General features: G+C 74.0%; 105 protein-coding genes, 1 pseudogene and 1 riboswitch. Of the genes and pseudogenes, 58 read left to right on the top strand and 48 right to left on the bottom strand.

The genetic code is table 11. The features are described 5' to 3' along the window. Window positions 1-157, bottom strand: a pseudogene (locus AB2L27_RS14535) (Gfo/Idh/MocA family protein); the annotation flags it as partial. Window positions 158-409: 252 nt separating this feature from the next. On the opposite strand from AB2L27_RS14535, the gene AB2L27_RS14530 reads away from it, so the two are divergent. The 8 genes from AB2L27_RS14530 to AB2L27_RS14495 all read left to right on the top strand — a co-directional run bounded on the left by AB2L27_RS14530 (window position 410) and on the right by AB2L27_RS14495 (window position 6755). Next, window positions 410-817 (top strand): ankyrin repeat domain-containing protein, encoded by a 408-nt coding sequence (locus AB2L27_RS14530; RefSeq protein ID WP_370442195.1) that lies wholly within the window; start codon window positions 410-412, stop codon window positions 815-817. Between the two features lie 58 nt (window positions 818-875). Further along, window positions 876-1283 carry a TOBE domain-containing protein gene (locus AB2L27_RS14525; protein WP_370442194.1) on the top strand — a complete coding sequence of 136 codons (408 nt, stop codon included), beginning with the start codon at window positions 876-878 and terminating at the stop codon, window positions 1281-1283. Then, a complete protein-coding gene (gene modA / locus AB2L27_RS14520) occupies window positions 1280-2059 on the top strand; it encodes a molybdate ABC transporter substrate-binding protein (protein ID WP_370442193.1) in 780 nt (259 codons plus the stop codon). Before AB2L27_RS14525 ends, modA begins: the two co-directional genes overlap by 4 nt. Continuing rightward, the gene (locus AB2L27_RS14515; RefSeq protein WP_370442192.1) at window positions 2056-2874 is read left to right on the top strand and encodes an ABC transporter permease; all 819 of its coding nucleotides are present in this window, start codon (window positions 2056-2058) and stop codon (window positions 2872-2874) included. Before modA ends, AB2L27_RS14515 begins: the two co-directional genes overlap by 4 nt. Next, on the top strand, window positions 2871-3944 hold the full coding sequence (locus AB2L27_RS14510) for a sulfate/molybdate ABC transporter ATP-binding protein (RefSeq protein ID WP_370442191.1): 1074 nt from the start codon (window positions 2871-2873) through the stop codon (window positions 3942-3944). The genes AB2L27_RS14515 and AB2L27_RS14510 overlap by 4 nt, the downstream gene beginning before the upstream one ends. Window positions 3945-4016: 72 nt before the next feature. Then, window positions 4017-4937: an ABC transporter ATP-binding protein gene (locus tag AB2L27_RS14505; protein ID WP_370442190.1), complete on the top strand. Its 921-nt coding sequence runs from the start codon at window positions 4017-4019 to the stop codon at window positions 4935-4937. After that, entirely contained in the window at window positions 4934-6109 is a 1176-nt protein-coding gene (locus AB2L27_RS14500; RefSeq protein ID WP_370442189.1) for an ABC transporter permease, read from the top strand. The genes AB2L27_RS14505 and AB2L27_RS14500 overlap by 4 nt, the downstream gene beginning before the upstream one ends. Before the next feature lie 19 nt (window positions 6110-6128). Further along, the gene (locus AB2L27_RS14495) at window positions 6129-6755 is read left to right on the top strand and encodes a TrmH family RNA methyltransferase (protein WP_370442188.1); all 627 of its coding nucleotides are present in this window, start codon (window positions 6129-6131) and stop codon (window positions 6753-6755) included. A gap of 139 nt (window positions 6756-6894) precedes the next feature. Here AB2L27_RS14495 and AB2L27_RS14490 read toward each other — a convergent pair whose 3' ends face one another. From AB2L27_RS14490 to AB2L27_RS14480, 3 genes are all read right to left on the bottom strand, one after another. After that, window positions 6895-7581, bottom strand: coding sequence for a transglycosylase family protein (locus AB2L27_RS14490; RefSeq protein ID WP_370442187.1), 687 nt, complete (start codon window positions 7579-7581; stop codon window positions 6895-6897). Continuing rightward, window positions 7578-7747, bottom strand: a riboswitch (cyclic di-AMP (ydaO/yuaA leader). It overlaps the preceding gene by 4 nt. Before the next feature lie 169 nt (window positions 7748-7916). Continuing rightward, complete coding sequence (locus tag AB2L27_RS14485) at window positions 7917-8678, bottom strand: lysophospholipid acyltransferase family protein (protein ID WP_370442186.1); 762 nt, start codon at window positions 8676-8678, stop codon at window positions 7917-7919. Between the two features lie 114 nt (window positions 8679-8792). Beyond that, window positions 8793-11084 (bottom strand): SDR family oxidoreductase, encoded by a 2292-nt coding sequence (locus AB2L27_RS14480; protein ID WP_370442185.1) that lies wholly within the window; start codon window positions 11082-11084, stop codon window positions 8793-8795. A 144-nt stretch (window positions 11085-11228) separates the two neighbouring features. On the opposite strand from AB2L27_RS14480, the gene AB2L27_RS14475 reads away from it, so the two are divergent. From AB2L27_RS14475 to AB2L27_RS14460, 4 genes are all read left to right on the top strand, one after another. Next, window positions 11229-13415: a carbon starvation CstA family protein gene (locus tag AB2L27_RS14475; RefSeq protein WP_370442184.1), complete on the top strand. Its 2187-nt coding sequence runs from the start codon at window positions 11229-11231 to the stop codon at window positions 13413-13415. Then, window positions 13412-13600: a CstA-like transporter-associated (seleno)protein gene (locus tag AB2L27_RS14470; RefSeq protein WP_370442183.1), complete on the top strand. Its 189-nt coding sequence runs from the start codon at window positions 13412-13414 to the stop codon at window positions 13598-13600. Before AB2L27_RS14475 ends, AB2L27_RS14470 begins: the two co-directional genes overlap by 4 nt. 135 nt (window positions 13601-13735) lie before the next feature. Then, complete coding sequence (locus AB2L27_RS14465; protein WP_370442182.1) at window positions 13736-13939, top strand: hypothetical protein; 204 nt, start codon at window positions 13736-13738, stop codon at window positions 13937-13939. A 15-nt stretch (window positions 13940-13954) separates the two neighbouring features. After that, window positions 13955-14302, top strand: coding sequence for a metallopeptidase family protein (locus AB2L27_RS14460; protein WP_370442201.1), 348 nt, complete (start codon window positions 13955-13957; stop codon window positions 14300-14302). On the opposite strand, the gene AB2L27_RS14455 is transcribed toward AB2L27_RS14460, so the two are convergent. Further along, complete coding sequence (locus AB2L27_RS14455) at window positions 14299-14694, bottom strand: DUF1801 domain-containing protein (protein ID WP_370442181.1); 396 nt, start codon at window positions 14692-14694, stop codon at window positions 14299-14301. The two genes, AB2L27_RS14460 and AB2L27_RS14455, sit on opposite strands and share 4 nt — an antisense overlap. 51 nt (window positions 14695-14745) lie before the next feature. Between AB2L27_RS14455 and AB2L27_RS14450 the strand changes: the two genes are divergently transcribed. Further along, a complete protein-coding gene (locus tag AB2L27_RS14450) occupies window positions 14746-15063 on the top strand; it encodes a tetratricopeptide repeat protein (protein ID WP_370442180.1) in 318 nt (105 codons plus the stop codon). Window positions 15064-15084: 21 nt separating this feature from the next. On the opposite strand, the gene AB2L27_RS14445 is transcribed toward AB2L27_RS14450, so the two are convergent. The 4 genes from AB2L27_RS14445 to AB2L27_RS14430 form a co-directional block, all read right to left on the bottom strand. Next, window positions 15085-15864, bottom strand: a complete 780-nt coding sequence (locus AB2L27_RS14445; RefSeq protein ID WP_370442200.1) for an HAD-IIA family hydrolase — start codon at window positions 15862-15864, stop codon at window positions 15085-15087. Window positions 15865-15939: 75 nt separating this feature from the next. Beyond that, window positions 15940-16602, bottom strand: coding sequence for a deoxyribose-phosphate aldolase (deoC, locus tag AB2L27_RS14440; RefSeq protein ID WP_370442179.1), 663 nt, complete (start codon window positions 16600-16602; stop codon window positions 15940-15942). Between the two features lie 47 nt (window positions 16603-16649). Next, on the bottom strand, window positions 16650-17069 hold the full coding sequence (locus AB2L27_RS14435; protein WP_370442178.1) for a helix-turn-helix domain-containing protein: 420 nt from the start codon (window positions 17067-17069) through the stop codon (window positions 16650-16652). 366 nt (window positions 17070-17435) lie between these two features. Beyond that, a complete protein-coding gene (locus AB2L27_RS14430; RefSeq protein ID WP_370442177.1) occupies window positions 17436-19325 on the bottom strand; it encodes a DNA/RNA helicase domain-containing protein in 1890 nt (629 codons plus the stop codon). Between the two features lie 735 nt (window positions 19326-20060). On the opposite strand from AB2L27_RS14430, the gene AB2L27_RS14425 reads away from it, so the two are divergent. Next, on the top strand, window positions 20061-21455 hold the full coding sequence (locus AB2L27_RS14425; protein WP_370442199.1) for an FAD-binding protein: 1395 nt from the start codon (window positions 20061-20063) through the stop codon (window positions 21453-21455). Between the two features lie 131 nt (window positions 21456-21586). Beyond that, on the top strand, window positions 21587-23179 hold the full coding sequence (locus AB2L27_RS14420) for a GGDEF domain-containing protein (protein ID WP_370442176.1): 1593 nt from the start codon (window positions 21587-21589) through the stop codon (window positions 23177-23179). 6 nt (window positions 23180-23185) lie between these two features. On the opposite strand, the gene AB2L27_RS14415 is transcribed toward AB2L27_RS14420, so the two are convergent. Genes AB2L27_RS14415 through AB2L27_RS14390 form a run of 6 tightly spaced genes read right to left on the bottom strand, consistent with a single transcriptional unit; the run spans window position 23186 to window position 28195 of the window. Then, a complete protein-coding gene (locus AB2L27_RS14415; protein ID WP_370442175.1) occupies window positions 23186-23500 on the bottom strand; it encodes a hypothetical protein in 315 nt (104 codons plus the stop codon). Between the two features lie 32 nt (window positions 23501-23532). Further along, on the bottom strand, window positions 23533-24018 hold the full coding sequence (locus AB2L27_RS14410) for an NUDIX domain-containing protein (RefSeq protein WP_370442174.1): 486 nt from the start codon (window positions 24016-24018) through the stop codon (window positions 23533-23535). Then, window positions 24015-24845 (bottom strand): PhzF family phenazine biosynthesis protein, encoded by an 831-nt coding sequence (locus AB2L27_RS14405; protein WP_370442173.1) that lies wholly within the window; start codon window positions 24843-24845, stop codon window positions 24015-24017. The genes AB2L27_RS14410 and AB2L27_RS14405 overlap by 4 nt, the downstream gene beginning before the upstream one ends. A 58-nt stretch (window positions 24846-24903) precedes the next feature. Further along, window positions 24904-25803, bottom strand: coding sequence for a carbohydrate ABC transporter permease (locus AB2L27_RS14400; RefSeq protein ID WP_370442172.1), 900 nt, complete (start codon window positions 25801-25803; stop codon window positions 24904-24906). Then, complete coding sequence (locus AB2L27_RS14395; RefSeq protein WP_370442171.1) at window positions 25800-26813, bottom strand: carbohydrate ABC transporter permease; 1014 nt, start codon at window positions 26811-26813, stop codon at window positions 25800-25802. Before AB2L27_RS14395 ends, AB2L27_RS14400 begins: the two co-directional genes overlap by 4 nt. Continuing rightward, window positions 26813-28195 carry an ABC transporter substrate-binding protein gene (locus AB2L27_RS14390; protein ID WP_370442170.1) on the bottom strand — a complete coding sequence of 461 codons (1383 nt, stop codon included), beginning with the start codon at window positions 28193-28195 and terminating at the stop codon, window positions 26813-26815. Before AB2L27_RS14390 ends, AB2L27_RS14395 begins: the two co-directional genes overlap by 1 nt. A gap of 89 nt (window positions 28196-28284) precedes the next feature. On the opposite strand from AB2L27_RS14390, the gene AB2L27_RS14385 reads away from it, so the two are divergent. After that, window positions 28285-29337: a LacI family DNA-binding transcriptional regulator gene (locus AB2L27_RS14385; RefSeq protein ID WP_370442169.1), complete on the top strand. Its 1053-nt coding sequence runs from the start codon at window positions 28285-28287 to the stop codon at window positions 29335-29337. Window positions 29338-29349: 12 nt separating this feature from the next. On the opposite strand, the gene AB2L27_RS14380 is transcribed toward AB2L27_RS14385, so the two are convergent. Together AB2L27_RS14380 and AB2L27_RS14375 are read right to left on the bottom strand one after the other, a co-directional pair. Next, window positions 29350-30306 (bottom strand): acetamidase/formamidase family protein, encoded by a 957-nt coding sequence (locus AB2L27_RS14380; protein ID WP_370442168.1) that lies wholly within the window; start codon window positions 30304-30306, stop codon window positions 29350-29352. After that, complete coding sequence (locus AB2L27_RS14375) at window positions 30303-31262, bottom strand: LacI family DNA-binding transcriptional regulator (RefSeq protein ID WP_370442167.1); 960 nt, start codon at window positions 31260-31262, stop codon at window positions 30303-30305. Before AB2L27_RS14375 ends, AB2L27_RS14380 begins: the two co-directional genes overlap by 4 nt. Before the next feature lie 179 nt (window positions 31263-31441). On the opposite strand from AB2L27_RS14375, the gene AB2L27_RS14370 reads away from it, so the two are divergent. The 4 genes from AB2L27_RS14370 to AB2L27_RS14355 are packed head-to-tail and all read left to right on the top strand — an operon-like array spanning window position 31442 to window position 36574. Next, the gene (locus tag AB2L27_RS14370; RefSeq protein WP_370442166.1) at window positions 31442-33409 is read left to right on the top strand and encodes a glycoside hydrolase family 127 protein; all 1968 of its coding nucleotides are present in this window, start codon (window positions 31442-31444) and stop codon (window positions 33407-33409) included. A 30-nt stretch (window positions 33410-33439) separates the two neighbouring features. Continuing rightward, window positions 33440-34753: an ABC transporter substrate-binding protein gene (locus AB2L27_RS14365; protein WP_370442165.1), complete on the top strand. Its 1314-nt coding sequence runs from the start codon at window positions 33440-33442 to the stop codon at window positions 34751-34753. Window positions 34754-34803: 50 nt separating this feature from the next. Continuing rightward, the gene (locus AB2L27_RS14360; RefSeq protein WP_370442164.1) at window positions 34804-35643 is read left to right on the top strand and encodes a carbohydrate ABC transporter permease; all 840 of its coding nucleotides are present in this window, start codon (window positions 34804-34806) and stop codon (window positions 35641-35643) included. Between the two features lie 4 nt (window positions 35644-35647). Then, window positions 35648-36574, top strand: a complete 927-nt coding sequence (locus AB2L27_RS14355; RefSeq protein ID WP_370442163.1) for a carbohydrate ABC transporter permease — start codon at window positions 35648-35650, stop codon at window positions 36572-36574. Between the two features lie 10 nt (window positions 36575-36584). On the opposite strand, the gene yczR is transcribed toward AB2L27_RS14355, so the two are convergent. Then, window positions 36585-38009 (bottom strand): MocR-like transcription factor YczR, encoded by a 1425-nt coding sequence (gene yczR / locus AB2L27_RS14350; RefSeq protein ID WP_370442162.1) that lies wholly within the window; start codon window positions 38007-38009, stop codon window positions 36585-36587. A 61-nt stretch (window positions 38010-38070) separates the two neighbouring features. Between yczR and yczE the strand changes: the two genes are divergently transcribed. The 5 genes from yczE (at window position 38071) to AB2L27_RS14325 (ending at window position 40484) form a co-directional block, all read left to right on the top strand. Further along, entirely contained in the window at window positions 38071-38697 is a 627-nt protein-coding gene (gene yczE / locus AB2L27_RS14345) for a membrane protein YczE (protein ID WP_370442161.1), read from the top strand. A gap of 9 nt (window positions 38698-38706) precedes the next feature. Further along, on the top strand, window positions 38707-38982 hold the full coding sequence (locus tag AB2L27_RS14340; RefSeq protein ID WP_370442160.1) for a YciI family protein: 276 nt from the start codon (window positions 38707-38709) through the stop codon (window positions 38980-38982). A gap of 164 nt (window positions 38983-39146) precedes the next feature. Further along, window positions 39147-39554: a hypothetical protein gene (locus tag AB2L27_RS14335; protein WP_370442159.1), complete on the top strand. Its 408-nt coding sequence runs from the start codon at window positions 39147-39149 to the stop codon at window positions 39552-39554. After that, window positions 39551-39871 carry a winged helix-turn-helix domain-containing protein gene (locus AB2L27_RS14330; RefSeq protein WP_370442158.1) on the top strand — a complete coding sequence of 107 codons (321 nt, stop codon included), beginning with the start codon at window positions 39551-39553 and terminating at the stop codon, window positions 39869-39871. Before AB2L27_RS14335 ends, AB2L27_RS14330 begins: the two co-directional genes overlap by 4 nt. A gap of 109 nt (window positions 39872-39980) precedes the next feature. Further along, window positions 39981-40484: a DUF4383 domain-containing protein gene (locus AB2L27_RS14325; RefSeq protein WP_370442157.1), complete on the top strand. Its 504-nt coding sequence runs from the start codon at window positions 39981-39983 to the stop codon at window positions 40482-40484. A 1-nt stretch (window position 40485) separates the two neighbouring features. Here the strand turns inward: AB2L27_RS14325 and AB2L27_RS14320 are convergent, their stop codons facing one another. From AB2L27_RS14320 to AB2L27_RS14305, 4 genes are read right to left on the bottom strand one after another with little or no spacing between them, the layout of a single operon-like run. Next, the gene (locus AB2L27_RS14320) at window positions 40486-41454 is read right to left on the bottom strand and encodes an ABC transporter ATP-binding protein (protein WP_370442156.1); all 969 of its coding nucleotides are present in this window, start codon (window positions 41452-41454) and stop codon (window positions 40486-40488) included. Continuing rightward, window positions 41451-42257 carry an ABC transporter permease gene (locus AB2L27_RS14315; protein ID WP_370442155.1) on the bottom strand — a complete coding sequence of 269 codons (807 nt, stop codon included), beginning with the start codon at window positions 42255-42257 and terminating at the stop codon, window positions 41451-41453. The genes AB2L27_RS14320 and AB2L27_RS14315 overlap by 4 nt, the downstream gene beginning before the upstream one ends. Further along, a complete protein-coding gene (locus tag AB2L27_RS14310; protein WP_370442154.1) occupies window positions 42250-43044 on the bottom strand; it encodes an ABC transporter permease in 795 nt (264 codons plus the stop codon). The genes AB2L27_RS14315 and AB2L27_RS14310 overlap by 8 nt, the downstream gene beginning before the upstream one ends. A gap of 40 nt (window positions 43045-43084) precedes the next feature. Then, window positions 43085-43753: an NUDIX hydrolase gene (locus tag AB2L27_RS14305; protein ID WP_370442153.1), complete on the bottom strand. Its 669-nt coding sequence runs from the start codon at window positions 43751-43753 to the stop codon at window positions 43085-43087. A gap of 104 nt (window positions 43754-43857) precedes the next feature. Here AB2L27_RS14305 and AB2L27_RS14300 point away from each other — a divergent pair, with 104 nt between their 5' ends. From AB2L27_RS14300 to AB2L27_RS14290, 3 genes are all read left to right on the top strand, one after another. Next, entirely contained in the window at window positions 43858-44853 is a 996-nt protein-coding gene (locus AB2L27_RS14300) for an SPFH domain-containing protein (protein ID WP_370442152.1), read from the top strand. Further along, window positions 44850-45725 carry a hypothetical protein gene (locus AB2L27_RS14295; RefSeq protein ID WP_370442151.1) on the top strand — a complete coding sequence of 292 codons (876 nt, stop codon included), beginning with the start codon at window positions 44850-44852 and terminating at the stop codon, window positions 45723-45725. The genes AB2L27_RS14300 and AB2L27_RS14295 overlap by 4 nt, the downstream gene beginning before the upstream one ends. Before the next feature lie 72 nt (window positions 45726-45797). Continuing rightward, the gene (locus AB2L27_RS14290) at window positions 45798-48674 is read left to right on the top strand and encodes an FAD-binding and (Fe-S)-binding domain-containing protein (RefSeq protein WP_370442150.1); all 2877 of its coding nucleotides are present in this window, start codon (window positions 45798-45800) and stop codon (window positions 48672-48674) included. 124 nt (window positions 48675-48798) lie between these two features. On the opposite strand, the gene AB2L27_RS14285 is transcribed toward AB2L27_RS14290, so the two are convergent. The 9 genes from AB2L27_RS14285 to AB2L27_RS14245 form a co-directional block, all read right to left on the bottom strand. Continuing rightward, window positions 48799-49695, bottom strand: coding sequence for an endonuclease domain-containing protein (locus AB2L27_RS14285; protein ID WP_370442149.1), 897 nt, complete (start codon window positions 49693-49695; stop codon window positions 48799-48801). 1123 nt (window positions 49696-50818) lie between these two features. Continuing rightward, complete coding sequence (locus AB2L27_RS14280) at window positions 50819-51241, bottom strand: hypothetical protein (protein WP_370442148.1); 423 nt, start codon at window positions 51239-51241, stop codon at window positions 50819-50821. 112 nt (window positions 51242-51353) lie between these two features. Further along, window positions 51354-52406: an LLM class flavin-dependent oxidoreductase gene (locus AB2L27_RS14275; protein WP_370442147.1), complete on the bottom strand. Its 1053-nt coding sequence runs from the start codon at window positions 52404-52406 to the stop codon at window positions 51354-51356. Between the two features lie 34 nt (window positions 52407-52440). Further along, window positions 52441-53970, bottom strand: a complete 1530-nt coding sequence (locus AB2L27_RS14270) for an aldehyde dehydrogenase (RefSeq protein ID WP_370442146.1) — start codon at window positions 53968-53970, stop codon at window positions 52441-52443. Continuing rightward, a complete protein-coding gene (locus tag AB2L27_RS14265; RefSeq protein WP_370442145.1) occupies window positions 53967-54704 on the bottom strand; it encodes an alpha/beta fold hydrolase in 738 nt (245 codons plus the stop codon). The genes AB2L27_RS14270 and AB2L27_RS14265 overlap by 4 nt, the downstream gene beginning before the upstream one ends. Window positions 54705-54711: 7 nt before the next feature. Then, window positions 54712-55263, bottom strand: a complete 552-nt coding sequence (locus tag AB2L27_RS14260; protein WP_370442144.1) for an amino acid synthesis family protein — start codon at window positions 55261-55263, stop codon at window positions 54712-54714. Then, the gene (locus AB2L27_RS14255; RefSeq protein WP_370442143.1) at window positions 55260-55952 is read right to left on the bottom strand and encodes an amino acid synthesis family protein; all 693 of its coding nucleotides are present in this window, start codon (window positions 55950-55952) and stop codon (window positions 55260-55262) included. The genes AB2L27_RS14260 and AB2L27_RS14255 overlap by 4 nt, the downstream gene beginning before the upstream one ends. A 150-nt stretch (window positions 55953-56102) precedes the next feature. Next, window positions 56103-56630 carry a flavin reductase family protein gene (locus AB2L27_RS14250; RefSeq protein WP_370442142.1) on the bottom strand — a complete coding sequence of 176 codons (528 nt, stop codon included), beginning with the start codon at window positions 56628-56630 and terminating at the stop codon, window positions 56103-56105. Between the two features lie 25 nt (window positions 56631-56655). Next, entirely contained in the window at window positions 56656-57315 is a 660-nt protein-coding gene (locus AB2L27_RS14245) for a GntR family transcriptional regulator (RefSeq protein ID WP_370442141.1), read from the bottom strand. Window positions 57316-57598: 283 nt separating this feature from the next. On the opposite strand from AB2L27_RS14245, the gene AB2L27_RS14240 reads away from it, so the two are divergent. The 9 genes from AB2L27_RS14240 to AB2L27_RS14200 all read left to right on the top strand — a co-directional run bounded on the left by AB2L27_RS14240 (window position 57599) and on the right by AB2L27_RS14200 (window position 67020). Next, window positions 57599-59197, top strand: coding sequence for a BCCT family transporter (locus AB2L27_RS14240; protein WP_370442140.1), 1599 nt, complete (start codon window positions 57599-57601; stop codon window positions 59195-59197). Continuing rightward, entirely contained in the window at window positions 59194-59547 is a 354-nt protein-coding gene (locus AB2L27_RS14235) for a cupin domain-containing protein (protein ID WP_370442139.1), read from the top strand. The genes AB2L27_RS14240 and AB2L27_RS14235 overlap by 4 nt, the downstream gene beginning before the upstream one ends. A 291-nt stretch (window positions 59548-59838) precedes the next feature. Then, complete coding sequence (gene glnT, locus AB2L27_RS14230; protein ID WP_370442198.1) at window positions 59839-61179, top strand: type III glutamate--ammonia ligase; 1341 nt, start codon at window positions 59839-59841, stop codon at window positions 61177-61179. Between the two features lie 64 nt (window positions 61180-61243). After that, entirely contained in the window at window positions 61244-62140 is an 897-nt protein-coding gene (locus AB2L27_RS14225; protein ID WP_370442138.1) for a class II glutamine amidotransferase domain-containing protein, read from the top strand. Further along, entirely contained in the window at window positions 62128-62847 is a 720-nt protein-coding gene (locus tag AB2L27_RS14220; RefSeq protein ID WP_370442137.1) for a GltB/FmdC/FwdC-like GXGXG domain-containing protein, read from the top strand. The genes AB2L27_RS14225 and AB2L27_RS14220 overlap by 13 nt, the downstream gene beginning before the upstream one ends. A gap of 13 nt (window positions 62848-62860) precedes the next feature. Further along, window positions 62861-64186 carry an FMN-binding glutamate synthase family protein gene (locus AB2L27_RS14215; RefSeq protein WP_370442136.1) on the top strand — a complete coding sequence of 442 codons (1326 nt, stop codon included), beginning with the start codon at window positions 62861-62863 and terminating at the stop codon, window positions 64184-64186. A 35-nt stretch (window positions 64187-64221) separates the two neighbouring features. Next, window positions 64222-64665 (top strand): HutD/Ves family protein, encoded by a 444-nt coding sequence (locus AB2L27_RS14210; RefSeq protein WP_370442135.1) that lies wholly within the window; start codon window positions 64222-64224, stop codon window positions 64663-64665. Next, window positions 64662-65816 (top strand): FAD-dependent oxidoreductase, encoded by a 1155-nt coding sequence (locus AB2L27_RS14205; RefSeq protein WP_370442134.1) that lies wholly within the window; start codon window positions 64662-64664, stop codon window positions 65814-65816. Before AB2L27_RS14210 ends, AB2L27_RS14205 begins: the two co-directional genes overlap by 4 nt. Then, the gene (locus AB2L27_RS14200; protein WP_370442133.1) at window positions 65809-67020 is read left to right on the top strand and encodes an allantoate amidohydrolase; all 1212 of its coding nucleotides are present in this window, start codon (window positions 65809-65811) and stop codon (window positions 67018-67020) included. The genes AB2L27_RS14205 and AB2L27_RS14200 overlap by 8 nt, the downstream gene beginning before the upstream one ends. Window positions 67021-67043: 23 nt before the next feature. Here AB2L27_RS14200 and AB2L27_RS14195 read toward each other — a convergent pair whose 3' ends face one another. The 3 genes from AB2L27_RS14195 to AB2L27_RS14185 form a co-directional block, all read right to left on the bottom strand. After that, window positions 67044-67700, bottom strand: a complete 657-nt coding sequence (locus AB2L27_RS14195; protein WP_370442132.1) for a helix-turn-helix domain-containing protein — start codon at window positions 67698-67700, stop codon at window positions 67044-67046. Window positions 67701-67725: 25 nt separating this feature from the next. Continuing rightward, window positions 67726-69117: a pyridoxal phosphate-dependent decarboxylase family protein gene (locus AB2L27_RS14190; protein WP_370442131.1), complete on the bottom strand. Its 1392-nt coding sequence runs from the start codon at window positions 69115-69117 to the stop codon at window positions 67726-67728. A gap of 84 nt (window positions 69118-69201) precedes the next feature. Continuing rightward, window positions 69202-69903 (bottom strand): hypothetical protein, encoded by a 702-nt coding sequence (locus AB2L27_RS14185; RefSeq protein WP_370442130.1) that lies wholly within the window; start codon window positions 69901-69903, stop codon window positions 69202-69204. Window positions 69904-70093: 190 nt separating this feature from the next. On the opposite strand from AB2L27_RS14185, the gene AB2L27_RS14180 reads away from it, so the two are divergent. Both AB2L27_RS14180 and AB2L27_RS14175 read left to right on the top strand, forming a co-directional pair. Next, window positions 70094-70381 carry a helix-turn-helix transcriptional regulator gene (locus tag AB2L27_RS14180; protein ID WP_370442129.1) on the top strand — a complete coding sequence of 96 codons (288 nt, stop codon included), beginning with the start codon at window positions 70094-70096 and terminating at the stop codon, window positions 70379-70381. Window positions 70382-70616: 235 nt separating this feature from the next. After that, window positions 70617-71651 (top strand): TerC family protein, encoded by a 1035-nt coding sequence (locus AB2L27_RS14175; RefSeq protein WP_370442128.1) that lies wholly within the window; start codon window positions 70617-70619, stop codon window positions 71649-71651. A gap of 50 nt (window positions 71652-71701) precedes the next feature. On the opposite strand, the gene AB2L27_RS14170 is transcribed toward AB2L27_RS14175, so the two are convergent. Both AB2L27_RS14170 and AB2L27_RS14165 read right to left on the bottom strand, forming a co-directional pair. Further along, window positions 71702-72706 (bottom strand): TIGR03557 family F420-dependent LLM class oxidoreductase, encoded by a 1005-nt coding sequence (locus AB2L27_RS14170; RefSeq protein WP_370442127.1) that lies wholly within the window; start codon window positions 72704-72706, stop codon window positions 71702-71704. Further along, window positions 72703-73257 carry a type 1 glutamine amidotransferase domain-containing protein gene (locus AB2L27_RS14165; RefSeq protein WP_370442126.1) on the bottom strand — a complete coding sequence of 185 codons (555 nt, stop codon included), beginning with the start codon at window positions 73255-73257 and terminating at the stop codon, window positions 72703-72705. Before AB2L27_RS14165 ends, AB2L27_RS14170 begins: the two co-directional genes overlap by 4 nt. A gap of 117 nt (window positions 73258-73374) precedes the next feature. Between AB2L27_RS14165 and fbaA the strand changes: the two genes are divergently transcribed. Next, window positions 73375-74397, top strand: a complete 1023-nt coding sequence (gene fbaA, locus AB2L27_RS14160) for a class II fructose-bisphosphate aldolase (protein WP_370442125.1) — start codon at window positions 73375-73377, stop codon at window positions 74395-74397. A 101-nt stretch (window positions 74398-74498) separates the two neighbouring features. Here the strand turns inward: fbaA and AB2L27_RS14155 are convergent, their stop codons facing one another. Continuing rightward, complete coding sequence (locus tag AB2L27_RS14155; protein ID WP_370442124.1) at window positions 74499-74882, bottom strand: STAS domain-containing protein; 384 nt, start codon at window positions 74880-74882, stop codon at window positions 74499-74501. Window positions 74883-75252: 370 nt separating this feature from the next. On the opposite strand from AB2L27_RS14155, the gene AB2L27_RS14150 reads away from it, so the two are divergent. The 5 genes from AB2L27_RS14150 (at window position 75253) to AB2L27_RS14130 (ending at window position 81071) form a co-directional block, all read left to right on the top strand. Further along, window positions 75253-77733 (top strand): ATP-binding SpoIIE family protein phosphatase, encoded by a 2481-nt coding sequence (locus AB2L27_RS14150; protein ID WP_370442123.1) that lies wholly within the window; start codon window positions 75253-75255, stop codon window positions 77731-77733. Beyond that, the gene (locus AB2L27_RS14145) at window positions 77730-78149 is read left to right on the top strand and encodes a DUF3151 domain-containing protein (protein WP_370442122.1); all 420 of its coding nucleotides are present in this window, start codon (window positions 77730-77732) and stop codon (window positions 78147-78149) included. The genes AB2L27_RS14150 and AB2L27_RS14145 overlap by 4 nt, the downstream gene beginning before the upstream one ends. Further along, complete coding sequence (locus tag AB2L27_RS14140; protein WP_370442121.1) at window positions 78146-79192, top strand: NAD(P)/FAD-dependent oxidoreductase; 1047 nt, start codon at window positions 78146-78148, stop codon at window positions 79190-79192. The genes AB2L27_RS14145 and AB2L27_RS14140 overlap by 4 nt, the downstream gene beginning before the upstream one ends. A 144-nt stretch (window positions 79193-79336) precedes the next feature. Further along, window positions 79337-80623, top strand: a complete 1287-nt coding sequence (locus tag AB2L27_RS14135; RefSeq protein ID WP_370442120.1) for an adenylosuccinate synthase — start codon at window positions 79337-79339, stop codon at window positions 80621-80623. 7 nt (window positions 80624-80630) lie between these two features. Continuing rightward, a complete protein-coding gene (locus AB2L27_RS14130) occupies window positions 80631-81071 on the top strand; it encodes a GNAT family N-acetyltransferase (RefSeq protein WP_370442119.1) in 441 nt (146 codons plus the stop codon). 21 nt (window positions 81072-81092) lie between these two features. Here the strand turns inward: AB2L27_RS14130 and AB2L27_RS14125 are convergent, their stop codons facing one another. Further along, complete coding sequence (locus AB2L27_RS14125; RefSeq protein WP_370442118.1) at window positions 81093-81461, bottom strand: ArsR/SmtB family transcription factor; 369 nt, start codon at window positions 81459-81461, stop codon at window positions 81093-81095. Window positions 81462-81575: 114 nt separating this feature from the next. Between AB2L27_RS14125 and AB2L27_RS14120 the strand changes: the two genes are divergently transcribed. The 8 genes from AB2L27_RS14120 to AB2L27_RS14085 are packed head-to-tail and all read left to right on the top strand — an operon-like array spanning window position 81576 to window position 89673. Beyond that, on the top strand, window positions 81576-81926 hold the full coding sequence (locus AB2L27_RS14120) for an NADH-quinone oxidoreductase subunit A (RefSeq protein WP_370442117.1): 351 nt from the start codon (window positions 81576-81578) through the stop codon (window positions 81924-81926). After that, window positions 81917-83032 (top strand): hypothetical protein, encoded by a 1116-nt coding sequence (locus tag AB2L27_RS14115; RefSeq protein WP_370442116.1) that lies wholly within the window; start codon window positions 81917-81919, stop codon window positions 83030-83032. The genes AB2L27_RS14120 and AB2L27_RS14115 overlap by 10 nt, the downstream gene beginning before the upstream one ends. Further along, on the top strand, window positions 83025-83945 hold the full coding sequence (locus tag AB2L27_RS14110; RefSeq protein ID WP_370442115.1) for an NADH-quinone oxidoreductase subunit H: 921 nt from the start codon (window positions 83025-83027) through the stop codon (window positions 83943-83945). Before AB2L27_RS14115 ends, AB2L27_RS14110 begins: the two co-directional genes overlap by 8 nt. Before the next feature lie 9 nt (window positions 83946-83954). After that, entirely contained in the window at window positions 83955-84527 is a 573-nt protein-coding gene (locus AB2L27_RS14105; RefSeq protein ID WP_370442114.1) for an NADH-quinone oxidoreductase subunit J, read from the top strand. Beyond that, on the top strand, window positions 84524-84826 hold the full coding sequence (locus AB2L27_RS14100) for an NADH-quinone oxidoreductase subunit NuoK (protein WP_370442113.1): 303 nt from the start codon (window positions 84524-84526) through the stop codon (window positions 84824-84826). The genes AB2L27_RS14105 and AB2L27_RS14100 overlap by 4 nt, the downstream gene beginning before the upstream one ends. Beyond that, a complete protein-coding gene (locus AB2L27_RS14095) occupies window positions 84823-86703 on the top strand; it encodes a proton-conducting transporter transmembrane domain-containing protein (RefSeq protein ID WP_370442112.1) in 1881 nt (626 codons plus the stop codon). The genes AB2L27_RS14100 and AB2L27_RS14095 overlap by 4 nt, the downstream gene beginning before the upstream one ends. Before the next feature lie 2 nt (window positions 86704-86705). Beyond that, entirely contained in the window at window positions 86706-88196 is a 1491-nt protein-coding gene (locus AB2L27_RS14090) for a complex I subunit 4 family protein (RefSeq protein WP_370442197.1), read from the top strand. A 31-nt stretch (window positions 88197-88227) separates the two neighbouring features. Continuing rightward, a complete protein-coding gene (locus AB2L27_RS14085; RefSeq protein WP_370442196.1) occupies window positions 88228-89673 on the top strand; it encodes an NADH-quinone oxidoreductase subunit N in 1446 nt (481 codons plus the stop codon). 36 nt (window positions 89674-89709) lie between these two features. On the opposite strand, the gene AB2L27_RS14080 is transcribed toward AB2L27_RS14085, so the two are convergent. From AB2L27_RS14080 to AB2L27_RS14055, 6 genes are all read right to left on the bottom strand, one after another. Beyond that, window positions 89710-90363 (bottom strand): hypothetical protein, encoded by a 654-nt coding sequence (locus AB2L27_RS14080; protein WP_370442111.1) that lies wholly within the window; start codon window positions 90361-90363, stop codon window positions 89710-89712. Between the two features lie 10 nt (window positions 90364-90373). Beyond that, on the bottom strand, window positions 90374-90766 hold the full coding sequence (locus AB2L27_RS14075; RefSeq protein ID WP_370442110.1) for a hypothetical protein: 393 nt from the start codon (window positions 90764-90766) through the stop codon (window positions 90374-90376). A 54-nt stretch (window positions 90767-90820) separates the two neighbouring features. Then, window positions 90821-93931, bottom strand: a complete 3111-nt coding sequence (locus AB2L27_RS14070) for an MMPL family transporter (protein ID WP_370442109.1) — start codon at window positions 93929-93931, stop codon at window positions 90821-90823. A gap of 260 nt (window positions 93932-94191) precedes the next feature. Continuing rightward, complete coding sequence (aroC, locus tag AB2L27_RS14065) at window positions 94192-95430, bottom strand: chorismate synthase (protein WP_370442108.1); 1239 nt, start codon at window positions 95428-95430, stop codon at window positions 94192-94194. Between the two features lie 86 nt (window positions 95431-95516). Then, complete coding sequence (locus tag AB2L27_RS14060) at window positions 95517-95993, bottom strand: Lrp/AsnC family transcriptional regulator (RefSeq protein ID WP_370442107.1); 477 nt, start codon at window positions 95991-95993, stop codon at window positions 95517-95519. 95 nt (window positions 95994-96088) lie between these two features. Then, a complete protein-coding gene (locus AB2L27_RS14055) occupies window positions 96089-96769 on the bottom strand; it encodes a GntR family transcriptional regulator (protein ID WP_370442106.1) in 681 nt (226 codons plus the stop codon). 111 nt (window positions 96770-96880) lie between these two features. On the opposite strand from AB2L27_RS14055, the gene AB2L27_RS14050 reads away from it, so the two are divergent. Continuing rightward, window positions 96881-97654, top strand: coding sequence for an IclR family transcriptional regulator (locus AB2L27_RS14050; RefSeq protein WP_370442105.1), 774 nt, complete (start codon window positions 96881-96883; stop codon window positions 97652-97654). A gap of 45 nt (window positions 97655-97699) precedes the next feature. Here AB2L27_RS14050 and nhaA read toward each other — a convergent pair whose 3' ends face one another. Both nhaA and AB2L27_RS14040 read right to left on the bottom strand, forming a co-directional pair. Further along, window positions 97700-99004: a Na+/H+ antiporter NhaA gene (gene nhaA, locus AB2L27_RS14045; protein ID WP_370442104.1), complete on the bottom strand. Its 1305-nt coding sequence runs from the start codon at window positions 99002-99004 to the stop codon at window positions 97700-97702. Between the two features lie 245 nt (window positions 99005-99249). Continuing rightward, a complete protein-coding gene (locus tag AB2L27_RS14040; protein ID WP_370442103.1) occupies window positions 99250-99588 on the bottom strand; it encodes a bifunctional 3-phenylpropionate/cinnamic acid dioxygenase ferredoxin subunit in 339 nt (112 codons plus the stop codon). A 278-nt stretch (window positions 99589-99866) separates the two neighbouring features. Between AB2L27_RS14040 and AB2L27_RS14035 the strand changes: the two genes are divergently transcribed. The 3 genes from AB2L27_RS14035 (at window position 99867) to AB2L27_RS14025 (ending at window position 104111) form a co-directional block, all read left to right on the top strand. Next, window positions 99867-101435: a BCCT family transporter gene (locus AB2L27_RS14035; protein WP_370442102.1), complete on the top strand. Its 1569-nt coding sequence runs from the start codon at window positions 99867-99869 to the stop codon at window positions 101433-101435. A gap of 265 nt (window positions 101436-101700) precedes the next feature. Next, window positions 101701-102984 (top strand): aromatic ring-hydroxylating oxygenase subunit alpha, encoded by a 1284-nt coding sequence (locus AB2L27_RS14030; RefSeq protein ID WP_370442101.1) that lies wholly within the window; start codon window positions 101701-101703, stop codon window positions 102982-102984. Then, on the top strand, window positions 102981-104111 hold the full coding sequence (locus tag AB2L27_RS14025; protein ID WP_370442100.1) for an FAD-binding oxidoreductase: 1131 nt from the start codon (window positions 102981-102983) through the stop codon (window positions 104109-104111). Before AB2L27_RS14030 ends, AB2L27_RS14025 begins: the two co-directional genes overlap by 4 nt. Before the next feature lie 90 nt (window positions 104112-104201). Here the strand turns inward: AB2L27_RS14025 and AB2L27_RS14020 are convergent, their stop codons facing one another. After that, window positions 104202-105560, bottom strand: coding sequence for a chloride channel protein (locus AB2L27_RS14020; RefSeq protein WP_370442099.1), 1359 nt, complete (start codon window positions 105558-105560; stop codon window positions 104202-104204). A gap of 128 nt (window positions 105561-105688) precedes the next feature. On the opposite strand from AB2L27_RS14020, the gene AB2L27_RS14015 reads away from it, so the two are divergent. Continuing rightward, window positions 105689-107281, top strand: coding sequence for a methyl-accepting chemotaxis protein (locus tag AB2L27_RS14015; protein ID WP_370442098.1), 1593 nt, complete (start codon window positions 105689-105691; stop codon window positions 107279-107281). A 28-nt stretch (window positions 107282-107309) separates the two neighbouring features. Here AB2L27_RS14015 and AB2L27_RS14010 read toward each other — a convergent pair whose 3' ends face one another. Then, a complete protein-coding gene (locus AB2L27_RS14010) occupies window positions 107310-108671 on the bottom strand; it encodes an MFS transporter (protein WP_370442097.1) in 1362 nt (453 codons plus the stop codon). Window positions 108672-108808 lie beyond the last annotated feature (137 nt).

The raw sequence follows: 108808 nt of genomic DNA, 5'->3' as shown, positions 1-108808 counted from the left end.
CGGCGGCGGCGGGGACCAGGTCGCCGATGGCGTGGACGTGGACGTCGGGGAAGGAGGTGAGGTTGTCCAGGTAGGTGCCGGAGATGACGCCGGCGCCGATGATCCCGATCCCCACCGGCCCGGTGCGGGTCTCGGTGCGGGTCTGCGGCGCGCTCACGCCCGCACCCCCGTGGTCGGGGCCGTGGGTGGGGCCGTGGCGAGGAGGCGGGCGCGGGTGGTCGGCGGGGGGCTCGACGTCCGGGACGCGTCGACAGCGGTGGGCATGGGCGGAACTCGTCCTTCCAGAGGTGACGGACGTCCGTCAGGACGCCCTCGTCCCCGGTCCGCACGCGAACCGAACCGGTTCAGCAACCGTACGTCGGCACCTCGTCACCACGCCAGCCCTCGCGGCCCTCGTTACGATCCGCGCGTGACCCAGGGGCTGACCGAGGACGAGCTGCGCTTCCTGCACGAGACGTTCGACCTGGCCCGGGAGGGCTCGACGGCGGCGCTCGCCGCGCGCGTCGACGCCGGCGTCCCGGTGGACCTCACCAACTCCGCCGGCGACACCCTGCTCGTCCTCGCCGCCTACCACGGGCACCCCGAGACGGTCGGTGCCCTCCTGCAGCGCGGGGCCGACCACGCCCGGATCAACGACAAGGGGCAGACGGCCCTGGGGGCGGCCGTCTTCCGGCGCTCGCGCCCGATCGTCGACCTCCTCCTCGACGCGGGGGCCGACCCCGCGCTCGGGCGGCAGTCCGGGATCGCCGTGGCCCGGTTCTTCGACCTGCCCGAGATGGCCGCCCTGCTCGCGGACCGCGGCGCCGGGGCCTCCTGACGCCGCAGGTGCGTCTGTCGTGACCCGTCGTGCCCGCAGGTGCGGATAGCATCCCCGGGTGCCCACGTACCGCGTCCGTGAGGTCGCCGACCTGCTCGGCGTCTCCGACGACACCGCCCGCCGCTGGATCGACAGCGGGGCCCTGCCCAGCGGCAAGGACCTCGCCGGCCGCACCGTCGTCGAGGGCGAGGCCCTGGCCGCCTTCGCGGTGCGCACCGCCGCCACCGCCGCGACCGACACGACGTCGGTGGCCCGCTCCGCCCGCAACCGCTTCGCCGGCCTGGTCACCCGCGTCGTCGCCGACGGGGTCATGGCCCAGGTCGAGATGCAGTGCGGTCCGCACCGCGTCGTCTCCCTCATGAGCGCCGAGGCCGCCGCCGAGCTCGGACTGGAACCGGGCAGCCGGGCCACGGCCGTCGTCAAGGCCACGACCGTCATCGTCGAGACCCCCCGGGGGCGCTCGTGAGGACCCGGCCCGCGCTCGCCGCGGCCGTGACCGTGGCCGCACTGCTGACGGCCTGCGGGTCGGGCGGGCCGCCCACCGGCGGCGACGGCCCGAGCGCGCAGGAGCGCACGCTCACCGTCTTCGCGGCCGCCTCCCTCACCGGGCCGTTCACCCGCATCGGCGAGGAGTTCGAAGCGGCGAACCCGGGGGTGCGCGTGCGGTTCTCCTTCGCCGGTTCCTCCGACCTGGCCACCCAGATCGGCGAGGGCGCCCCCGCCGACGTCTTCGCCTCGGCCGACGAGAGGACCATGACCCAGGTCACCGACCGGTCGCTGACCGCCGGGGACCCCGTCGATGTCGCCACGAACGTCCTGCAGATCGCGACCGCGCCCGGCAACCCCACCGGCATCACCGGGTTCGCCGACCTCACCCGGCCCGGGCTCAAGGTCGTCGTGTGCGCCGCGCAGGTCCCGTGCGGGGCGGCGACCGGGACGGTCGAGTCGGCCACGGGGGTGCGGCTGTCGCCCGTCAGCGAGGAACCCTCGGTCACCGACGTCCTCGGCAAGGTCACCTCCGGGGAGGCCGACGCCGGACTCGTCTACGTCACCGACGTGCGCCGCGCCGGGGACGCGGTGACGGGCGTGCCGTTCCCGGAGTCCTCCCGCGCGGTGAACACCTACCCCGTCGCCGCGCTGCGCGACGCCGCCGACGTCCCGCTCGCGCAGGACTTCGTCGGGTTCGTGACCGGACCGCAGGGCCGGGACGTGCTGCGGGACGCGGGGTTCGGCACCCCGTGAGACCACGCGGCGCCGTCGGCCGCAGGGACGGGGCGGGAGCGGGCAGCGCGCTGCCCCGCTGGGTCCTCCTGCCGGCGGGCGCCGGGCTGGCGCTGTTCGTGCTGCCGCTGCTCGGCATCCTCTCGCGCGTGCCGTGGACGCGGTTCGGTGCGCTCCTCACCTCCGAGTCCGCCCTCACCGCCCTGCTGCTCAGCCTGCGCACCGCCTCGGTGAGCACCGTCCTGTGCGTCCTGCTCGGGGTGCCGATGGCCCTCGTCCTGGCCCGCGGGCACGTCCCGGGCACGCGGGTGCTGCGCTCGGTCGTCCTGCTGCCGCTCGTCCTGCCCCCCGTGGTCGGCGGGCTGGCGCTGCTGTGGGCGCTGGGCCGCAACGGCCTGCTGGGCCCGGCCCTGTCGGTCCTGGGGATCGAGGTCGGGTTCAGCACCGCGGCCGTCGTCCTGGCGCAGACGTTCGTCTCGCTGCCGTTCCTCGTGCTGAGCCTGGAGGGGGCGCTGCTGAGCGCCGGCGACCGGTTCGAGGCGGTCGCCGCGACCCTGGGCGCCCGGCCGGGCCGGGTCCTGCTCCGGGTCACCGTGCCCCTCGTGGCACCGGGCCTGGTCTCCGGCGCGGTGCTCGCGTTCGCCCGGTCGCTGGGGGAGTTCGGGGCGACCCTCACCTTCGCCGGCAGCCTGCAGGGCGTCACCCGCACGCTGCCGCTGGAGGTCTACCTCCAGCGCGAGACCGACCCCGACGCCGCCGCGGCGATGTCGCTGCTGCTGGTCGTGGTGGCCGTCGTGGTCGTCGTCGCCGTCCGGGGCCGGCGGTCCGCGCCGTGAGCCTGCACGTCGACGTCCGCCTCACCGCCCGCGACCTCGACGTCGCCCTCGACGTGGCGACCGGGGAGGTCGTGGCCGTCCTGGGGCCCAACGGGGCCGGGAAGTCGACCCTGCTCGCCGTCCTGGCCGGGCTGCTGCGCCCCTCGGCCGGCAAGGTCGTGCTCGACGGCACCGTCCTGGCCGAGGGGTCCGGGACCTTCGTGCCGCCGCACCGCCGCGGCGTCGGCCTGCTGGCCCAGGAGGCGCTGCTGTTCCCCCACCTCGACGTCACGGCCAACGTCGCCTTCGGGCCCCGCAGCGCCGGCGCCTCCCGCGCCCGCGCCCGCACCCGGGCCCTGGAGGTCCTAGCCGAGGTGGGCGTCGCCGACCTCGCCGCCCGCCGGCCGCGGGAACTGTCCGGCGGGCAGGCCCAGCGCGTCGCGATCGCCCGCGCCCTGGCCGCCGACCCCCGGCTGCTGCTGCTCGACGAGCCCCTCGCCGCGCTCGACGTGACCGCCGCCCCCGAGGTGCGGCAGGTGCTGCGCCGCGTCCTGGCCCGCGGCGACCGGTCGGCGCTGCTCGTCACCCACGACCCCCTGGACGCCCTCGCGCTCGCCGACCGGGCCGTCGTCGTGGAGGGCGGCCGGGTCACCGAGAGCGGCCCCGTCCAGCAGGTCCTGACCGCCCCGCGCAGCCGGTTCGGCGCACGGCTGGCCGGCCTGGACCTGCTGCCCGGCGTCCTCACCGCCGAGGGCCTGCGCACCCGCGACGGGGGGCTCGTCGCCGGGCTGGCCGGGGACCCGCCGGCCGCCCCCGGGGGTCGCGGCGTCGCCGTCTTCAGCCCCGCGGCCGTCGCCGTGCACCCCCGCGACCCCGGCGGCAGCCCCCGCAACCGCTGGGCCGCGACCGTCGTCGACGTCAGCCCCCGCGGGGAGGTGGTCCGGGTCCGCACCCGGCTGGAGGCCCTGCCCGAGCACGACGTCCAGGCCGACGTCACCCTCGCCGCGGCCGCCGAGCTCGACCTGGCCCCCGGGGCCGCGGTGCACCTCGTGGTCAAGGCCACCGCTGTCCGGTTGCACCCCACCGTCTGACGGGGACCGCGTGAGGTCCCGGTAGACGTTCGGTGGACGCGGACGCGCACCGGCGCCCCCTAGGTTCGGCGGGTGCTCGTCCTCGACTCCATCACCCGCCGCTTCGGGGAGCGTCTCGCCCTCGACGACGTCTCGTTCACCGTCCCGGACGGACGCATGGTCGGTTTCGTCGGTGCCAACGGCGCCGGCAAGACCACGACCATGCGCATCGCGCTCGGGGTGCTCGCCGCCGACTCCGGGACGGTCACGTTCCGCGGGACGACGCCCGACCTGGCCACCCGGCGCCGCTTCGGCTACATGCCCGAGGAGCGCGGCCTGTACCCCAAGGGCCGGATCCTGGAGCAACTGGTCTTCCTCGCCCGGCTGCACGGCGTCGACCGCGCGGTGGCGACCCGCCGCGGCCAGGAGCTGCTGGAGCGCCTGGGTCTGGGCGAACGCTCCCGCGACAAGCTCGAGTCGCTCTCCCTGGGCAACCAGCAGCGCGTCCAGGTCGCGGCCTCGCTCATCCACGACCCCGAACTGCTCGTCCTGGACGAACCGTTCTCCGGCCTGGACCCCCTCGCCGTCGACTCCATGGCCGAGCTGCTGCGGGAGAGGACCGCCGCGGGGGTGGGGGTCCTGTTCTCCAGCCACCAGCTCGACCTCGTCGACCGGTTGTGCGACGACCTCGTCGTCCTGCACGGCGGTCGCGTCGTCGCCGCCGGCGAACCCGAGGAGCTGCGCCGCGAGCGGGCCGGGTCCCGCTACGAACTCGTCGCCGACACCGACCTGGGCTGGCTGGAGGAGGTCCCCGGCGTGCGCGTGGTGGAACGTCACGCCCGCGGCGCCGTCCTGGACCTGTCCGGCGGTGACCCGGCCGGCGGTGACCTGGCCGGCGGCGCCGCCGGCCTGGACCAGCAGGTCCTCGCCGAAGCCGTGCGGCGCGGCCCCGTCCGCTCGTTCGCCCCCCAGCTGCCCAGCTTGTCCGAACTGTTCCAGGAGGTGTCCCGGTGAGGGGCCAGTGGTGGATCGTCGCCCAACGCGAGATGAGTGAACGCCTGCGGGACAAGGGGTTCATCTTCTCCACGGCGCTGCTGTTCGTCATCGTCGCGCTCGCGGCCGTGCTGCCGGGACTGCTCTCGGGGGGTTCGGACGACTACGACGTCGCCGTCACCGGCGACTCGCGCCCGTACGTGGAGAAGGCCCAGCCCGGGGAGGACCCCGGCACCCGGGTGAGCCTGCGGGAGGAACCCGACGCGGCCGCCGCCGAGCAGGCCGTCCGTGACGGTGACGTCGACGCGGCCGTGCTCGTCACCGGCACCGGCGTGCAGGTCGTGGGCGACCGCTCCGTCTCGGACACCCTCGACGGCGTCCTGTCCGCCCGCATCGGCACCGCCCAGACGGTGGCCGCGTTCCAGGCGCTGGGGGTCGGGCCCGACGACGCGCGCGCGGTCCTGTCGCTGCCCCCGCCGGCCACGGTGCTGCTGGCCCCCGACGCGGTGGACCCCTTCATGGTCTACCTGCTGGGCCTGGCCTTCGCCGTCCTGTTCTTCCAGATCGTCCTCATCTTCGGGTACTCCATCGCCCAGAGCGTCGTGCAGGAGAAGCAGACCCGGGTCATCGAACTCCTCGTGACCACCGTCCCGGTGCGCCAGCTGCTCATCGGCAAGATCCTCGGCAACGGGATCCTGGCGTTCGGGCAGATCCTCGTGCTCGTCGTGGCCGGGGTCCTGGCCCTGCGGTTCGCCCAGCCCGAACTGCTGGACTCGATCCCCGGGATCCCCGCGGCGGCCGCCTGGTTCCTGGTGTTCTTCGTCTTCGGGTTCGCGATGCTGTCGTGCCTGTGGGCCGCGGCCGGGGCGATGGCCAGCCGGCTGGAGGACCTGCAGTCCACGGCCACCCCGGTGCAGATGTTCGTCATGCTGCCGTTCTTCGCCTCCTTCGCGGCCAACGAGCCGGGCACGTTGCAGACGGTCCTGTCCTACGTCCCGCTGTCCTCGCCGATGGTCATGCCCAAGCGGGTCGTGCAGGGCGACGTGGCGCTGTGGGAGCCGTTGCTGTCCCTGGGGGTCATCGCCGTCACGGCGGTGCTGTTCGTCGCGGTCGCGCGCCGCCTGTACGAGAACAGCCTCCTGCAGACGGGCCGGTCGCTCGGTTTCGCCTCCGCGTGGCGGAAGGCCGCCTGAGGCCTGGCAGGATCGCCGGGTGAACGAGTTCGGGCAGCGGGTCGTCGGCGTCGGTCCCTGGGAGGGGCCCTGGCCCGACGACCCGCGGTTCGACCCCGAGCTGCTCGCCGAGGGCGACCGCCGCAACGTCGTGGACCGGTACCGGTACTGGTCCAACGCCGCGATCGTCGCCGACCTGGACACCCGCCGGAACCCGCTGCACGTGGCCGTGGAGAACTGGCAGCACGACGCCAACATCGGCTCGGTCGTGCGGACGGCGAACGCCGTCAACGCCGCCGGGGCGCACGTCGTGGGCCACCGGCGCTGGAACCGGCGCGGCGCGATGGTCACCGACCGGTACCTGTCGGTGCACCACCACGCCGACGTGGCGGCCCTGGCCGTCTGGGCGGCGCAGCGGGGCCTGCCCGTCGTCGGCATCGACAACGTCGAGGGGTCGGTGCCGCTGGAGACCTACGACCTGCCGCGCGAGTGCGTGCTGCTGTTCGGGCAGGAGGGCCCGGGGCTGACCGACGAGGCGGTCGCGCACTGCGTGGACGTGCTGGCCATCGCCCAGTCCGGCTCGACCCGCTCCATCAACGTGGGCGCCGCCGCGGCGGTGGCGATGCACGCGTGGGTGCGCCGGCACGTCTTCGGCCAGCGGCCGTAGCGCCACAGGCCGGCGGCCGCAGCGCCACGGCCGGTCCCCGTGGGGCCGGGCGGGGGCCGGGACGACGAACGCCCCGGGCCCGGCGGGAGCCGGACCCGGGGCGGGTCGCACGTCAGCGGGGCCGGGGGCCCGGGGCGCCTCAGGGCAGGACGAGCACCTGGCCGACGCGGATGTGCGCGGGGTTGTCGCCGATGGCGGCGCGGTTGGCGTTCCACACCGACACGTAGCCGCCGGGGACGCCGTGGTTCACGGCGATCCGGTAGAGCGTGTCGCCGGGGGCGACGACGTGGCTGCGGATGGCGGCGGGAGCGGCCTCGGCGACCGGCTCCGGTGCGGGGGCCGGGGCGGGCGCAGGAGCCGGGGCGGGCGCGGGGGCCGGAGCGGGAGCCGGGGCCGGGTGCAGCAGCGCCGCCTCCATGCCGGCCGGGTCGGCGGCGCCGCGCAGGCCCAGCTTGCGCGAGCAGGACGGCCAGGCGCGCCAGCCCTGCTTGGCCAGGACGCGCTCGGCGACGACGATCTGCTGCTCGCGGGAGGCGAGGTCGGCGCGGGGGGCGAACTGCCCGCCGCCGAAGCCGGTCCACGTGCGGGCGCTGAACTGGATGCCGCCGTAGTAGCCGTTGCCGGTGTTGATGTGCCAGTTGCCGCCGGACTCGCACTGGGCGAGGCGGTCCCACTCCTGCACGGGGGCGGCGGAGGCGCTGGAGACCGGGGCGAGCAGCGCGGCGCCGGCGGCACCGGCCGCGGCGGTCGCGAGCAGGCCGCGGCGGGCGAACTTCGTGGTGCGGGACGCGCGGTGGCGCGCGGGGGCGCGACGGATCGCAGACATGTGACCTCCAACGCCTGCGAGGTCAGCTGTCGGGTTCGGGTCGAAGGTGGGTTGACCCGGCCGCGGGCGCGGCTTCACCCCGAGGACTCCCGCCGGGGCGGTCGTCCGAGGAACGTGTGGGTCCCCCGCTCCTGCCCACGGGCTCTGCTTCCGGCGCGGTGGGCAGGACTCGGCGTTCCGCGGCCGTGTCCCCGGGGAGCCCCGGGAACATCCCGACCGTAACAAGTCAGCGGTCCGCCGTACACCGTCCCGCGACCTGTCCGTGACCTGCGCCCGCACCGGTGAGCGGGCGGCAGCCCTCGCGCGTGACGCAGATCACGCCCTGGGTGCCGCCGTCAGCTGTTCGCGAGCAGCTTCGCGACGGCGTCCTCGATGCGCGTGGTGAAGTCGCCGGCCCGTTCGCCCTCGCGGCCGTGCAGCGGCTCTCCGAACGTCACGTGGATCGGCGGACGGCCCTTGACCGGCCAGTTCCGCTTCGGCGGCATGGCGTCGAAGGTGCCGCGCAGCGCGATGGGCACCACGGGCACCCCGGCGTCCAGGGCCAGGTACGCCGCGCCCTTCTTGAAGGGCCGCATCTCGCCGGTGTAGCTGCGCCCGCCCTCGGCGAAGATCACCAGGCTCCAGCCGTCGGCCAGCAGCTGCGAGGACGGGTTCTGCCCCCGGCCCCCGCGCCGTTCCAGCGGGTAGGTGCCGATGACCAGGCCCGAGGGCGCGGCCCGCCACCAGACGTCGAAGAAATAGTCGGCGGCGGCGGCGATCGCGACCCGGCGCCGGCGGCGCGGCCCGAGCGCCTCGAGGATGACGGGGGCGTCCAGGTGGGAGGAGTGGTTCGCCACCAGCACGGCCGCCGTGCCCAGCCGGTCCAGCACGTCGACGTCGTGCACCTGGATGCGCACCTGCGAGCGCATGAGCGGGGTCATCAGGACCCGCTGCAGGGTGGCGCGCACGGCCGTCGCCGGCGCCGAGCGCACCCAGTCGTTGCGGTGGACGGCGCGGCCGCCCCCACCGGGGTCGGAGGGGCCGGCGGGGCGGCGGCGCAGCAGCGGCAGCGCCCGCACGATCCGGGTCGGTCGCGGGATCCCCATCAGCCTCGCCACCCTCCGGTCCTCGACACACCGGCGGTCCCTGACGGTGCGGAGTTCACAGTCGGCATCCTGCCACGGCCTCCCACCGGGAGCCGGTCGGCCGTCGCCGCGGACCCGGCCGCGGGCTCAGTCCGTGCCCGCCAGCACCTGCTGGGGGACCCGCAGCCGTCGCGTGGGGGAGGAGGCCGCCCAGTCGGCCACGGGCCAGCGGGAGGCGCGCGCGACGCGGAACAGCGGCACGTCGGGGGAGACGGCCGTCGGGTTGCCGACGGTCTTCAGCAGCGGTAGGTCGACGTGGGAGTCGGCGTAGGCGTAGCTGGCGGCCAGGTTGGCGCCCTCGACCTCGGCGTAGCGGCGCAGCCAGGCGGCGCGGGCCTCGCCCACCAGCGGCGGGGAGGTCAGGAAGCCGTTGGCCAGGCGCCGCTCCTCGGCGCTCACCTCGTCCAGCTCGGTGCACACCACCTCGTCGAACAGCCCGGCGAGCGGGCGCGTCACCTGCCGCACGTCACCGGTCATGAGGATCGTGCGGTGCCCGGCGTCGCGGTGGGCCTGGATGCGGCGCAGCGCGTCGGAGGAGATCTGCTGCAGGAAGGCCGGGGCGAAGACGTCGTCGACGTAGGCCTCCAGGGCGTCCAGGTCGACCCCGGCGTAGCCGCGGAACAGCGAGCGCAGGAAGCTGCCCCGGTCGCGGCGCTCGGCGGCGATCCAGCCGGGCAGGTTGCGCATGATCCGGCCGAACTCGGCGATGCGGGCGGGGGCGTCCAGGGACGACAGCCGCAGCGTGAGGTAGGAGTCGACGACCGTGCCCGGCAGGAGCGTCCCGGCCAGGTCGAAGACGGCCAGCACGGGCGCGGAGCCCTCGGCGACCGGCCGCAGCTCGCGCGGGCCGCTGGCGGCGGCCTGCGTGCGGCGGCGGCGGATCTCGTCGTACTTGCGCATCTGCGCGGTGACGCTCGGGCAGTGCGACTCGAGCCAGTAGTGGTCCCAGTCGACCTCGGAGGTGTCGAAGCCCCACATCTCGACGTCGGCCGGGTCCAGGGACCGGTGCAGCGCGAGGGTCCGGTCGTCGACGAAGCGCAGCTCGGCCTCGGTGTAGGCCTTGTACAGGTCCATGTACCGGCGGGCGAACTCGATCTGGCGGCGCGCCTTGTCGAGCTTGTGCGAGACGTCGCGCACCTTCGCCGAGCGCGGGGCGAGGGCCAGGACGCGGTTGCCGGCCCCGGTCAGCAGCTCACCGGCGCGCACCTTGCGCTCCACGGCGCGCCCGCCGGGGAACTCCCACGTCGGCAGGACGGCCGGGGAGGTGTCGAAGGGGTGCTTCGTGAAGTACTCGCGGATGAACTCGTACACGTCCCGGAACGTCAGCGGGTTCCGGCTGCCTGAGCTCACGTGGTAGTAGGCCGGCTGCGACAGCGGCGGCGGCGTCGCGGAGGCCTTGAGGACGGCGTTGACGACGTGGTCGATCGGCACGACGTCGATGACGGAGTCCGGGGCGGCCGGGAACTCGGTCAGCTCACCGCGCCCGTAGGCCAGGATGATCGGCTCGGCCATCTTGAAGCCCTCGATCCAGCCCGGGTGCGGGTGCTTGACCGCGGACTCCACGATGCTCGGGCGCAGGATCGTCGTCGGGAGCACGGGGGCGGCGATCTCCTCGACCAGCCGCTCGCCCATGGCCTTGGTGAACGTGTAGCAGTCCGTCCAGCCCAGGGTGCGGGCGCGTTCCTTGCCGGCGGCCTTCTGCTGCGCGGTGACCCACGCGACGCGGCGTTCCTCGGCGCCGGCGGCCACGCTCAGCGGGCCGGCCCGGCCGTGGTCGCGCTCGGCGGCGCGCAGGAACTCCTTCAGGCGGCCCTCCAGGCGGGAGTCCTCCTCGATGCGCGCGGCCAGCCGCAGCCCGGACTCGGTCTCGGTGCGCCAGTCGACCCGGTGCTCCACGGCCCGCTCGGGCACGGCCCCGCGCCGGCGGCCGCCGACGTAGGCGGTGGAGACGTGGACGTAGTGCACGGCGCGACCGCCGCGCTCGGCGGCCTCCAGCGTGCGCTCGACGAGGGCGCGGGTGCCGGTGACGTTGGTGGTGAAGGCGTCCTGGATGAGCGGGTCGAAGGAGACGTCCCCGGCGCAGTGCACGACGACGTCGATGTCGGTGGGCAGCTCGGGCACGGTCGACAGGTCCCCCTCCAGGGCCTGCACGCGCGTCGCGAGCAACTCGTCGGCCTCGCCCGCGGCGCGGAAGATCGGCTTGCGCAGCACCGACCGGAGCCGGTCGGCGCCGCTCTGCCCGGGCTTGGGGCGCACCAGCGCCACGGCGGTCGTGCCCGGCAGGTCGACGAGCAGGCGCTGCAGCAGCGCCTCACCGATGAAGCCCGTCACCCCGGTGAGGAGGAACCGCTTGCCGTCGAGCTGCTCAGCCAATCGCACGCGGAGGATCCTGCCACGGATGCGGGGCCCCTCCGCGCGTGCCGGTTCCGGGCCGCGTCCGCCCCGGCGAGCGTCCGCACCCGATCCTCACCCCTGTGCCACGCTCAGCGGGTCCACAGGACGCTCGACCGCGAGGAGGCGGCGATGAGCCGGTTGCAGTCCGATGCCCCCGAGGTGACGCGCAGGCGTCCCTCGCCCCGTTCCGTCGTCGTGTGGACGGCCGTCGCCGTCGTCGGCGCGCTGTGCTGGACGGTGCTGGCGCTGTCGCGGGGGGAGTCCGTCAACGCGCTGTGGGTGCTGTTCGCGGCGCTCGCCTCCTACGCCATCGCCTACCGCTTCTACTCGAGGTTCATCACGTACCGCGTGCTGCGCGCCGACGACCGGCGCGCGACCCCGGCGGAGAGGTACGAGAACGGCGTCGACTTCGAGGTCACCGACCGGCGCGTCCTGTTCGGCCACCACTTCGCGGCCATCGCCGGCGCCGGCCCGCTGGTCGGGCCCGTGCTCGCCGCCCAGATGGGCTACCTGCCCGGCACGATCTGGATCGTCGTCGGGGTGATCTTCGCCGGAGCGGTCCAGGACCTCACCGTGCTGTTCTTCTCGATGCGCCGCGGCGGCAAGAGCCTGGGGCAGATGGTGCGCGAGGAGATCGGCCTCGTCGGCGGGATCGCCGCGCTCGTCGCCGTCTTCGCCATCATGATCATCATCCTGGCGGTGCTCGCGCTCATCGTCGTCAACGCGCTCGCCGAGTCCCCCTGGGGCGTCTTCTCCATCGCGCTGACCATCCCCATCGCCCTCTTCATGGGCGTCTACCTGCGGTTCCTGCGGCCCGGCCGCGTGCTGGAGGCCACCGCGCTCGGTGTCGTGCTCCTCCTGCTGGCCATCGTCGGCGGCGGGTACGTGGAGAGCTGGGGCCTGGCGGAGTCGCTGACCCTGTCGCCCGAGACGCTCGTCGTGGCCCTCGTCGTCTACGGCTTCGTCGCCTCCGTCCTGCCGGTGTGGCTGCTGCTGACCCCGCGCGACTACCTGTCCACCTTCATGAAGATCGGCGTCATCGCCCTGCTGGCCGTCAGCCTCGTCGTCGCCCGGCCCGTGCTGGCCAACGAGGCCGTCACGTCCTTCGCCCGGGAGGGCAACGGGCCCGTCTTCGCCGGTTCGCTGTTCCCGTTCGTCTTCATCACCATCGCCTGCGGGGCGCTGTCGGGGTTCCACGCCCTCATCTCCTCCGGCACGACGCCGAAGATGGTGGCCAAGGAGCGCCAGGTCCGGCTCATCGGCTACGGCGGGATGCTCATGGAGAGCTTCGTCGCGATCAGCGCGCTCATCGCCGCCTCGGTCATCGACCAGGGCCTGTACTTCGCGGTGAACTCCCCGGCCGGGGCGACGGGCGGCACCGTCGAGACGGCGGCGAGCTTCGTCTCCGGGCTCGGTTTCACGGCCACCCCCGAGACGCTCGCGGCCGCCGCGCAGGCCGTCGGCGAGGAGTCCGTCGTGTCCCGCACGGGCGGAGCGCCGGCGCTCGCCCTGGGCATCTCCCAGGTCTTCCACGAGGCGTTCGGCGGTGGGCTGCAGGCGTTCTGGTACCACTTCGCGATCATGTTCGAGGCCCTGTTCATCCTCACCGCCGTCGACGCCGGCACCCGCGTCGGGCGGTTCATGCTCCAGGACACCCTCGGCAACGTCTGGGGGAAGTTCGGCGACCTGTCCTGGCGGCCGGGCAACCTCATCGCCAGCGCCGTCGTCGTCGGCGCGTGGGGGTACTTCCTGTACACCGGTGTCACCGACCCCCTGGGCGGCATCAACCAGCTGTTCCCGCTCTTCGGCATCGCCAACCAGCTCCTCGCCGCGATCGCCCTGACGCTCGTGACGACGCTGCTCGTCAAGCACGGCCGCGTCCGCTACGCCTGGGTCACCGCCGTCCCCCTCGTCTGGGACCTCGTCACGACGATGACCGCCAGCTACCAGAAGGTGTTCTCCGACAACCCGGCCATCGGCTACTTCGCCCAGCGCGCCCGGTACGCCGACGCGCTCGCCACGGGCGAGCTGCTGGCCCCCGCCAGGGACGCCGCGCAGATGCAGCAGGTCGTGACGAACTCGACCGTCAACGGCGTCCTGCAGTCGGTGTTCGCCCTCCTCGTGATCGTCGTCGCCGCCAACGCGGCCGTCGTCGTCGCCCGCGCCCTGCGCGCCGGGCAGCTGCCCACGACCGAGGAACCCGCCGTGCCGTCCGCGCTGGTGGAACCGGCCGGGATCGTCGTCACGGCCCGCGAGCGCGCCGAGCTCGACGCCCTGCGCGCCGAGATCGGCGTGAGGACGGGGGCGGACCGGTGAGAGGGGTCCTGCCCGCCGTGTGGTCGGGACTGCGCTGGGCCCACCGCCAGGTCGACGGCCAGGACCGGTGGGAGGCGCACCTGCGCCGGTGCGCTGAGCACGGCCACCCGCCCGGCAGCCGGGCCGACTTCGAGCGCCGGCGCGCCGACGCGAAGGCCGCCGTGCCGGGCGGTCGCTGCTGCTGAGCACCCGGTGAACCGATCGCGGCGCTCGCGCGTTCACCCGGGGACGACGTCGCCGGCCCCGGGCCGGACCCCGACCCGAGACGGAGCTGAGACGTGGAGTTCGACAGCCGGTGGCCGGGCCGTCACGATCTGAGGGTGAGCGCCAGGCAACGATCCGCCAGGCACCCGCGGTTCCGCACCACCGTCGTGGCGCACCGCAGGGTCGCCGCCGGGACGTCCGCCCTGGCCCGCGACACCGCCTACGTGCACCTGCACGCCGGGGCGGCGCTCGCCGACGCGGTCCTCGGGGTGGACGCGGTGCGCGAGCTCGACAGCCGCCGCACCCTCGTCGCCGGCTGACCCGCCGTGGTCGAGATGTCGCGGGAGGAGTTCGAGGAGGCCGTCGCGGACGCGCTCGACCGCGTCCCGGCGGAGCTCGCCCGGGCGATGGACAACGTGGTGGTGCTCGTCGAGGACGACCCGCCGGAGGGTTTTGGGCAGGACCTCCTCGGGCTGTACGAGGGAACCCCGCTGACCGAACGCGACGGCTGGTGGGCCGCCGGGGCCCTGCCGGACCGCATCACGATCTACCGCCGGCCGACGCTGGCGATCGCCCGCGACCGCGAGGAGGTCGTCGCCGAGGTCGGGATCACCGTCGTGCACGAGATCGCGCACCACTTCGGCATCGACGACGCCCGGCTGCACGAGCTGGGCTGGGCCTAACGCTTCCGGGCGCTCGCCTTCGCGGCGTTGTGGGCGATGGCCGCGCGCACCAGGTCGGCGAACCCCTCCTCGTCGAGGACGTCCCCCTCGGCGAACTCCACGGACCGGCGCTGGTTGCCGCCCAGCTCCCCGTTGAACAACCCCTTCGGGTCCTCCAGCGAGGCGCCCCAGAGGAACCCCATCTTCACCTTGCTCTTGAACACGCCTCCGACGATGAACGTGCCGTGCCGGGACCACACGGGCGCGCCCATGTACTTCCACTCCTCGACGATCTCGTCGTCGACGGCGAGGATCGTCCGTCGGCACGCGGCGAGCACCTCACCGCGCCAGTCGGGGTGCTTCTCGACCAGTTCGTCGATGTGCTGGGAGGCGGTCAGGTCGACGTCGGCCACCCCGGCAGGCTACCTGGAATCAGCGACCTCCCGGCAGGGTTGGGGACTGGTGTGAACATCGACCTGCTGAGCTTCGAGATGGCCCGCGACGCCTTCGACGAGCGCCGGTTCACCGACGCCGTCCGGTCGCTGGAACCCCTGGTGCAGCGCCACCCCGACGACCGGTCGGTGCGCGAACTGCTGGCCCGCAGCTACTTCGGCGCCGCGATGCTGGGCAAGGCGGAGGAGCAGGCCCGCGACCTGGTGCGGCGCAGCCCCTCCGACGCCTACGCCCACCTGCTGCTGTCGCGGTCGCTGGAACGGCAGAGCCGCCACGACGAGGCCCGCGGGCACCGCGTCATGGCGCACGTCCTCGGCGCGGAGGTCTGACCCCGGTCCGGCGGCCCGGGCTCAGACCAGGTCGACGAGGTCACCGATCCCGTCGACGACCTGGAACGGCTGGAACGGGAACCGGCGGACCTGGTCGCGCTTGGTCGAGCCGGTGAGGACGAGGAACGTCCGCAACCCGGCCTCGATGCCCGCGACGACGTCGGTGTCCATCCGGTCCCCGATCATCGCGGTGGTCTCCGAGTGCGCCTCGATCCGGTTCATCGCCGACCGGAACATCATCGGGTTGGGTTTGCCGACGAAGTACGGTTCGGCGCCCGTGGCCCGCGTGATGAGCGCCGCCACCGATCCCGTCGCCGGCAGCGACCCCTCCTTGGAGGGGCCGGTGGCGTCGGGGTTGGTGGCGATGAACCGGGACCCGGCCTCCACGAGCCGGATGGCCTTGGTGATGGCCTCGAAGGAGTAGGTCCGGGTCTCCCCGAGGACGACGTAGTCGGGGTCGGTGTCCGTCATCGTGTACCCGGCCTCGTACAGCGCCGTCGTGAGGCCGGACTCGCCGATGACGTAGGCCGAACCCCCCGGCAACTGCCGGGCCAGGAAGTCGGCCGTGGCCAGCGCCGACGTCCAGATGTTCTGCTCGGGGACCTCGATGCCGCTGCGGGACAACCGGGCCGAGAGGTCGCGGGGGGTGAAGATCGAGTTGTTGGTCAGGACGAGGAACCGTCGGCTGGCGTCGGCCAGCCGTTGCAGGAACTCGGCCGCGCCGGGCAGGGCGTGGTCCTCGTGCACGAGGACGCCGTCCATGTCGGTCAGCCAGCACTCGATGCCGTTCGCGTCGCTCATCTCGTTGCCCTCCACCGCTCCACCCTCGATCCCGATCCTCGCGCCCGGTCGGTCCGGGCGGTCCTCAGCCCGGCCTCAGCCCGGCAGGCCGGCCAGGACGGCCGCCGACCCGGACAACCCCAGCCGGGTCGCCCCGGCGTCCAGCAGCGCCGAGGCCAGCTCGGTCGTCCGGATGCCGCCGCTGGCCTTGATGCCCAGCCGGCCGCCGACGGCCGCGTGCATGACCTCGACCGCGTGCACCGTCGCACCCCCGGTCGGGTGGAAACCCGTCGACGTCTTGACGAAGTCGGCGCCCGCGTCCTCGGCCGCGCGGCAGACGGCGGTCAGGACGTCGTCGGGCAGCGCCGCGGACTCGACGATGACCTTGAGGACCGTCGGCGCGGGCGCGGCGGTGCGCACGGCCGCGATGTCGTCGCGGACGGCGTCGATCTCCCCGGCCAGGGCCGCGCCGACGTCGATGACCATGTCCACCTCGTCCGCCCCGGCCTGCACGGCCGCGGCGGCCTCGGCCGCCTTCACGGCGCTGGTGTGCTTGCCGGAGGGGAACCCGCACACGGTCGCGACGACGAGCTCACCGGTGTCGGCCAGCGGCAGCATCGTGGGGGACACGCACACGGCGAGGACGCCGAGCTCGCGGGCCTCGGCGACGAGGGCCGCGGCGTCCGCGGGGGTCGCCTCCGGCTTCAGGAGCGTGTGGTCCACGAGGCGGGCGACGTCGGTGCGGGTGCGAGGGCTCACGCGGGGAGTCTGCCACCTGGCGTGCTCCGCGCGGCGCGTCGGTTCGCTCAGGCCCGGCGGTACCGGCGTCTGCGGTTGCGGGGTGGGGCGGTGGCGACGACCCGGCCGTCGGCGATGAGCTCGTTGAGGTACCGGGTGACCATGACCCGGCCCAGCCCGAGGGCGGCGGCGAGCTCGGTGACGTGGTGCTCGCGCCCGTCGGCGAGGAGGGCGAGCACCTCGTCCGGGCGCGACACCGGCCCAGCCGGGGCGTCCCGACGGGGCTCGGGGGGCGCGGCGGCGATCTCGTAGCGGACGTGCTGCGGGTCGGGGACCCGAGCGAGCAGTCCGCGCTCGGCGAGGTCGCTGATGGTCTCGCGGACGCTCTTGGGGAGTCCCCCGGTGGCCCGTTTCGCCTCGATCGTGGCGCTCTCGCCGTGGCGGCGCAGGACGGTCAAGGCGGTGAGGACGTCCTCGGTGCTGGGCATCGAGCCTCCGGTGGGTCGACTCGACATGCTACTCACATGCAACTTCATCGTCCTTTCATGCTCGTCGATGTGCATGAACCGTCGTGACGTGTGCTGTGAGCGCCACCCGCCCGGCGGCGCCGTGTCGTCCCGGCTGACGACGCTCGATCACCACGTGGCGTTGAGCAGTGGGGGTGCGGGCACCGTGAGCGGTCTGGGCAGCTTCGTGTGGGGGACCGCGGACCAGCTCCCGACACAGGTCCGCACGCCGCGAGCTCGAGTTCGGCCCACCTCCGAGCACGACGTGATCCGCCTCGTCGCTGACCCGGACGGGTCGATGGTGGACCTGCCGGCCCGTGGTCCCTGCTGCTCCGCCCGGTCGACTCCTCACTCAGGAGCGTGCCGGCCAGCCGTCATCGCCTCGAGCCGTTCGCGCGTCTCCTCATCCGTCGAGTAGAGGACGGTCCCGACCATCCCGCGGGTCAGCAGCACCTTGTAGACGTTGCGGACCAGGCGGTCGAACTCCGCGTCGCTCACCTTCTTCGCACTCCGGAAGTCGGGGTCCCGGTTGGCCGCGCGGACGCTGCGGAACCCCCCGTCCCGCCACACCAGGTCCGGTCCGATGATCACGCCGCTCCAGTCGTACTCGAAACCCTGCGCGGTGTAGACGCACCCGACCTGGCCGAAACCGCCGTCCTGGGTCGCCCACAGCGCGGCCGCTGGCGCCTCGCCGACGGGTCGGTCGCCCTTGACGTTCCACGGGCGCTCCCAGTCGCCGATGACGACGTCCGTGCGCAGCGTCCCCTCCGGTGTCGGATCGCTCCAGGGCCAGCAGTAGCCGGCACTCATCCGCGCGGAGTACCCCTCGGTCCGTTTCGCGGCGAGGAACGCCTCCATCTCGTGCGGACTGCTCGCGACGACCACCTCGAACTTCTCGTCACCCGCCCAGTCCCGCGGGCCGGTGTCATCGAGCCCCAGGAGCCGCTGCACCCACCGCACGTACTCGGCGCTGCCGCCGCACCGGAACTGGGCGTCCAGCGGGACCGTCACCACGTCCAGGCCGAGTCGTTCGGCGTGACGACTGATCTCCTCCAGTGAGCCCAGCTCACCGGGTCGCACCACCTGGTGCTGGTCCAGGAGGAACACGGGGACGCGTGCGGCGGCGATGAGCTCGTCGATCTGCGGCCTCCCGGTCCGCAGTTCTGCCCGCGTGTAGCGGTCGACGGACGTCTCCCGGATCCGGTGGGCCTCGTCGAGGATGAGGACGTCGAGGTCGTTGGGTTCGGCGGTCGTGAACTGGTTGAAGTACTTGAACATCGACTGCACCCGCCGAGACCGGTACCCGGCCACCTTCCGCAGTGTCTGCGTGAAGGACTTCGAGCCGGTCGCGTGCAGGACGGCGCTGCCCTTCCGGGACAACTCCCCGAGCAGAGACAGGGCGATGACGCTCTTGCCGCTCCCCGGACCGCCGGTCACCACGATGATCCTCTTGCCGTTGCCGGCCTTGGCCTGCTTCACCTGGTGCACGACCAGGTCGACGGCCTCCTGCTGCTCGCCCACGAGGTGGAACCGCTCCCGGTCGCGGATCTCGTCGGCCGCCACCGCGAGCAGCTGCCGCGACGGGGCCACTTTCGAGCCCAGCAGTTCGTCCGCGGCGGGTCCGCCCGAGGTCCCCGGCGCCAGCCGCGAACACAGGTAGGACTGGAAGGCGTCGCGGTCGGCGCCGGTGAACAGGCGTCCCGAGCGGCTCATCTCGTAGTCCTGGAGGTCCGCGACCGCGCCCGGCCGGGTCGCGTTGTGCAGGTACGCGACTCCCGCGACCGCTTCCGGAGCGAACTCCAGCGCCCGGGTGAAGTCCAGGAGGTAGTCGACGTACCCCCGGACCTGACGCACGGGGTGGAGCTTGGGCGGGCCGGGCATCCCCGGTACCACCACCAGGTCGGGGTTGCCCTCGAAGCGGTGCGCGGAGCTCCACTGCTTCAACTCGACCACGACGTAGGAGGGGTTCCCCGTCGTGGGGTGAACACCGGCCAGCACCACGTCGGCGCGCTTCGAGGTCAGCGGCAGGGAGTGCTCCAGCAGCACCTCCACGTCGCCGAGACCGGCGACGACCAGGTCGGTCACCAGCACCGGCAGGCTCGCCCTCCAGGAGGCCACCTCGCTGGGGCTGGGTCCGTGGCCCGCCGTGTGGAACAGCTGCTCCATCAGGGTCTCCACGACGGACCCCGAGGGCAGCTCGTCCTGCAGTTGGGCAGCGGTGCGACGGACCAACGACACGGGACATCTCCAGGGCAGCACGAATGTTCGTGCGGGTGGAGGTCTGTCCTGTGCCCGGTGATCCGGGCGGCGGATGCCTGTCGGGCCGCGTCGCCCAGGCTAGCTGGGCCCGTCAGGACGGCGGTGACGGCGTGGCGGCTCGAACGGGGGGATCTCCAGGGGCCACCGGGCGCCGTGATGTCCTCCACGCAGCGGAGCGCCGAGGCCCGTTGCTCTCACGCACCCGGCGCGACGCACCGAACCGTCAGTCGGGCAGACGCGGGGCCATGACGGTGCTGCTGGAGAACGACGTCCTGCGTACGCAGGCCGGCGCCGACACCGAGATCGTCGATCTCTCCTCCAGCGATCCGCGGCCTGGTCCTTCGTCGTGTCCCGCACCTCGGACTCGGACGCCCTCGCAACCGTCAGCAGCGTGTGTACCAGGCTGGCGGGCAGCGTCTCGGCCCGCGGTGGTGGTCCTCCACGACCGGGGACGGCCCCCTCGGTCACGCACCTCCGGAACACCGGCTCGGAGACGTCGAGCTGATCGCGCAGGACGTGTGCCCAGCGGCTCGCCCCGTACGTGGGCCGGTCGACAGCACCACCCGGACCCGCTCGCGCACGTACCGGACGCCGAGGTTCGACGAGTCCTCCGACACGACCCGCCGGGGCACTCACCGAGTGGCCCGACCCGACGAGGGGCGGTGGCCCTCGTGCCCGGCGGTTAGGCTCGGAGCCGTGGTGAGCATCCCAGGCCTGAAGTCCCGCACGAGCGCCCAGGACGAGGCAGCCGGCCGTTCGACCCGCCGCCTCACCGGCTGGGGCCGCACGGCCCCGACGACGGCCACCGTCCTGCACACCGCCGACCTCGACGTCATCGCCGAGGCGGTCCGCACCGCCGGTCCGCGCGGCGTCATCGCCCGCGGCCTCGGTCGCTCCTACGGCGACTCCGCGCAGAACGCCGGCGGTCTCGTCGTCGACATGACGGCCCTGAACCGCATCCACCACATCGACGTCGACGCGGCCGTCGCCGACGTGGACGCCGGGTGCTCCCTCGACACGCTGCTGCGCGCCGTCGTCCCGCACGGCCTGTGGGTGCCCGTCCTGCCCGGCACCCGGCAGGTCACCGTCGGTGGCGCCATCGGCGCCGACATCCACGGCGGCAACCACCACACCCAGGGCACCTTCACCCGGCACGTGCTGTCGATGGACCTGCTGACCGCCGACGGGCAGATCCGCACGCTGACGCCCGACGGTCCCGAGCGCGAGCTGTTCCTGGCCACGACCGCGGGCATGGGCCTGACGGGCATCGTCCTGCGCGCGAAGATCCGCCTGGACCGGGTGGAGACGTCCTACTTCATCGCCGACGTCGAGCAGGCCACCGACTTCGACGACATGCTCGAACGGCTGCAGCACAACGACGAGAACTACACGTACTCCAAGACGTGGTTCGACTCGGTGACCAAGGGCCAGCACATGGGCCGCGGGTTCCTGCTGCGCGGGTCCTCGGCCAAGCTGTCCGACCTGCCGCCGGAGCTGCGCAAGGACCCGCTGAAGTTCGACGCGCCCCAGCTCGCGACGTTCCCCGACGTCTTCCCGCCCGGCATGCTCAACACCCTCACGGCCAAGGCGCTGAACGAGGTCTACTACCGCAAGTCCAAGACCAAGTCCGGTGTGGTGCAGAACATCACGCAGTTCTACCACCTGCTCGACCTGTTCGCGGACTGGAACCGGGCCTACGGTCCGCGGGGTTTCCTGCAGTACCAGTTCGTCGTCCCGTTCGAGCGGGCCGACCTGCTGCGCGCGAGCATGGAGGCCATCGTCGACTCCGGCCACATCTCCGCGCTCAACGTCCTCAAGCGCTTCGGCGACGGCAACGACGCGCCCCTGTCGTTCCCGCAGCGCGGGTACACCCTCGCGGTCGACCTGCCCGTGAAGAAGGGCCTGGACCAGCTCTGCGACCTGCTCGACGAGATGGTCCTGGACGCCGGGGGCCGGCTGTACCTGGCCAAGGACTCGCGCACGACGGCCGACCGGTTCGCCCGCATGTACCCCGAGCTGCCGGCCTGGCGGAAGGTCCGCGACGCGGTCGACCCCGAGCGCAAGTTCGCCTCCGACCAGGCGCGGCGTCTGCAGCTCGTGACCGGCTGAGGGACCCGCCGCCCGCGGGAGCTGTCAGGGTTCTGTCAGGATCCCTCCAGGGGTCAAGGTGGGGGTGCGCCCTGCCGACACCTCGGTGAGGCCCCGGCAGGGGCGCGGTGCGGAAGGCGGTGGTGACGCTGGTGGCTGACCTGACGCTGGAGCCTGCCCCCGGCGCGGCACCCGTTCCCGCGGCGCTCGCGGCCGTGCACGCGGACCTGGCCGACCTCGACGACCTCGTGGGCCGCGACCCGGCCCCGGCGGCGGCCCGCGCCCGGGACATCGCCGCGCGGGCCGCCGCGCTCGGCGACGTCGTCAGCCTCGCCCTGGCCCGGGTCGGGGAGGCCGAGGCCGTGCAACGGGCCGGTGACCCCGCCGGCGCCGCCGACATCGTCACCCGCCTGCTCCAGGAGGTCGACGCGGGCACCCGCGGAGCCGAGGCCACGGCCCGCGCCTCGTGGGTGCTGTGCCGGGTCTTCCGGGACCTCGGGGACCGCTCCACCGCCCTCGAGCACGCCCTCGACGCCGTCGCGGTCTGCACCGAGGCGGTTCCCCGCCGCGTGCGCATCCGGGTCCTGCTCATGGTCGCCGACCTGCTCGACGAGCTCGGCGGGGTCGAGGACGCCCGCACCTGGTACCGGCGGGCCGAGGAGCTCGCGGTGGGGGACGGGACGCTGCACCTGCGCGTCGTGAACAACCGCGCCTACTCCGAACTGGACCGCGGGGACGCGGAGGCGGCCCGGCGCGAGCTCGACCTGCTGGACCGGCTCGGCGTCCAGTACGGGCTGCCCCTGAACGCGAACATCCTCGACACCGTCGCCCGGGTCCAGCTCCTGTGCGGGGAGCTGGCCGAGGCCGAGGCCTCCGCCCGCGCGGCCGTCGCGACGAGCGCGGCCATGGACGCCAAGAACGCCGACGACGAGCCCGTCTACCTGCTGACGCTGGCGATCGTGCTGCGCTCGCGCGGCGACGCGTCGGCGGCCGCCGAGGTCCTGGCCCAGGCCCGGGCGGCCTGCACGGGGGCCGGTTTCCGGACGGTGCGGGCCCAGTTGCTCGCCGAGCAGGCCGAGGTGCACGCGGCGCTGGGGGACCACCGCGCCGCCTTCGAGACGCACAAGGAGTTCTACGCCGCCGACCGCGAACTGCTCTCGGAGCAGCGCGAGGCCCAGGCCCGGGCCCGGCAGGCGATGTTCGAGACGGACGTGGCGCGGGCCGAGGCGGCCCGGTACCGCGAGGAGGCCCGGCGCGACGCGCTGACGGGTCTGCGCAACCGCCTGTTCGTCGACGAGAAGCTGCCGGCCCTCGTGGAGGAGTTCGCCCACGGCGGCCCGGCCGTGAGCGCGGTCCTGTTCGACCTCGACCACTTCAAGTCCGTGAACGACACGTTCTCCCACGAGGCCGGGGACGAGGTGCTGCGGCTCACGGCCGGGATCCTCGAACGGGTCGCGGCGGACGTCCCGCAGGGCTCGGCCTTCGCGGCCCGCCTCGGCGGGGAGGAGTTCCTGCTCGTCCTCACCGGTGGGGCCGAGGGGGTCGCCGCGGGGCTGGCCGAACGCGTGCGGCGCACCGTCGCCGGGTTCGACTGGTCCGGGGTCACCGCGGGCCGGGGGATCACCGTGAGCGCCGGGGTGGCCGTGCTCGCCGACGGCGGGGACAAGACGTCGTTGCTGTCGGCGGCCGACGCCCGCCTGTACGCCGCCAAGGCCGGCGGGCGGAACCAGGTGCGCGCCGGCTGACGCCCCTCACCAGCGGTCGGCCGACAGGCTCGCCGCGACCACGACCACGACCACGACCGCGCCGTGCGCGGCGGGCTGGGTCTGGAACCGCCCGACGGGCTTCCCGCGCCGGTCCACGGCCTCCACGACGTGCAGCGAGCCGAGCTGCTGGTGGCTCACCTCCCGCACGAGGACGGCGTCGAGGCCGCCGGCGCGGTCCACCCGTTCGCGCAGGACGTCCGCCTCCCCGGGCGGGAGGCGGGTGTCGACCCCCAGGTGCCGGCACGGCGCCCGCTCGTCGCGGTCGACGACGGCGTCCAGGGTTCCCCGGACGGTGTCCACCGGGTCGCCGTCCCCGCTGCCGCAGGGGCGGGTCAGGTGCCGACGACGAGCGGAACCGCCCCGGGGGGCAGGCGCAGCGCCCGCGGCACCAGGGCGGCCAGGTCAGCGGGAGCGGTGAGGACGCCGTGCGCCGGCATCGCGGCCACCTCGCTGAGCGACCACCACCCGAACCCGTGCAGGTCCTCGGCGCGCAACCGGTCGGCGTCGAACGCGCCGCGGGGGGTGAACGCGGCCGGGACCCGGACGAGGAAGACGTCCTCCAGGGCCCCGTCCCACCCGGGCGCCGCCCACGGCTCGAGCACCGTCCGCCGCCACACGTGCGGGCAGGCCGCCGGGTCGACGTCGAGGCCGGTCTCCTCCAGCAGTTCGCGCCGCAGCGCCGAGCGGACGTCCTCGGCGGGTTCGAGACCGCCGCCGGGCAGGGCCCGCACCCGCACCCCGCCCGGGTGGTGCTCGGCGAGGAGGACGTCCCGGTCCGGGGTGAGGACCAGGGCGCGCGCGGACCGCCGCAGCCTCACGCGGCGGGCAGCGGCACCGCGGTGCCGGTGACGACGATCCCCCCGGTGGGGGGAACGTCCACCGTCAGCAGCCCGGGCCGGCCGACGTGCCGGCCCTGGTGGACGAGCACGCGGGCCGGTGGCTGGATCAGGCCCAGCGCGCGCAGGTACCCGCCGAGGGCCGCCGCGGCCGACCCCGTCGCCGGGTCCTCGGTGAGCGTTCCGACGGGGAAGACGTTGCGGGTCTCGAACACCAGCGGTCCCCGGCGCAGGGCGACGGTCAGCGTCGCGGGCCAGCCGTTGTCGTCCAGCACCCGGCGGGCCCGGGCGGGGTCGAAGGTGAACCCGTCGAAGCGGTCGGCCTCGCGCAGGACCAGCAGGGGGTTCGGGTTGCCGGCCGCCGCCATCCGGGGCGGGCAGTCCTCGTCGAGGTCACCCGCGACGAGACCGAACAGGTCGAGGACCTCGGCGAGCTGGGCGTCCGTGAACTCCGCGACCGAGGGCTCGACGCTCGTGAACGACGCCCGCCCCGCGGCCACGCGGAGCGCCACCTCCCCGACGGCGGTCTCGACCGTGAACTCCCCGTCCCCGTGCCGGGCGGCCAGGGCCACGGCGGTCGCCACCGTGGCGTGCCCGCAGAACGGGACCTCGGCGCGGGGGGAGAAGTAGCGCACCACCACCCGGCGCTCGCCCGGCCGGGCCACGACGAACGCCGTCTCCGCGTACCCCACGTCGGCGGCGACGGCCAGCATCTGCGCGGCCGTCGCCCCCGCGGCGTCGAGCACGACCCCCGCGGGGTTCCCGCCGGCGGGATCGTCGGTGAAGGCGGCGTAGCGCAGGACGTCCACCCGCGCGACCCTACTGCGCTCCTCGATCCCCGAGCGGGCGGACGGGCGGACGAGGGCCTCAGCCCTTGAGCGCGCCCGCGGCGATGTTGGCGATGAAGTGCCGCGAGCCGATGAGGAAGATCCCGATGAGCGGGACGACGCTCACGACGGCGCCGGCCATGATCATCCCGTAGTCGGTCGTGTAGACCGAGTTCAGCTGCGCCAGCGCGGTCTGCAGCGTCTGCGTGCCGGGGTTGACCAGCACCACCAGCGGCCAGATGTAGTCGTTCCACGCCGTCACGAAGGTGAAGATGCCCAGGAACGCCAGGCCGCCGCGCAGCATGGGGATCGCGATCGACCACCAGGTGCGGAAGAACCCCGCGCCGTCCAGGGTCGCGGACTCGATGAGCTCGTCCGGGATCGAGGCCTGCGCGAACTGCCGGAGCAGGAAGATGCCGAACGCGTTGGCGGCGCCCGGGACGATGAGCGCCTGCAGCTGTCCCGTCCACCCCAGCTCGGACATGAGGACGAAGCTCGGGACGAGGGACAGGTTGCCCGGGACGAGGAACGTCACGAGCAGGACCACGAAGAGGACGTCCCGGCCGGGGAACCGGTACTTGGCGAACGCGAAGGCGGCCAGGGAGTCCAGCAGGACGACGAGCAGCGCGAGCGAGCCCGCCACGATGAACGAGTTGAGCATCGCCCCCAGCAGGTCGACGTTGGCGACGACGTTGCGCAGGTTCTCCAGCAGGTGCGTGCTCGGCAGCAGGTTCGGCGGGTAGCCGAAGATCTGCCCCGTCGTGCTCGTGGACATGACGAGCAGCCAGTAGAAGGGGAAGAGGGAGAGCAGGACGCCGACGAGGATGCAGCCGTGCGTGACGACGCGGCTGAGGACCCACTGCCGGCTGCGACGGGGCCGGGTGACGGCCAGGCGGTCCCGCTGGGCGCGGGACGTGCGGGTGAGTTCCGGTGCGCTCACCGGGCCACCTCCTTCGAGCGGCGGGGGGTCGTCCTGGACGCCGGTCGCGGTACCGCGTCGCGGTCGCGCAGCAGTCGCCAGTTGATGACGGCGAAGACGGCGGCGAGGGCGAACAGCGCCCACGCGATGGCCGAGCCGTACCCGAAGTCGAGCTGGGAGAACGACTGGTCGTACTGGTACAGGACGATCGTCATGCCGGCCTCGTTCACGCCGCCGACGGTGCCGTTGCCGTTGGCCGCGCCGAACAGGATCTGCGGTTCGGTGAAGAGCCCGAGGCCGCCGATGGTCGAGGTGATGACGGTGAAGAGGATGACCGGGCGCAGCATGGGGATGGTCACCGAGAAGAACGTCCGCCAGAACCCGGCGCCGTCCACCTTGGCGGCGTCGTACACGTCCTCCGGGACGGCCTGCAGCGCCGCGAGGTAGAGGATCGCGTTGTACCCGGTCCACCGCCAGATCACCATCACGGCGATCGTGATCTTGATGCCCCACTCGGTCGACAGCCAGGCGATCGTCGGCAGTCCCAGGGCGGTGAGGGTGGAGTTCACGATGCCGAAGCTGTCGGAGAAGATCGAGCCGAAGACGATGGCCATCGCGACCATGCTCGTCACGTTGGGCACGAAGAAGGCGACCCGGTAGAAGCCCTTCCAGCGGATGTTCTGGTGCAGCAGGAACGCCATGAGCAGGGCCAGGAACAGCATGGGGACCGTGGAGATGACCCAGATGATGAGCGTGTTCGAGACGGCGTTCCAGAACCGGGCGTCCTGCACGAGGTAGGCGTACTGCTGCAGCCCGACGAACGAGATGTCGCCGATGCCGTCCCAGTCGGTGAACGACAGGTAGACCGAGAAGAGGATCGGGAACGCGCCGAAGACGAGGAACAGCAGGTAGAAGGGGGAGATCGCGACGTACTGCGGCCAGGAGGAGCGCAGACCCCGGCGCCGGACCACCGGCCCGGCCTGCCGGCCCCCGGTGCCCCGCGCGGTGGTCGGGTGTTCGGCGACGGCCATCAGATCACTCCTCGCTTCTTCAGGATCTTGTCGACGGCTGCGACGGCGTCGTCCCAGGCCTGGTCGGGGTCCTTGCCGGCGGACTCGACGACCCGGAGCTGGTCGCGGAACGCCTCGACCTGCCGCTCGTAGGTGCTGATGAACGTCGTGGGGACGTTCTCGGCGGCGGTGCTGAAGAACGCCAGCGGGTCCTGGTCGCCGAAGAACCCGCCGGAGTCGGCCATGAGGCCGGAGGTGAACGCCGCGGGCGCGGAGGGGAAGAGCTGCACCTCGTTGTAGGACTGCGCCTGGTTCTCCGGCAGCGTGAGCCAGCGCGCGAAGGCCAGGGCCGCGGCCGGGTCCTTGCACGTCTTCGGGACGGCGAGGAAGGAACCCCCGGAGTTGCCGGGCAGGCCGGGCTGCTGCGCGATGCGCCACAGCCCGGCGAGGTCGGGGGCGGTGTCGGAGAGGACCTTCATCCACCACGCCCCCTCGATGTGGGCGCCGAGCTTGCCGGAGTTCCAGGCCGCGTTCTGCTCGTTCTCGACCTGCAGGTTGCGCGTCACCCCGGCCCGGACGGCCTTGACCGCGGTGTCCCACGCCTGGCGGATCGCCGAGTCCGGCCGGTGGAAGAGAGGTTCGTCGTCGGCGTCGAAGAAGCGTTCGGGGGAGGCGTTGACGAACTGGTTGAACAGCAGGACGGCGTTGCCGGCGAGGGCGACGTCGCTGGTCTCGCGCAGCTGCTGCCCGAAGGCGATCCAGTCGTCCCACGTGCGCACGGCGGCCGAGACCTCGTCCGGCTGGGAGGGCATCCCCGCGGCCTCGAACAGGTCGGCGCGGTAGAAGAAGCCGGTGGGGCCGGTGTCCATGGGGAAGAACAGGAAGCGCCCCGTCGGTGTCCGGCCGAGGTTCCACTTCCAGTCGTAGTAGTCGCCGGCGAACTCCTGGGCGCCGTAGTCGTCGAGGTCGACGAACTGGTCCTCGCTGGGGAAGTACAGCGCCGCGTTGGAGTTCACCGCGGTGATGTCGGGGACGTAGGCCCGGGCGGCGAACCCCGTGCGGAGCTTGTTGTCGAAGGAGCCGCCGATGACGTCGGCGCGCAGGTGCTTGGAGGTGCCGGGGATCTGCCGGGCCGCCTGCTGCAGCAGGCTCGGGGCCATCGAGCGGTTCCAGTACCAGAGGACGAGCTCGGCCGGGTCGCTGGAGATCGAGGTCTGGGAGCCGCAGCTGGCCAGCGCGGCGGTCAGCGGGATGCCGGCGGCTCCGGCCAGCCCGGCCCGCAGGACCGCGCGGCGGGAGGGGGTGGACCGGGGTCGATCCCCGGCCGGGATGACGTCAGGTGCAACCGAACCAGCCCACTCTCTTCGTCGAGACTGTCGAGCCGTGCTCCCGTGAGCGCTCACGGGGTGATAGGACGGTGCCACCGGCCAGGGAGGCTGTCAAGGCACGCGATGATGCGTGGCGGGTGCTGACCGGAGGGAGCGGGGCTGGGGTGACGACCGAGGAGGACGAACGCGTCCGGGGCCGGGTGGACGACAGGGGTCGTCGTGCCCGGCGCACCGCCGCGACCATCGAGGACGTCGCCGCGGCCGCGGGGGTCTCGCGGCAAACGGTGACGCGCGCGATGAACGACATGGAGGGCATCAGCGCCGCGACCAAGGCGCGAGTGCTGGCCGCGGCGAAGGAGCTGAACTACCGCCCCTCGCGCTTCGGACGGGGCCTGGCCCGGGCGACGCGCGACACCCTCGGGCTCGTCGTGTCCGACCTCGCCAACCCGTATTACCCGGAGTTCGCCGCGGCCACCGTCCGGTACGCGGGGCAGCTCGGCTGGAACGTCGTGCTCGTGGACACCGTCCACGCGACCGACCACCGGCGGCTGCTCGTCGACTTCGCCAGCCAGGTCGACGCCGTGCTGGGGTACCTCGGACCGAGCGAGCTGTGGGTGGACGCGCTGGCGGGCATGACCGTCGTGACGGTCGGCCCGGCACCGGACGAGCTGGCGGCCGGTGCCGCCGGGGTGCACGTCGTCCGGCTCGACCCGCGGGCGGCCCTGCGCGAGGCGGCCGCCCACCTGGCCCGCGTCGGCACCCGGACCGCCGTCGTCCTCGACGGCGACCACCCCGGCCGGACGAACGAGCGGGGCCGGCTCATCGCGTCCTCGCTGCAGGACGCCGGGATCGCCGTGGAGGTCCTCGCGGCCGGTGGGCAGGACGTCGGGGCGGCGCGGGCCGTCACGCTGCACCTGCTGGAGCGGGGACTGCCGGACGCCGTGTTCGCCTGGAACGACATCCTCGCCGTCGGGGCGCTCGCCACGCTCGTCGAGCGGGGGGTCTCGATGCCGGGGGACGTGCGGTTGGTCGGCATCGACGGGTTGTCCCTCGGCACCTTCGTCACCCCGCAGTTGACGACGCTGGCCGTCGACATGCACGAGGTGGCGCGCCAGGCCGTCGACCTCGCGGTGGGGGCGCTGAAGGACGCGGGGGGTGCGGCGCAGTCGCAGACGCGCCGGGTCGAGCACGTCTTCACCCCGCGCGGCACGGCCTGAACCCCTCGCGGTTCAGCGGCGGCGCAGGGTGTCGTGGCGCAGGACGGCGTGCACGCCCCACGTGCGGTTCGCGACCTGGGTGACGCGCAGGTCGGCGCAACTGCTGAGCAGGGCCAGCGCGGTCGGGCGGTCCAGGTCGTGCTCGGCGGCCACCCACGTGACGAGGTCCCCCAGCGCTGCGTCGGTGGCGGCGCCCAGGTCGGCGTCGAAGCCGAAGGTGATCCGTTCGGTCGGGGTGACGGCGTGGACGGTCGGCAGGGCCGGGGCCGGCACGACGGCGACCGACAGGTCCGTCGTCGTCGCGCACTCCACGGCCGTGCCGCACACCTCCCCGTCGCCCTGCGCGGCGTGCCCGTCGCCCAGGCACAGCAGCGCCCCGGGCACGTGGACGGGCAGGAACAGCGTCGAGCCCGCGACGAGGGAGCGGCAGTCGACGTTCCCGCCGTGACCGGGCCGCGGCGGGATGGTCGAGTGCCGTCCGGGGGCGGCCGGGGTCGTCCCGACGACGCCGAGGAACGGCGCGGTGTCGACCGTGAACCCGAGCTGGTTCGTGGCCGTCCCGGACCCGATGTCCCACAGCAGGTCCACGCGCCCGGTGGTGCCGAGCCGCCGGTTCAGCGGGGTGTCCACCCCTGCGACCGTCCAGCCCCAGCCGGCCGTCCGCACCGCGTGGATCGTCACCGCGACGACGTCGCCGGGTTCGGCACCGCGCACCGCGACCGGCCCGCTCAGGCAGTGCCCCTGCGCACCCTCGAGCAGGCGCGGGGTGGGGGCGCCGGGGTGCTCGGGGCGGCGGGTGAACCCGTGCGCGTCGAGGGCCTCGACGGTGAACCGCTCGCCGCTGTCCACGGTGAGCACGGGGGTGAGCGAGGGGTCGAAGGCGTCGGTCACGGTGCCGGCGGTGGGGCGCAGGACCTGCGGTTCGGGGAGCACGGGGGCGATCCTCTCCTCGCGCGGACCGGGGTTCACGCCGGGACGGTCGACTCCCGCACCACGAGCCGGGTGGGCAGCGCCGTCGTCCCCGCAGAGGGGTCGCCCCCCACGGCCCGCAGCAGCAGCTCCCCGGCCCGGCGCCCCAGGGCCCCCAGGCCGAGGTTGACCGTCGTCAGGGGCGGACGGGACGCCAGCGCGATGACGTCCCAGTCGTCGAACCCGACCACGGCGACGTCCTGCGGGACGCGGCGGCCGGCGTCCCGCAGCCCGTCGCACAGGCCGCGCGCGATCTGGTCGCTGCCGCAGGTCACGGCGTCCAGGTCGGGGTGGCGGCGCAGCAGCAGGTCAGCGGCCAGCCGTCCCCAGCGCTCGGTCCAGTCGCCGTGCAGGACGGGACCGGCGAACGTCTCCCCGGCCGTGCTCGCGGCGGCCTGCGCCCGGACCTGGGCGGCGTGGTGGTCGCCCGGGCCGGTGACGTGGGCGACGCGCCGCCGGCCGAGGTCCAGGACGTGCTGGACGGCCTCGGCGGCCCCGGTGGCCTGGTCGGGCACCAGCGAGGTGTCCTGCGGGTCCTGCGAGGGGGTGAACGCGTACAGGACCGGCACGTTCGCCGCCAGCGGTGGCCGGGGGTCGGTGCGCCGGCCCGTGACGATGATCCCGTCCACCCGTCGGGCCTGCAGCGCCCGCAGGTAGTGCTGCTCGCGCAGCGGGTCGTCGCGACTGTCGCACAGCAGGACGCTCATCTCCCCGGCCCCCAGGGCGTCCTCGGCCCCGAGCATGATGGGGATCGAGAAGCGGCCGAAGCTGTCGGTGGTGATGAGCCCGACGGTGTAGCTGCGCCCGGAGGACAGGCTCCGCCCGACCGGGTCGGGTGTGAAGCCGAGCTGCTCGGCCGCCCGGCGGACGCGGTCGCGCGTCTCGGTGCGCAGCTGGCCGGTCCCGTTGAGCGCCTTCGAGGCCGTGCCCGCTGAGACACCCGCCAGCGCAGCCACGTCGACGATCCGTACCGGAACAAGGCTTTCTGTCACGCTCCACCTCCCGACTCGTTGAGCAACAAGAGGATAACGCTGTCTTGACGAGACCGGAGGCGAGTTCTACGGTCGTGGCAGAAAACGTGTTCCGGATGTTCCGAACGTTCTGAGCACGCCGGTACCGCCTCGATGGAGAGACCATGACCAGCACGACCGCCGGGCCGGACCTGGCCCCCGGACCAGCCACCTCCCCGGTGACCGCGCCCGCCGCGCCCACCGCCCGGGCAGCGCTCCTCCTGCACCCCGTCCCGCTCGGCGCCTCGCGCAGCACCGGCGGTTTCTGGTTCGAGCGCATGCAGATCAACCGCCGGCAGGCGATCCGCACCGGCTACGACAAGCTCCAGACCGCGGGCAACCTGCGGAACCTGCGGATCGCGGCAGGGGTCGAGCAGGGTGAGGCCACGGGGCCGATCTTCATGGACTCCGACGTCTACAAGTGGCTCGAGGCGGCCGGCTGGGAGCACGCGCGGGAGCCGGACCCGCAGATCCTCGGCTGGATCCGCGAGATCACGGCCGTCGTCGCCGCCGCCCAGGCGGCGGACGGCTACCTCGACTCCGTCCAGCAGGTCCGCGGCCAGGGTGCGCGCTACACCGACCTGCACTGGAGCCACGAGCACTACTGCGCCGGGCACCTGTTCCAGGCCGCCGTCGCGGTGCACCGGGGCACGGGTGAGACAGGTCTGCTCGACATCGCGGTGAAGCTCGCCGACCACCTCGTCGCCACCTTCGGCCCTGGGCGCACCGAGGAGGTCGACGGCCACCCCGTCGTCGAGATGGGCCTGGTGGAGCTGTTCCGGGAGACGGGGAACCGGGCCTACCTCGACCTCGCACGGTGGTTCGTCGACGCTCGCGGGCACGACATCATCCGGACCCGACACGGGGCCGAACCGACCTACTTCTCCGATCGCCTCCCCGTCCGGGAGACCACCTCGCCCGAGGGCCACGCGGTCCGTGCGATCTACCTCACAGCAGGTGCGGCGGACCTCGCCGCCGAGACCGGTGACGTGGAACTGCTCGACGCCCTCGTGCGGCAGTGGGAGGGGATGCTGTCGTCCAAGACGTACGTGACGGGCGGCATCGGGTCGCGCTGGGACTGGGAGCAGTTCGGCGACCACTACGAGCTGGGCCCGGACCGCGCCTACGCCGAGACGTGCGCGGCCATCGCGAGCGTGCAGTGGAGCTGGCGGATGCTGCTGGCGACGGGGGAGGCGCGCTACGCCGACCTCGTCGAACGCACCCTGTTCAACGCGTTCCTGCCCGGGGTCTCCCTGGCCGGCACGGAGTACTTCTACGTCAACGCCCTGCAGCTCCGGCACGACGCGCACGCCGAGGAGGAACGCAGCGTCGCGCACGGACGACGACCGTGGTTCGACTGCGCGTGCTGCCCGCCGAACATCATGCGCACGTTGTCCCAGCTCGACGCGTACGTCGCGACGAGTTCGGACCGCGACGGGGTCGCCGGGGTCCAGCTGCACCAGTTCACGACCGGTGAGGTGCAGGCCGGTGGGGCCCGGGTGCGGGTGGACACTGACTACCCCTGGGACGGGACCGTCCGCGTGGAGGTCCTGGAATCCCCCGGGGAGTTCGAGCTGGCGCTGCGCGTGCCGGGGTGGGCCGAGGGTGCCGTCGCCACCGTGGTGGGCGAGCCCGTGCCCACGACGGCCGGTGACTACCTCCGCGTGCGGCGGGCCTTCTCCGTCGGTGACGTCGTCGAGCTCGTCCTGCCCATGACGGTCCGGATCGTCGAGGCCGACCCGCGCGTCGACGCCGTGCGCGGCTGCGTCGTCGTCGAACGCGGGCCGCTCGTCTACGCCGTCGAGCAGGTCGACCTGCCCGACGGCCTCGTCGCCGACGACGTGCGCGTCCGCGTCGCCGAACTGCGCGACGCCCGCGCCGAGCACCGGTCCGACCTGCTCGACGGGGTCACCGTCCTGCACCTGCCCGTCCACGCCGCGGTGGGTGCGGCGGCCGGTCCGCTCTACCGGCCGGCCGGGGACGATCCCGCGCCGCAGGCCGAGGACACCGTCCAGGTCGTCCCGTCGGTCCCCTACTACGCCTGGGCCAACCGAGAACTGGGCGCCATGCGCGTCTGGCTGCCCCGGGCCTGACCGGCCCCCGTTCCGTTCCGAGGAGGTGCGATGGAGCTCCACCGCAGGACCCTGCTCGCGCTGGGAGGGATCGCCGGTCTGTCGGCGTTGCTGCCCTCCTGCGCCTCGCAGTTGCCCGAGCCCGACGTCACGGCCGCCGGTTTCGGCCAGAACGCGACCGGTACCGTCCGGTTGTGGTGCCGGGCGGCGACCGTCGTCGCCGTCCGGCAGGTCGTCGACGCGTTCAACGCTTCGCAGGACGCCGTCAGCGTCGAGGTGACACCCGTCCTCGACGGGCAGTACGTCACGAAGCTGGCCACCGCCATCCGTGGTGGCAACGTCCCGGACATCGTGGACATCGACGACATCAACTCGATGCTGTTCATCTACCGTGATTCGTTCACCGATCTCACCCCGCTGGTGGAGCAGCTCGACTTCGCCGACCGGCTCAACCCTGGCCAGCTCGGCCTGGCCACCCGGGACCAGCGGCACTACGGCGTCCCGTACATCGCCGACAACTCGTTGCTGTACTACAACACCGAGCTGTTCGAACGTGCCGGGCTGGATCCGGTCGAACACACGCGGGACTTCGACGGTCTGCTGGAGGCCGCCCGCGCCATCGGGGCCCTGGAGGAGGGGACGTACGGCTGGACGATCGACGGCAACGCGGCCGGCATCCTCGGGTTCGTCGTCCAACCGCACCTGTGGGCGGCGGACGCGCCGAACATCGTGGGGGAGGTCGGGGACCAGCGCGGGGCGATCGAGGGTAACGACGCCGTCCGGCGCACGTTCGAGCTGTACCGGACGATGTGGACCGAAGGGCTCATGCCGCAGAGCAACTTCTCCGGTGACGGGGCCCGCTGGGGCGCGGACTTCCGCGACGGCAGGATCGGTCTGTTCCCGTCGAACTTCTCCCTCGCCGCGCTGAGCGCGACGCCGGAGATGCGCGCCAAGACCGGTGTCGTGCTGCTGCCGGGGCCGGACGGAGGGCGGTCGACGTTCGCCGGTGGGGACAACCTCTGCATCCCGCGAGGGGCGGCCAACGCCTCGGCGGCGTGGCAGTTCGCCCGCTTCGCCCTGGACCTGACCCAGCAGGAGAACCTGCCCGCCGGTGGGTACATCCCGGTGCGATCGGACGCGGCGACGGCCCGCTACCGCCAGGAGTTCCCGCTGGCCGTGGCCCCGCTGGAGGAGATCGAGAACGCCTACGCACCGACGACGCTCGCGTACAACCTGCTGTTCAACCAGCAGAACTCCCCCTGGATCGCGGCGTTCCGCCGTGCCGTCTTCGACGGTGACGTCGACGGGGCGCTGGCCCAGGGGCAGAAGGACTTCGACCGCATCCTGGAACAGGCGCAACTGTGAGCACTCTCGAGAGAAACCCCCGATCCCTCACCCACCCAGCGCGGACCGGTTTGCTGCTCACCCTGCCGGCGCTGGTCTTCGTCACGGTCTTCGTGCTCGCGCCCCTGGTGTTCGCGGTCTACATGTCCTTCACGAACTGGCCGCTCATCGGGTCCTACGAGCTCATCGGGCTGGGGAATTACGCAGCCATCGCCTCCGACCCCGTGTTCTGGAAGTCGGTGGGGTACACGGTCCTCTACACGGCGATCGTCACCCTGCCGATCCTCGTGCTGGGGTACGTGCTCGCCGTCGTCGTCCGCGCCAACCGCCGGTTCTCCACGGTGTTCCGCACCGTCTTCTTCGTCCCGTACGTCATCGGGCTGACGACGCTGAGCTTCCTCATGGTGCTGGAGGCGCAACCCGGGTCGGGGATGGTGAACATCGTCCTGGAGACCCTGGGGATCACCGACGGGACGACGGCCTGGCTGGCCGACGGTCCCCTCGCGACGGGTCTGATCTGCGTGATGATCGTCTGGGCCGTGTCGGGGCTGACCATGGTGCTGCTCATGGGCGGCATGCAGGGCATCCCGCGCGACGTCTACGAGTCGGCCGAGATGGACGGCGCCTCGTGGTGGCAGCGCGAGCGCAGCATCACGATCCCCATGCTGCGCCGCACCATCGCCATGAGCCTGGTCATCTCCGTGATCGGTTCGCTGCTGGCGTTCACGCAGTTCTACGTCCTCACCCGCGGTGGGCCGGGGACGGACACCCAGACGGTCGTCATGTACATCTACCAGCGCGGTTTCGTCCAGCTCCAGCTGGGCGCGGCCTCCGCGCTCTCGATCGTCCTGGTCGTGGTCGTCGGTCTGGTGACGGCCGCCCAGTTCCGGCTGCTGCGCGAGAAGGACTGAGGTCATGGCATCGTTGACGAGCCCCGCCACCCAGGGGACCCCCCGACTGCTCAAGGTGCGGCGCGGCCGCGAGACGCCCGGTGCAGGACGCGCTGAGAACCGCACGAAGCTGACCCTCTACTGGCTCGGGGGGATCCTCGCCACCCTGGTCTTCCTCCTGCCGCTGGCCTGGTCGGTGCTGCGCTCGTTCCAGGCGAACGAGGCCATCGTGGCGAGCGACCCGGACGTGGGGGACCTGTTCACCTTCACCACGGAGAACTTCTCGGCGCTGTTCAGCAGTGACCTCGACGTCCTGCGGTCGGTGGGCAACAGCCTGGTCGTCGCCATCGGGACCGCCGTGCTCACCGCCGTGATCGCGACGCTGGCCGGGTACGGTTTCGGGCGCTTCGCGTTCCGGGGCCGCAACGTCCTCTTCGGGGTCGTCGTGGTGACGATGATGGTGCCGTTCCAGGCGATCATCACGCCGCTGTACCTGCAGATGAACGCGATGGGACTGACCGACTCCCGGCTGGGGCTGGTGCTCTTCTACACCACGGTCAACCTGCCGTTCGGGGTCTTCGTCATGCGCAACGCCTTCGAGACGATCCCGGCCGAGATCGAGGACTCCGCCCGCGTCGACGGCGCCGGCACGATGCGCTCCCTCGTGTCCGTGCTGCGGCCCATGCTCGTTCCCGGCATGGCCACCAGCGCGCTCTACGCCTTCCTGGCGAGCTGGACCGAGTTCCTGGGGGCGCTGACGTTCCTCACCGACGACCGCCTCTACACGCTGCCGCTGTCGCTGGTGAACCTGCAGTCCGGGGCGTACGGGGCCGTGAACTACGGCTACCTCGTCGCCGGGGCCGTGGTCGCGATGATCCCGTGCGTCATCCTCTACGTGGCGTTGCAGCGGTTCTACGTCGCGGGTCTGGCCTCCGGGGCGGTGAAGGGCTGACGCCTGGCGGTCAGACGATGACCTCCAGTCGGCGGGGGATCGGTGCCACGGCGCCGGTCTCCCGCCAGGCCCGCGCGAGGGCGGGGACGACGACGGTGCGCGACGTGCGCGCGTCGGCGCCGAACGGCAGCCGCAGGTACCGCTCGAACGCCCCGTCCACCCCGAACCGCGGGCCCGCCGTCAGCAGCACGCCGTGCCGCTGCGCGGCGAGGGCCAGCACGGAACTCGTCGGGGTGGGCAGCTGGACCCACAGCGCCAGGCCGCCCGGCACGTGCGGGACGCCCCACTCCGGGAGCGCGGCCGCGAGTTCGGCGGTGAGCGCGTCGCGCCGCTGCCGCAGTTCCTCACACCGCTCGAGCAGGACCTCGTCGAGCTGGGGCAGGCAGCGGGCGACGACGAGCTGCTCCAGCACGGGGGTTCCCAGTTCCCAGGGGGTGCGGTGCGCGGCGGCGTGCCGCACGGTGGCGGCGTCGGCCCGCACCCAGCCGATCCGCAACCCGCCCCACAGCGACTTCGCCGCCGACCCGACGTGCACCGCGTCGGCGGGGAACGGCGGGGGCACCGGCCCGTCCAGGGCGAGGTCGTTGGTCGTCTCGTCGACGACGAGCCGCGTCCCGTGCCGGCGGGCCAGTTCGACGACGCGCCGGCGCAGCGCCGTGGGCATGACGGCACCCGTGGGGTTCTGGAACCCCGGCATGAGGTAGGCCAGCGCCGGACGGGTCCGGGCGAACGCGTCCTCCAGCGCCTCCTCGTCCCAGTCGCCGGGGGCCTCCCGGGTGCCGGCGGTGACGGGCACGGCGACCGGGCGGCCCCCCACCCCGCGCGCCGCGTCGACGGCGTACGGGTAGCCGGGGGACTCGACGAGGACCCGGTCGCCGGGGGACAGGAACGCGCGGCAGAGCAGACCGACGGCGTGCTGGGCGCCCAGCGTGACGAGCACCTCCTCGGGGGTCGTCGGCAGGCCCCGGGCGGTGTAGCGGTCGGCGACGGCCGCCCGCAGGGACGGGACGCCGAGGAGTTCGTACCCGTCCCCGGGCAGGTGGGTCAGCAGGTCCTGCGCCGCGGCGCGGGCCGCGTCGGCGACGACGGGGGCCGCGGGCAGGACGGCACGGGTGAGGTTGACGAGCCCACCGTCGGCGAGGGGTTCCGCGGACCCGCTGGGCGAACCCGTGGGCAGCGCGATGACGCTGCCGGAGCCGCGCACGCTGCGCAGGTGCCCGCTGTCGCGCAGGCGGGCGTAGGCCGCCGCCACCGTGGTGCGGCTGACCCCCAGCGCGGCCGCGAGCTCGCGCTCGGCCGGCAACCGGCTGCCGGACAGCACCCGGCCGTCGAGCAGCAGCAGCCGGACGCGGTCGGCCAGCGCGCGCAGGGCGGGGCCGTCGTCGCGCCAGTCGCCGAGGAGCTGGGCCAGTCCGGCGGCGGAGAGCGTGGGCACCAGTCCACCCTAGGCGGATTGGCGCTGTCGGCGGGGTGGTGGAGTGCGGTCCAATCGTGGTGTGAGCAAGCCGCTGTTCCCGTCGCGCGTCGGGCGCCTCCTCGTCGGTCTCGTCCTCTACGGCGTCGCGGAGGGGCTGATGGTCCTGGCCCACGTCGGGGTGGGGCCCTGGACCGTGTTCGCCACGGGGCTGGCCGCGCAGACGGGCGTGGGCGTCGGCTGGCTGGCCAACCTCATCGGGATCGCCGTCCTGCTGCTGTGGATCCCGTTGCGGCAGCGGCCGGGGATCGGGACGGTCCTCAACGTCCTGCTCGTCGGGACGGTCATCGAGGCCACGGTGGACCTGCTGCCCTCCCCGGAGCTCCTGCTCGTACGGGTTCCGCTGTTCGCGGTGGGACTGCTGCTGCTGGCCGTCGCGAGCGGCGTCTACATCGGCGCCGGCCTGGGGCCCGGCCCGCGCGACGGGCTGATGACCGGCCTGCACGCGCGCACCGGGCGCCCGATCTGGCAGTGCCGCGGGTTCGTCGAGGTGCCGGTGCTCGTCGTGGGGGCCGTGCTGGGCGGGGACGTGGCGGTGGGGACCGTGGTCTTCGCGTTCGGCATCGGCCCGCTCGTGGGGTTCGTCATGCCGCGGCTCGACGCGTCCCGGCGCGTGCGCGCGACCGCCGTGCCCGCCGGTGCCCGGTAGCGTCCCGGCATGCCGTACTTCGTCGCCACCTACGCCTACTCCTCCGACACCGCCGCCCGGGACGCCGGGCGCGCCGCCCACCGCGAGTACCTCGGGTCGCTGCCGCAGCTCGTCGCCTCCGGGCCGACCGACGACGACGGCGCGGTCCTCGTCCTCGAGGCGCCGGACGCGGCGGCCGTCGAGGCCCTGCTCGAGGCCGACCCGTTCGTGCGGGACGGGATCGTCGCCCAGCGCCGCGTCGTCGGGTGGACCCCCGTGCTGGGGCGCATGGCGTCGCAGTTCTGAGCCGTCCCCGGTGCGGGCAGGCGGGTGGGGAGGACCCAGCGCCTCCACCCCGACCTCCCCGGTGCCAGGTGTCCGGTGCGTCCGCGGTGACCACGACCCCACCGTCCGACAAGTCGACGAGAAAGTACTTGCGGGCATGGAAAGTACTCCTGTAGGAATGACCCATGACCACAGCAGACCGCGCCAGGACCGACCTCCGGACCGCCGACGCCGCGCTCGCGGCCGCCCGGCCCGACCCCTTCCCGCGCTGGGTCCCGCCCGCCGTGGCCGTCCCCTACGTCGCCGGCTTCACCTGCTTCGCCGTCGCGGTGTGGACGGGCGGCCTCGGGTGGGCGATCGCGGGGGTGGGGCTCTGCCTCGTCTTCTTCGTCCTCTTCCTCGTCGCCTACCTGCGCATGCCCGTGCGCTCCTACCCCCGGCGCAGCCGCCGGCAGTGGGCGCTCGAGATCGGCCTCCTCGCGGCGGCCGTCCTCGGGTACCTGTTCGTGGACGAGGGTGTCGCCCTGCTCCTGGCCGGGCTCGCGTTCGGGGTCGTCTGCTACCGCCAGCTCAGCCGACAGGGCCGGGCGTGAGCCGGGAACCCCGGCTCGACCCCGCCGTCCAGCACCCGACGAAGCTCGCGGTCGTCGCGTTCTTGTCCGGGTGCGCCGAGGCCGACTTCAAGACGGTGCGGGACCGGCTCGAACTCACCGACTCCGCGCTGTCCCGCACGCTGTCCGGCCTCGAGGAGTCCGGTCACGTCACGGTGCGCAAGGGTTTCGTCGGCAAGCGCCCCCGCACCTGGGTGTCCCTGACGGGGGAGGGCCGCACCCGGCTGGCGTCCCACCTCGCGGCGCTGCAGCAGATCGCGGCCGACGCCCTCGCCGCGGTGCCGGAGACGACCGCCTGATCCTCCCGGGATGCCCGGCGTCCGGGCGGTGCCTACGGTGGAACAGGTCGAAACCCCGGCCGGTGCATCGCCGGGGACAGCTCCCCGGCCGTCCCCCCAGGAGCCGTCCATGAGCAACACCCGTTCCACCACCTCCTCCGACCTGGCTGTCCACCACGCCCCCGTGCAGACCACCGCCTTCGTCGTCGGGATCGCGTTCCTGCTCGTCGGGGTCCTGGGGTTCGTCCCCGGCATCACCACCGGCTACGACTCGCTGGGCTGGGCCGGGCCGGACTCGACGGCCATGCTGTTCGGCGTCTTCCAGGTCTCGATCCTGCACAACCTCGTGCACCTCGCCTTCGGCGTCCTCGGTGTCCTGATGTCGCGTCGGGCGTCGGCGGCGAAGGCGTACCTCCTCGCCGGCGGCGTGGTCTACCTCGTCCTGTGGGTGTACGGCATCGTCGTGGCCGAGAGCAGCCAGGCCAACTTCGTGCCCCTCAACACCGCCGACGATTGGCTCCACCTCGGCCTGGGGCTGGGCATGGTCGCCCTCGGGCTCGTCATGCCGCGCCGCTACACCCGCGAGACCGCCCCGTCCGGGCACGGGTCCACCGCGGGCGGCGACATCCAGTAGGTCAGCGACCGGACGCCGCGTACAGCCGGCGCAGCACGTCGGCGATGTCGGGTTCCTCGACCGACAGGTCCCGCACCTCGGCCGAGCGGGACACCTGCGCCAGGACCTCCGCGGCTGTCGTCGACTCCGCCGAGAACGCGTAGCGGCGGCGGAACCCGCCCTCCTCGACCGCGAGCAGGTCGGCCCCGGTGACGAGACCGGGGTCGACCGGTTCGCGCAGGTCGACCACGAGGACGCGCTGCGCACCGACCCGGCGGACCAGGCCGGGCAGGTCCCCGTCGTAGGCGGCGCGCCCGTGGTCGACGACGAGCACGCGGTCGCACAACCGTTGCACGTCGCCCATGTCGTGGGTCGTCAGCAACAACGTCGTCCCGTGCTCGGCACGTTCGGCGCGCAGGAACTGCCGCAGGCGCTCGCTGGACAGGACGTCCAGGCCGATCGTGGGCTCGTCCAGGAGCAGCAGCTCGGGGCTGTGCAGCAGGGCGGCCGCGACCTCGCCGCGCATCCGCTGCCCCAGCGACAGCTGCCGCACGGGGGTGGTGAGGAACTCCCCGAGGCCGAGCCGGGCGTCGAGGTCGGCCAGCCGCGGCCGCCACACGTCGGCGGGCAGGCGGTGGATCGCCGCGAGCAGCCGGAACGACTCGGTGAGCGGCAGGTCCCACCACAACTGGCTGCGCTGCCCGAACACGACCCCGATGCGCCGGGCCAGGTCCCGCCGGTGGGTGACGGGGTCCAGGCCGCACGTGCGGACGGTGCCGCTCGTGGGGACGAGGATCCCCGTCAGGAGCTTCACGGTCGTCGACTTCCCGGCTCCGTTGGCCCCGATGAACCCGACCGATTCCCCGGGCGCCACCCGCAGCGACAACCCGTCGACGGCGCGGACGACCCGGCGCCGGCGGCGGAACCGCGACGTCCCCGGTTCCCGGACGACGTACTCGCGGACCAGGTCCTGCACCTCCAGCGCGGTCACGACCCGCTCCCGGTGTAGTGCCGGACCCCGCTGCGCCACAGCAGCAGCGCGACCCCCCACAGCAGCACCGCCGCCAGCGGCGAGCACCACCCCAGCCAGGCGGGCAACCCCGCCGGCCCGGGTTCCCCCAGCAGCACGAGGACCGGCAGGTAGGCGACGAAGGCGGCGGGGACGACGTAGCAGAACAACCAGCGCACCGGCCCGGAGTACAGCGAGGCCGGGTACTGCGCCGCGTTCGACCCGCCGTAGGTGATGGAGTTCACCGCCTCGCGCCCGTCGAGCAGCCAGAACTGCAACGACCCGGCGACGACGAAGACCGCGCTGAAGATGGCCGCCCCGCCGAGGACCGCCACCACCAGCAGGGCCACGGCGCGCAGGTCGAGGTCGACCCCCGCGCGCGGCCACGCCACGACGAACACCAGAGCGGCCACGAGGACCCGCCCGACCCGGCGCAGCGCGACGTCGGACGTCGCGAGCTGGGCCAGCACGGGCAGGGGGCGCAGCAGGAACGCGTCGAGGGTTCCGGAGCGCACGAGGGTGGGCAGGGTGTCGACGTGCCCGACGAGGAGGTCGGCGACCGAGAACGCGACGTTGGCCAGGGCGAAGACGAGGGCGGCCTGCCAGACGGTGAGCCCGCCGAGCTCGTCCGTCCGCGAGAACACGACGTAGATGGTGGCGAACTCCGACAGGCCGATGCCGACGTTGGCCAGGACGTCGGCGGCGAACGACGTCCGGTACGAGACCTGCGCCCGCACCCGCGAGCCCAGGAGCGCGCGGTAGGGGCCCGGCGTGCGGTCAGCCACCCTGCACCACCAGGCGCCGCGCCCCGACGGCCAGCAGGAGGCGGCCCCCGCCCAGCAGGACGGCGAGCCAGACGAGCTGGACACCCAGCAGCCGCAGCGCCTCGACGCCGGCGGCGCGGCCGAGGACGACGTCGACGGGGGTCTGCAGCATCGAGGGGAACGGGGTGGAGTGGGCGACCGCGTTCAACCACGGCGGGAACCAGGCCACCGGGATCGACAACCCGGTCAGCGTGGTGGCGAGCACGGTGTAGAGCAGGAGGATCCCGCGGACCTCGGTGAGCCAGAAGGCGACGAGGTTGACGACCCAGCGCGCCGCGAAGCTCACCGAGACTCCGACCGCGAGGCTCGCGACGCCCAGCAGGTACGGCAGTGGGGACGCCGGCAGGGCCAGTCCCGTCAGCAGGGCGCCGAGCGCGAGGGGTGGGACGCCACGGGGGAGGAGCATGAACGCGGCCCGTCCGAGGTCGGTCGCCCACGCCGCGAGCTGCGGGTCCACGGGCCGGGCCAGGTCGACGGCGATGTCGCCCGTGCGGACGCGGCGGGCGAGTTCGTCGTCGGCGAAGACGCTGACGGGGGCGAGGAACGCCTGGGTCGTCCACGCGAACGTCGCGGCCTGGAGCGGGTCGTAGCCGGCGACGGAGGCTCCTGCCGACGTCACCGTGCCCACGAGGACGGCGGCCTTGAGGGCACCGAAGACCGAGTTCGTCAGGGCGCCCGCGGCCGTCGCCGCCCGGTACGTCGACCACCTGCGGAACCCCGCCGCGACGAGGGCGGGGTACGGCGACACGACGTTCGACCCTAGTCCACGCGGCGTCGTCGCAGAAGGGTCAGCGCAGCAGCGGCGGGTGCAGGGAAGTAGCGGTCCCACGCCGGAACAGCGTCGCCGGCCGGCCCCCGTCGCGCGTCGTCGTCGCGCCGGTCGGTTCGAGGAAACCCGCGGCGCCGGTGACCTTCCGGTGGAAGTTCCGCGGGTCCAGCGCCGTGCCCCAGACGGCCTCGTAGACGCGGCGCAGTTCGGCGACGGTGAACTCCTCGGCGCAGAAGGCCGTCGCGAGCGGGGTGTACTCCAGCTTGGCGCGGGCCCGTTCGACCGCGTCGGCCAGCAGCACGTCGTGGTCGAAGGCGAGGTCGGGCAGGTCGTCGACCGGGGCCCACCGGGCGTCGGCGGCGTCGGTGCCGGCTCGGGGGACCGGCAGGTCGGGCGCCAGGGCCAGGTAGCAGACCGTCACGACGCGCTGGCGGGGGTCGCGGTCGGGGGCGCCGTAGGTCGCGACCTGTTCCAGGTGGACCAGGCCGCGGGGCAGCCCGGTCTCCTCCGCCAGTTCCCGGGCCGCGGCGCCGGGCAGGTCCTCGTCGGGTCGCACGAACCCGCCCGGCAGGGCCCACCGGCCCAGGAAGGGTTCCTCGCCCCGCTCGACGAGCAGGACGCACAGGGCTCCCTCGCGCACGGTCAGGACGACGAGGTCGACGGTCACGGCGAGGGCGGGATGGCTCACCCGGTCAGCGTACCCGTTTGTCGTCGACTTGACGACAAGGGTGGTGCCGGCTTTATCGTCACCTGGACGACAACGAGTCGTCGAGCACCGACCAGGAGGCAGTCATGGCCGACATCACCCGCTACCCGTTCGCCCGGCACCTGCGCAGCACCCCGACGACCCACGTCATCCACCACCGCCGCGGCAGGGTCGCCCACGCCGGCACCGGGCAGGCCTTCTGGTTCCGCCCGCTCAGCGCGACGCTCTCGGAGCTGCCCGTCGACGACCGCGAACTGCCCCTCCTCCTGCACGCCCGCACCGCCGACTTCGTCGACGTCACCGTCCAGGCGACCGTCACCTTCCGCATCGAGGACCCCGCGCTCGCCGCCACCCGCGTCGACTTCTCCCTCGACCCCGCCACCGGCCGCTGGCGGGCCGCACCGCTGCAGCAGATCGCCGGCCTGCTCACCGAGACCGCCCAGCAGCACGTCCTCGACGTGCTCGCCGGGATGCCGCTGCGGGACGTCCTCGTCACCGGTGTGACGCTGACCCGCGAGCGCATCACCGCGGGCCTGCTGGCCGACAGCCGCCTGGCCCAGACCGGCCTCGCCCTCGTCGACGCCCGCGTCGTCGCCGTCCGGCCCGACCCCGAGGTCGAGAAGGCCCTGGGGACCCCGACGCGCGAGCAGTTGCAGACCGAGGCCGACCGCGCGACGGCCGAACGGCGGGCCCTGGCCGTGGAGCGCGAGCGCGCGATCAGCGAGAACGAGCTGCAGAACAAGATCGCGCTGGCCCAGCGCGAGGAGCAGCTCGTCGCGCAGAAGGGCGCCAACCAGCGGCGCAGCGTCGAGGACGCCGCGGCCGCGGACGCGATCCGCACCACGGCCGAGGCCGAGCGCGAGGAGCGGCTCGCCCAGGCCCGTGCCACCGCCCGCCGCCTGCAGGGCGAGGCCGACGCCGGGGCCGAGGCGGCGCGCATGGCGGCCATCGCCGGGACCCCGCCCGAGGTGCTCCTGACGCTGGCGCTGCGGGAGTTCGCCGGGCAGCTGCCGAACGTCGGGACGCTCGTCCTGACCCCCGACGTCGTCACCGGTGCCCTGGCGAAGCTGGTGCAGCCGTGAGCCTCGCGCCCCGCGCCGTCTTCGTGCACCGCCGCACCGCCTACGCCGAGGCCGTCGCCCGGCACGGCACCCCCGGCGCCGCCGACTTCTTCCTGCGCACCCGCGGGCGGTCCCTCGACGAGCTGGCGGAGGCCGACGAGCAGCAGTGCCGGGCGCTCGCCACCGTCGCGGCCGCCGTCCCGGTCGACTGGCGCACCGGCAGCGTCGAACGCACCGACCTGTCCCGGTTCCTCTTCGCCCCCGAGGACGTCGTCGTGGTCGTCGGGCAGGACGGTCTGGTGGCCAACGTCGCCAAGTACCTGTCCGGGCAGGTCGTCGTCGGCATCGACCCCGCGCCCGGCCGGAACGCCGGGGTGCTCGTCCCGCACCCCGCGTCCGCAGCGCGCGAGCTGCTGCACCGCAGCGTGTCCGGCGGTGCCTGCGAAGCGCGCACGATGGTCCGCGCGAGCACCGACGACGGGCAGGAGCTGCACGCCCTCAACGAGGTCTTCGTAGGCCACCGCAGCCACCAGACCGCCCGCTACGTCCTGACCGCGGGGGGCCGCCGCGAGGAGCAGGCGTCCAGCGGGGTCGTCACCGGCACCGGCACGGGAGCGACGGGCTGGCTGGCCTCGCTGGCCCGGGGGCGGGCGAGCCTGCCGGCACCGACCGACGCCTCGCTGGCCTGGTTCGTGCGCGAGGCCTGGCCGTCCCGCACCACCGGCGCCGACCTCGTCACCGGTGCCCTCACCGACCAGCCCCTGACGCTCGACGTCCTGTCCGACGAGCTCGTCGTCTTCGGTGACGGCCTGGAGGACGACCGGCTCACCGCCAGCCGCGGCCAGCGGATCACCGTCACGGTGAGCCCACGGCGCCTCACGCTGCTGCGCTGAGACCCGGGTGACGTCCGAGGTGAGGTCCGACTCCGTGTCGGAGCACCCCGTGCGCGGCGGCACACTGAGGGCGTGACCCTCATCGACGACGCGCGCGCCCAGGCCCCGGCGGAGGCGACGGCCCCCACGACCGCGGAGCTGGTCGCCGCCCTCGACGCCGCCCTCGGGACGGCTCCCGGGTCGGGCACCGTCGACGCCTCCACCCGCCGGCGCGCCGAGTACACGACCGACGCCTCGAACTACCGCGTCGTCCCCCTCGTCGTCGTCTTCCCCCGCACCGTCGAGGACGTCGCCGCCGCCTGGGGCGTCTGCCGCGAGCTCGGCGTCCCCTTCACCTCCCGCGGCGCCGGGACGTCCGTGGCCGGGAACGCCATCGGGCCCGGCGTCGTGCTCGACTTCTCCCGCCACCTGCACCGCGTCCTGGAGATCGACGCCGAGGGCATGACGGCCCTCATCGAACCGGGCGTCATCCTCGACGACCTGCAGCGCCAGGCCGCCCCGCACGGGCTGCGGTTCGGCCCGGACCCCTCCACCCACGCCCGCTGCACCGTCGGCGGGATGATCGGCAACGACGCCTGCGGGTCGCACGCCCTGGCCTACGGCCGCACCTCGCACAACGTCGTCGCGCTGGAGGTCCTCGACGGGCACGGCCGCCGGTACTGGACGGACGCCCCGCCCGCCGACCTGCTGGACGAGCTGCAGGGCATCGCCTCGGCGCACCTGGGGCTGATCCGCACGTCCTTCGGCACCTTCGGCCGCCAGGTCTCCGGGTACGCCCTGGAGCACCTGCTGCCCGAGACCGGCGGCCCGACGGGGACCGCGCTGGCGCGGCTGCTCACCGGGTCCGAGGGGACGTTGGCGACGATCCTGCGGGCGCGTGTCCGGCTGGTCCGGCAGTCGCCGTCGACGACGTTCGTCGTGCTCGGGTACGACTCGATGCACGAGGCCGCCGACGCCACGCCCTCCCTGCTGGAGCACTCCCCGCTGGCCGTGGAGGGCATCGACCGGCGTCTGGCCGACGTCGTCGTGCGCCGTGGTGGTTCCGCCGACGGGCTGCCCAGCGGCAACGGCTGGCTGTTCGTCGAGATGGGCGGGGAGACCCCCGAGGAGTCGCTGGCCGCCGCGCGCGCGATGGTCGCCGACTCCCGCGCGCTGGACTCCGTCGTCATCCCGACCGCCGCCGAGGCGAAGACGTTGTGGCGCATCCGCGAGGACGGGGCCGGGCTCGCCGGCCGGTCCCCGGAGGGTCAGCCCGCGTGGCCCGGCTGGGAGGACGCCGCGGTGCCGCCGGCGAAGCTGGGGGAGTACCTGCGCGAGTTCGACGCGCTCATGGCCTCCCACGGCGTCGACGGCCTGGCGTACGGGCACTTCGGCGACGGCTGCATCCACGTCCGCATCGACTTCCCCCTGTACGAGGACGGCGGTGGGCAGAAGGCGAAGGAGTTCCTGGAGGACGCGGCGCGCCTCGTGGCCCGCCACGGCGGTTCCCTGTCCGGGGAGCACGGTGACGGCCGCGCCCGCGGCGGACTGCTGCCGCTCATGTACGACGCCGAGGCGATCACCGCGTTCGAGCAGGTCAAGCGCGCCTTCGACCCCGCCGACCTGCTGAACCCCGGTGTCATCGTGCGTCCCGCCGACGTCGCCGCCGACCTGCGCGTCCCCGCGGCCCGCCCCGCGCACGCCCTCGGGATGCCGCTGAAGTTCGCGTACTCGCGCGACGAGGGCGACCTGACGCGCGCTGTGCACCGCTGCGTCGGCGTCGGCAAGTGCCGCGCCGACACCGGCGGCGTCATGTGCCCGTCGTACCTGGCGACCGGCGACGAGAAGGACTCCACGCGCGGTCGCGCCCGGCTGCTGCAGGAGATGGCCAACGGAACCCTCGTGACCGACGGGTGGCGCTCCCAGGAGGTCAAGGACGTCCTGGACCTCTGCCTGTCCTGCAAGGGGTGCAGCGCCGACTGCCCCGCCGGCGTCGACATGCCGACGTACAAGGCGGAGTTCCTCGACAAGTTCTACGCGGGCCGCCTGCGGCCCATGAACCACTACCTGCTGGGCTGGTTGCCGCGCTGGTCGAAGCTCGCGTCCATCGCCCCGAAGGTCGTGAACCGTTTGACGTCGGTGCCGGCGCTGGCGTGGACGGCGCGGGCGCTCGGTGGGGTGGACCAGCACCGGCCGCTGCCGGCGTTCGCGGAGGAGACGTTCCGCGCCTGGTTCGATCGGCGGCCCGAGGTGCCCGGCGAACCGGTGCTGCTGTGGGTGGACTCCTTCACCGAGCACTTCTCCCCCGAGGTGGGCAAGGCGGCGGTGAAGCTGCTGGAGCACCTCGGGTTCTCGGTGCGGCTGACGGAGAAGCAGGTCTGCTGCGGGCTCACGTGGGTCTCGACCGGCCAGCTCGACGGCGCCAAACGGCAGTTGCGGTCCTCCCTCGACGCGCTGGGGACCTCGAACGTCCCCGTCGTCGGCCTGGAACCGTCGTGCACCTCGCTGCTGCGCGAGGACGCCGCCGAACTCCTGCCCGACGACCCCCGCGCGCACGCGCTGGAGAAGCGCGTCAAGACGCTCGCCGAACTCATCGCCGAGCAGCGCCCCGACTGGGTCCCCCCGCAGCTCGACCCCGACGGCCCGGTGAAGGCCGTCGTCCAGCCGCACTGCCACCAGCACGCCACGATGGGTTTCGGCCCGGACGAGCGGCTGCTCGCCAAGGCCGGGGTCGACGCGCAGGTCCTGTCGGGGTGCTGCGGGCTGGCGGGGAACTTCGGTGCCGAGAAGGGTCACCACGAGGTGTCGGTCAAGGTGGCCGAGCACGCTCTGCTGCCCGCCCTGCGCGAGCGCGGCGACGCCCTCGTCGTGGCCGACGGGTACTCGTGCCGGACGCAATCGGACAACCTCGCCGGCGTGCGGCCGAAGCACCTGGCCGAACTCCTCGCCGACGCCCTCCCGCAGGACTGACCCCACCTCACCCGCCAAACCCCTGCCCCGCCTCCTACCCCCGCGCGGAAAACACCTTCTCCGCCCTTCTCGCGGCGATCCGGGGGCGGGGGGCACGACTTCCGCCCTCCGGCGGCACCCGGCCTCAGGCTGCCCAGTACGCGAGCTTCTGACGGGCCACCGCCCGGCGCACGGTGTCGACGAAGGCCTGCGGGTCGGACAGCATCGGTGCGGTGACGTGGACGACCTCCCACCCCGCATCGCGCAGGGCCGCGAGGCGGCGCCGGTCCTTCGTCAGCTGCTGCCGCAGGGCGTGCCACTCCCCGTCGTACTCCACGGCCACCCGGAACTCCTCCAGCGCCAGGTCGAGGCGCGCGACGAAACCTCCCGAACGGTCGCGCACGACGACGCCGGGCACGACGGGAAGACCGGCCCCGTGGAGCACCACGCGCACGACGCTCTCCTGCCGGGACTCCGCGCGGGGGTCGCACAGCTCCGCCGCCTTCCGTGCGGCCACCACGTGCGGACCGTGCACCTCGTCCAGCCACCGACGCAGGGCGGGCAGGGCGACGGCGCCGCCGCGCACCAGCGCGTCGAGGTTCGCCACCGCCTCGGCGAGGGGCATCCGCGTCGTCGCGTCGAAGGCCATCCTCTCCGCCGTGGCGACGGGGACGCCGTCCCGGGGAGCGCCGGGGTCGACGGTGCGTGCCCGGCGCAGCGCGATCCCCTGCACCGCTGTCCACCTCGCGCCGGCGGGTGCCGGCACGAGCACCTCGACCTCGTCCTCCCACCGTCGGAGCTCGACCCCCAGCAACGTCGCCTGGGACCGGCCGGTCACGACGCCTCCGGGGGGCAGCAGGAGGGCGGCGGCGCGGGACCGCAGCACGTGCGTCAACGGTCGGCCGCGAACCGTGTAGACCCCGCGGAGGACCCGTTGCACCGACGGGCCCCGCAACTGCTTCTCGCTGAACAGGCCGTCTCGCACGGCGTCGCGGCCGAGGAAAACCTCGGGGAGGATGACGTCCCGGTCGTGTCGTCGCATGCGCCGACTGTCGACCGGACGGGCCGCCGCGTGGCGCCGCCCCGGGCGGACTGTGGACGACGCAGCCCCGGGGAGAGCTGTGGAGACGGGGGCGACGCGCGGCGCCACCCTGTGGATGGGCTCTGGAGCAAGGCCTCCACAGGGCGGAAGTCGTGCTTCGAGACTTCGATTCGCCGCGAGGGGGGCGGAAAAGGTGTTTTCCGCGCGGGGTCAGGGCCGGGATCGGGGTCAGGCGGGCTGGGGGTGGGCGGCGAAGGACGCCCACATGGTCTCGGAGGCGTCCACCTCCTGCGTGACGGGCCCGAGCGGTCCCTCCGGTTCGTCGGCGCCCGGCCAGGAGTGACCCCGCCGACGATGCGTTGGAACTCCACATCGGCGCCCCCGCGCACCGGGCGTAGGTCGTGACGGAGACGTGTCCGGTGAGCGTCGTGCGGAGCGTGCCGGTGCGGCAGTCGTTGAGACGGGCCCAGGTCTGCACGGCGACGGGGGCGGAGTAGCCCCAGCGCAGGTCGTCGCTGCCGTGGAACGTGAGCACCGCGACCGGGGCGATCGCGGCGACGCGGTCCGAGAGCCGGCAGGCCAGGGCCGACGCCACCCGGCCCCCGCCGGAGTAGCCGGTCGGGTAGGTGCGGCGGGTGTCGACGCGTGCCGCGGCCCCGACCTGGTCGATGACAGCGGTCAGGAACGCCACGTCGTCGCGGGCCCCCGTCGGCGGGAACTGCCCGGCCGTCGTGGGGACGCCGGGCACGTTCCACGCCCAGCTGCCCCCGGCCAGCGGCGGGTCCGTGGGCGGCAGCTCGATGGCCGCCGTGGGGTCCGCGACGAGGAAACCCTCGTGCTCCGCGACGGCCGGCAGGCCGCTGATGCCGGCCTGCGCCGGACCGTTGGAACTGCTGCCGTGCAGGTCGGGGACGAGCGGGACGCGCGCCGGCCGGTGCGAGGGGACGAACACCTGGACCTCGGTGTCCCGGCCCGAGAAGCCGACCGGGACGGTCTGCGTCCGGGCTGGAGCGTGGGGGTGCACGCGGCGCCCCGCGGTGCGGGCGAGGGGCGTTCGACGGGGCACGGGGACTCCTTCGTCCAGGGTCGGTCCCGGGATCTCTGTGTGCCCTGTGAAACCGTGTCAACGCCCCGTCGATCCGCCCGGGTCGGGGTTCGTGCGGCGGACGGCGAGGTCCACGAGGAGGTGCGTGTCGCGGCGGTCGCGGCCGCCGAGGAACTTCTGCGGCGGACGGTGGACGTCCCGCAGTTCCAGTGAACCCGGAACGGGACGGCGGTCGTCGGCCGGGCCGGTGAGAGCCCAGTTCACGAGCTGGATGCGGACCGGGAACCCCGTGGTCTCGACGCCCCCGGCAACGGGGCCGACCGTCGCGTGGCGCACGCTCGGACCGAACTCGGCGGGGGAGGGGCGGATCCGGAGGAACCACGTCACGTCGTCACCGACGGTGGGTTTCGGGTGGTGCGGCAGCTCCTTGACGTGGAGCAGGACGCGGAGGACGACGAACAGGCGCAGGCTGACCGGGGTCAGCGCCGTGTGGCGGTGCACTCGAGGACCCGCGCACTCGACGGACCGGGGGACGAAGCCCCCGGGCGCGGGTTGACCGGGGACAGGGTGACCCGCACCCCGCCCCCGGGTCAAGCCCCGGTCATTCGACGGGTCAGTCCCCGTCGGCGAAGGCCGGGACGACCTGCTCGATGAACAGCGCGAGCGAGGCGCGCTTCTGCTCGTGCGTCATGCCGTTGTCGATCCAGAAGCTGAACTCGTCGACGCCGAGCTCCTCGTAGTACCGGATCCGCTCGACGACCTCCTCGGGCGTCCCGATCATGGCGGTCTTGTGCAGCGAGTCGACCTCGAACTCCGGCCGCTCGGCGAACTTCTCGACCGGGCTGGGCTCGAGGAACCCCTTCTCCGGGGTCGTCTTGTTCCCGAACCACGCGTCGAACGTTCGGTAGTACCGGGCGACGGCCTCCGCGGCGGGCCGCCAGCCGTCGGGGTCGGAGGTGGGGTGCACGTGGGTGTGCCGCAGCACCATGAGCTTCGGGCGGGACCGCTCGGGGTGGTTGCCGACCGCGGTGTCGAACTTGCGGGCCAGGTCCTCCACCTCCTCGTCGCCCTTCATGAGCGGGGTCACCATGATGTTGCAGCCCGAGGCGACGGCGAAGTCGTGGGACGCGGGATCCCGCGCCGCGATCCACACCGGCGGACCGGGCTTCTGCACGGGTGAGGGGACCGACGTCGAGGTGGGGAACTGCCAGACCTCCCCGTCGTGGGCGTAGTCGCCCTCCCACAGGCGCTGGACGGCGGGGACCAGTTCGCGCAGGTGCTTCCCGCCCTCGGTGGCGGGCAGGCCGCCGGCCATCCGGTCGAACTCGAACTGGTAGGCCCCGCGCGCCAGCCCCACCTCCATGCGGCCGCCGCTGATGACGTCCAGCAGCGCGCACTCGCCGGCCGCGCGGATCGGGTTCCAGAACGGGGCGATGATGGTGCCGGCGCCCAGCCGGATGCGAGTCGTCCGCGCGGCCAGGTAGGCGAGCTGGGGCATCGGGCTGGGGGAGACGGTGTACTCCATGGCGTGGTGCTCACCGATCCACACCGTGCTGAAACCCCCCTCCTCGGCCATGAGCGCGAGTTCGGTCAGGTTCTCGAACAGCTGCTGGTGGCCGACTTCCTCGTCCCAGCGCTCCATGTGCACGAACAGCGAGAACTTCACGGGTCTCTCCTCCTCGTCGGGTGGTGGTGGGTGCTCAGCTGCGCATGGTGAACGGGTCGGCGAGTTCTTCCTCGCTCGTGTTGATCCAGACGCTCTTCACCCGGGTGTAGTCGCGGATGGTCTCCTGGCCGTGCTCGACGCCGACGCCGCTGCTCTTGAACCCCTGGCGGGGCGACATGGGTGACATCGCCCGGTACGTGTTGACCCAGACGGTGCCGGCGTCGAGCCGGGCGGCCATCCGGTGGGCGCGGGACAGGTCCCGCGTCCAGACACCCGCCGCCAGGCCGTACTCGGTGTCGTTCGCCAGCGCGATGACCTCGTCCTCGCTGTCGAACGGCATGACGGCGGCGACGGGACCGAAGATCTCCTCCCGCACGACGCGCATCGAGTTGTCGACGTCGACGAGGACGGTGGGTTCGTAGAACCAACCGCCCAGGCCGCCGCCGTCGCTCGTGCGGCCACCCGTCAGGACGCGCGCGCCCTCCTCGCGGCCGAGCTCGACGTACCCGTCGACCTTCGCGCGCTGTTCGGCGAACGCCAACGGCCCCAGCTCGGTGCTCTCGTCCAACGGGTCTCCGATCCGGATCGTGCGGGCGCGGTCGGTGACCCGTTGCAGCAGCTCGTCGTAGACGGAGCGGTGGGCGAAGACGCGGCTGCCGGCGATGCACGTCTGGCCGGCGGCGGCGAAGATGCCCGCCACCACGCCCATGGCGGCGTTCGCCACGTCGGCGTCGCCGAAGACGATGTTCGGGGACTTGCCGCCAAGTTCCAGGGTGGAGCCGATGAACCGGCTGGCCGTGGTCGCCGCGATGCGCGCCCCGGTGGCGGTGCTGCCCGTGAAGGAGACCTTGGCCAGCCCACGGTGGTCGACGAGCGCCTGCCCGGCCTCGGACCCGAACCCGGTGACGACGTTGACGACGCCGGGCGGGAACCCGGCCTCGACGGCGAGCTCGGCGAGCCGCAGGACGGTGGCCGAGGTGTGCTCGGAGGGTTTCACCACGATGGTGTTGCCGGCGCACAGCGCGGGGGCCAGCTTGCTCGTCGTCAGGGTGAGGGGGGAGTTCCACGGTGTGATGGCTCCGACGACACCGAGGGGTTCGCGCGTCGTGTAGTTCAGGACCCGGCGGTCGGAGGTGGGGATCACGTCGCCCTGCACCTTGTCGGCCAGACCGGCGTAGTAGTAGAGGTACTCCGGCAGGGTGGTGAGCTGGCCCCGCATCTCCCGCAGCAGCTTGCCGTTGTCGAGGGTCTCCATCCGGGCCAGCTCCTCGGCGTTCTCGCCGACGAGGTCGCCCAGGCGCCGCAGGAGGCGTCCCCGGCGGGTCTGGCTGAGGTCCCGCCAGGAGGGATGCTCGAACGCGCGGGTGGCGGCGGTGACGGCGCGGTCGACGTCGGTCGCGTTTCCGCGGGCCACGCGGTAGTTCACCGCGAGGGTCGCCGGGTTGGTGCTCTCGAACCACTCCCCGCTGCTCGGGGCGCTGTTCTCCCCGCCGATGTGGTGGTCCAGCTGTCGCACGGGGACCGCGGTCCACGCGCCGGGGGCCGCGGTCTGCACGTCGGTCATCGGCCGACTCCTTCCAGGAACGGGACGAGGTGGGACAGGAGGTCGGCGGGCCGCTGGGCCGGCCACAGGTGGCGGGCACCGGGGACGACGACGGCGCGGCAGCCGGGGACCGCCTCAGCGAGGCGGCGGGTCATGTCCGGGGTGGAGCCGGGGTCGAGGTCGCCGGTGACCGCCAGCGCCGGGACCGTGATCCGCGCCAGCTCGTCGGCGAGCTCCGCGTCGGCCGTCGCGAAGACGCGGTAGCACCGCAGGTAGGAGGTGGTGTCGTTGGCCAGCAACGTCTTCTCGGTCCGGCGCACCAGGTCGGGGTCGACACCGTCGTCCGCAGGGAACCAGCGGTCCAGGGAGGCCGCCACGCTCGCGGGGAAGTCGGCCTCGGCGGTCGCCAGCCGGGCCAGCACGGCCTCGCGCTCGGCGGGGGTGCGGCGGCAGACCGAGCTCACGGAGACCAGGCTGGCGGCGAGGTCCGGTCGGAACCGCGCCAGGTGCTGGGCGACGAGCGCGCCGAGGGAGAACCCCACGAGGTGGGACCCGGCGGGCACCACCTCGGCCACCTGGCCTGCGAGGTCCGCGAGCGTGACGCCGTCGGGGACCGGGGCCGCGTCGCCGTGACCGGGCAGGTCAGGGGTGAGCACCCGGAACCCCTCGGACTCCAGCGCGCCGCGCACCGGGGCCCACAGGGTGTGGTCCAGCCCGACCCCGTGCAGCAGGACGACGGTTCCCCGGGTGGTCACGAGCGGCTCACTGCTCCGACGACAGCGGCGCCAGGCGCTGCTGCGGACGTCCCCGCGTGGCGGCGGCGAGGGCGATGAGGATCTCCCCGGCGTGGGGAGCGTCGGACACCTGGACCTCGACGCTCTGGTGGTGCGACCGGATCGTCGCGTCCGTCACGTGCTTGAGGGGGATGTCGAAGGTGGCGCCGGCCCGCGCGCGCTTCTCGACGGCGGGCAGCAGCGTCGTCGCGGCGGCTGCGCTCCGGAAGTGGTCGCCGAACTTCAGCGTGTGGATGAGGGCGGAGGCGTGCTCGACCTCGCCGTCGAGGCCCACGATGCCCGCCTTGCCGTAGGCCTCGGCCTGACCGCCCAGGGCCTCCAGGACACGGGGGGCGAGCAGCTTCCCCAGGTCGGAGGCGTGCGCGTCGATGCCCGGGGCGAGGTCCTCGACGAAACCCTGGCCCGCCCAGGGGTTCTCGATGACAGCCGCCACGACGGCGACGCGCGCGACGGGGTCGACCTCGCGGCCCCCCTCCCAGCGCGTCTCCTCGACGAGGGTGACGAGTTTGCGGACGTTCACGGTCGGTCCTCCAGGAGAGCGGGGGTCACGGCGGGGTCGGTGCTGCGGTCGCCGATGCGGGCGTGCGGGCGGGGCCCCGTCGACGCGGCCGCCACGACGACGATCTCGTCGGGCCGGGGAGCGTCCGCGACACGGACCGGAACCGTCTGGTAGTGGCTGCGGGTCGCCGCGTGGTGCTTGTGCCAGAGGGGAACCACGAGGGTCTCGCCCGCCTCGGCCCGGGTGTCGGCGAAGCAGATGATCGACTCCCCGTCGAGGTGGGCCCGGACGAGGTTGCCGAAGTACGGGGTGTGGATGAGGGCCGCGCCGTGCTCGATCTCGCCCGCCGTCCCGACGACCGCCGCCTTGCCGAACGCCTCGACGTGGTCCACGCCGCCGAGGGCGTCGAGGAGGGCGTCGGTGAGCGTCCGGGCCAGCGAGGGGGCGATGGCGGCCACGACCGGCCCGAGGTCCGTCGTGGCGGGGGTTCCGGCCCACGGGTTGCGGATGACGGCGGCCGCGGAGGCCCGCTCGGCGGGGACCGCGGGAGCGGTGCCGGCCTCGCTGAGCACCGTCTCGCGGTACACGACGAGCTTGCGGACCTCGACGGCCGGGCGCGCGTCCGGGGAACCGACGGCGGCGGGGGAGGTGGGGGTTTCGGCTGCACGGCGCGGAGCGGTACGAACCGCGGATCTGGTCGCCTCTTGCATGCCAGAGACGCTAGGTGTTCCGCACCGGCGGGTCAAGGGTTCGACGACGGCGAGCATCGGAGAGCGTGAAATCGTTGCGAGGGAGCCCAGGATCGGTGACCCCGCAGTCCGGAAAGACGCCGGGATCGTCATCACTGGCATGCCAGGCGGTCAGCGAGGGGAGAGCGTCCGGAACCCCGACGAGTGCCACACCAGCGGTTCGGTGTCCGGCGCGCCGCCCAGTGCGTGCACCTGCAGGAGGACGACGTCGTGGTCGCCGGCGGGGAACTGCGAGTGCACGGAGCACTCGAGCCAGACGGGGGCGCCGTGCACGAACGTCGCGCCGGAGCCCGTCGTCGTGGATTCGACCCCTGCGAAGCGGTCGGCGGCCCTCGAGGCCAACTGGCGGGCGGTGAGGTCGTGCGCCTCGCCGAGCACCGAGACGCCCAGCCGTCCGCCCGCCTCGGCCGCGGCCCGCAGCTTCGGCCAGCTCGTCGACGTGTGCTGCACGGCGAAGAGCACGAGCGGCGGGTCCAGCGAGATCCCGACCTGGAACGAGGAGGCGACGAGCACGGCGGGCCCGGGTTCGCCGGGCAGGCGGGCCGAGATGGCCGCGACGCCGGAGGGGAAGAGCGCGAACGTCGTCCTCAGCGCGGTGGGGTCGGCGTCGGGGGCGGTGAGGGTCAACGGTCCGGTCACGGGGACCTCCAGGGTCGGTAGGTGGTCAGCTGGAGAGGGTTTCGCGCTCGCTGCTGCGCACGTGGTCGCGCATGGCGAACTCGGCGCCGTAGCCGTCTTTCTCCCGGATGTGCTGCAGGACCTTCTCGTGCTCGGACAAGGACGCGCCGAGTCGGCCGGGTCGGTTGAGGGAACGGGCGACCAGCCGGTGGTAGGCGAGCTGGTTCATGAGGGTGCGGTAGTGGTTCTTCAACTGCGTGTTGTCCGCGCCGTCGATGATCGTCGAGTGGAACGCGTGGACGAGGTCGGCGTACCCGTCGTGGTCGTCGGCGGCGACGGCCAGGCGGGACCGCTCGATGTTCTCCTCGAGCTCGTCGAGCGGGGGAACGCGACCGCGGGCGGCCAGGAGGCGCGCCCCCATGCCCTCGAGGACCTCCTTGAGCTCGAAGAGCTCGATGACCTCGCGCCGGCTGGGGGAGCGCACGAAGGTCCCCACGCGGGGCCGGACCTCGATGAGCCCCTCGATCTGCAACTGCTTGAGCGCCTCGCGGACCGGGGTCCGGCTGACGCCGTGCTGCTCGGCGAGGGAGACCTCGGACAGGGGTGTGCCCGGCTGGTGGTCGCCGCTGATGATCGCGGTCCGCAGGGCGTCCAGGACTCGTGCCTGCGCACCGGTGAGTGTCGCGGCCTCCATCGGCTGTGGCATGCCAGGGACCGTAGGAGGGGGGAGCGGAACTCGTCAACTGGTGCCACCGTGTTTCGGGCGCGTGAACGCCCGTGACATCCACGTTCCAGGTTCCCGTTGTCACGACGAAAGTCGTGCCCTAGCCTTGACCCGCTCTCCTCTTGCATGCCAGCGTCGGTCTGCCACACGAGTCGCCCGCTCTCCGGAGAGCCCGTCGCCGCACCCGAGCCGTGCACGCTCCCGCTGAGCCGCAGCCAGTCGCACCCCAGCACGGTCCCACCCGATCCGGTGAAAGGAGCTGCCCGTGTCCACGCCGACCAGCAGCCCGCCGTCCGCTCCCGACGACTCCTCCTCCGGCGGCCCGTCCGCCACGTCCGACCCGCAGGTGCGTGCCGGGGTGCCCGGTTCCGCCGGTCGACGTCCCGGCCCCGTCCTGCTCGTCTCCGTCGCCGTCACGGTCGTCGTCGTGGCCTGGGGGGGCGCGGCGGGCGGGTCCCTGTCGAGCGCCAGTTCCGGTGCCTTGAACTGGATCACGTCGAGCTTCGGCTGGCTCTACCTGCTCAGCGCCCTGGGCATCCTCGTGTTCCTGGTGGGCCTGGCCCTCAGCCCCTACGGGCGGCTCCGCCTGGGGCGGGACGAGGACCGCCCGCAGTTCAGGACGCGCTCGTGGATCGCCATGATCCTCTCCGCCGTCATGGGCATCGGCCTCATCTCCTACGGCGTGGCCGAACCCGTCTCCCACCTGGCCGCACCACCGCACGGTCTGGCCGACCCCATGACGCGGGACGCAGCCGTCACGGCCATGCAGTTCTCCTTCTTCGACTGGGGCCTGCACGCCTGGGGCATCTTCGCCGTCATGGGGCTCGCCATGGCGTGGTCGACGTACCGGAAGGGCCGCCCGAGCCTCGTCTCCGCGTTGCTGCGGCCGATCCTCGGCCGGCGCGTCGACGGCTGGGTGGGGGGCGGCATCGACGTCTTCGCGGTCTTCGCCACGCTGTTCGGCACCACCACCTCGCTGGGTCTGGGTGCGCTGCAGATCAACGCCGGCCTGGGGTCGCTGTTCGGGGTCCCGGTCTCGACCGCCGTCCAGGTGATCGTCATCGCCGTCGTCACGCTGCTGTTCACGGTCTCGGCGGTCAGCGGCGTGGCCAAGGGCATCCGCTACCTCAGCGAGACCGCGATGGGGCTGGCCGGTCTGCTGCTCGTGTTCATCGTCGTCGTCGGGCCGTCGATCTACCTCGCGAACCTGCTCGTGCAGTCGCTGGGGCGGTACGCCAGCCAGTTCTTCGCGATGAGCCTCATCACCCCCGCGGACGGCGACCTCGCGTTCATGCAGTGGTGGACCTACTTCATGCTCGCGTGGTGGCTGTCCTGGGCCGCGTTCGTCGGCGTCTTCCTGGCGCGCATCTCCCGCGGCCGCACCATCCGCGAGTTCGTGCTGGGCGTCCTCGTCGTCCCGAGCGTCGTGTTCTTCGTGTGGTTCACCGCCTTTGGCGGGACCGCGATGCACCTGGACCTGACGCGAGGGGCCGGGATCGCCGCTGCCGCAGCGCAGGACGCGAACTCCGCGTTCTTCCTGACCCTCGATCAGTTCCCGCTCGCGACGGTCACCTCCACCCTGGCGATCGTCCTCGTGGTGCTGTTCTTCGTCTCCGGCGCCGACGCGAACACCTACGTCCTGGCGATGCTCACGACGCGCGGCAGCGAACGGCCACCGACGTGGTGCTTGGTCCTGTGGGGCGTCCTCACCGGCGCGGCCGCCGTGGCGCTGCTGCTCGCCGGAGGTCTGCAGGCGCTGCAGAACATGGCGATCGTGTCCTCGGCGCCGTTCCTGCTCATCGTCCTGGCCGCCACCGCCGCGTTCTGGAAGGACCTGCGCAGCGAGCAGCTGGTCCGGACGTGAGCGCGGCGGACCTCCCCGTCGTCGAGCTGGGGCCGCCCGTGTTCGAGGGGGGAGCCCGCTGGACCGACCTCGTCGCGCTGGTCCAGGACGGCGGGGGTCCGCGGACCGTCGTGCTCACGACGCTCGACGCCGGTGGCGGTACGGCCTGGCACCGGCACGCGCACGAACAGGTCCTCGTCGTCGTCGCCGGCGCGGGGGAGCTGGAGTTCCGCGACCGGCGGCGCGTCCTGGGTCCCGGCGACGTGGTCGTCGTGCCGCCCGGCCTCCCGCACCGGCACGCGGCGGCGCCGGACCAGGCGGTGACGCACGTCTCCGTCACCGCCGTGGGGGACCTCGAGCTCCTGGGGTGAGACGCACACGGCCCCGCACCCTCGCACTGGGTGCGGGGCCGCACTGCGTCGGGGCGGATGTCGTGCTCCCCGCCCTCAAAACCCCTTGGGGAGGGCGGAAAGAGTGTTTTCCGCGCGGGGGAGGGGTGCCGGGGAGGGGGGAGTGGTTTCCACGGTGGTGACGGGCGCGAAACACCGGTGAAACACGCGGGGTGTCTACTGTCAGTAGATGTTGGATGCCACCGTGAGACGCCCTTGGAGGCTCCCGTGACCGCCGCTCCCCCCACCTTCCCCGCCGCTGCCACCGCCGGCGTGACTCCCGGTCTGTCGGTGGCCGGAACCCAGTCCCTCGCGAGCACGGCCCGGGCCGACGGGGTCCGGTACCTGCTCGCCACGTTCACCACCCTCACCGGCAAACCCTGCTCCAAGCTCGTCCCGGTCTCCGCGGCCGACGAGCTCGAGGGGGAGGGGTGCGGGTTCGCCGGCTACGCCGCGGGCGGCCTCGGTCAGGTCCCCGCCGACCCGGACGTCGTCGCGGTCCCCGACCGCTCCTCCTACACGCCGCTGCCGTTCGTGCGCCCGGGGTTGGCGATGGTCCACTGCGACCCGCACGTCGAGGGCGTCCCGTACGCGTTCGCGCCGCGGGTGCTCCTGCGCCGGCAGATCGCCGCGGCCGCCGACCTCGGCCTGAGCCTGTCGGTCGGCGCCGAGGTCGAGTACTTCCTCGTCAAGCGGGGCCTCGACGGCCGGCTCGTGACCGCCGACGCCTCGGACGACGCCGACCAGCCCTGCTACGACACCCGGGGCGTGACGCGCATGTACGACCACCTCGCCGCCGTCTCCGACGTCATGGAGTCGCTCGGGTGGGGCCCCTACGCCAGCGACCACGAGGACGGCAACGGGCAGTTCGAGCAGAACTTCCACTACGCCGATGCGCTGACGACCGCCGACCGCGTCACGACGCTGCGGTACGTCATCCAGATGCTCGCCGAGCAGCGCGGGATGATCGCCACCTACATGCCGAAACCCTTCACGGACCGCACGGGCAGCGGCATGCACCTGCACCTGTCCCTGTGGGGCGAGGACGGTCCGCGGTTCCCCGCCGACGAGGACCCGCGCGGACTCGGACTGTCCCGCACGGGGTACGGGTTCACGGCGGGGTTGCTGGCGCACGCCCCGGCGATGCAGGCCGTCATCGCGCCCACCGTGAACTCCTACAAGCGGACCGGCGCCACGTCCACCGCGTCGGGGGCGACGTGGGCACCGCGGGCCGCGACGTACGGCGGCAACGACCGCACGCACCTCGTCCGCGTCCCCGACCCGCACCGCGTGGAACTGCGGGCCGGGGACGGGGCCGCGAGTTCGCACCTGGCCACCGCCGTCGCGCTCGGCGCCGGTCTGGACGGTGTCCGCCGCGACCTCGACCCGGGGGCGCCGGGCGAGCGGCCGGCCGACGCGCCGCTGCTGCCGCGCACGCTGCTGGACGCCGTGCACGCCTTCGAGGCCGACGACGTCGTCACCGGCGTCCTCGACGCGGTCGACCCGGGTGCCGGGGTGTCGCGCTACTACGCCGAGCTCAAGCGCGAGGAGTTCTACTCCTGGCACGCCCGGGTCACCGACTGGGAGGTCGACCGCTACCTCACGGCGGTCTGACTGGACACTGAAGAGAAACGACGACTACCGTGAAGAAACACGCTGACGACGAAGGAGGACGCTGATGTGCGGGATCGCCGGACTGCACCTGCGGGACGCGGCGCTGCAGCCGCACCTCGGGGCCCTGCTGCAGACGATGCTCTGCCAGGCCGCCGAGCGCGGGACCGACGCCGCGGGCGTCGGGCTCTACGGGGACGCCGTCCTCAACCCTGCGGGCCAGGCCACGGTCTGCGCCATCGAGTCGCCGCTGGCGGTCACCGACGCCGCCTCCGCGGTGGGAGGCGTCCTGGGGCAGCCGGTCCAGGGGCGGGCGAGCGGGCAGACGTCGGTCTTCTCCGCCGCGGTGAGCGCCGACCTCCTCGAGGCCGCGGTGCGCAGCGCGTTGCCCGGCGCCGTCGTGACGAGCCGGGGGGCGGACCTGTCCGTGCTCAAGGGCACCGGGCACCCCGACGACCTGGCGACGACGTTCCGCCTCGCCGACGCCACCGGGTACCAGGGCGTCGCGCACACCCGGATGGCGACGGAGTCCGCCGTCACCTCGACCGGCAGCCACCCCTACTCCGTCGGTCCGGACCAGTGCATGGTCCACAACGGGTCCTTCTCCAACCACGCCACGATCCGCCGCGAGCTCGTGGCCGAGGGCGTGGAGTTCGACTCCCAGAACGACACCGAGGTCGGTGCGCGGTTCGTCGCCCAGCAGCTGGCCGGCGGGGCCGACGTCGAGAAGGCGCTGCGCCTGCTGTGCGAACGGTTCGACGGGTTCTACACGTTGCTCGTCGCCACGGAGAACTCCTTCGCCGTCGTCCGCGACGCCATCGCCTGCAAACCCGCGGTCGTCGCCGAGACCGACCGGTGGGTGGCCGTGGCGAGCGAGTACCGCTACCTCACCGGCCTGCCCGGTGTCGAGAACGCCCGCATCTTCGAACCCGAGCCGGAGGTCGTGTACGCATGGGAACGCTGACCCAGGAGATTCCCGCCCCCACCGTCACATCCGAGGTCGACCTGACCACGACGAGCGTGCGTGAGCTGAACGCGGCGCTGCACGCCGAACCCGAGGGGTCCACCGCCACCTACCGGGTGACGCACCCCGACGGCAGGCACTCCCTGGCCGCCGGGCTGGACCGGCCCCTGACGGTCTCCCTCGAGGGGCACGTCGGCTACTACGCGGCCGGCATGAACCAGCACGCCACGGTCGAGGTCCACGGCAACGCGGGTGTCGGTGTCGCCGAGAACATGATGTCCGGGCGCGTGCGCGTCCACGGCGACGCCTCCCAGTCCGCCGGAGCCACCGCCCACGGCGGTCTCCTCGTCGTCGACGGCAACGCCGCGGCCCGCTGCGGGATCTCCATGAAGGGGGTGGACATCGTCGTCGGCGGGAACGTGGGCCACATGAGCGGGTTCATGGCCCAGGCCGGGCGCATGGTCGTCTGCGGGGACGCCGGCGACGCGCTGGGCGACTCGATCTACGAGGCCCGGATCTACGTGCGGGGGACCGTCGCCTCCCTCGGTGCCGACTGCGTCGCCAAGGAGATGCGGCCCGAGCACCTGGCCGAACTGGCCGAGCTGCTGGCCGCCGCCGGTCGCGCCGACGACCCGGCCGCGTTCACCCGGTACGGCTCGGCCCGCACGCTCTACAACTTCCACGTCGACAACGCCTCGGCGTACTGAGAGGGGCCCGGAGATGACCGAAGACCTCGCCGCCCAGGGCCTGCGCGAGTCCACGACGTTCGACCGCAGCACCATCGCGGCGATCCAGCACGCGGCCCGCACCGGCATCTACGACATCCGCGGGGGCGGCGCCAAGCGCAAGCTCCCGCACTTCGACGACCTGCTCTTCCTCGGGGCCAGCATGTCCCGGTACCCGCTGGAGGGGTACCGCGAACGCTGCGACACCGACGTCGTCCTCGGGGCACGGAACGCGAAGTTCCCGCTGCACCTGTCCACACCCGTGACGATCGCCGGGATGAGCTTCGGCGCCCTGTCGGGCCGGGCCAAGGAGGCCCTCGGCCGCGGGGCCAGCGAGGTCGGGACGTCGACCACGACGGGCGACGGCGGCATGACCGACGAGGAGCGCGGGCACTCCAAGCACCTCGTCTACCAGTACCTGCCCTCGCGCTACGGCATGAACCCCGACCACCTGCGCGCGGCGGACGCGATCGAGGTCGTGCTCGGCCAGGGAGCGAAACCCGGCGGCGGCGGGATGCTGCTGGGGCAGAAGATCACCGAGCGCGTCGCGGGCATGCGCACCCTGCCCGTCGGCGTCGACCAGCGCTCGGCCTGCCGGCACCCCGACTGGACCGGCCCCGACGACCTGGCCATCAAGATCGGTGAACTGCGGGAGATCACCGACTGGGAGAAGCCGGTCTACGTCAAGGTGGGAGCCTCGCGTCCGTACTACGACGTCAAGCTCGCCGTGAAGGCCGGCGCGGACGTCGTCGTCGTCGACGGGATGCAGGGCGGGACCGCCGCCACGCAGGACGTCTTCATCGAGCACGTCGGCATCCCCACGCTCGCCGCGATCCCCGAGGCCGTGCGCGCGCTGCGGGAGATGGGGGTGCACCGCGAGGTGCAGCTCGTCGTCTCCGGCGGCGTCCGGGGCGGCGCCGACCTCGCCAAGTGCATGGCGCTGGGCGCCGACGCCGTCGCCATCGGCACGGCCGCCCTCATCGCTCTGGGCGACAACGACCCCGCCCTCGACGCCGAGTACCGCAAGATCGGGTCGGCCGCGGGCTACTACGACGACTGGCAGGCGGGGCAGGACCCGGCCGGCATCACGACGCAGGACCCCGAGCTGCAGCAGCGCTTCGACCCCGAGGTCGGCGGTCGGCGGCTCGCGAACTTCCTGCGCGTCATGACGATGGAGGCGCAGATCATCGCCCGCGCCTGCGGGAAGGCGCACCTGCAGCACCTCGAACCCGAGGACCTCGTCGCGCTGACGATCGAGGCCGCGGCCATGACCCGGTTGCCGCTGGCCGGCACGAGCTGGGTCCCCGGTCAGGGGCTCTGACGGGGCTCCTCGCGCGGACGGGGCATCCTGGGGCGGTGCGGACGGTGAGCTACGAGGACCTGCCCGACGTGCCCTGGCGCAACGGCCGGGGCACGACCCGGGAGGTTCACCGCGACGACCGCTGGCGGCTGAGCATCGCCACCATCGGCGGCCCCGGCCCGTTCTCGGTCTTCCCCGGCGTCGACCGCACGTTCGTCGTGGCGCGCGGCCGGCTCGACCTCACCGTCGACGACCGCCTCCACCACCTCGGTCCCGGTGACCTCCTGCGGTTCCGCGGGGAGGCCCTCGTCACCGCCGAGCCGGACGGCGAGGTCACGGCCGTCAACGTCATGACCACCCGACCGCACGCAGCGCGGGTGCGGGTGGGCGTCCCCCGGGAGGCCCTGGTGGCCGTCGACCTGACCACCCTGCAGTCGCACTCCTCCGTCGTCCCCGGCGACCTCGCAGGGCGAGCCGTCGTGGTGGAAGGGATCTCATGAGTTCGCAGTTCCTCGTCGTCGGTGCCGGCCTGGCCGGTGCCTCGACCGCCTGGCGGCTGGCCGAGCGGGGGTTCTCCGTCACGCTCGTCGAGCGCGACGTCCCCGCGTCCGAGCACGGCAGTTCGCACGGGTCGGCGCGGATCTTCCGCTACGCCTACCCCGAGCGCGTGTACGTCGACCTCGTGGCCGCCACCGAACCCGGCTGGGCGGAACTGTCCGCCCTCCACGGCTCCGACCTCGTGCGGCGCTGCGGCGCACTGGACTTCGGTGCCCAGCGCGATCCGCACGGGCTGGCGGCGGTCCTGACCGACGCCGGGGTGGAGCACGAGCTCCTGCCCCGGGACCAGGCCCGGGACCGCTGGCCGCACATCGCCTTCGACACCGACGTCCTGCTGCACCGGGCGGGCGGGGTCCTGGACGCTGAGTCGACCGTGACGACGATGGTGGCGGCGGCGCGGGCGCGCGGGGCCGAGGTCCTCACGGGGTGGCCCCTGCAGCGGCTGGAACGCACGGGCTCGGGGTCCGCGTCGGGTTTCACGGCGCACGCCGCGGACGGGCGCACCGTGAGCGCCGAACGCGTCGTCGTGGCCGCGGGGGGTTTCCTGCCCGACCTGCTGACCGACCTGGCGCTGCCGGCCGGGTTCCTCGGCGCGTTCCCGCCGCTGGAGGTGAAGGAGGAGAACGCCTTCCACTTCCCCTACCGCGACGACGCTCCGGCCCAGGACTGGCCCACCCTCATCCACAAGCGCGACGACATCTGCGTCTACGCGTTGCCGGGAGGGCGCGACGCGCAGTTCCACGGGCAGAAGGTGGCCGAGTACGACGCCGGACGGGTCATCCGTTCCGCGGCCGAGAGGACGGGCCGCATCGACCCCGCCAACCGCGGCCGCGTCGTGGAGCACGTGCGCCGGTTCCTGCCCGGTCTCGTGCCCGAGCCGTACGCCGAGACGACGTGCCTGTTCACGAACACCCCGACCGAGGACTTCGTCGTGGACGAGGCGGACGGCGTGACCGTCGTGTCGCCCTGCTCGGGGCACGGCGCCAAGTTCGCTCCCGTGCTCGGGGAGGTCGCGGCCGACGTCGCCCTGGGGACCGGTTCGGTGCCCGACCGGTTCCGGGTGGGCGGGCGAGTAGGTTCCTCCCGTGCCTGAGACCGCCGCGCTCCTCGCGGCCATCGCCGACACCGGCCGGGACCCGGTGCGGGGCGGGTACTCCCGCCCCGTCTTCGCGACCGCCGAACGCGACCTGCTCGAGTGGTACCTCGCCGAACTCGGCCGCCGCGGGCTCGAGGGCGAGACCGACCGCAACGGGATCGTCTGGGCCTGGTGGAACCCGGCCGGCGCCCCGTTGCGCGACGCCGTCGTGACCGGCAGCCACCTCGACTCCGTGCCCGGGGGCGGCGCCTTCGACGGCCCGCTCGGCGTCGCCTCCGCCCTGCGCGCCCTGGACCTGCTGCGCGAGCGCGGGACCGAGCCCGCCCGGCCCCTCGGGCTCGCGGTGTTCCCGGAGGAGGAGGGGTCCCGGTTCGGCGTGGCCTGCCTCGGGTCGCGGTTGCTGACGGGGGCCATCGCCCCCGAGCGAGCGCTGGCACTCACCGACCCCGACGGGACCACCTTCGCGGACGCGGCCCGGGGCGCGGGGCTGGACCCGGCGGGTTTCGGTCGTGACGACGAGGCGCTGGCGCGCATCGGCTGCTTCGTCGAGCTCCACGTCGAACAGGGTCGCGGCCTCGTGGACCTCGACGCCCCCGTGGCCGTGGCGTCGTCCGTCATCGGGCACGGGCGCTGGCGGTTCACGGTGCACGGGCAGGGCAACCACGCCGGGACGACGCTGCTCGCCGACCGGCACGACCCGCTGCTCGTCGCGGCCCTCGTCGTCGCCGCGGCCCGGGAGGTCGCCGCCGCGCACCCCGGCACGCGGGCCACGGTGGGGCGGTTGAACCCCGTGCCGGGCGGCGCGAACGTCATCGCCTCCCGCGTCGACCTGTGGCTCGACGTGCGGCACCCCGAGGACGCCGTGACCGCCGCCGTCGTCGCCGAGGTGTCGCGGCGGGCGGCCGAGCTCGCCACGGTCGAGGGGTGCACCGTGGACGTCCGCGAGGAGTCCCTGAGCCCGACCGTCGACTTCGACGTCGCCCTGTTCCGCAGGCTGTCCGGGGTGCTGCCCGGCGCGCCCCTGCTGGCCACCGGTGCCGGTCACGACGCGGGCGTGCTCGCCGAGCGCGTGCCCACGGCGATGCTGTTCACCCGCAACCCGACGGGCGTCTCGCACTCCCCGGAGGAGTTCTGCACCGACGCCGACGCCGAACGGGGATCCGTCGCGCTGGCGGACGTGCTGGCCGACCTGCTGGCCTGAGCCCAGCTCTGCCGTGGGGCGGCTCAGCCGTGCCCGCTCGTCCCGTCGTAGGCCGTGACGGCGAGGAACTTCGCGGGCAGTTCCAGGAGTTCTTCCGGGCCGTGCGGCCCCTCGCCGTCGAACTGCAGCGCGTCGCCGGGACGCATCGTGTAGCGCGCCTCGCCGTGCCCGTAGACCATCTCGCCCTCGAGCATGTAGAGGATCTCGGTCCCGGGGTGCTGGAACAGCGGGAACACCTCCGAGGCCTCGGTGAGGGTCACGAGGACCGCTTCCATGCGCTTGTGCGGCCCGCGCAGGCCTCCGAGCAGTTCGTACAGGTGGCCCTGCTTGGACCCGCGCCGCACGATGCGCGCCCCGTGGCCCGCCGGGACGAACACCGCCTCCCGCTCGGCGTCCACCCCGCGGAACAGGGCCGTGACGGGGACCTCCAGCCCGGCCGCGAGGCGGGCCAGGGTCGTGAGGCTGCAGGAGGTCTGCGCGTTCTCGATCTTCGACAGCATGGCCTTGGAGATGCCGACGCGGTCGGCCATCTCGGCCACCGATAGTCCTGCCGCTTGCCGGTAGGCGCGCACCTGGGCCGCGATGCTGCGCTCGAGGTCGCCCTCGGCCGGGCCGGCCGCCTCGCGGGCGATCTCGCGCGACGACGAACCGCTGGCGATGGGGTCCTCGGCGCTCGTCATGCGCCCATCCTGCCCCACCACCCGGTCAGGCCATGGTGTCGAGGATCGCCGTCAGGTCCTCGATCGTCGTGCGCGGGTTGACGATCGCGAACCGCGCGTTCGGACGGCCCTGGTGGCTGCTCGGCGTCACGAACGCGAGCTGCTCGTCCAGCAGCCGCGCCGACCAGGCGTCGTAGTCGGCCTTCGACCAGCCCACGCGCTCGAACACCACGACGGACAACTGCGGCTCCCGCACGAGGGAGAGTTCCGGGCGTCCGGCGATGACGCGGCCGACCTCGGCCGCCAGGTCGATGGCCGCGTCGATCGCCTCCCGGTAGGCCCGGACCCCGTAGGTCGCCAGCGAGAACCACGTGGGCAGGCCCCGCGGGCGCCGGGTGAGGTGGGCGGCGAAGTCGGACGGGCTCCAGTCCTTCGTCTCGGTGAGGGTGTCGAGGTACTCGGCGTGCTGGGTGTGGGCGCGGCGGCCGCGGTCGGGGTCGCGGTAGACGAGGGCGCACGCGTCGAAGGGCGCGAACAGCCACTTGTGCGGGTCGACGATGACGGAGTCGGCGTGCTCGAGACCGGTGAACAGGTCCCGGCGTCGCGCCGACAACCGACCGGCCAGGCCGTAGGCGCCGTCGACGTGCAGCCAGGTGCCCCGCTCGGTGGTGACCTCGGCGATCCCGGCCAGGTCGTCGACGATCCCGAAGTTCGTCGACCCGGCCGTCGCCACGACCGCGAACACCCGGTCCCCGTGCTCGGCCAGCGCGGCGCGGACGGCGTCGCCGCGCAGGACGCCGTCCTCGCCCGGCGCCACGGCCACGACGTCGACGTCCATGACGCGGGCGGCGGACGCGATCGAGGAGTGCGCCTCGGCGCTGCAGACCACGGCCCAGCGACCGGGCGCGGTCCCTCGGCCCCGCGCCGCCTCGCGTGCGTCCTCGCGCGCCGCGACGAGGGCCGACAGGTTCCCCAGGGTCCCGCCCTGGACGAAGACACCGCCGGACCCCGCGGGCAACCCGAACTCCCCGGCCAGCCAGCGCAGCACCTCGTTCTCGGCGTGCACAGCCCCGGCGCCCTCCAGCCAGGACCCCCCGTACAGCGCACTGGCCGAGACCACGATGTCGAACGCGGCCGCGGCCTTGGACGGCGCGGAGGGGATGAACGACAGGTAGCGCGGGTGGTCGGTCGTGATGCAGGCGGGGGCGAGGACGTGCTCGAACACGGCCATCGCCCGGGCCGCCCCGATGCCGTCCTCGGTGACGGCCGGGGGTGCCAGGCGGCGCAGGTCGGCGCTGCTGACGGACTTGTCGAGCGGGAGGTCGCGGGCCGTGAGCCGGTTCCGGGAGTACTCCAGCACCAGGTCCAGGACCGCCTCGTTCTCGCCGGTCGTCTCGTGCATGCGCGCGGACGGGCCCGCGGTGCTCTCCTCGTGCATGGTCCAACTCTCCGTGGGCGCCGGTTCCACCGTCCACGGTAGGGGGTGCCGGTGGTGCCCACGACGCGAGCCGTGCGCGGGTGTTCAGGCGCTCTGACCGCGCGGTTCGTCGTCGAACCAGCGGTCCGGGGGGTCGGTGGGGTCCGTGCTCAGCCACCGCCGGGCGGCCTGCGGGTCGCGCCGGTGCAGCTCGGTCAGCAGCAGGCCCAGCGCGGCCACGAGCCGTTCGCGCTCGGGCCCGGAGGTGCCCGTGGAGGTGGCGCGCAACGCCTTCCACTCGGCGAAGAGGGCCTCCAGCGGCAGCACGCCGAAGAGGTCGGCCAGTCCGTCGGTGCCCGGCGGCTCCTGCACCCGGGCAGCGGTCGGCGCCCCCTCGCGGGGCGCGGGGCCGGCCGCCTCCTCCTCCCACCGCAGCAACCACCGCACCAGCACGGTCGAACCGGCCACCAGGACCAGGGCCGACAGCGCCTGCGGCGGGACGCCGGCCACGTGGGCACCGGCCGAGAAGGGCGGCAGGGCCCCGGCCGCCACCAGCAGGCGCCGCGTGCGCCGCTGCGTGTCCGGGCGGGCGGCCGACTCCGGTGACGTCACCGCGGGCAGGAGGAGCAGCAGCAGGCTCACCAGGGTGGCCGACAGCAGGACCGTGACGGGCGAGCTGACCGCGCCGAGGACGGCCACCACGGTTCCCAGGCCCAGCCCGGTCGCAGCGGCGATCCGCAGCGGGGGCGCGAGGGCGCCGCCGGACACCGGACCCGACCGCGAGAGCGGGGAACCGCTCCCCATCACGACCCCTCCTCCCCGCACGGCGCCGGGTCCCGGACGACCACGGCGGCGTGGTTGTCGTGCAGAACGTCGGCGCGACCCCGCCGGTTCCCACCGGTCCCCGCCGGTTCCCACCGGTCCCCGCCGGTTCCCGACAGTTCCTCCGCCGGGGAGCGCGCCGACCGCCCTGTGGGTGTCCCCCTACGCTGGGCCGGTGCCCGAGAAACCCTCCCGGTGGACGTTCCTGACCAACCACGCCCACGTCCTCGTCGTGCTGGCCGCCGACGCCGAGGTGCGGATGTCCGAGGTCGCCGCCCGGGTGGGGATCACCGAGCGGGCCGTGCAGGCGATCGTCCGCGACCTGGAGGTCGAGGGGTACCTGGTGCGTGAACGCGTCGGGCGCCGCAACCGCTACACCGTGCCGCGACGGACCCGGTTGCGGCACCCGGTCGAGGAGCACGTGCGGGTCGAGGACCTGCTCGCCCTCGTCCTGCGGGAGTGAGGCGGGACGCGCACCCGGCGGGCGAGCCCGCTCGACGCGCGAACTCCGATTCGCGCATCGCTTGACGTGCTTCGTCGGACCGGGTTCACTGGGACCAGCGGAGGGGAGTACCCCGAAACGCTCCGATCGTCAGGACGGCCGACCCCCGGTGGGCGGCTCGGTCGGGGCGGGTCCGGCGCGCCGGGCCGGGGGAGATCTCCGGTCGGTGGTGCGCTGACCGGAAGGAGTTCTCGTCGTGTCCGTTCCCCTCTGGGTGTGGTTGGCCGTCCTCGGCGTCATCGCCGTGATGCTGGCCGTCGACCTGTTCGTCCACCGGCACGCCCACGTGATCGGGGTCCGCGAGGCCGCGGTCTGGTCGGGCGTCTGGGTGGGTCTCGGGGTCGCCTTCGGTGCGCTGGTGTGGTCGGTGTGGGGCGCCGACCGCGGTCAGGAGTACTTCGCCGGGTACCTCATCGAGAAGTCGCTGGCCGTCGACAACGTGTTCGTGTGGGCGATCCTCCTGACGTTCTTCGCGGTGCCGCGCGAGTACCAGCACCGGGTCCTGTTCCTCGGGGTCGTCGGTGCCCTCGTGTTCCGCGGGGTGTTCATCGCGGCCGGGTCCGTGCTCATCGCGAGCTTCTCCTGGATCCTGTACCTGTTCGCCGCGTTCCTGCTCTACACCGGCTACCGGATGATCCGTCAGCGCGACGAGCACGTCGACCCCGCGCGGTCCAGGGTCCTGAGGCTGTTCCGCCGCTGGATGCCGATGACCGACGCCTACCACGGTCAGCGCCTGCTGGTCCGCAAGGGCGGCGTCCTCATGGCCACCCCGCTGCTGGCCGTGCTCGTCCTCGTCGAGGTCACCGACGTCGTCTTCGCGGTCGATTCCATCCCGGCGATCTTCGCGGTCACCGACGAACCGTTCCTCGTCTTCACCGCGAACGCGTTCGCCGTCCTCGGACTGCGGGCGATGTACTTCCTGCTGGCGGACCTGATCCACCGCTTCGTGCACCTGAAGCTGGGGTTGGCCCTCGTGCTCATCTGGGTCGGCGTCAAGATGCTGCTCAAGGTCGACCTCTACTACATCCCGACCCCGGTGTCCCTGGCAGTGATCACGCTGATCCTAGGGACCTCCGTCGTCACGAGCCTGCGCGCCACGCGGGGTCAGGGGCGCCGGGCCGTCCAGGCTCCCACCGACCCGCCGTTCCGCACCGCCGACGAGGCCGAGGTGGCCGCCCTGGAACCGCTGTGGCGGCCCCGGCGCCGCAGCGGGCGAGGCGTCCGGGACTGACCGCGGGGCCCGTCGTCCCTCCCCGGACGACGGGCCCCGTCGGTGCGTCCTCAGCTGGGGGAGGGATCGGTCCCCTGGGCGGCCTCGCGCAGCGCCGGGATGATGTCCGACGCCGCCGCCGCCAGGAACTCCTCCTGGTGCTCCCCGCCGATCTGGACGAGGGCGAGGTCGGTGAACCCCGCCTCGAAGTACGCCGAGGCGGCCTCCACGATCGCGTCCACGTCGTTCCCGCAGGGGATCTGCCCGGCGACGTCCTCGGGGCGGACGAACTGCGTCGCGCCCGCGAAACCGGCCGTCGTCGGCAGGTCGGCGTTCACCTTCCAGCCACCGGCGAACCAGCGGAACTGCTCGTGCGCACGGGTGATCGCGGCGTCCTTGTCAGAGCCCCAGGAGACGGGCATCTGCCCGATCTTCCGGCCGGGTCCCTGCCCCGGTTCGCGGGCGGCCTCCCAGGCCTTCAGGGCCGCGTCGGGTTCGACCGCGATGGCGTGCTCGGCCAGGGGGGAGAACCGGGTGGCGGACTTCTCCCCGCTGATGGCCACGGCCAGCGGGACGCGGTGCTCGGGAACGTCCCACAACCGGTGGGAGTCGACGCGGAAGTAGTCACCGGCGTAGGTCAGCAGGTCGCCGTCGAACAGGTTCGAGATGATCTCGCACGCCTCGACGAGCATGTCCTGGCGTTCCTCGACGGCGGGCCAGCCGTGCCCGACGACGTGCTCGTTGAGGTTCTCGCCCGATCCCAGGCCGAGGACGAACCGCCCCTCGGACAGGATCTGCACCGTCGCCGCCTTCTGGGCCACGATCGCCGGGTGGTACCGGACCGTCGGGCACGTCACGTACGTCATGAGTTCCACGCGCTCGGTCGTGGCCGCCACCGCACCCAGGACCGACCAGGCGTACGGCGCGTGGCCCTGGCTGGTCAGCCACGGCGAGGCGTGGTCGGAGAACACGATCGTGTCGAACCCGGCCTCCTCGGCCGCGCGGGCGTCGCGCACCAGCCAGCGCGGGTCGGACTGCTCGCTCATGCAGGTGTAGCCGATGCCCGGTGCGGTCACGACAGCGCCTCCAGCAGCGCCCGGTTGAACGCCGGCAGGTCGTCGGGGTTGCGGCTGGTCAGCAGCGGCCCGGGGCCGTTGCGGTCGACGACGACCTCCTCGTCGACCCACTCCGCACCGGCGTTGCGCAGGTCGGTCTGCAGCGAGGGCCACGACGTCATCCGGCGGCCCTTGAGCACGTCGGCCTCGGCCAGCGTCCACGGCGCGTGGCAGATGGCCGCGATGGGCCGGGTCGAGGCCGCGAACTGCTGCACGAAGGTCACCGCCGAGCGCGAGGTGCGCAGGGCGTCGGGGTTGGCGACACCGCCGGGGAGGACGAGGGCGGCGTACTCCGACGGGCTGGCGTCGTCGACGACGACGTCCACCTCGAAGGTGTCGGCCTTGTCCAGGTGGTCGAACGCCTGGACCGTGCCGGGCTGCGTCGACAGCAGGACCGGTTCGCCGCCGGCCTCCTGCACCGCCTTCCACGGTTCGGTCAGCTCGACCTGCTCGATGCCCTCGTTCGCCACGAGGAACGCGATCTTCTTGCCCGTGAGCGTTGCGTCCGTCATGGCGCTCACGGTCGCACCGCCGGCGGGGGTCGGCATCCGGGAAGGGTCGAGCGCCCCCGCGGGGCCGAGCGTGGAAGGATCACCCCTGCCACAGCCGTCGCACGGAGGAGTGCTCCCATGCCCATCGCCACCCCGGACGTCTACGCCGAGATGCTGGACCGCGCGAAGGCCGGGTCCTTCGCCTACCCGGCCATCAACATCTCCTCCTCGATCACCCTGAACGCGGCCATCCGCGGCTTCGCCGAGGCCGAGAGCGACGGCATCGTGCAGGTCTCCACCGGCGGGGCGGAGTTCCTGTCCGGCACCACGGTCAAGGACATGGTGCTCGGCTCCCAGGCCCTGGCCGAGTACGCCCACCACGTCGCCAAGGCGTACGACGTGAACATCGCGCTGCACACCGACCACTGCCCCAAGGACAAGCTCGACGGCTTCGTCCGCCCGCTGCTGGCGATCTCCGACGAGCGCGTCCGGAACGGCCGCGACCCGCTGTTCCAGTCGCACATGTGGGACGGCTCGGCCGTGCCGCTGGAGGAGAACCTGCAGATCGCCCAGGACCTCCTGGCCCGGGCGGCGGCCGCGAAGATCATCCTCGAGGTGGAGATCGGCGTCGTCGGGGGCGAGGAGGACGGCGTCGCCCACGAGATCAACGACAAGCTCTACACGACGGTCGAGGACGCCCTGGCCACGGTCGACGCGCTCGGCACCGGCGAGAAGGGCCGCTACATGGCCGCCCTGACCTTCGGGAACGTGCACGGCGTCTACAAGCCCGGTGGCGTCAAGCTCCGTCCGGAGATCCTCAAGCAGATCCAGGACGAGGTGGGGGCGCGCGTGGGCAAGGACAAGCCCTTCGACCTCGTCTTCCACGGCGGCTCGGGGTCGACCGCGCAGGAGATCGGCGACGCCGTCGACTACGGCGTCATCAAGATGAACATCGACACCGACACCCAGTACGCGTTCACGCGGCCGGTCGCCGACCACATGCTCAAGAACTACGACGGCGTCCTGAAGGTCGACGACGAGGTCGGCAACAAGAAGGTCTACGACCCCCGCGCCTGGGGCAAGGCCGCCGAGACGGGCATGGCCGCCCGCGTCGTCGAGGCCGCCCAGCACCTGCGCAGCGCGGGCAAGTCGGTCAAGTGACCCGCCGGTGACCCGCTGAACCGGCCCCGCCCACCGCGGTGGGCGGGGCCGGGGTCGTGCGGGGGCGGGGTCGTGCGGGGGCGGGGTCGTGCGGGGGCGGATCAGGCGGGCTGCGGCCCGTCCTCGTCGCCGCCGCCCGTCGTGCTGGTCAGGCCCGGCTCCTCGTCCACGACGTCGAGCAGCTGCACGATGTTCGTCGTCTCGATGAGGAACCTCACCACGGCCGGCGGCCGGATGAGCGTCACCCGGTGGGCCTTGGACCGGGAGGCGAGCCGGGCCAGGAAGGCCAGGCCCGTCGAGTCCATGAAGGTCACGTGGTGGGCGTCGACCTGCAGCGGGCGCCCGGAGCTCAGCGCGTCCTCGGCGGCCTCGAGCAGGTCCGGGCCGAGCTCGGCGTCGATCTCGCCGGTCAGCACCACGCGGGTGGCCCGGGGTTCGTAGAGGACGTGCACCGAGCCCGGGTCCACGGATCGGACCTGGGGCACCCGGGGAGCCTGTCCCGGCGGTGTCGCGTCGTTCGTCATGGGTCCTCCGAAAAGTCCGCACGCTGTTGCCGCTGGGCCCGGCTCTCTACAGGCAGCGGACGACCGTCCCGCCCGGCCTTGCACCGCGCGGGTGGGCCGGTCGCTCCGTCGCCTCCTCGGCGCGCGGTCCGTCCGACCCCCCTGCATGCTATCGACGCCGGGTCGGCGCCCGTGCCGTGCACCGCGTTCACCCGGTCGGAGCGGCCGACTGGTCATCCGACCACCACGTCCGGCGGGTCGTCGGGCAGACTCCCGCACGGGGACCGGTCGTGCGCCGGTCACCCGGTGACCGTCCGTCCGCCGTCCGCACCAGCGCGAGGAGCCCCGTCCCATGTCGGCCAGCAGTCCGCAGGCGCTCGCCCTGGGCGACCCCGCCGCCGTGCTGCTGCTGGCCCGCCGCGAGGGGGCGGGCACCGCCGAGGTGCTGGCCGTCGACACCGCCGGACGGCGCCTGGTCGTGGGCGGGACCGGGGACGGGGCCGCCTCCGGGGCCGGTCTGCCGCGGACCCTGGAAGACTTCCGCCGCCGTGCGGGCTGGCCCCGGCACGCCGTCTGGGACCGCGCGGCGGCCGGCGAGCTCGTCCCGGGCCACCTGCTGCCGGGAGACCTGTGGTGCGCGGCCGGGCCCGTGCCCGACCGCGACGAGGTGCTGCTGGTGCTGGCCCCCGTCGAACGCGCCCACGGCCCCGGCGGCGGCACGTCCGTCGTGGCCGCTGCGCCCGGGTCCGCCCTGTCCGCCCACCGCGGCGGCCGCCTCGTCGTGGACGTCGTCGACGGGGCCTGGACCCGCACCACCGGGGTACCCGCCTCCGCCGTGGTGCACCACCCCGCCCGGGAGCTGGTGCGCACCCGCGAGGAACGGGCCCTGGACGACCTCGAGGCGGCCCTGCACAGCCCGCACCCGGTCGCGGTGACGCTGCTGGACCAGCGCGCCGACGGCAGCGACTTCCTGCACCACGTGCGCGCGGTGCCGCTGCTGGACCGCTCCGGGGCGGTGTGCCACGTCCTGACCCGGCACAGCGACGTCACGCGGCGCACGGCCGTGGACCGGGGGGTCGGGACCCGCCTCGACGTCCTGACCCGCCTCGACGCGGTCGTCGGTGCCGCGGTCGACGGGCCGCGCGCGGCCGTGGACGTCCCCGGTGCCCCCTCCGACGCGGACGGCGTCCTGCAGGACGTGGCCCGGGTCCTGGGCGACCAGCTCGTCGAGGGGGCGATGTTCGTGCGGCTGCACGAGCGGCCCGGCGGCGTCGAGCTCGTCGTGGCCGCCGCGCACGGCCGGCGCCTGCACGCCCTGCAGGGCCGGCACCTGTCCCGGCCCCGGAGGCCGGACCCCCTGCTGGACGCGTGCACGCGCGAGCTGACCGACCTCGCCGACGCCCCGCACGACCCGGGCTCGGTCGCGGCCTGGCTGCACGACCTGTGCGCCGAGCCCCCCTCCGACGGGTCCTCCGACCCCGCACCCGGGGCGCCGTCGGGTCCCGCGCCGCTGGTGGTGCCCCTGCGGGGGCAGCGCCGGTCCCAGCAGGACGTCCTGGGCCTGCTGCTGGTGTGCCCGCACCCCTCCGGGATCGGGCCGCAGGACCGCACCGTCGTGGTCGGGGCCGCGGCCCGGGCGGCGCTGCTGCTGGAGAACGCCCGGCTGCACGCCCGGGAGCACGCCCTGGCCGAGACGCTGCAGCGCAGCATGCTGCCCGACAGCGCCGAGTTCACCGGCATCGACGGGCTCGACGTGTGGACCTTCTACGCGCCCAACGCCGACCACTCCCAGGTCGGGGGCGACTGGTACGACGTGCTGCCCGCGCCCGCCGACGGCGGCGGTGCGGCGGCCGGTCTCGTCGTCGGCGACGTCGTCGGGCACGACGTCGAGGCCGCCGCGGCCATGGGGCAGATCCGCTCGGTCGTCCGCTCGGCCGCCCACGACCTCGACGACCCCGGCAGCGTCCTCATGCGCGTCGACCAGCTCGCCGGTGGCCTCGGCATCGGCCGGATGGCCTCCCTCGTCTACGCCACCGTGCAGCGCCTCGACGACGGCGGCTGGGAGATGGCCTGGTCCAGCGCCGGGCACCTGCCGCCCCTGCTGCGCCGCGGGAGCGCCCCGGGCCACCGCGTCGAGGTGCTCAGCGAGGCCACCGGCACCCTCGTCGGCCTCGGTGAACGTCCCCGGCCCACCCGCGAGCGCGCGCTGTCGCCGGGGGACGTCCTCGTGCTCTACACCGACGGCCTCATCGAGACGCGGTCGCGGCCCATGCGCGACGGCCTGGAGGTGCTCGTGGAGGTGCTGGCCCGCTCCAGCGCCCGCGACGCGGCCGGCATCGGCGAGGAGCTGCTGGCCGGGCTGGGGGACACGCCCGAGGACGACACGGCCATCGTCGTCGTCCGGGTGCCGGAGGAGTCCGAGCTGGACGAGGCGCCGCTGCCGGTGGCCGACACCCCGCGCCGGCGCCGCTGGCAGCTGCCGTCCGAGCCGTCCTCGATCGGCAAGGCCCGGCACGCGACCCTGCGCGCGTGCGCCGTGTGGGGGCTGGACTGCGGCCCGCGCGCCGAGATCGTCGTCTCCGAGCTCGTCGCCAACGCCGTCCTGCACGGCTGGGGGACGATCGGGCTGCGCCTGTTCGACCTGGAGGGCGAGCTGCGCATCGAGGTCGAGGACGACAGCCCCGAGGCGCCCCAGGTCGTCGACGCCCGCCCCGACGGCGGCGGCGGTCACGGGATGCGGCTCGTCGCGTCGCTGGGACGGTGGGGGAGCACCCCCACCCGGCGGGGCAAGATCGTCTGGGTCGAGATCAGCACTGGAGAGGATCGCGCGTGAGCACCGGTACGAACCTGCTGGGCGGACCGCCGCCCACCCACCTGCCCGCCGACGGCGCCGTCGACGACGCCCTGGCGGCCGGGTCCGACCCCGCCGCCGTGGCGGCCTCGCACCCGGCGGCCTCGCTGCCGTGGGCGCTGCTGGCCGAGCGCGCGCTCGTGGCCGGGGACACCGTGACCGCCTACGCCTACGCGCGCACCGGCTACCACCGCGGGCTGGACGCCCTGCGCCGGGCGGGCTGGCGCGGGCACGGGCCGGTCCCGTGGGCGCACGGGCCCAACCGCGGGTTCCTGCGGGCGCTGGCCGCCCTGCAGCGGGCCGCGCAGACCATCGGCGAGACCGAGGAGGCGGTGCGCTGCACCACCTTCCTCAACGACTGCGACCCGGCCGCCGCCCGCGAACTGCTGCCCTCGTGAGCGGGGGCAGGACCGTGGACCCCGACCGGCCCGTCCTGGTGGTCGGGGCCGGTGTCTCCGGCGTGGCGTGCGCCCGGGCCCTGTCCGAGGCCGGGGTGCCCGTGCGCGTGGTGGACCGGGGTCGGCGCAGCGGGGGGCGCATGAGCGGTCGCCGCGTCGAGAGCACCGGCGGCGTGCGCGTCGTGGACCTCGGCGCGTCCTACTTCACCGTCTCCGACGGGGACGGCCTGCACGCGGACTTCGCCCGCCTGGTCGCCGACTGGCACGAGCGCGGGCTGGCCCGGCCGTGGACCGACACCTTCGCCGTCCTCGACGGGAAGGGCGGGGAACCGGGCTCCTCCTCCGGGCCCGTGCGCTGGGCCTCCCCGACGGGGCTGCGCAGCCTGGTCGAGGACCTCCTGGCCCCGCCCGGGGCCGAGCCGCTCGACGTCGTGCAGGGCATCGACGTCGAGGGCGTCTCCAGCGGCGGGGACGGCCCGGCCGTCGACGGCCGCCGGGCGCCGGCGGTGGTGCTGGCCATGCCCGACCCGCAGGCCGCCGACCTGCTGCCGCGCATGGTCGCCACCCGGCTGGACGTCTCGGCCCGCTGGAACTGGCGTCCCTGCATCTCCGTGTACGCCGGCTGGGAGCAGCGCTGGTGGCCCGACTTCCACGGGGCCTTCGTCAACGACTCCGACCTGCTCGTCTTCCTCGCCGACGACGGGTCCCGGCGCGGTGACGGGGCGCCCGTCCTCGTCGCGCACACGGCCCCCGACGTCTCCAGCGAGCACCTCGACGCCCCCGCGAGCATCGTCGCGCCCGTGCTGGCGGCCCTGGGGCCGCTGCTGGGGGTCGCGAGCGCCCCGGAGCCGACCTGGGCCCGCGCGCACCGCTGGTCCCTGGCGAACCCGCTGCGCCAGCACGAGGACGCCCCCTTCGGCTTCGACGAGGAGAGCGGGATCGGGGTCTGCGGCGACGCCTGGGGGGAGCGCTCGAAGGTCCAGACGGCGTGGGAGTCGGGCACCGCGCTCGGGCGTCACCTCGCCGGGCGGTTCACCGGCTGACCCCGGGCCCGCGCCGGGGCGGTCGGCGCGGGCCCGCCACCCGGTAAGCTCCCCGTGGTCTGCGGTGACCACCCCCGTCCCGGGCCGGTGGTCCGCGGGGCCGGGCAGCACCCGGACAGTCGTCACCAGGAAGCAGGGGATCTCATGCCCGCGATCGTGCTCGTCGGCGCCCAGTGGGGGGACGAGGGCAAGGGCAAGGCCACCGACGCCCTCGGCGCCCGCGTGGACTACGTGGTGAAGTTCAACGGCGGCAACAACGCCGGGCACACTGTCGTCGTCGGTGACGAGAAGTACGCGCTGCACCTGCTCCCCAGCGGCATCCTCACCCCCGGCGTCACGCCCGTCATCGGCAACGGCGTCGTCGTGGACCTGTCGGTGCTGTTCGAGGAGCTCGAGGCGATGACGGCCCGCGGGGTCGACTGCTCCAAGCTCCTCGTGTCCGCCTCCGCCCACGTCATCGCCCCCTACCACCGCGTGCTCGACCAGGTCACCGAGCGGTTCCTGGGCAAGCGCAAGATCGGCACCACGGGCCGCGGTGTCGGCCCGTCCTACGCCGACAAGATCAACCGGGTCGGGATCCGCGTCCAGGACCTGTTCGACGAGTCGATCCTGCGGCAGAAGGTCGAGGGGGCCCTCGACCAGAAGAACCACCTCCTGGTCAAGCACTACAACCGCCGCGCGGTCTCGGTCGAGGAGACGGTCGGAACCCTCCTGTCCTACGCCGACCGGCTGCGGCCCATGGTGACCGACGTCTCCCTGGAACTGTCGCGCGCGCTGAACCGCGACGAGATCGTCCTGTTCGAGGGCGGCCAGGCGACCATGCTCGACATCGACCACGGCACCTACCCGTTCGTGACGTCCTCCTCGGCGACGGCCGCCGGGGCGTGCACCGGGGCGGGCATCCCCCCGAACCGGATCGACCGGATCGTCGCCGTCGTCAAGGCGTACACCACGCGCGTCGGCGAGGGCCCGTTCCCCACCGAACTGCTCGACGCCGACGGCGAGAAGCTGCGCCAGGACGGCGGGGAGTTCGGCACCACGACGGGCCGCCCGCGCCGCACCGGCTGGTACGACGCCGTCATCTCCCGGTACGCCGCCCGCATCAACGGCGTCACCGACTTCGTCCTCACCAAGCTCGACACGCTGACGGGCTGGGAGCGCATCCCGGTGTGCGTGGCCTACGACGTCGACGGGGTCCGCCACGACGAGATCCCCATGTCGCAGACCGACTTCCACCACGCCACGCCCGTGTACGAGTTCTTCGACGGGTGGACCGAGGACATCTCCTCGGCGCGGTCGATGTCGGACCTGCCGAAGAACGCCCAGGCCTACGTCGAGGCGCTGGAGCAGATCTCCGGCGCCCGCATCAGCGCCGTGGGCGTCGGCCCGGACCGCGAGCAGACCGTCGTCCGGCACGACCTGCTGGGCTGACCCGCGGATGAGTTCGCCCCTGGTGCGGGAGGCGGCGCTCGCCGACCTCCCGCCCGCGGTGCTCTACGCGCTGCTGCGGTTGCGCGTCGACGTGTTCGTCGTGGAGCAGGAGTGCGCCTACCCCGAACTCGACGGCCGCGACCTCGAACCCACGTGCGTGCACGTGTGGGCCGAGGTCGACGGCACCGTCGCCGCGACGTTGCGCGTGCTGCGCGACGCCGACGGCCGGGGCCGGATCGGGCGGGTCGCCACGGCGCGGGAGTTCCGCGGCGCCGGGGTCGCGGCGCGGTTGATGGAACGCGCGCTGGAACTCCTGACCGGTTCCGAGGTCGTCCTCGACGCCCAGGCGCACCTGCAGCACTGGTACGCCCGGTTCGGCTTCGTCGCGCAGGGCGACCTGTTCACGGAGGACGGGATCCCGCACGTGACGATGGTGCGGGCGGCCTGAGCGGCGTCCGCCCGCGGGCGGTCAGTCCTCCTCCTGGTCGCGGGTCAGGGACGTCAACTGCCGCAGGCAGTGCTCCAGCAACGGCCGGGGAAACCCGTCGGCGAGCCGGTAGAAGACCACCCTGCCCTCCTTGCGCCGGCTGACCAGGCCCGCGGTGCGCAGGACCCGCAGGGCGTAGCCGGCGGCGTCCTCGGTGACGTCCAGGGCCAGGGCGGTGTCCCCGACGCACAGCTCCTGGACCTCCTCGAGGGCGTGGAGCACGCGCGCCCGGGTCGGGTCGGCGAGCAGGCCCAGCACGGCGGTCAGCCGCCCGACGTCCTCGGCGGCCGGTACCCGTTCCCGGGCCCGGCGCACCCGCTCGGCGTCGACGGGATGGGCGTGACCGGTCATGAGCACCTCACACCGGTCATGCAACCACCGCTCCCGGTTGCCCGCACAGCCGTACGGGTATGGGATCCACGAGCAGCCGAGCGTGGTGGACGTGACCTGAGCGGGGAGGTGGACATGCAGCCGTACTCCGGGGTGCTGGCGGTCCTGGGCGTGGCGCTGCTGGTCATCGGCGCGCTGCACGCGGTGGCCCGGCTGACCGCGGTGGCCCCCGACCCGGTGCCCAGCCTGCCGTTCCTGTCCGGGCACCACCCGGCCGAGCACGCCCTGTCCCGCTTCCACGTCCGCTGGTACCCGGTCACCCTGGTCTTCCTGGCCTTCGACGTCGAGATGCTGTTCATGTACCCCTGGGCCGTCGTCGTGGCCGAGGTGGGGGCGGGCGCGGTGGTCGAGATGTTCGTGTTCCTGGGGGTGCTGCTGGCCGGTGTCGCGTGGGCCTGGCGCGAAGGTGCGCTGCGGTGGGTCTGACCGGGTTCCTGGGGCGGTGGGCCCTCCGGCGGGTCCACGTCCTGGTGGTCGAGGTGCCCGGCGCCGCCGGGGTGCGGATGGCGGTGGAGCGTGAACTCGCCGCCCGCTCGTGGGTGCCGGCGGTCTCCCCGGCCGAGGCCGACGTGCTGGCGGTGTGCGGGAGTCCCGGGCCGCGGATGAGCGCCGTCGTCGAGGCCGTGTGGGACCAGCTGCCCGGCCCGCGGACCCGGGTCGACGTGGAGGCCGCCGCCGGGGTGAGCGCCGCGTTCGAGGCGGCCGCCGCCGCGCTGCTGGACACCGGCGCGCACCGCCGCGACGCCGCCTCCCGCTCCGCCCCGTGGGCCGACACCGACGGCGGGGGTGACGAGCACGGGGACGAGCACGGGGACGACGACGACATGGACATGCACATGGACATGCCGATGCCCGGGGGGATCGGCCTGGCCGGCGGCGGCGACGACCGCGACGGGCTGGAGATGGACGTCCTGCACCTCCCGCTGGGACCGGTCCTGCCGCACTGGCCGCCCGGCCTGGTGCTGACCTGCACGCTGCAGGGGGACGTCGTCGTGCACGCGAGCGCCGAGGTCCTCGAGCCGGTCCCGGACCGGGGGCTGCCGGTGACCGGTGACGTCCGCCGCGACGTCGTCGTGGCCCGGTGCGACGCCGTGGCCCGTCTGCTGGCCGTCGCCGGCTGGGACGCGGTGGCGGCACAGGCCCGCCGGGTGCGCGACGACGCCCTCGACGGTGCCGCCCTGGCGGAGTGCGCCGCCGGCCTGGACCGCCTGACCCGCCGCGTGACCCGCTCCCGGGTGCTGCGGTGGTCGCTGCGCGGCCTGCGCACCGCGGTCCGGGCACCGGGCAGGGCCGGTGCGGACACGCACCCCGTGGACCTGCCCGACCGGCTGCGCGGCTGGCTGGAGGAGGCCTTGGCCGCCGCCCGGGCGCCGGAGCAGGACGCGGGGACGGGACCCGACGCGGTCCCGCCCGCCGCTCTCCCGGGCCTGGTGACCGGGCTGGACCTGGCCGCGGTCCGCCTGGTCGTCGCCGGCACCGACGTCGTGGCCGACCTGACCGCCTCGACCGCGGGGGAGGCGGGTCGTGCCTGACGCGGACGTGGTGGCGGTCTCCGCCGCGTGGGCCCCGCTGGTGCTGCTGCTCGTCGTGGCCGGCGCGTGGTGGGCGGCGTCCGTGGACGCCGTGAGTTCCGGCGCCGGCTGGGGGGCGCCGGTTGCCGAGACGGCCCGGCTGCTGCGGCAGCGGCGGCGCTCGTTGCTGGCGGCCGACCGGTTGCTGTGGCGGCTGGGGGGCGGCGGGTTGCTGGTCGTGGCCCTGCTCATGGCGGCGGTCGTCCCGCTGGGCCGCTGGACGATGGCCGACCTGGGGGTCGGGCTCGTCTGGTTCAACGCGATGGACGTGCTCGTGTGGGCGCTGGTGTGGATGGCCGGCTGGGGTCCGAACAGCGCGCACGCCCTCGTCGGGGGGTACCGGTTCCTGGCCCAGGCGCTGGCCTACGAACTGCCGCTGATGTTCGCCCTGACGGCCCCGGCGGTGGCGGCCGGCAGCCTGCGGGTCGCCGACGTCGTCGCCGCCCAGCAGGAGCTGTGGTTCGTCGTGTGGATGCCGGTGGCGTTCGTCGTGTTCTGCGGCTGCGTCGTGGCGTTCTCGGTGCACGGCCCGTTCGCGGCGGCCGCGGGCGCCGACGTCGGTGGTGGGGTGCTGGCCGAGGTGTCGGGGGTGGACCGGTTGCTGCTGCTGGCGGGGCGGTACGCGCTGCTGACCGCGGGGTCGGCGTTCGCCGTGGTCGTCTTCCTCGGCGGGGGTTCCGGGCCGTGGCTGCCCGCCTGGGTCTGGACGCTGGGCAAGACGTTCGCGCTGCTGGCGGTGCTGGTGCCGGTCCGGCGGCGGGTGCCGCTGCTGCGCCCGGACCGGCTCGTGGAACTGGGCTGGGTCGTGGTCCTGCCGCTGACCCTGCTGCAACTGCTCGTGGTGTCCATCGTCGTGTCGTCGTCGTGGTCGTGAGGTGAACCGGTGACCGGTGGGGTGGAGGCGGTCCTGTTCTGGGGCCTGGGTGCGGTGGCCGTCGCCGCGGGCATCGCGGTGTTCCGCACGGACTCGATGGCGCGGGCGACGTACGCGCTGGCAGCGTCGTTCGTCGCGGTCGGTGCGCAGGTGCTGTTCCTGCACCTGGACTACGTCGGGGTGGTCGTGGTGCTGATGATGGTCATGGAGATGGCCGTCATGGCCGTCTACATGGTGATGTTCATGGGGATGAACCCGGCGCTGATGCCGATGAGCATGGTGCACTCCCGCAGGACCTCCCTGGGGATCGCCCTCGGGGCGTTCCTGGTGCTGGGCGGGGGTGCGCTGCTGGTGCCCTGGCCCTCGCGGCGGGGTGCCCCGGCGCTCGACCTCACCGCCTCCCTCGGTGAGGCGGTCATGGGGTCGAAGATGCTGGTGATGCTCGTCGTCAGCCCGGTGCTGTTCTCGACCATCGTCGCCGCGCTGGTGCTGGCCCTGCCGCGCGGCCGGTACGACCGGCTGGGCGACGACCTGCGACGCCGGCCCGCCGACGACCCGCAGCCGGGGGGTGCGGGCCGGTGACGTTGCAGGCGGTCCTGGTCATCGCCGCGGCCCTGTTCGCCGTCGGGTTGTACGGGGCGATCTCCCAGCAGGTCCTCGTCATGGTGATGATGGGCCTGGAACTCATGGTCAACGCGGTGATCCTCGCCGCGGCGGGGCTGTGGTGGTTCCTGGCCCCCACCCCCGACGGGCACGTGCTGCTGCTGGTCGTCGTCGCCGCGATGACGGTGGAGATGGCGATGGGTTTCGCCGTGGCCACGGTGCTGCACCGCTCCCGCGGTTCGGACATGACCGACATGAGCACGGACCTGAAGCGGTGACGGGTCTCGGAACGGGCCTCGGGTCCGGCGGGTGGGTCCTGTGGGCCCTGGTGGCCGTCCCCGCCGTGGTGGGTGCCGCGCTGTGTGCGGCCGGGACCTCGGCGCGCGGACGGCAGCGGTGGGCGCCGGTCACCGCGGTTCTGGTCCTCGTCCTGGAGTGCGTCCTGGCGGCGCTCGCGGCGCTGCAGCGCCCGTCGGTGTCCGTGCCGTTCCTGCCCTTCGCCCCGTTCGCGCTGGGGGTGGACGGCCTGGCCGCCCTCGTCGTGCCCGCCGTGACGGTGGTGGCCCTCCTCGCGGTCGTGGTCGCCGCCGCCGACGTGGACGCCGCCCGGGGGCGGTTCTGCGGGCTGATGCTGTTGTTCGTGGCCGCGGTCGTCGTCACGGCCACCGCCACGACGCTGCCGACCCTGCTGTTCGCCTGGGAGGTCATGGGCGCCACGTCCTACGCCCTCGTGGGGTTCGCCTGGTGGCAGCGGCACCGGGTGGCGGCCGGGGAGGTCGCGTTCCTCACCACGCGCCTGGCGGACCTGGGCCTGTACGTGGCGGTGGCCGCCGCGCTCGCCGGTGGCGGGGGCCTGGCGCTGTCGGACCTGCCGGCGGCGAGTGCCGGCTGGCGCGACGTGGTGGCCGCCGGCGTCCTCGTGGCGGGCCTCGGCAAGGCGGCGCAGCTGCCGTTCTCGTTCTGGCTCTCCCGCGCGATGGAGGGGCCCAGCCCGGTCAGCGCCCTGCTGCACTCCGCGGCGATGGTCGCCATGGGGGGCTACCTGCTGCTGCGGGTGGCCCCGCTGCTGGCGGCGACCGGGTGGGCCGCGACGACGACCGCGTGGATCGGGGTGAGCACCGCGGTGCTGATGGGGGTGGTGGCCCTGGCCCAGCGCGACCTCAAGCAGCTGCTGGCCGCCTCCACCGCCGCCCAGCTCGGGTTCGTCGTGCTGGCCGCCGGGGTGGGATCGGTCTCGGGAGGGGCCGTGCAGCTCCTCGCGCACGCGGCGACGAAGGCGCTGCTGTTCCTGGCCGCCGGGGCGTGGTTGTCGGCGCTGGGCACCGAGCAGCTGCCCGCGCTGCGCGGGGTCGCCCGGCGCTGGCCGGTCGTCGGGGTCTGCGCGACGGTGGGGGCGGCGTCCCTGGCCGGGCTCGCGCCGTTGTCCCTGTGGGCGAGCAAGGACGAGGTCCTCACCGCGGCGCTGCGCACCTCCGGGTGGCTGTACGCGGCGGGACTGCTGGGGGCGGTGCTCTCGGCCGGGTACGCCGGCAAGGTCCTCGTCCTGATCTGGCGCCGTCCCAGAGCCGGGGCGGAGCGGGAGTTCGACACCGAGGAGACCGGCGACCGGCACGTGGGGTGGCTGGAGAAGGGTCCGCTGCTGGTGCTGGCCGTGGCCGCCGCCGCGCTGAGCGTGGCGGCGCTGCCGCCGGTGCGCCAGGCGCTGGCGGGGGTGCTCGGTGAGCGGGGGGCGCCCGGCCCGGAGCCGGGGGAGCTGGCGGTCTCGGCCGTCCTCGCGGTGCTGGCGGTGGCGGCCGTGGGGCGCTGGGGGGTGCCCGAACCGTCCTGGGCCCGGAACTGGCTGGGGTTGGGGCGGCTGGCCGTGAGCGGTGTCGCGCGGCCGACCGAACGGCTGGCGCGGGCGCTGGCGCGCTTCGACGACGCGGTCGTGCACCGCGGTGTCGCCTCCGGCGCGGTGCTGGTGCTGCGCGCGGCCCGCGCCGCCGCGCACCTGGACCGGGCCGGGATCGGGGCCGGTGTCGAGCGCGTGGCGAGCGCCGTCCGGCGGCTGGGTGGGCTGGCGCGCCGGCCGCAGACCGGGCTGGTGCACCACTACTACGTCCACGCCGTCGCGGTGCTCGCCGCCGGTGCCGTCCTGCTCCTGCTCGTGAGGTGAGCGTGCTCAGTCTCCTCGTGTTCCTCCCCCTGGCCGTGGGCGTCGTCCTGGCGCTGGCGCGCCGGTTGCCCGACGCCGCGGCCCGCTGGGGGTGGGTCGTCCTCAGCGCGGTCGAGGTCGTCCTGGTCGCCGCCCTGTGGCTGAGCGACCCCGTCCCCGCCCCGAGCGGTTTGCAGTTCGAGCAGCGCGTGGACTGGATGCCGACCGTCGGCAGCAGTTACCACGTCGGCCTGGACGGGTTGTCGTGGCCGTTGGTCGCGGTGACGGTCGTGGTGTTCGCCGCCTGCTCCGTGCACGCCCTCGGCGCGGGCCGGCGCCCCCGGCAGCAGGCGGCGCTGTTCTGCTTCCTGCAGACCACCTGCCTGGGCTTGTTCGCCGCCCAGGACCTGCTGCTGTTCTTCGTCTTCTTCGACCTGTCGATCGTCGGGATGTACTTCGTCATCGCCGGCTGGGGGCACGGGAACGCCGCCCGGTCGGCGCTGACGTTCTTCCTCTACACGTTCCTGGGGTCCCTGGCGCTGCTGGTGGGTTTCATCGGCCTCTACCTGGCCGCCGCCCCGCACACCTTCGACATCGTCGAACTGTCGCGCTCGGCCCCGTTGCGGGGCAGCGGGTCCGTCGGGGTGCTGGTGCTGGGGGCGATCCTGCTCGGGCTGGCGGTCAAGACCCCCACGTTCCCGTTCCACACCTGGCTGCCGCCCGCGCACACCGACGCCCCCGCGATCGGTTCAGCCGTGCTGGCCGGGGTGCTGCTGAAGATGGGCACCTACGGGTTCGTGCGGATCGCGATGCCGCTGCTGCCCGACGCCTGGCGCGACTGGGCCTGGGTGGTCCTGGCCGTCGGCGTCGTCTCGGTTCTCCACGGCGCGCTGGTCGCGCTGGCCCAGACCGACCTGAAACGGATGATCGCCTACACCTCGGTGAACCACATGGGGTACGTCGTCGTGGCCGTGGGCGCCGCGGGGGTCGTGACGGGGTCGGCCGAGCAGGCCCGGCAGGTCGCGGTCACCGGCGCGGTGACGCAGATGGTCAGCCACGGGTTGATCACCGCCGCGCTGTTCCTGCTGGCCGGGGTCCTGCACGACCGCGCCGGCACCTACGACACGTCCTCCTTCGGGGGCCTGGCCCGGCCGGCCCCGCGCTACGCCGCCCTGTTCTCGGTCGCCGCGTTCGCCTCCCTGGGCCTGCCGGGTTTCAGCGGTTTCATCGCCGAGTTCCAGGTCTTCACCGGCGCCATCGCCACCGCGCCGGTGTCGGCGGTCGCGCTCCTGGGCATCGTCGTCACCGCGGCCCTGTTCCTGCGCGCGGTCCAGCGCCTGCTCACCGGTGAGGTCAGGGGGCACTCCCACGGGTTCGCCGACGTGCACGCCCGGGAGTTCTGGTCGGTGGCGCCGCTGCTGGTGCTGGCCCTGCTGATCGGGGTGTTCCCCGCTCCGCTGCTGCAGGTGGTCCAGCCCGCCGCCGCGCAGCTCGTCGACCTCGTGGGGCGGTGAGGGGCCCGTGGACGCCGCGGTGGACACCGCGATGGGCAAGGCGCCGCTGGAGCTGCTGCCGGAGATCTGCCTCCTGCTGGGCGCGCTGGCCACCCTCCTGCTGGGGTCGTTCCTGCCCCGGCAGCGGCAGGGGGTCGCCCGCCTGGTCGCGGTGGTGGCGCTGGTGGCGTGCGCGGTGACCGGTGCCCTCGCCCTGGGCGGCCCGGCGCACACGGTCTACGCGCACACCTACGCCGTGGACGACGCCACCGGGGCCGTGCGGCTCGTCGTCGTGGTCGCCACCCTGCTCGTCCTCGCCCTGAGCGCCGGGGAGGTGAGTGGCACCCCGCGCGAGAGCGAGACGTACTGCCTGCTGCTGCTGTCCGCGCTGGGCACGGTCGTGCTCGCCGGGGCCGACGACCTGCTCGTCCTGGCCGTCGCGTTCCTGCTCGCCTCGGTCCCGCTGTACGGGCTGATCGGGACGGCCCGCACCGGCGCGGCGGCCGAGGCGGTGCTGAAGACGTACCTGCTGGGTGCCCTGACGAACGTGCTGCTTCTGCTGGGCGTCGCGCTGCTGGCGGCCCTGGCCGGGGCGACGACCCACGCGGACCTGGCCGGTGCGCTGGCCGGTGCACCCGCCGCGCCCGTCGCCGTCGGCGTCGTCGCCGTGCTGGCGGGTCTGCTGTTCAAGGCCGGCGCGGTCCCCGCGCACGCCTGGGTGCCGGACGCCGCCCAGGGGGCGTCCGCGACCGCCGCGGCGTTCGCGACGACGGTGCCGAAGATCGGCGCGCTGGTCGCCGCCTACCGGCTGCTAGACGCGCTGCCCCGGAGCGGTCCCGCGGCGCTGGACTGGCCGCTGCTCGTCGCGGTGCTGGCCGCGGCGAGCATGACGCTGGGGAACCTGGCGGCCTTCGGCCAGGACGACCCCCGGCGCCTGCTCGGGTGGTCCACGGTGAGCCAGGTCGGGTACCTGCTGATGCCCGTCGCCGTCGCCGGGCGCGCCGGCTCGGCCCTGCCGGCGCTGCTGCTCTACGTCGCCGGGTACGCGGTGAGCAACCTCGGTGCCTTCGCCGTGACCGCCGCCCTGCCCGGGCGCCGGACGCTGGCCTCCTACCGGGGCCTGGCCCGGCGGCGGCCGGTCCTGGCCGGGGCCCTGCTGGTGTGCCTGCTCGGCCTCGTCGGCACCCCGCCCACCGCGGTGTTCGCCGGCAAGGTCGCCGCGTTCACCGTCGCCTGGGACGGGGGGCTGGCGTGGCTGGTCGTCGTGGCCGCGCTGAACACCGTGGCGAGCCTGTTCTACTACCTGCGCTGGATCGCCCCCGTCTTCCGCACCGAGGCCCACCCCGCCGCGGACGCCGGGTCCCCCGCCGGCGCGGACCCGCGCGAGGGGGCGGGCCCGGCCCGGGGCAGCGCGCTGGTGGCGGCGGTGCTCGCCCTCGTCCTGGGGGTGGTCCTCGTCCCCCTCGCCGGTCTCCTCGGCTCCCCGCCGGTGCGCTGAGGGCGCGACCGGGACCCGCCGCCCGGGGCGGCGGCCTCACCGGGGCGCTGCGACGCGACGGCGGGACCGGACGTGCCGCACCCCCTGCGACACCGCGGTCACCGCCGCGACGACGACCCCGGTGACGACGGCGGTCAGGGTGCCGAACCGCCCGTGGGTGGCGCCGAGGACGAGCACCGCGAGCACGGCGACCGCGCACGGGATGACCCGGGGACCCCACCGCCCCGGGGGTTCGGGTGCGCCCCGGTCGGACCAGGAGAACCACAGCGGGACCGCGCTGAACAGCAGCAGCGGCCAGAGCCCGAAGGCCTGCGCGTCCGAGGGCGGGTGCCGCACGGTCACGACGGTGAGCACGAGGACCACCACGGCGAAGACCGTCCAGAACGCGGTGTCCACGCGGTCCGGTCGCGCGGCCGCGTGCCGCAGCGGCACGTACCACCAGGCCCGGCGGCGCAGGGCCCGGCTCGCGACCTGCACGCCGATGACGGCGAAGAGGAGCCACGACCGCTCGCCGAAGCCGGGGGACAGGACCGGGGTCATCGCCGCGCACAGCACGCTCAGCCACACCAGGTCGGCGACGAGCCCGGCGGCGTACAGCACCCGTCCCGGCCCCCGCGTCCGCAGCGGGTGGGCGCCGGTCGTCCCGGTGAGTTCCCCTGTCTCCTGGGTCGGGTGGGTCTGGTGCGGCATCGTCGTCCCCTCACAGCCCGCGGTTCTTCAGCGTCTTGTGCAGCGCCTGCCGGGTGACCCCCAGCAGGTCGGCCAGGTCCACGAGGCTGTGGTCCTGCACCAGGTCGGCCAGCAGCCCGGCGCGCGCCGCCGCGACGTGCGAGCGCAGGACGGACGCGGCCGCGTCCACTTCGGCGAGCACGAGGACGGCACCGAGCGGTCCACCGCACTCGGCCGTCCAGTCGCGGTCGGTGGGCTGCCCGGCGAGCTGGTGCAGCAGGCCGTCGCCGCGGTCGGTCAGGACGTCGGCGACGACGGCGGGGGAGGTGAGCCGCCGGAGCCGGTCGGTGACGGCGGCGAACGCCGGGTCGAGGGCGCGGTGCGTCAGCACCTCGTCCCACCCGGCCTGCGCCACCGCGTCCACGACAGCAGTGAACCCAGGGTTGACGACGGTGTCAACCCTGGGTTCACGGGTGGGTCAGGGGCTGGTGACCCCGTCGGGGTCGCGCTGGACGGACCGCCCCAGGCGCACCTCGACCTCGCGGTGGCCGCCGTCGGGGAGCTCGACCGGGGTGGCCACCGGCGGGAACCCGGCGGCGGTGACCGTGTACCGCCCGCGGGTGAGGTCCTCCACGGCGAAGGTGCCGTCCCCGTCGGTCGTGGCGGTGTCCACCACCGCACCGCCCTCGTCGACGACCGTCACCGACGCCTCGGCCACGGGTGAGCCGTCGCCGGTCGCCACCGTCCCCACGAGCCGCCCGCCGGCGCTGAGGGTCACGTCGAGCTCGACGTCACCGTGGTCGACCACGAGGTTCTGCGCCACCGGCCGGAACGCCGAGGACAGCACGCTCAGCACGTACGAGCCCGCGAGGAGGTCGGTGATGCGGTAGCGGCCCTCGGAGTCGGTGCGGGACGTGGCCACGACCGCGCCCTGCACGTCCAGCAGCGTCAGCACGGCCCCGGCGACCGGGCCGGCCGCGCTGCGCAGCACCCCGTGCAGGGCCGCGCTGCCGACCAGGCGCACGTCGTGGCGCACGCTGCGGCCGGCGACGGGCACCAGGTGCGCGACGGGGCGGGTGTCGGCCGCGGCGACGATGAGGACGAACGTCCCGCCGGCCTCCAGCGGCAGGGAGAAGAACCCGACCTCGTCGCTGGTGCTGCGCGCGAGCTGGCGGCCGGAGTGGTCGGTGACGGTGAGCGCCGCGCCCGGCAGCGGCCGGCCGGTGGAGTCGGTCACCAGGCCCACCACGCCGAGGGGCAGGTCGCTCAGGACGCGCTCGACGCGCTGCCCGCCCGGCAGGCCCGGGGGCGGCCCGTCCGGGGCGTGGTCGGGGTGGCGCCGCTCCTCGCGCGGCGCCGGGACCGCCTCCGTCCCCCCGGCGGGTGCGGCGGTGCCCTCGCGGGCGAGCAGGGCCTCCAGGCCGCGGCCCTCGGCGTCCACGTTCGGCACCAGCCGGTCCACCCAGCCCGGCACCCACCACGCGGCCCGGCCCAGCAGGGTCAGGGCCGCCGGCACGATCACCATGCGCACGACGAGGGCGTCGGCCAGGACCCCGACCGTCAGGGCCATGCCGATCGAGCCGATGATCTGGTCCCCACTGGTGGCGAAGCCGACGAAGACGCCGGACATGATGAGCGCGGCCGCCACGACGACGGGCGCGGAGCGGCGGAACCCGGCCAGCACCGCGTCCTTGGGGCTGCGGCCGTGGGCGTGCTGCTCGTGGATCGCCGAGACGAGGAACATCTGGTAGTCCATCGCGAGCCCGAACAGGATCCCGACGACCAGGACGGGCATGAAGCTCAGCAGCGGGCCGGGCTGGGCGACCTGGAAGACGTCGGACAGCCAGCCCCACTGGTAGATCGCCACGACCGACCCGAGCGAGGCGCCCAGGGAGAGCAGGAACCCGGCCGTCGCCAGCAGCGGCACCGCCAGCGACCGGAACAGCATGACCAGCAGGACGAGCGCCAGCACGACGATGATCGCGATGTAGACGGGCAGGGCGTCGTTCAGCGCGTCCGTGACGTCGATGTCCAGGGCGGTCTGGCCGGTGACGAGGACCTGCGCCCCGGAGGTGTCCCCGGTCGCGGACCGGATGGCCCGCACCAGGTCGCTCGTCGCCTCGTCGGTCGGGCCGGAGCCGGGGACGACGGTGATGAGCTGCGCCGTGCCGTCCGGGGACGGGACCGCGGGGGTGACGGCGGCCACGTCCGGCAGCCCCTGCACCGTCGTGGCCACCTGCCCGGCCGCGGCGGCGACGGCGGTGGGGTCCGTGCCGTCCACGAGCACGACGAGCGTGGCCTGCGAGCCCGGGCCGAAACCCTCCACGAGCAGGTCGTACGCCTGCCGCTGCGACGTGGCGGGGTCGGCGTTCTCGGCCGAGGGCAGCGCCGTGCGCATCGAGGCGACGGGGATCGCGAGCGCCCCCACGGCCAGCACCGCCAGCAGCAGGGCCAGGACCGGGCGGGCCGTGACCCCGCGCACCCAGCGGCCCAGGAACCCGGGGCCGGCGAGGTCGGTCGTGGCGTGGTCGTCGCTGTCGGCGACGGCGCGCAGCCCGGCCCGGTCGAGCCCGCGCTCCTTGGCCGGCAGCACCCGCAGGCCCAGGACCTTGAGGACGGCGGGCACGGCGGTGAGGGCGACGAGCACGGCGACGGCGACCGTCGCGGCGGCGGCCAGGCCCATCTGGGTCAGGAAGGGGATGTTCACCACCGACAGCCCCACCAGGGCGATGACGACGGTGGTGCCGGCGAAGACGACGGCCGTCCCCGCGGTCCCGGTGGCCTTGGCGATGGCCGCGTCCAGCTCCTCCCCGCGCCGCAGCTCGGTGCGGGTGCGGGCGAAGACGAACAGGGCGTAGTCGATGCCGACGGCCAGGCCGAGCATCCCGGCCAGCGCGGGGGTCGTGGTGGACAGCGAGACGACCTTGCCGAGCGCCGTGATGCCCAGGTAGCCCGCGCCGACCCCGAGCCCGGCGGTCAGCAGGTTCGCCCCCGCCGCCACCAATGAGCCGTACGTGAGGACGAGCACCAGGGCCGCGACGGCGACCCCGATGGCCTCGCTCGTGTGACCGGCCTCGGTCCGCTGCACCTGGGAGGTCACCTCGACGCGGACCCCGTCGACCGTGCGGTCGGCCACCCGTTCCAGCGCCTGGGACTGCTCGGCGGTGACGTCGCCGACGGAACCGTCGAAGGTGACGGCGGCCGCGGCGATGCGGCCGTCGGGCGAGACCATCGGGCGCTGCGGGGCGAACGGGTCGCCCACCGAGGCGATGCCGTCCAGGGCGCGGACCTCGGCCAGCACCTCCTGGACGGCCGCGGCGTTCGCGTCGGTCAGCGTCTGGCCCTGCGGGGCCTGGAAGACGACGGTCGCGGTGGCGGCGTCCGCGCCGCTGGAGAACTTCTCCTCCAGCAGGTCCAGCCCGTCGCTGGCCTGCGTGCCCGGGATCGAGAAGCTCGTGTCCTGCGCCGCGGTCTGCTTCAGGCCGAACGCCAGGCTCGCCAGCGCGGCCAGCAGCACGGCCCACACGGCCAGCACCAGCCAGTGGCGGCGGGTGCTGAACCGCCCGAGTCGGTAGAGCAGGGTGGCCATCGGGCGGGCTCCTTCGCGGGAGGACGCCAGGGGCGTCGAGGGGTCCGTCGGCTCCGGTGGCGACGAGGGACGTGCTGTCCGGCCCGCCGACGGTACCCCGGTGCCCGCCGCCTGTACGTGGTGACCGCGGTGGACCCCGTCGTCGCGCACCTGCAGGGGCACCACCCCCGGGTGCGCGAGATCGGGGACCGGGCGCGCGACCTCCTCGCCGGCCCTCGCGCGCGTGAGCCGGCCGGGCACGCGCCCGGCCCGGCCGCCGGTCAGGAGGTGGCGGCGACCTTGACCTCGAGGGAGTCGAGGTAGCTGCGCACGTTCGCGCGGACCTGCTCGACGGTGTCGCCGCCGAACTTCTCCACGACGGCGTCGGCGAGCACGAGCGCGACCATCGCCTCGGCCACGACCCCGGCGGCCGGGACCGCGCACACGTCCGAGCGCTGCGCGATGGCCTGCGCCGCACCACCGGAGGCGGTGTCCACGGTGTCCAGGGCGCGGGGGACGGTGGAGATGGGTTTCATGGCGGCCCGCACGCGCAGGACCTCGCCGTTCGTCATCCCGCCCTCCAGGCCGCCGGCGCGGCCGGTGCGGCGCCGGACGGTGAAACCGTCGGTGCCCTCCCCGCCGTCGACGCGCTCGATCTCGTCGTGGGCGGCCGAACCCCGGCGGCGGGCGGTCTCGAAACCGTCGCCGACCTCCACGCCCTTGATGGCCTGGATGCCCATGAGGGCCGCGGCCAGCCGCGCGTCGAGCTTGCGGTCCCAGTGCACGTAGGAGCCCAGCCCCGGCGGCAGGTCGTGCACGACGACCTCGACGACCCCGCCGAGGGTGTCGCCCTCGCCGTGGGCGGTGTCGATCTCGGCGACCATCCGGGCGCTGGCCCCGGCGTCGGCGCAGCGGACCGGGTCGGCGTCGACCGCGTCGCGCTGCCCGCGGGCCGGGACGGTGCCCTCGGGGACCGCCTGGGTGCCGATGGACACGACGTGGGACAGGACCTCCGCCCCGACCGTCTGGGCCAGGAAGGCGCGGGCGACCTCGCCGAGCGCGACGCGGGTGGCGGTCTCGCGGGCCGAGGCGCGCTCCAGGACGGGGCGGGCGTCGTCGAAGCCGTACTTCTGCATGCCGGTCAGGTCGGCGTGCCCGGGGCGGGGGCGGGTCAGCGCCGCCGCGCGCCCGCGGGCCGGGAGGCGGCCGGGTTCGTCGTAGCGGCGGCCCTCGGCGTCGGCCGGGTCGGCGGCCATGACCTCCTGCCAGCGCGGCCACTCGCTGTTGCCGATGCGCAGGGCGATCGGGCCGCCCTGGGTGCGGCCGTGCCGGATGCCGCCGATGACCTCGAGGTCGTCCTGCTCGAAGGTCATCCGGGCCCCGCGGCCGTGGCCCAGGCGGCGGCGGGCCAGGGCCTGCCGGATCTGCGCGCTGTCGACCTCGACCCCGGCGGGGAGGCCTTCGAGGATGCCCGCCAGCGCGGGGCCGTGCGATTCACCTGAGGTCAGCCAGCGCAACACGCCCCCGATTCTGCCGTACCCGCGGCGGCGGCCGGTCCGGCCCGGGGTCGGTCGGTGGGGTCGGTCGGCCGGGTCGGTCGGCCGGGTCAGTCGGCGAGGTCGCTGAGCAGCGGGTCGATCCGGTAGGGCACCAGTTCGCGCATGGCCAGGGAGGTCCGGGTCCGCACGACCCCGGGGATGGACAGGACCTCCTGGCCGACGCGGTACAGGTCGTCGGCGTCGCGGGCCACGATGCGGCACATGAGGTCGCCGTCGCCGGTGATGCCGTGGACCTCCAGCACCTCGGGGGTCTCGCGCAGCCGGTGCAGGGTGTCCTCCTGCTGGCCCTGGTGGATCTCGATCATGACGAACGCCGAGACCGAGAACCCCAGGGCGGCGGGGGCCAGCCGGCGGGAGAACCGGTGCAGCACGCCGTCGGACTCCAGGCGTTCCAGGTGGGCCTGGACGGTGCCGCGGGCCAGGCCGAGCAGGCGTGACAGGCCCAGGACGGTCGCGCGCGGGTCATCGTCCAGCGCGAGGAGGATCCGGGCATCGATGGAGTCGAGGCGGCGCACGGACGACATCCTGACGCATCGGCGGTCCTGCCCGGCGGACAATGTGCCCACCGAGGTGTGCGGTTCCTGTGCATCGGGGCACACGGGCGGGGGCCGTGCCGGTGTCAGAGGACCTGACGGACGGACTCCTCGAAGCCGGCGACGTGGGCGTGGGCGAGGGCGGCGGCCCGGTCGGCGTCGCCGGCGACGATGGCCTCCAGGAGCTCGACGTGCTCACCGACGTGGCCGGCGAAGGAGGGCAGCCGGCCGAGCACGAGGCACCAGATGCGGGTGGCGAGGTTGTCGTGGCGGACGAGGACGTCCTCCAGGTAGGGGTTCTGGCTGTGCCGGTAGATGCTGCGGTGCACCTCGACGTCGTGGCGCATGAGCTCGCGCTGGGACAGGCCCCCGCGGTCGGCGGCCACGTGCAGGGCGGACACCGTCCGGGCCAGGGACCGCATCTCCTCCCGGGCCGCGGGGCCGGCCCGGCGGGCCGCGGCGGCCGCGGCCACGGGTTCCAGGGCGCGGCGGACCTCGGAGATGTGTCCCAGGTCGGTCATGTCGACCGTCGTGGCGAAGGTGCCGCGCCGGGGGTAGGCCACGACCAGCCGGTCCACCTCCAGGCGCTTGAGGGCCTCGCGGACGGGGGTGCGCCCGACGCCGAACTCCTTGGCCAGCAGGTCGTCGTTGAGGGGTTCGCCGGGGCGGATGTCGAGCACGACGAGCCGGTCGCGCAGGCGTTCGTAGGCCACGTCCGCCAGGGACGGCGCGGCGGTGGAGGCTTCCTGGGTCGTCAGTGCGCTCACGTCCGCCAGCCTACGCGACCTCTGGTACACCAGTCGTACGGCAGGGATCGGGTGGCGCTGGGTTCCGCCCCGGCACCACCGCACCTGGGCGGCTCCTGAGACCATGGGCCCATGAGCGGCACCCCGGACGCCCGCCCCTCCCCGGTGCAGTCGGTGGACCGGGCGGTGACGGTCCTGGAGGTCCTGGCCGAGCTCGGGGAGGCGGGGGTCACCGAGATCTCCCAGCGGCTGGACGTGCACAAGTCCACCGCCTTCCGCCTCGTGACGGCGCTGGAGGCGCGCGGTCTGGTCGAGCAGGTGGGGGACCGCGGCAAGTACCGGCTCGGGCTGGCCGTGGTGCGCCTGGCCGGGGCCGTGAGCGACCAGCTCGACGTCACCCGCCGGGCCCGGCCGGCCTGCGAGGAACTGGCCGCGACGACGGGGGAGACGGTGAACGTCGCGCTGCCCGACGGCGACGCGGCCATCAACGTCGACCAGGTCCGCGGCTCCTCCACCGTCGCGGCGCGCAACTGGGTCGGGGAGCGGACCCCGCTGCACGCGACCTCCAGCGGGAAGGTCCTCATGGCGTTCTGCCCGCCGGTGCGGGCCGCGGGCCTGGCCGGGCGGCTGCGCCGGTTCACCGACGCCACGACCACCCGCCGCCGGGACCTGGAGGAGGCCCTGGACAAGATCGCCGTGGACGGGTTCGCGGCCACCCGGGAGGAGCTGGAGGTCGGGCTCAACGCGGTGGCCGCCCCCGTGCGCGGGGCCGACGGCGAGGTCGTGGCGGCGCTCAGCGTGTCCGGGCCCTCCCACCGCCTGACGGCCGAGCGGCTGCGGGAGATCACCCCCGCGGTGGTGGCCGCCGCCGACCGGGCCTCGGCCGCGCTGGGCCGGCGGGTCTGAGGCGGGCTCCCGCCCGCCTCAGACCCGCCCCTGACCCGCCCCTCCTCAGGTCGCGGGGCGCTGGTAGACGTCGGGGATGCCGTCGCCGTCCTCGTCGAGCTGCTCCTGCTCGTACAGCTTGCGGTAGGTGCGGTTGCGCAGGCGCAGGACGATCGTGGCCAGCACGGCGGCGATGAGGGAGCCGGTGAGGACGCCGACCTTGACGTGCTCGTCGCGCACGCTGCCGGCGCCGAAGGCCAGCTCGCCGATCAGCAGCGAGACGGTGAACCCGATCCCGCCCAGCAGCGAGGCGCCGAAGACGTCCCACCAGGACAGCGACCCGTCCAGCCGGGCGTTGGTGAAGCGGCTCACCAGGGCCGTCGCCCCGAGGATGCCGACGGTCTTGCCCACGACGAGACCGGCCACGATGCCCAGGGCGACGCGGTCCTGGAGGGAGTCCACGAGGCCGGAGAACCCGCCGACGGTCACACCGGCGGAGAAGAAGGCGAAGACGGGCACCGCGAACCCGGCCGACAGGGGGCGCCAGCGGTGCTCGAAGTGCTCGGCCAGCCCGGGGCCGGCCTCCGGCCCGCCGGCGGCCTGCGAGCGGATGACGGGGACGGTGAAGCCCAAGAGCACACCGGCGACGGTGGCGTGCACGCCCGAGGCGTGCATGAGCGCCCAGGCGACGACGGCCAGCGGGATGAGCAGCCACCAGGTGCGCACCCGGCGCTGCACGAGGACGCCGAACACGGCGATCGCGGCCAGCGACCCCAGCAGCGACACGACGTCGAGCCGGTCGGTGTAGAAGATCGCGATGATCGTGATGGCCAGGAGGTCGTCGACGACGGCCAGGGTCAGCAGGAACGTGCGCAGGGCCGTCGGCAGGTGCGTGCTGATGACGGCGAGCACGGCGACGGCGAAGGCGATGTCGGTCGCGGTGGGGATCGCCCACCCGCTCAGGGCGTCACCGCCGCCGGAGTTGACGACCGTGAACACGACCGCCGGGACGGCCATGCCGCCGACGGCGGCCAGCACCGGCACCATCGCCCGCCGGGGGTCGCGCAGGTCGCCGGCGACGAACTCGCGCTTGAGCTCCAGGCCGGCGATGAAGAAGAAGATCGCCAGCAGGCCGTCGGCGGCCCACTCGCCCAGCGTCAGGTCCAGGTGCAGGACGTGCGGCCCGACGACGGTGTCGCGCAGGCCCGCGTAGGCGTCGGCCAGGGGGGAGTTCGCCCCGATGAGGGCCAGGACGGTGGCGACGACGAGCAGGGCGCCGCCGACGGTCTCCTTGCGCAGGATCTCGCCGATGCGCTGGGCCTCGGGCCAGGAGCCGCGGGAGAGAACGGTACGGCGTGGGGTGGTGGACACAGCGTCCTTCCAGGGTCGACGGAGGGGTGGGTCGCCGGGGCGACCGCCGACCAGGCTCCCCGGCGCACCGGGGAACGACCCTAGGGTCGCACTCTTGACGCCGAGCCCGGGCATTCGTAACCTGCCCACTGGTATATCAGTTGCAGAGTCGCAGTCTGATCCGGCCCACCCGGACCGTCGGAGGTGTCGTGCGCGTCCAGGTCGTCGCTGCGGCCCGCGCCGGGGTCCCGGCCGCGGCCCCGGGCTCAGGCGGGCCGGGGCGTCCCCACCTCGACCACGACCTCCCCCTCGACGACCTCGACCAGGTGCGTGCGCACCGGCGTGAGGGCCGGGGGGCTGGAGGGCACCCCGGTGCGCAGGTCGAAGGCGGAGGCGTGCCGGGGGCACTCCACCGCGCAGTCCTCGACCCAGCCCTCGGCCAGCGACTCGTCCGCGTGCGTGCAGGTGTCGTCGATGGCGAACAGCTCGCCGTCGACGTTGAAGACCGACACGGGGGCGCGCAGCCCCGCGCGGTCGACCCGCACGACCTCCCCGGGGGGCAGGTCGTCCACCGGGCACACCACGACCCGTTCTCCAGCAGGCATCGTTCCCCGTCCTCAACCGGTGCCACGTCCCGAGGATGGTCCCACCGGGCGCCGGGCCTCGCGCAGCAGGGGCGGGCGGGGTGTTCGGCGCGTGTTCCGCCGGTGTTCCCGACGTGTTGCTTTCTCGTGAACTCGTTGCGCATAGCGCAACAGCGGGAATACGCTGCCACGGCGTCACTCCCAGTTCCCGGGTGCTCGGCACCCTTTTCCGGAGAGGACCTCTCGTGATCGACGAAGAACATGTGGGGAGCAGGCGGAGACGGCCACTGGACGTCCCGGTGCTGGTCGTCTCCCTGGTGGTCGTGGCGGTGCTCCTGCTGGTCGGGGTGACGGTCCCCGGCCGGCTGGCGGCGGGCTCCGGGACGGCGTTGACCTGGATCACCGCCAACCTCGGGTGGGCGTTCGTCCTGGGGGCCACGGGTTTCGTGGTGTTCGCCCTCGTCCTGGCGTTCAGCCGGGTCGGACGCATCCGGCTCGGGGCCGACGACGAACGGCCCGAGCACTCGCGGGCGTCGTGGATCGCCATGATGTTCTCGGCCGGCATGGGCATCGGCCTGATGTTCTACGGGGTCACCGAACCGGTGACCCACCTCATGACGCCCCCGGAGTCGGGCATCGCGCCGGGGACCGACGCGGCGGCCGGTGAGGCCATGAGCTACGCCCTGTTCCACTGGGGCCTGCACCCGTGGGCGATCTACGCGGTGGTGGGGCTGGCGCTGGCCTGCTCCAGCTACCGCAAGGGCCGCTCGGGGGGTTTCTCGGCCGCGTTCGCGCCGCTGCTGCGCGGCCCGCGCGGTGCCGGGGCGGCGCGGGCCATCGACGTCCTGGCCATCTTCGCGACGATCTTCGGGTCGGCGGTCAGCCTCGGCCTGGGGGCGGCGCAGATCAACGGCGGGTTGTCGCGCGTGTTCGGCGCGGGCAGCGGAACCGCCTGGCAGGTCGGCATCATCGCGGTCCTGACCCTGTGCTTCGTCGTCTCGGCCATCAGCGGCATCGAGCGCGGCGTGAAGATCCTGTCGAACACGAACATGGTCCTGGCCGGCGTGCTCCTGCTGTTCCTGTTCGTCGTCGGCCCGACGGTCTTCATCCTCGACCTCATCCCGAACGCGGCCGGGAACTACCTGGCCTCCCTGCCCGAGATGGCCGTGCGCACCGGGGCCTACGGCGGGACGGAGTGGCTGTCGGGCTGGACCATCTTCTACTGGGCCTGGTGGATCTCCTGGACGCCGTTCGTCGGCGCCTTCCTGGCCAAGATCTCCCGGGGCCGCACGATCCGCGAGTTCATCGTCGGCGTCATGCTCATCCCGACCCTGGTCTCGCTGGTGTGGTTCTCCGTCTTCGGCGGCACGGCCATCCACGAGCAGCTCACCGGGGCCCTGGACGTCCTGGCCAGCCCGGACCAGAACGAGCAGATGTTCGCGCTGCTGGCGCAGTTCCCGTGGGCCGGGGTGACCTCCGTGCTCGTCGTGCTCCTCGTGGCCATCTTCTTCGTCTCCGGGGCCGACGCGGCGAGCATCGTCATGGCGTCCCTGTCCAGCCACGGCGACGACGAGCCGCGGCGCTGGCTCACCGCGCTGTGGGGTGTGCTGACCGGTGCGGTGGCCGTGGTCCTGCTGTACGCCGGCGGTCTGCAGGCCCTGCAGAACGTCACGATCATCGCGGCCACCCCGTTCCTGCTCGTGATGCTGGCCCTGTGCGTCGCCATCGGCAAGGACATCCGTTCCGACCGGCTCATGCGTCCGGTGGACGCCCCGCCGCTGCACCTGGAGGTGCCGGAGCCACCGCCGTCCCCCCAGGGCCACCGGGCGCCCCGGCACGAGGCGCTGCAGGTCCCCGTCGACGACTGACCGGGACCGTTCGTCCGGCGGCCCGGCCCCCCGTCCCAGGACGGGGGGCAGGGCCGTCGAGCTCTCCTGGTCACCCGCCCGGGAGGGCTCGCAAACCGTTGGGAGAGCAGGTCTTCGCGACCGTTCGCACCCCGCCCCACCGGGCGTCCCTACATGCTTGACACGGCCTTCTCCGCGGTCCCAGACTCGTTCCGCGATGAGGCGCCGGTTCCGCGATGCGGAACACTCCCGCCACCACCATGAACCCCTCGAGAGGGAGCGCAGCATGACTGCTCACACCGTCGCCCCCGACACTGCCCACGAGGCTCAGGAGGGCTGGGAGGACATCGACGACCTCGTGCGCCGACGTGTGCCCGGCCAGAGCCTGGAGGCGCCCTTCTACACCTCCGAGGAGGTCTACGAGCGCGACCTCGACGTGGTCTTCGGGCGGAACTGGATCTTCGTGGCCGCCGCGGCCGAGATCCCGGAACCGGGCGACTTCGTGACGGTCGAGGTCGGGGCCTGGTCGGTCATCCTCGTCCGCGACGACGACGAGCAGGTGCAGGCGTTCCACAACGTCTGCCGGCACCGCGGGTCGCGGCTGCTGCCCGAGCGGCAGGGGTCGGTGGGCAACATCGTCTGCCCCTACCACCGCTGGACGTACGGGGTGGACGGCAAGCTCATGTTCGCCGAGTCGCAGCCGCCGACGTTCGACAAGTCCTGCTTCTCCCTGCGCCCGGTGCACGTGCGCAACCTCGTCGGCCTGGTCTTCATCTGCCTGGCCCAGGACGCCCCCGAGGACTTCGACGCGGTGGCCGAGGTGATCGAACCGCACCTGCGGCCCTACGAGCTGGACAAGGCCAAGGTCGCCGTGACCTACGACCTGGCCGAGGCCGGCAACTGGAAGCTCGTCATGGAGAACAACCGCGAGTGCTACCACTGCGACGGGCACCCCGAGCTCATCACGGCCTACTTCCCGCTGTTCGCCTACGAGGCCGAGGACATCACCCCGCGACTGAAGCCCCTGTACGACCGCTACGTCAAGGCCGCCGACGCCCTGGCCAAGGTGCGGGCCGACCACGGCCTGCCCCTGCGCGACCACCGCGAGCTGGACACCCGGCAGGTGGGGTTCCAGCTCTCGCACCTCCCGCTGGACGGGGAGGGCAAGTCGTTCGCGGCCAACGGCGCCGCGGTCTGCTCCAAGCTCCTGGGCTCGGTGAAGGACGCGGCCTTCGGCGACCTCTCGCTGCACATGCAGCCGAACTCCTGGTTCCACCTGCTGTCCGACCACGCGGTGGTGTTCTCGGTCCTGCCGACCTCCACGGGGACGAGCACGCTGCGCACGACGTGGCTGGTGCACCCGGACGCGGTCGAGGGCGTCGACTACGACCTGGACGCCCTGACGCTGGTGTGGCGGGCGACGAACGACCAGGACCGCGCCCTGGTCGCCGAGACCCAGGTGGGGTGCACGAACCCCGGGTACGTGCCCGGTCCGTACTCCATGGTCGAGGACGACGTCGAGGCGTTCGTCAACTGGTACGTGACGCGGCTGCGGGAGGCGATCGCGTGACGATCACCGAGACGCAGGGCGTTCCGCACCCGGGTGAGATCACGGCCTGGGGCGACGACGTCGACGTCGCCGAACTCGTGTGCGGCGGCGTCCGCGAGATCACCCACGACGTCAAGACCTTCTGGTTCGAGCCGGCCGGACCGCACGTGTTCCACTTCGACCCGGGCCAGTTCATCACCCTGCACCTGGAGATCGACGGCCAGCGCCTGGAGCGGTCGTACACGGTCTCCTCCCCGCCGACCCGCCCGCACCGGCTGGCGATCACGGTCAAGCGCAAACCGGGCGGGACCGTCTCGAACTGGCTGCACGACAACCTCGCCGTGGGCGACCGGGTGATGGCGGCCCCGCCGCTGGGTGCCTTCAGCATGATCCACCACCCGGCGCGCAAGTACCTGTTCCTGTCCGCGGGGTCGGGCATCACCCCGCTGATGTCGATGACCCGGACGCTGGTCGACCTCGGGTCCGACGTCGACGTCGTCTTCGTCCACTCCGCCCACAGCCCGGCCGACATCATCTTCCGGCCCGAGCTGCTGGGGATGCCGACCCAGTTCCCCACGGTCAACGTGGTGCAGGTGTGCAGCCAGGACAGCCCCGGCCAGGAGTGGTGGGGCTGGAAGGGACGACTGACGCGGGAGGTGCTGCAGGAGATCGCCCCCGACCTGCACGAGCGCGAGGTCTTCGTCTGCGGCCCCGACCCCTACATGGCCTCGGTCCGGGACATCCTGAAGGAGGTGGAGTTCGACCTCGAGCACCACCACGAGGAGACCTACACCTTCGAGTCCCTGCCCCGGGCCGCGTTCATCGAGACCGACCCCGTCGACGTCACCGCCTTCGCCGCCGACGTGCCCTCCGGGGGCGCGACGGACACCTTCACGGTGTCCATGACGAAGTCCGGCCGCACCTTCCCCTGCGCCCCCGACGAGTTCATCCTCGACGCCGCGTTCCGGGCCGGGATGTCCCCGCCGAGCTCGTGCAGCCAGGGGATGTGCGGGACGTGCAAGACGGTGCTGCTGTCCGGTGAGGTGGACATGCACCACAACGGGGGCATCCGGCCCCGGGAGGTGGCCGCGGGCAAGGTGCTCATCTGCTGCAGCCGCCCGCTCGGGGACGTCGAGATCGACGCCTGATCCTGCCCCTCGCCGGCCCGCCCCCCGACGGCCCGCCCGTCGCAGGACGCCCCCGCCCCCGGACCGCCGGGGGCGGGGGCGTTCGCGGGTTCAGGCCACCGAACGGGCCGCCGCCCGGTCGGTGAGCAGGTCGTAGACCGGCCGGGACCTCAGGACGACCGCCACGGTCATCGCCACCGCGCAGGCGCCGAGCATGGGGGGCAACTGGTCGGTGCTGCCGGTCAGCTCGGTCGCCAGGACCAGGCCCGTGACGGGGGCGTGCACCGTGGCGGTGAAGAACGCGGCCAGCCCGACCAGGGCGAGGGCTGCGGGTTCGGGCGCGCTGCCCGGGGCCACCCGGGCCGCGACGAGGCCGACGAGGAGCCCGCACTCCGAGCCCAGCACGAGCATCGGGGCGAACAGGCCGCCCGGGGTCAGGGCGGCGTAGGACACCACGCCCAGGACGAACCGCACGACCAGGACGCCGAGCACCACGGGCAGCGTCCCGTGCCCCAGCAGCGCCTCCTGCGTCAGGTGGTCCCCGCCCCCCACGAGCTGCGGGCCGAACCAGGCCAGCAACCCCACGCAGGCGCCGATCACCGCCGCCCGGGCCTCGACGGGCCAGCGGCCGGTGTCCACCCGGTGCAGACCGGCCAGGACGGCCCGGTTGTAGAGGACGCCGAGCAGACCGGTCACCACCCCGACGAGCAGCACCCACCCGGCCTCGGACAGCCGCGGGCCGGGCAGGGCCGGGACGTGGAAGTCGGGGGCGCCCCCGACCAGGGGCGCGGCGACGGCGAACCCGGAGGCGGAGGCGACCAGGGTCGCGATCGTCGCGCGCGGGTGGAAGGACTTCAGCAGCTCCTCCAGGACGAACACGCCCCCGGCGATGGGGGCGTTGAACGCCGTCGCCAGCCCCGCCGCGGCGCCGGCGGCCACCAGCAGGCGCAGGTCGGCCCGCGACCGCCGGGCCAGCGAGGAGACGATGACGGCCACCGTGCTGCCCATCTGCACCGAGGGGCCCTCCCGGCCCAGGGCCAGCCCGCCCCCGCCGATGGCCAGCAGACCCCCGGCGTACTTCACCGGCAGGATCCGGAACCGCCCCGGACCGGCGCGCCCCTCGACCACGGCCTCCACGTGCGGGATGCCGCTGCCCTCGGCGTGCGGTTCGACCCGGCGCACCAGGGACGCGGCGGCCGTCGTGCACGCCGCGCCGGCGAGCACGACCAGCAGCAAGCCCAGGACCCCGTGCCCGTGGGCGCTCGCCGTCAGCCGCTCGCGCCAGCCGCCCGCACCGGTCAGGGCGAGGCGGAAGGTGGCGGCCGTCAGCCCGGTGAGGGCCCCCACGCACGCCGCGGCCACCACGAACCCGATCAGGTCCCCGGCTCCGGTCGCCGTCGGGCGCGTCGTCGGCGGGCGGTCCCCGGCGAGGGTGCTGCGCAGCCATCCCGATGCCCGGCGGTGCCCCATGACCCCATCTGTAGCGGACGCACCTGTGCGCCCGGGACGCCGGTCGCGCGCCGCGGTGCCCGCGGGACGGGCGACGACGGCGATTGCTCCGAGCACAGGTCGGGGCTCGTCGTACCGATATCTAGAACATGACTGTGGTGAGGTTCTTCTGCGACATGCGCGTCGTCCCGCGGATGCTGAGCGGCTTCGCCGTCGTCTGCGCGCTGCTGATGGCGGTCGGCGCGATCGGTGCCGTGCAGCTGGGCAGGTCCCAGGACCGCCTGCACGACATGCACGTCTCCACGGTGTCCTCGGCCAACGCCCTGGGGCAGGTCGGCACCGCGTTCAAGCAGTCCAACAAGGACCTGCCCGACCTGGCCCTGGCGGCCGACGCCGCCGCGCGCGAGCAGGTGCTCGCCCAGACCGCGGCCGACGACCGCGCGGTGGACGAGGCGTGGCAGACCTACCTCGCGACCGGTCCCGGGACCACCGCGGCGCAGCGGTCGGCCTTCGAGCAGGACCTGGCCGCCTGGCGCACGGCGCGCGAGACGCTCTCGCAGTTCGCGCTGGCCGGGGACACCGCCGGGTTCACCGCCGCCCGCCCCACCACCACCGTCCCCCTCAGCGACCGGGTCTCCGCCGACCTGGCCGCCCTGGTCGAGGGCGAACGGGCCGACGCGGCGGCCAGCGCCGCCGCCGGTGACCGGGCCTACAAGCGTGCGCTGGCCCTGCTCATCGGCCTGTGCGCCGCCGCCGTCCTGCTCGGGGCCTCCATCGCGGTGCTGCTGGGCAAGAGCATCGCGCTGCCGCTGTCGCTGGTGGTGCCCGTCATCAAGGGGCTGGCCGAGGGGCGCCTGGACCAGCGCGTGCGGGTGCTCTCGACCTGCGAACTGGGCCAGATGGCCGCCGCCACCAACACCTCCCTGGAGCGGCTGGCCGGTCTCCTGCGCGAGGTCGGTGCCAACGCCGCCACCCTGTCGTCCTCCTCCGAGGAGCTGACGGCGGTCGCCACCCAGCTGTCCTCCGGCGCCCGGCAGTCGGCCGGGCAGTCCGCCCAGGTCGCCGGGGCCACCGAGGAGATCTCGACCAACATCACCACCGTGGCCGCCGCCGGGGAGCAGATGAGCGCGGCGATCCGCGAGATCGCCACCTCGACCGCCGACGCCTCGGCCGTGGCCGCCTCCGCCGTCGTCACCGCGGACACCGCCCACGCCACGCTGGACCGGCTGTCCGCCTCCAGCCGCGAGATCGGCGACGTCGTCAAGCTCATCACCTCCATCGCCGAGCAGACGAACCTCCTCGCCCTCAACGCGACCATCGAGGCCGCCCGGGCCGGGGAGATGGGCAAGGGGTTCGCCGTCGTCGCCGGTGAGGTCAAGGAACTCGCGCAGCAGACCGCCCGCGCCACCGAGGACATCACCACCCGCGTGGCGGCGACCCAGGCCGACGCGCACGCCGCCGCCGAGGCGATCGGGCAGATCGGGGAGGTCATCGCCCGCATCGACGGTCTGCAGGCCACCATCGCCGCCGCGGTGGAGGAGCAGTCGGCCACGACGGCCGAGATGGTGCGCAACGTGACCGAGGTGTCCTCGGGCAGCCAGCAGATCGCCGCCGCCGTCGGGGGGATCGCCGCCGCGGCCGAGCAGACCACCGCCAGCGCCGGGCACACCGCGACCACCGCCGGGGAGGTCTCGCACGTCGCGGCCGACCTGAACCGGCTGGTGTCGACCTTCACGGTCTGACGCCGCGGCTCCCGGGTCAGCTCCCGGGTCAGCTCCCGGGTCGGCGCCGGGGGGCCGAGCGCAGCGCCGCCAGCACCGCACCGACGGCCACGACCCCCGCCCCGAGGAGCAGGACGCCCGTCACGGCGCCGGCGTGCGCGGCGGCCGACCCGGCCCCGGCCCCGGTCACGACGAACACCACGCTCACCGCGCCGGAGCCGGTGGACTGCGACACGGTCCGGTTCAGGTTCAGGACCCCGGCGGCCGAGGCGGCGTGGCGCAGGGGAGCGGCCGACATCATGTCCCGGTTGTTGGGGGACTGGAACACGGCGAACCCCAGACCGCACAGGGCGGTCCGGGCGAGGACGTCCAGGGTCGAGGCGTCGGCGGGCAGCAGGGCCAGGGAGAGCAGGCCCCCGGCCAGCACGCTCAGGCCCGCGAACGCCAGCAGGGTGGGGGAGACGCGGTCGGCCGCCCGCCCCGCCAGCGGTGCCACCACGACGATGACCGCCGGCCACGGGGTGAACAGCAGCGCCGAGCGCAACGCGCTGTCCCCGAAGGCCTCCTGGAACAGGAAGGGCAGGGCGACGAAGGCCGTCGCCTGCCCGAAGAACGAGCACGTCGCGGTGAGCACGGCCAGCGTGAACGGGCCGGTGAACAGCCCCGGGGGGATGACGGGTTCGGCGCTCCGCCGCTCGGCGCGCACGAACAGCACGGCGAGCGCGACCGCCACGAGCAGCAGCGCGAGCGAGACCGGCAGCGTCCGGACCGCACCCAGGCCCCGCACCCCCAGCAGGAACGCGGCGATGGCCGCGGCCACCAGGACCGACCCGCGCAGGTCGAACCGCGCCCCGCGGGCCGGCACGCTCGGCAGGAACCGCCACCCCAGGACGGTGGCCGCGGCGCCCACGGGGAGGTTGACGAGGAACAGCCAGGGCCAGGACGCCACGGTGAGCAGGGCCCCGCCCAGCGCCGGTCCCGCCGAGGTCCCCAGGGCCACGGTCATGGCGTTCAGGCCCAGCACGCTGCCCAGGCGCTCGGGGGGCACCACGCGCCGGTACACCGGGATGGGGACGGCCAGCACCAGCGCGGAGGCCACGCCCTGCACGACGCGGGCCGTGACGAGCAGCTCCAGCGTCGGGGCCGCCGCGCACGCCAGCGAGGCGAGGGCGAACAGCGGGACGCCGAGCAGGAACAGCCGCCGCCGCCCGACGCGGTCGCCCAGCGCGGCCGAGGCGGGGATGCAGCAGGCCGCGGCGAGCAGGAAGGCCGTCGTGACCCAGACGGTGTCCGAGGGGGAGGCGTCGAGGTCGCGGGCGAGCGTCGGCAGCGCGACGTTGACGATCGAGGAGTCGACCGTCGCCATGAACGTCGCGGCCAGCAGGGCGGCCAGGACCGGGCCCCGTCGCACCACGGGGCGGTCCGGCGGTTCGGTGCTCAGGGCGGGGTCCTTCCGCGCGGGGGCGGCGCGCGGGAGGGACGGCGCCGGAGGCCGGGGCCCCGGGCCAGCATCGGGCACCGCGCCGGGCGCGGTGCCCGATGCTGGCC

Source organism: Kineococcus halophytocola, from assembly GCF_041276425.1.
Taxonomy (GTDB): Bacteria; Actinomycetota; Actinomycetes; order Actinomycetales; family Kineococcaceae; genus Kineococcus; species Kineococcus halophytocola.
Note: the sequence above shows the minus strand (reverse complement) of the source record. Positions and strands in the feature narration are given on the sequence as shown.

Coding starts and splice junctions, on each gene's coding strand:
- AB2L27_RS14490 (WP_370442187.1), bottom strand. CDS start 7,581: ATGTCTGCGATCCGTCGCGCCCCCGCGCGCCACCGCGCGTCCCGCACC.
- AB2L27_RS14475 (WP_370442184.1), top strand. CDS start 11,229: ATGAGCCGGTTGCAGTCCGATGCCCCCGAGGTGACGCGCAGGCGTCCC.
- AB2L27_RS14460 (WP_370442201.1), top strand. CDS start 13,955: ATGTCGCGGGAGGAGTTCGAGGAGGCCGTCGCGGACGCGCTCGACCGC.
- AB2L27_RS14445 (WP_370442200.1), bottom strand. CDS start 15,864: ATGAGCGACGCGAACGGCATCGAGTGCTGGCTGACCGACATGGACGGC.
- AB2L27_RS14435 (WP_370442178.1), bottom strand. CDS start 17,069: ATGCCCAGCACCGAGGACGTCCTCACCGCCTTGACCGTCCTGCGCCGC.
- AB2L27_RS14395 (WP_370442171.1), bottom strand. CDS start 26,813: ATGGCCGTCGCCGAACACCCGACCACCGCGCGGGGCACCGGGGGCCGG.
- AB2L27_RS14370 (WP_370442166.1), top strand. CDS start 31,442: ATGACCAGCACGACCGCCGGGCCGGACCTGGCCCCCGGACCAGCCACC.
- AB2L27_RS14365 (WP_370442165.1), top strand. CDS start 33,440: ATGGAGCTCCACCGCAGGACCCTGCTCGCGCTGGGAGGGATCGCCGGT.
- AB2L27_RS14355 (WP_370442163.1), top strand. CDS start 35,648: ATGGCATCGTTGACGAGCCCCGCCACCCAGGGGACCCCCCGACTGCTC.
- AB2L27_RS14340 (WP_370442160.1), top strand. CDS start 38,707: ATGCCGTACTTCGTCGCCACCTACGCCTACTCCTCCGACACCGCCGCC.
- AB2L27_RS14335 (WP_370442159.1), top strand. CDS start 39,147: ATGACCACAGCAGACCGCGCCAGGACCGACCTCCGGACCGCCGACGCC.
- AB2L27_RS14325 (WP_370442157.1), top strand. CDS start 39,981: ATGAGCAACACCCGTTCCACCACCTCCTCCGACCTGGCTGTCCACCAC.
- AB2L27_RS14300 (WP_370442152.1), top strand. CDS start 43,858: ATGGCCGACATCACCCGCTACCCGTTCGCCCGGCACCTGCGCAGCACC.
- AB2L27_RS14285 (WP_370442149.1), bottom strand. CDS start 49,695: ATGCGACGACACGACCGGGACGTCATCCTCCCCGAGGTTTTCCTCGGC.
- AB2L27_RS14270 (WP_370442146.1), bottom strand. CDS start 53,970: ATGACCGACGTGCAGACCGCGGCCCCCGGCGCGTGGACCGCGGTCCCC.
- AB2L27_RS14255 (WP_370442143.1), bottom strand. CDS start 55,952: ATGCAAGAGGCGACCAGATCCGCGGTTCGTACCGCTCCGCGCCGTGCA.
- AB2L27_RS14245 (WP_370442141.1), bottom strand. CDS start 57,315: ATGCCACAGCCGATGGAGGCCGCGACACTCACCGGTGCGCAGGCACGA.
- AB2L27_RS14225 (WP_370442138.1), top strand. CDS start 61,244: ATGTGCGGGATCGCCGGACTGCACCTGCGGGACGCGGCGCTGCAGCCG.
- AB2L27_RS14220 (WP_370442137.1), top strand. CDS start 62,128: ATGGGAACGCTGACCCAGGAGATTCCCGCCCCCACCGTCACATCCGAG.
- AB2L27_RS14215 (WP_370442136.1), top strand. CDS start 62,861: ATGACCGAAGACCTCGCCGCCCAGGGCCTGCGCGAGTCCACGACGTTC.
- AB2L27_RS14205 (WP_370442134.1), top strand. CDS start 64,662: ATGAGTTCGCAGTTCCTCGTCGTCGGTGCCGGCCTGGCCGGTGCCTCG.
- AB2L27_RS14195 (WP_370442132.1), bottom strand. CDS start 67,700: ATGACGAGCGCCGAGGACCCCATCGCCAGCGGTTCGTCGTCGCGCGAG.
- AB2L27_RS14190 (WP_370442131.1), bottom strand. CDS start 69,117: ATGCACGAGGAGAGCACCGCGGGCCCGTCCGCGCGCATGCACGAGACG.
- AB2L27_RS14165 (WP_370442126.1), bottom strand. CDS start 73,257: ATGACGGACGCAACGCTCACGGGCAAGAAGATCGCGTTCCTCGTGGCG.
- fbaA (WP_370442125.1), top strand. CDS start 73,375: ATGCCCATCGCCACCCCGGACGTCTACGCCGAGATGCTGGACCGCGCG.
- AB2L27_RS14150 (WP_370442123.1), top strand. CDS start 75,253: ATGTCGGCCAGCAGTCCGCAGGCGCTCGCCCTGGGCGACCCCGCCGCC.
- AB2L27_RS14135 (WP_370442120.1), top strand. CDS start 79,337: ATGCCCGCGATCGTGCTCGTCGGCGCCCAGTGGGGGGACGAGGGCAAG.
- AB2L27_RS14130 (WP_370442119.1), top strand. CDS start 80,631: ATGAGTTCGCCCCTGGTGCGGGAGGCGGCGCTCGCCGACCTCCCGCCC.
- AB2L27_RS14125 (WP_370442118.1), bottom strand. CDS start 81,461: ATGACCGGTCACGCCCATCCCGTCGACGCCGAGCGGGTGCGCCGGGCC.
- AB2L27_RS14120 (WP_370442117.1), top strand. CDS start 81,576: ATGCAGCCGTACTCCGGGGTGCTGGCGGTCCTGGGCGTGGCGCTGCTG.
- AB2L27_RS14085 (WP_370442196.1), top strand. CDS start 88,228: ATGGGCAAGGCGCCGCTGGAGCTGCTGCCGGAGATCTGCCTCCTGCTG.
- AB2L27_RS14080 (WP_370442111.1), bottom strand. CDS start 90,363: ATGCCGCACCAGACCCACCCGACCCAGGAGACAGGGGAACTCACCGGG.
- AB2L27_RS14070 (WP_370442109.1), bottom strand. CDS start 93,931: ATGGCCACCCTGCTCTACCGACTCGGGCGGTTCAGCACCCGCCGCCAC.
- AB2L27_RS14060 (WP_370442107.1), bottom strand. CDS start 95,993: ATGTCGTCCGTGCGCCGCCTCGACTCCATCGATGCCCGGATCCTCCTC.
- AB2L27_RS14050 (WP_370442105.1), top strand. CDS start 96,881: ATGAGCGGCACCCCGGACGCCCGCCCCTCCCCGGTGCAGTCGGTGGAC.
- AB2L27_RS14040 (WP_370442103.1), bottom strand. CDS start 99,588: ATGCCTGCTGGAGAACGGGTCGTGGTGTGCCCGGTGGACGACCTGCCC.
- AB2L27_RS14030 (WP_370442101.1), top strand. CDS start 101,701: ATGACTGCTCACACCGTCGCCCCCGACACTGCCCACGAGGCTCAGGAG.
- AB2L27_RS14020 (WP_370442099.1), bottom strand. CDS start 105,560: ATGGGGCACCGCCGGGCATCGGGATGGCTGCGCAGCACCCTCGCCGGG.
- AB2L27_RS14015 (WP_370442098.1), top strand. CDS start 105,689: ATGACTGTGGTGAGGTTCTTCTGCGACATGCGCGTCGTCCCGCGGATG.